A 99,390-nucleotide genomic window follows, 5' to 3' on the forward strand; every position below is an offset into this window, starting at 1 on the left:
CCATCGACAGCACGGCCATACGGATCGCGATGCCGTAAGTGACTTGATTGAGGATCACCGAGTGCGGGCCGTCGGCCACCGCCGACTCGATCTCCACGCCGCGGTTGATCGGCCCCGGGTGCATGACGATGCAGTCGGGCTTGGCGCCGGCCAGGCGCGCGGTGGTCAGGCCGAACAGGCGGTAGAACTCGCCTTCGCTCGGCAGCAGGCCGCCGGTCATGCGCTCACGCTGCAGGCGCAGCATGATCACCACGTCGACGTCTTTCAGGCCTTCGGTCATGTCGGTGTAGACCTTCACGCCGTATTGCTCGATGCCGATCGGCAGCAGGGTCTTCGGTGCGATCACGCGGATATCCGGGCAGCCGAGGGTCTTCAGGGCGAGCATGTTCGAGCGCGCCACCCGCGAGTGCAGGATGTCGCCGACGATAGCCACCGAGAGGTTTTCGAAGCCACCCTTGTGGCGGCGGATGGTCAGCATGTCGAGCATGCCCTGGGTCGGGTGCGCGTGCCGGCCGTCGCCGCCGTTGATGATCGCCACTTGCGGGCAGACATGTTCGGCGATGAAGTGCGCGGCGCCCGAGTCACCGTGGCGCACGACGAACATGTCGGCGGCCATGGCCTCGAGGTTGCGCAGGGTGTCGAGCAGGGTTTCGCCCTTGCTGGCCGACGAAGTCGACACGTTCAGGGTGATCACGTCCGCCGACAGGCGCTGGGCCGCCAGTTCGAAGGTGGTACGGGTGCGGGTCGAGTTTTCGAAGAACACGTTGCACACGGTCTTGCCGCGCAGCAACGGGACCTTCTTCACGGCCCGGGCGCCGACTTCGAGGAACGAGTCGGCGGTGTCGAGGATTTCCGTCAGCAACTCGCGGCGCAGGCCGTCGAGCGAGAGGAAGTGGCGCAGCTGGCCCTGATCATTGAGCTGCAGCGGGCGCTTGGTATCTAGAGGCGTCATCGCGAGGGGGACTCTCAATAGGGCGGATTAAAGGGCAAGGTCTTGCAGTTCGAGGGCCAGCTCCGGCCCGGACAGCTTGACCCGCTCGTGGGCGGCCAGCGACAGGGTCGCGCCAACCACGTTCGGGCGGATCGGCAGTTCGCCGGCGTCCAGGTCCAGCAGGCAGACCAGCGTCACGCTGGCCGGGCGGCCGTAGTCGAACAGTTCGTTCATGGCGGCGCGGATGGTCCGGCCGCTCATCAGTACGTCGTCGATCAGCACCAGATGCTGGCCTTCGATTTCGAAGGGCAGGGCGGACGGGCGCACTTGCGGATGCAGGCCGTTCTGGCTGAAGTCGTCGCGGTAGAAGGAAACATCCAGCGTGCCCAGTGGCGCATCGCTGCCCAGCTCTGCGAGCAGGGCCTGGGCGACCCAGACGCCGCCGGTGCGGATGCCGATGTAACGCGGTTCGCTGATATTACGCTGGGCAAGGTGCGCCTTGAGGCGGGTCGCCATCTGGCTGATCAGATCGGCGGGATTGGGCAGGCTCATGGTTGCTCCTTCTTGGGGGCGAGCCGGTTCTCGCGAACCGTGGCTCGGGTTGTAACCAAAAGAAAAGCGCCGTAGCGCTTGTCAGGATTCAAATAGTGCGGTGTTTTCGTCGAGCCAGCCTTGCAGCAGCAGGGCGGCGGCGATGGCGTCCACCGGGTTGTCGCGGTAACTGCCTTTCTGTCCGCCGCGCACCAGTCGTTCGCCCTTGGCTTCGAAGGTCGTCAGGCGTTCGTCGTGGGTATAGAAAGGCAGGTTGAAGCGGCCATTGAGGCGCCGGGCGAATTTCTCGGCGCGGGCGCACATCTCGCTGGGCGTACCGTCCATGTTCAGCGGCAGGCCGACCACCACGGCGTCGGGTTTCCATTCCTTAATCAGGGCTTCGACCTGATTCCAGTCCGGTACACCGTTCTGCGCCTTCAAGGTGCACAGTTCGCGGGCCTGGCCGGTAATCACCTGGCCGACCGCCACGCCGATCTGTTTGGTGCCGTAGTCGAAGCCGAGGATCAGGCGCAGGGCCATCAGGCGTGTCCTGCCTGGCTGGTCAGCAGGCTGAGGTTGATCCCCAGGTGCCGGGCCGCCGCTTCCAGGCGCAGTTCACTGCTGGTATTGAACAGGATGTCGGCGTCGTACGGGCAGGTCAGCCAGGCGTTGTCGGCCAGTTCGGCCTCCAGTTGCCCGGCTTCCCAGCCGGCGTAGCCGAGAGTGATCACGCTTTTCGCCGGGCCCACGCCGTCGGCGATGGCGAACAGCACGTCCTGCGAGGTGGACAGGGCCAGATCGCCCTCCAGCTCGACGGTGGCCTGGAATGTCTGGCCGGCCGGGTGCAGGACAAAACCGCGATCAGTCTGCACCGGGCCGCCGATGAAGATCGGCACATGCTGGCACAGCGCTGGCGGATCGATGTCCGGGCGCAATTGTTCGAGGATGTCGGCCAGATTCAGCTCTTGCGGTCGGTTGACCACCAGCCCCATGGCGCCATTGGCCGTGTGCTCGACGATGTAGGTCAAGGTGTGGGCAAAGTTCGGGTCGGCCATGTGTGGCATGGCGATCAGGAAGTGATGCTTGAGGTAGCTGGGGCTGACGTTTTTCATGTGCGCTAGTGTGGCGTTCGGGGGGCGAACTGACAAGCTGGAGCGGGCAAAAGATCGACTCAGTTACTGGACAGCCGGTCGCCCCGGGCGAATTTCCAGGTGCGGATGATTTCCAGTCGGTCGATGTCCGACAGGTCCCCGGTAAACGGTGCGAACGGTGCCGCCAGCCGCACGATGCGTTGCGCCGCTTGATCCAGCAGCGGCTGGCCGGAGGACTCCAGCACCAGCACTTCATACAGCGAGCCATCGCGGTTGATCGAGACCATCAGGCGCAGATTGCCGTAGATCTGCTTGCGCCGGGCTTCGTCGGGGTAATTGAGGTTGCCGATGCGCTCGACCTTCTTGCGCCATTCATCCTTGTACCAGGCGCCCTTGTCGCGCATGGTCGACGCGGCGCTGAGGCGGTGGATACGCGGGCGCTTGGCGTACAGCTGTTGTTCGTTGGCCAGTTCGGCTTCGAGGCTGGCAATGTCGCTGGAGAGCTGCGAGCTGTCGAAGGTCGGGGCGTCGACCGTCGGTTTGGTCTCGGTCCTGGCTTCTTCTTTCTTGGTCGGCGCCTTTTTCGGTTTCGGCGCGACGGTCGTCACTGCTGCTTTGGGTGCGGCTTCCTGCACTTCCGGCTTGGCGGCGGGCGGCGGGGTGACTTTCTTGACTTCGTTTGCCTGGAACGGCGCGACCTCGGTGGTCTTGGGAATCGCCTTCTTGTCGAGGGTGCCGCTGCCTTCCTGGTTTTCCTGGGCGAGGAAATCGGCCTTCGCCGGCTTCTTTTCGCTCTTGAAGGTGGCGAGGGTGATTTCCAGGGTTTTGCTGATCTGCTTGGGCTCGACCATGGTGAAACCCACGCCGAGCAGCAGCGCCAGATGGATCAGCGCCGCGAGAAACAGGGTAAATCCGAGGCGATCGACCGGGCGCACGCCTTTATGGGCGAGTTCAGCGGGCAGATCGGACGGAAGTGTCATTCGAGAAAAACCAACATCGCGTTTTTACGGGCTCGGCATGATAACGCAATGTTGGTTTTTAGCTGCAAGCTTGAAGTCTCAAGCGACAAGCTGCACACCACTGGCTTTAAGCTTGCGGCTTGCGGCTCGACGCTTGCAGCTTGCCTTCGATCGCATCCATCAGCAGGCCGCCGATGTCGGTGCCGAAGGCATTGTCGATTTCGCGGATGCAGGTCGGGCTGGTGACGTTGATTTCGGTCAGGTGCTCGCCGATCACGTCCAGGCCGACGAACAGCAGGCCCTTCGCGCGCAAGGTCGGGCCGACCTGAGCGGCGATCCAGCGATCCTTGTCGGTCAACGGACGGGCTTCGCCACGGCCGCCGGCCGCGAGGTTGCCACGGGTTTCGCCCTGGGCCGGAATCCGCGCCAGGCAGTAATCCACCGGTTCGCCGTCGATCATCAGGATGCGCTTGTCGCCGTCCTTGATCGCCGGCAGGTAGGCCTGGCCCATGATCTGCTGGGCGCCGAGGGCGGTCAGGGTTTCCAGGATCACCGACAGGTTCGGGTCGCCGGCGCGGTGACGGAAGATCGAGGTGCCGCCCATGCCGTCCAGCGGCTTGAGGATCACGTCGCCATGTTTGGCGGCGAACTCACGCAGCACGTCGGCGCGGCGGCTGACCACGGTCGGCGGCGTGCACTGCGGGAACAGCGTGGCGAACAGTTTTTCGTTGCAGTCGCGCAGGCTCTGCGGCTTGTTGACCACCAGCACCCCCGCGGCTTCGGCCTGTTCGAGCAGGTAGGTGGAGTAGACGAACTCCATGTCGAACGGCGGATCCTTGCGCATCAGGATCACGTTCAGGTCGCTCAGCGGCGAATCCTGCTCGGTGCCCAGTTCGAACCATTTTTCCGGGTTGGCGAAGACTTTCAGCGGCTTCATCCGCGCCCGTGCCTGGCCTTCACCCTGGTAAAGGTCTTTCTGTTCCATATAGAACAGTTCCCAGCCGCGCTTTTGCGCCGCCAGCAGCATGGCCAGCGAGCTATCCTTTTTATAGGAAATGCTGGCGATAGGGTCCATGACAATCCCGACGCGAACGCTCATTGGGTTTTCCTCGAAAATTGGCTACCGGATCGGTATGAAAAAAGTGCCGCCAGAGTGGCGCCGGGCGGGTTTTCGGTCAAGGAAAAACCCGTCGATAGATTGCATCTGGAGACTGTGCTAAAAAGGCTGCCATGTCGTGCTGGCCCTTGAACATCAAGGGTTTCCAGCCATTACGCATCGCAAAACGGACAAATTGATTCGCAAAGGCGACGGTAGAGCCCCCTTATGGAACAGCAGTCCAGCGCCTTGAAGGTCATGGTGATCGACGACTCGAAAACGATTCGTCGCACCGCCGAGACCCTGTTGAAAAATGCAGGGTGCGAAGTCATCACCGCGATCGACGGTTTTGACGCCCTGGCGAAGATCGCCGACCACCATCCCGGGATCATCTTCGTCGACATCATGATGCCGCGTCTGGATGGTTATCAGACCTGCGCTTTAATCAAAAACAACAACGCGTTCAAGGGCACGCCGGTGATCATGCTGTCGTCCCGGGACGGGCTGTTCGACAAGGCCAAGGGGCGGATTGTCGGTTCCGATCAATTTTTGACCAAGCCTTTCAGCAAGGAAGAACTGCTCGACGCGATTTCGGCCCATGTTCCGGGCTTCGCTGCCGCTTTGCCGCAGTAAGACACGCACAGAGACGCTCGGCCAGCGGGCCCGGTGTCGACAAGAAAAATGGGGAAGACCATGGCACGTATCCTGATCGTCGACGATTCGCCGACCGAAATGTACAAACTCACCGGCATGCTGGAAAAGCACGGGCACGAAGTGCTGAAAGCCGAAAACGGCGCCGACGGCGTGGCCCTGGCCCGTCAGGAAAAACCCGATGCGGTACTGATGGACATCGTCATGCCCGGCCTCAACGGCTTCCAGGCCACCCGTCAGTTGACCAAGGATGCGGAAACCAGCCACATCCCGGTGATCATCATCACCACCAAGGATCAGGAGACCGACAAGGTCTGGGGCACCCGTCAGGGCGCCAGGGACTACCTGACCAAACCGGTCGACGAAGACACGCTGATCAAGACCCTGAACAACGTGCTGGCCGGTTGATCGCGCCGCCATGAGCGAGTCGCTGACCGCGTTCGAACTGTTGTGGCAGATCGACCAGCGCTGTCGCCTGCTGGCGGCGGACCTGCCGTCGCAACCGGCGCGCCAGGATCGCTGGAGCGGCATCGGCTTTCGTCTGGGCGAGCACTGGTACGTCACGCCGATGGGCGAAGTCAGCGAAGTGCTGCCCGAACTGCGTGTCACCCAGTTGCCGGGCGTCAAGCCGTGGGTCAAGGGCGTGGCCAACCTGCGCGGGCGGCTGCTGCCGGTCATGGACCTGTGCGGTTTTTTCGGCCATGAGCTGTCACCGATGCGCAAGCAGCGGCGGGTATTGGTGGTAGAGCATCAGGACGTGTTTGCCGGTGTGCTGGTCGATGAGGTCTTCGGTCTGCAGCACTTTGATCAGGACAGCTTCGAACCCGTCTCGATCCGTAAACGGCAAGGCTCCAAGGGCGAGTTCGTCAAAGGGTATTTCCGGCGCGAGCAGAACTGGCGGGTGTTCAGCCTGTTTGCGCTGGCGCAGTCACCGAGTTTCATGCACGTCGCGGTTTAACAGGCGAGGACCGATGATCAAAGCAAAAACAGGCAAGCCCGCAGAAGGCTCGCGCAGCCGCTCGCAGATCATCGTGCTGTTCATCGCACTGATCGTGTTCATCATGCTGCTGTTCGCCAACTTCGCTTACCTCAACACCCAGGCCAACTACGACAAGCAGTACATCGGCCACGCCGGTGAGCTGCGGGTGCTGTCGCAGCGGATCGCCAAGAACGCCACCGAAGCCGCCGCCGGCAAGGCCGCCGCGTTCAAGCTGCTCAGCGATGCGCGCAATGATTTTGCCCAGCGCTGGGGTTATCTCAAGAAGGGCGACCCGAGCACCGGCCTGCCGCCGGCGCCGTCCGTCGTGCGCCCGGAAATGCGCGCCGTGCAGCTGGACTGGGAACGCCTGCTGAAAAACACCGACGCGATTCTCTCCAGCGAACAGACCGTGCTGTCGCTGCATCAGGTGGCCGCGACCCTGGCCGAAACCGTGCCGCAGTTGCAGATCGAATACGAAAAGGTCGTGGAAATCCTCCTGCAACGCGGCGCCCCGGCGGCGCAGGTGGCGATGGCCCAGCGTCAGTCGCTGCTGGCCGAACGGATTCTCGGTGCGGTCAACACCGTGCTCTCGGGCGATGAAAACTCCCAGCAGGCTGCCGACGCGTTTGGTCGCGACGCCGCGCGCTTCGGTCAGGTGCTCAATGGCATGTTGCAAGGCAACCCGGCGCTGAAGATCAGCCAGGTCGAAGACCGCGACGCCCGTGCGCGCTTGAGCGAAATTTCCGAGCTGTTCCAGTTCGTGTCCGGTTCGGTGGATGAAATCCTTGAAACCTCGCCGGAGCTGTTCAAGGTTCGTGAGTCGGCCACCAACATCTTCAGCCTGTCGCAGACCCTGCTCGACGAAGCCTCGCACCTGGCCAGCCGTTTCGAAAACCTGGCAGGCGGGCGCAGCACCGACACCATCGGCGGTTATGTGCTGGGCCTGCTGGCGCTGGCCTCGATCATTCTGATCGGCATGGTCATGGTCCGGGAAACCAACCGTCAACTGCGCGAGACCGCCGAGAAAAACGAGCGCAACCAGAACGCGATCATGCGCCTGCTCGACGAGATCGAAGACCTCGCCGACGGCGACCTGACCGTGACCGCCTCGGTGACCGAAGACTTCACCGGGACCATTGCCGACTCGATCAACTATTCGGTCGACCAGCTGCGCGATCTGGTCGCCACCATCAACCTCACCGCCGGCCAGGTCGCCGCTGCGGTGCAGGAAACCCAGGCCACCGCCATGCATCTGGCTCAGGCCTCGGAGCATCAGGCCCAGCAGATTTCCGAAGCCTCGACCGCGATCAGCGACATGGCCCAGTCCATCGATCAGGTGTCGGCCAACGCCGCTGAATCTTCGGCGGTGGCCGAGCGTTCGGTGGAGATCGCCAACAAGGGCAACGAGGTGGTGCACAACACCATCCACGGCATGGACAACATCCGCGAACAGATCCAGGACACCGCCAAGCGCATCAAGCGTCTGGGCGAGTCGTCCCAGGAAATCGGCGACATCGTCAGCCTGATCGATGACATTGCCGACCAGACCAACATCCTCGCCCTCAACGCGGCAATTCAGGCCTCGATGGCCGGTGACGCCGGGCGCGGTTTTGCCGTGGTGGCCGACGAAGTGCAGCGGCTGGCCGAACGCTCGTCCGCCGCGACCCGACAGATCGAAACGCTGGTGCGGGCGATCCAGACCGACACCAACGAAGCCGTGATTTCCATGGAGCAGACCACCACCGAAGTGGTGCGCGGCGCGCGGCTGGCGCAGGATGCCGGTGTGGCCCTGGAAGAAATAGAAGGCGTGTCCAAGACCCTCGCGGCGCTGATCCAGAGCATTTCCAACGCGGCGCAGCAGCAGACGTCTTCGGCCGGGCAGATTTCCCTGACGATGAACGTGATCCAACAGATCACCTCGCAGACCTCGTCCGGCTCCACGGCCACCGCCGAGAGCATCGGCAACCTGGCGAAAATGGCCAGCCAGTTGCGTCGCTCGGTGTCCGGGTTCACCTTGCCGGCGGCGTCTGCGCCCGTCGCGGACAAGGCGTGAGGCCTGCGGGCGAGTTCATGTCGAGCGGAGTGGTTATGGGCGACCGGCACGACTACGTGGCCCTCGAATGGGTCAAGGGTGAAATAGCCGAGACGCTGAGGCAGGCGCATCAGGCCATCGAAGCCGTGCTCGACGATCCGCAGTCGGTGCCGGGACTGGACGAGTGCCTGGCCTGCATCCATCAGGTGCACGGCAGCCTGCAGATGGTCGAGTTCTACGGCGCGGCGCTGCTGGCCGAAGAGATGGAACACCTGGTCGAAGCGTTGCAGAACGACCGCGTCAGCCATCGTGACGAAGCGCTGCACTTGTTGCTGCAGGCGCTGGGCCAATTGCCGATCTACCTCGACCGCGTGCAGGGCGCCCGCCGTGACCTGCCGCTGGTGGTGCTGCCGCTGATCAACGACTTGCGCAGTGCCCGGGGCGAAAGCCGGTTGTCGGAAACCAGCCTGTTCAGCCCGCAGTTGCCCGAGCTGTCACCCCTGAGTCCGCAAGCGCTGGCCCTGCTTGAACCGGCAGAACTGCCGAATGTGCTGCGCAAATTGCGCCAGATGCTGCAAATGGCGCTGGTCGGATTGCTCCGCGAGCAGGATGACCAGACGCACCTCGGTTATCTGGCCAAAGTCTTTACCCGGCTTGAAGCAATCAGCGGTAACTCGCCGCTGAGCCCGTTGTGGCAGGTCGCCTCGGCGCTGGTCGAAGGCATGCGCGAAGGGCGGATCGCCAACAGCCCGGCGCTGCGCAGTCTGTTCAAGGACGCCGACAAGGAACTCAAGCGCCTGCTCGAACAGGGCATGCCCGGCCTCAACCAGCCGCCACCGCCTGAACTGCTGAAAAGCCTGCTGTTTTATATCGCCAAAGCCGAACATCCCACCGGGCAGATGCTGACCATGAAAGATCGCTACTCCCTGGACGACGCGCTGCCCGACAGCGCGATGGTCGACGAAGAACGCGCCCGCCTGGCCGGCCCCGACCGCGATGCCATGCGCTCGGTGCTCGCAGCGCTGTGCGAAGAGCTGGTGCGGGTCAAGGAGCGCCTCGACCTGTTCGTGCGCAGCGACCGCCAGCACACCTCGGATCTGGACAGCCTGCTGGCGCCGCTGCGGCAGATCGCCGACACCCTGGCGGTGCTCGGTTTCGGCCAGCCGCGCAAGGTGATCATCGATCAACTGGCGGTGGTGCTCAGCCTCGCGCAAGGCCAGCGCGAACCGAACGACGCCACGCTGATGGACGTCGCCGGCGCCTTGCTCTACGTCGAAGCGACCCTGGCCGGGATGGTCGGCACCGTCGAGCCGGAGAGCCCGGAAGACTCGCGTCTGCCTACCACCGACCTGACGCAGATTCATCAGATCGTGATCAAGGAAGCGCGCATCTGCCTGCAACAGGCCAAGGACATGATCGTCGACTACATCGACGCCGATTGGGATCGCCAGCAACTGCAAAACCTGCCGGCGCTGCTGACCCAGGTGCGCGGCGCGCTGGCGATGATTCCGCTGGCGCGGGCGGCCAGCCTGCTCGAAGCCTGCAATGGATTTATCCGCGAGCATCTGTTGCTCGACCCTCACGAGCCGGGCTGGCAGCAACTCGACAGCCTCGCCGACGCCATCACCAGCCTCGAGTACTACCTCGAACGCTTGACCGACGATCCGCAGGCACCGAGCGAGCACTTGCTGGATATCGCGCAGAAAAGCCTCGCCAGTCTCGGCTTCTTCCCTGACGAACAGCCCGGCGAGCCGCACGTGCCGGTGCTCGATGATGTGCTCAGCCCCAGCGAAGCGCTGGTGATGCAGGATTTGCAGGAGCTGGATGACCCACAGATCGTGCAATCCCTGGCCGAAGTGCTCGCCAGTCCGGTCTCGGCGGTCAACCCGCCGGCGCAGACCACGCCGGGCAGCCTGCTGCCGCCACCGGCCGATGAAGAACCGGTGGACGACGAGCTGCGCGAAGTGTTCCTCGAAGAGACCGGTGAAGTGCTCGAGGTGCTGAGCGAATACCTGCCGCGCTGGTCTGCCGAGCCTGATGACCGCGCCGCCCTCAGTGAACTGCGCCGCGGTTTCCATACGCTGAAGGGCAGCGGCCGGATGGTGCGCGCGCTGGTCCTCGGCGAGCTGGCCTGGGCGGTGGAAAACCTGCTCAACCGAGTGCTGGAAAACAGTGTCGAACCCGGCCCGGCGGTGCGCCAGTTACTCGCCGACACGCTGCTGCTGTTGCCGGACCTGATCGCCGAATTCGCCACCAATGGCCAGCGTCAGCGCCACGATGTCGATCAACTGGCGGCCCGCGCCCATGCGCTGGCCAAGGGCGACACACCGTTGCCTGCCGAAGACGTGGAAGATGTCGCGGCCCTCGATCCGCTGTTGCTGGAGATTTTCCGCAACGAAGCCGAAACCCACCTCGCCAGCCTCAATCGTTTTCTCGATCAGGCTGCCGAGCATGTGCCGTTGCAGGCCAGCGACGAGTTGCAGCGAGCCCTGCACACCCTCAAGGGCAGCGCCTCGATGGCGGGGGTGTCACCGATTGCCGAACTGGCGGCGCCGCTGGATAAACTGGCCCGGGAATTCAAGGCCCATCAACTGGCGCTGGACCTCGATGAAGTGGAACTGCTGCTCGAAGCCGAGGGCTTGTTCCGCGTCGGTCTGCGTCAGCTCAAACACGATCCACTGGCGCCGATTGTCGGTGCGCAGTCACTGATCAAACGCACCGAAACCCTGCTCGACGAGCGTCTGGAATCGATCCTCAATGCCCCGAGCAGTGCGGTGCGGGTCAAGCGCGATCCGCAACTGATCAACAATTTCCTGGCCCAGGGCATGGACATCCTGCTCGACGCCGAAAACCTTTTGCAGCGCTGGCAGCAGCACCCCGGCGAACGTCAGGAACTCAGCGCGCTGCTGGATGAACTGACCACCCTGGGCGAGGGCGCGCACCTGGCGGATCTGCTGCCGGTGGATGTGCTGTGTGAAGCCTTGCTCGATCTGTACGGCGCGGTCGAAGAAAGCAGCCTGGCGGTCAGCGAGCGGTTTTTCCATGAGGCGCAGCAAGCCCATGAAGCGCTGATCAACATGCTCGACGAACTGGCCGCCGGCCAGGAAATCACCCCGCAACCGCAGCGCATCCGCGCCTTGCACGAACTGCTCGACGAGAGCCTCGATCCGTCGGCCATGGGCTTGATCCGTAGCGACGGCAGCCGCACCCCGAGCATCCGCGAACTGGGCAGCGCCACCGCAGAACTGCAACAAAACAGCCTCGACAGCGGGCCGGACGACGAGATCGTCGAGATTTTCCTCGAAGAGGCGGTGGACATTCTCGACAGCGCCGGCCAAGCCTTGCAGCGCTGGCTGAAGGATCCGGAAAACGGCGCACCGCTGTCGTCGCTGCAACGGGATTTGCACACGCTCAAGGGCGGCGCGCGGATGGCCGAGGTAGCGGCGGTCGGCGATCTGGCTCATGAGCTGGAAGGCCTTTACCGAGGGCTGGTGGATCGGCGTTACAGCCACAGCGAAGCTCTGGGTCGGTTGTTGCGCCAGAGCCACGAGCGTCTGGCGCAATTCCTCGAACAGTTGCACCGGCACCAGCCGCTGGACCCGGCGCAGGACCTGATCGAGGCGATCCGCCGCTTTCGTCAGGACCCGAGCGCCAGTCCCGAAACGTCGTCAGCCCGCGTCACACAGGACGGCCCCGGACACGATCCGGAGCTGCTGGAGATCTTCCTCGAGGAAGGTTTCGACATCATCGAAAACTCCGGCGCCGCGTTGCTGCGCTGGCAGGCCGAACCCGGCAATCGCCAGGAAGTGGAAACCCTGCTGCGTGACCTGCACACCCTCAAGGGCGGCGCGCGGATGGTGGAAATCGGCCCGATCGGCGACCTCGCTCATGAGCTGGAAAACCTGTACGAAAGTCTGTCCGCCGGCACCCTGCAGGGCAGCGCCGAACTGTTTGCGTTGTTGCAACGCGGCCAGGACCGGTTGGCGCAGATGCTCGACGCCGTGCGCGCCGGCCAGCCGTGTCCTCCGGCGGACCGACTGATCAGCGCGATCCAGAATTTCAGCCATCCGCTGGTGGTGCAAACCCCGGCGCCCGTGCCGCCGGGGGCGGTCAAGGCCGAGCCAGCGGCCCCGGCGCCCGAGGCCGGGGCGGACATGGTCAAGGTCTCCGCCGAATTGCTGGATGAACTGGTCAACCTTGCCGGCGAAACCTCGATTTTCCGTGGGCGCATCGAGCAGCAGGTCAGCGATGCGCAGACCGCCCTGCACGAGATGGAAACCACCATCGAACGCATGCGCGACCAGTTGCGCCGGCTCGACACCGAAACCCAGGGGCGGATCCTCAGCCGTCAGCAAGTGGATGCCGAGCGCCTCGGCTACGAAGATTTCGACCCGCTGGAAATGGACCGTCATTCCCAGTTGCAGCAACTGTCACGAGCGCTGTTCGAGTCCGCCTCCGACTTGCTGGACTTGAAGGAAACCCTCGACCGGAGCACCCACGACGCCGAGAACCTGTTGCAGCAGCAGGGGCGGATCAACACCGAGTTGCAGGAAGGCCTGATGCGCACGCGCATGGTGCCGTTCGAGCGCATGTTGCCGCGTCTGAAGCGCATCGTCCGCCAGGTCGCCGAAGAGCTGGGCAAGGACGTGGCGTTCAGCGTCGGCAACGCCGAAGGCGAGATGGACCGCAACGTCCTCGAACGCATGGCAGCACCGCTGGAGCACATGCTGCGCAATGCCGTCGACCATGGCCTGGAGTCGGCCGAAGTCCGGTTGGCGGCGGGCAAACCGGCGCAAGGGCAGATCAGCCTCGACCTGTCCCGCGAGGGCGGCGACATCGTGTTCGACATCCGCGACGATGGCGCCGGTGTGCCGCTGGATGCCGTTCGGCGCAAGGCGATCAAGCGCGGCTTGCTGGCGCCGGACGCCGAGATCGGCGACCGCGAGGTGTTGCAGTTCATCCTCCAGCCGGGATTTTCCACCGCCGAGAAAATCACCCAGATTTCCGGGCGCGGCGTGGGCATGGACGTGGTGCACGAAGAAGTCCGGCAACTGGGCGGCACCATGAGCATCGACTCGGTGCCGGGGCAGGGCGTGCATTTCCGCATTCGCCTGCCGTTCACCGTGTCGGTCAACCGTGCGTTGATGGTGCAGTGCGGTGAGGATCAGTATGCGATTCCGCTGAACACCATCGACGGCATCGTCCGCGTGCTGCCGAATGAACTGGAAGGGCATTTCCGTCTCGATCCGCCGAGTTATCAGTACGGCGGCCAGCGTTATGAACTGTGCTACCTGGGCGAGCTGCTGAAAACCGCGCCACGGCCAAAACTGTCCGGCCAGAGCCTGCCGATGCCGGTCTTGCTGGTGCAGTGCAATGACCGGCACATCGCGGTGCAGGTCGACACGATGGCCGGCACCCGCGAGATCGTGGTCAAGAGCCTCGGCCCGCAGTTCGCGTCGGTGCAGGGCGTGTCCGGGGCGACGATTCTCGGCGATGGCCGGGTGGTGCTGATTCTCGACCTGCTGGCGCCGATCCGCGCGATGCAGGCGCGGTTGCCGCAGCGTCCGGCCAGTCACGAAATCGAAAGCGAACCGCACAAGCCGTTGCTGGTGATGGTGGTCGACGATTCGGTGACGGTGCGCAAGGTCACCAGCCGCTTGCTCGAACGCCACGGCATGAACGTGCTGACCGCCAAGGACGGGGTCGATGCGATGTTGCTGCTGGAAGAACACATGCCGGACCTGATGCTGCTCGACATCGAAATGCCGCGCATGGACGGCTTCGAAGTGGCGACCCAGGTGCGCCACGACGAGCGCCTGCAACACCTGCCGATCATCATGATCACCTCGCGCACCGGCCAGAAGCACCGCGACCGCGCGATGGCCATCGGCGTCAACGACTACCTCGGCAAGCCGTACCAGGAATCGGTGCTGCTCGAAAGCATCGTCCTGTGGAGCAAAAAACATGCATGAACGCCGGCACAACCAGCGCACCAGCCAGCTCACCGGGCTGCTGCTGCCGCTGGCGGATCGCAACCTGATCCTGCCCAACGTCGCCGTCGCCGAGCTGATCGACTATCAGTCCAGCGCCTTCGATCTCGACACACCGCCGTGGTATCTCGGTCGGGTGACCTGGCGCGAGCGGCAGATTCCGCTGCTGAGTTTCGAGTCGGCGTGCGGCAACAAGATCGTCATCGGCGAGCGGGCACGGATCGTCATCCTCAATGCCCTCGGCGGGCGGCCGGAGTTGAAGTTCATCGCGCTGCTGGTGCAGGGGATTCCGCGCTCGTACAAGCTCGACAGCCAGTTGAGTTATGTCGACGTGCCGTTGTGTGCGCTGGAGCAGGCGGCGGTGCAGGTCGGGGAGCAGGTGGCGAAGGTGCCGGATTTGTTGGCATTGGAGAAGTTGTTGGTGGATGCCGGACTGGTTCACTGAACCAGAGTCTGCGGCGATCTCACTGGCCTCATCGCTGGCAAGCCAGCTGCCACAAAGTTCTAGGTCGTTCACAAAAACTTCGATCACCACAATCACTGTGGGAGCTGGCTTCCCAGCGATGAGGCCAGCATTCGTTACGCTGAGCGTAACGGTTCGCCACCGCGCTTGATTGATGCCCCTCCATCACACTCCTAAGGTAGCTCCACGACAGCGAACCCCGTGGAGTGAGCATGACAACAACAATATCCCCCGATTCGCGCTGGACGCGGCGGCGTGACGAGAAGCAGCGGCGCCTCGACAAGGTGCGCGGGCTGGCCGACGGTGCGGTGTTGCCCACCGACAGGATCGTCGCGGCGTTTGAGGCGCTGATCCTGCCCGGCGACCGTGTGGTGCTGGAGGGCAACAACCAGAAGCAGGCGGATTTCCTCTCGCGCTCTCTGGCCATGGCCGATCCGGAAAAGCTCCACGACCTGCACATGATCATGCCCAGCGTCGGTCGCTCCGAGCATCTGGACCTGTTCGAACGCGGCATTGCCCGCAAGCTCGATTTCTCCTTCGCCGGCACCCAGAGCCTGCGCATCAGCCAGTTGCTCGAAGACGGTCTGCTGGAAATCGGCGCGATCCACACCTACATCGAACTCTACGCCCGGCTGGTGGTGGATCTGATCCCCAACGTCGTGCTCTCGGCCGGGTTCATGGCCGACCGCGCCGGCAACATCTACACCGGCCCAAGCACCGAAGACACTCCGGCGCTGATCGAACCCGCAGCGTTCAGCGACGGCATCGTCATCGTCCAGGTCAATCAACTGGTGGACGATGTCAGCGAGCTGCCCCGTGTGGACATCCCCGCGTCGTGGGTCGATTTCGTGGTGGTGGCGGACAAACCGTTCTACATCGAGCCGCTGTTCACTCGTGACCCTCGCCACATCAAGCCAGTGCACGTGTTGATGGCGATGATGGCGATCCGCGGAATCTACGAAAAACACAACGTGCAGTCGCTTAACCACGGCATCGGTTTCAACACCGCCGCCATCGAGCTGATCCTGCCGACCTACGGCGAATCCCTCGGCCTCAAGGGCAAGATCTGCCGGAACTGGACGCTCAACCCGCACCCGACGCTGATCCCGGCTATCGAGAGTGGCTGGGTCGAAAGTGTGCATTGCTTCGGCACCGAACTGGGCATGGAAAACTACATCGCCGCCCGTCCCGACGTGTTCTTCACCGGCCGTGACGGCTCGCTGCGTTCCAACCGGATGTTCTGCCAACTGGCCGGGCAATACGCGGTGGACCTGTTCATCGGCGCGACCCTGCAAGTCGATGGCGATGGTCATTCCTCCACCGTCACCCGAGGTCGCCTCGCCGGTTTCGGCGGCGCACCGAACATGGGGCACGACCCACGCGGTCGGCGCCACGGCACTCCAGCCTGGCTCGACATGCGTCATGACGACTCGCAGCAACCGATGCTCGAACGCGGCAAGAAACTCGTGGTGCAGATGGTCGAGACCTTCCAGGAGGGCGGCAAACCGACCTTCGTTGAAACCCTCGACGCGGTGGAGGTGGCGAAGAAAAGCGGCATGCCGCTGGCGCCGATCATGATCTACGGCGACGACGTCACTCACCTGCTCACCGAAGAAGGCATCGCCTACCTGTACAAGGCGCGCTCGCTGGAAGAGCGTCAGGCGATGATCGCTGCGGTGGCCGGCGTCACCGCCATCGGCCTGCGCCACAACCCGAAAGACACCGAACGCATGCGCCGTGAAGGCCTGATCGCCTTGCCCGAAGACCTCGGCATCCGTCGCACCGACGCCACCCGCGAATTGCTCGCGGCGAAGAGCGTGGCCGATCTGGTCGAGTGGTCCGGCGGCCTCTACAACCCGCCCGCCAAGTTCAGGAGCTGGTAATGCACGCACTCAACCTGCAACCGAAAACCATCACCCTCGCGGAGCGGCTGGCGGATCTGGCCGTGGACGCTCTGATCGACGAGGCCGATCTGTCGCCGAAACCGGCGCTGGTCGACCGTCGCGGCAACGGTGCGCACACCGATCTGCACCTGGGATTGATGCACGCCTCGGCGCTGGCGTTGTGGCCGGCGTTCAAGGAAATGGCCGAAGCCGCGCTCGAGTTCGGCGAAATCTGCTTGCCGCTGCGCGAAGCCATCGGCCGCATCGGCCGGGAAGGCGAGCAAGCGATGCTCGCTACCACCCACGGCGTGAACACCCATCGCGGGGCGATCTGGGCGCTGGGCCTGCTGGTCACGGCGGCTGCGCTGGATACCAAGTCCACCAGCGCTGGCGCCGTTACTCTGCGCGCCGCACGTCTGGCATTGCTCGATGACCGTTATGCGCCGCGCCCGCTGAGTCATGGCGCGCAAGTCGCCCAACGCTACGGCGCTCGCGGTGCCCGGGAAGAAGCGCAACTCGGCTTCCCGTCCGTAGTGCAGCGCGGCCTGCCGCAGCTCAAACGCAGCCGCGCCGCCGGCCATGGCGAACAGAACGCCCGGCTCGATACGTTGCTCGCAATCATGACCGACCTCGCCGACACCTGCGTCCTCTATCGCGCCGGCGAACAAGGCCTGCACGCCATGCAGCACGGCGCCCAGGCAGTGCTCGACGCCGGCGGCAGCGCCAGCCTCACCGGTCGCCGTCGCCTGCACGAACTGGATCAACAACTCATCGCATTGAATGCCTCGCCCGGTGGCGCCGCCGACTTGCTCGCCGCCACTCTGCTGCTTGATCGAATCGAGCGCGCCGGCATCCTTCAGGGAGCGTTTTGATGGAAACCTTATCCTTTGAATTCCCCGCCGGGCAGCCGCCACGCGGTCGGGCGCTGGTCGGCTGTGTCGGTTCGGGCGATCTGGAAGTGCTGATCGAACCGGGCCTCGCCGGTAGGCTGACGATCAACGTGCAGACCTCGGTCAACGGCGCGCAGCAGCGCTGGCAGCATCTGTTTGCGCGGATGTTCGACGGCACCACACCACCGGCGATGGCCATCGATATCCACGACTTCGGCGCGACCCCGGGCGTGGTGCGCCTGCGGCTGGAACAAGGCTTCGAGGAGATCGGCCATGACTGACACCTCGGCACTTCTGCACAAACACAGCTTTGTCGAACTCGGCGCCCGGCAGCGGGCGAAAGCCCTGCTCGACAACGGCACTTTCCGCGAACTGCTCGACCCGTTTCAACGCGTCATGTCGCCGTGGCTCGAACGTCAGGGCGTGGTGCCCCAGGCCGATGACGGCGTGGTGATCGCCAAGGGCAGCCTCGACGGTTTACCGGTGGTGATCGCCGCCATCGAAGGCGCGTTTCAGGGCGGCAGCCTCGGTGAAGTCGGCGGCGCAAAAATCGCCGGCGCGCTGGAGCTGGCCGCCGAAGATAACCGCAAAGGCATCCCGACCCGCGCCATTCTGCTGCTGGAAACCGGCGGCGTGCGCTTGCAGGAAGCCAACCTTGGCCTGGCGGCGATTGCCGACATCCACGCGGCGATTGTCGACTTGCAGCAGTACCAACCGGTGGTTGGCGTGGTGGCCGGCAGCGTCGGTTGTTTTGGCGGGATGTCGATTGCCGCTGCGCTGTGCAGCTATTTGCTGGTGACCCAGGAAGCGCGCCTCGGTCTGAACGGCCCGCAGGTAATCGAACAGGAAGCCGGGATCGAGGAATACGACTCCCGCGACCGGCCCTTCATCTGGAGCCTGACCGGTGGCGAGCAACGGTTTGCCAGTGGTCTGGTGGATCGTTATGTCGCCGATGACGTGGCGCAGATTCGCCAGCAGGTCGGCGAGTTGCTGCAACAAGGCCTGCCAGCGCAACCGCGCAGTCAACGAGCCGAGTGGTTCCTGCAACGCCTGACGAGCCTGGACACTGACAAGCAAATCGAGCCTTCAGTGGTTCGCGATCTGTATCAAGGAGAGCGCTCATGAGCGGGTATTCCGTGCGCGGTTTGAACTGGTTCAACGCCTTGAGCGCTGGCGCGAATACCGTTGAGGATTTGCCGCCATCGTTGAAGGTCGCCGACGGCCCACTTGGGCGCTTTATCGCAGTGGTCGCGGATCCGCAAAACCGTTTCCCTCGCGCTCGCAATGGCGAAGTCGGTTTGCTCGAAGGCTGGGGTCTGGCCAAGGCGGTGGATGATGCGATCACCGCCGACCAGGACAAAACGCAAAAGCGCCCCTTGATCGCCATCGTCGATGTGCCGAGCCAGGCCTACGGTCGCCGCGAAGAAGCCCTCGGCATTCACCAGGCCCTGGCCGGTGCGGCGGACGCTTACGCCCGCGCGCGTCTGGCCGGGCATCCGGTGATTGCGCTGCTGGTGGGCAAGGCCATGTCCGGGGCGTTTCTGGCTCACGGCTACCAGGCCAACCGCTTGATCGCTCTGCGTGATCCGGGGGTGATGGTGCATGCGATGGGCAAGGCGTCGGCGGCGCGGGTGACGTTGCGCAGCGTCGAAGAACTGGAAGCCCTGGCTTCCAGCGTGCCGCCGATGGCCTATGACATCGACAGCTACGCCAGCCTTGGGTTGCTCTGGGAAACCCTGTCGGTGCAGCAGATCGAACAGCCGACAGCGGAGGATCTGGCGCGGGTCGGCGAATGCCTGAAGCAAGCCATCGGCGATATTGCGGCGACTGATTTGAGCAATCGTCTCGGCGCGAAAAACCGCGAAGCCTCCAGCCGCGTACGTGAGCTGCTGAGGGCGCAGTGGTGAACAGCGTTCTCGCCCACGACTTGCTGTGGGGCATGACGCCTGAGCAACTGCCGGCGGATGCGCCGCAGTGGGCGATTGATTCGCTGGCTGCCGGGCAACCGGTGGTGGTGCGGCGGGCGTTGAGTGAAGACGGATGCGTGGCGGTGGGCGTGCGCGGTCGGTTGCGCGAGCAGCGGCTGGCGGCGTTTATGTCTGTGGATTCGATTGCCTGTCGGGTCAGCCCGGAAGCGCTTGGTCAGGTCGAGAGCGCGCGTGATCTGCCGGTCATGCAGGCGCTGCGGCAACTGCGGCCAGTGCTCGACGATTGCGGTTGGATCTGGGGTGTCAGCGGCAGCGTCGGGTTTGAACTGGCCAGTGGATTTACAGCGATGCACGCGGCCAGTGATCTCGATCTGATCCTGCGTACACCGCAACTCATAACCCGTAATCAGGCGCGCAAGTTGGTCGCGGTTTTCGATCAGGCAATCTGCCGGGTCGATCTGCAATTGCAGACGCCGTTCGGTGCCGTCGCCCTGCGCGAATGGGCCGGGAACGCTTCGCGGGTGCTGCTGAAAAACGCCCGTGAAGCCTGTCTGGTGTCTGATCCGTGGAACCCGCAGGAGCAGGCAGCGTGAGCAGTCTGCTGGTGTTTCCCGGCCAGGGCGCGCAGCAGCCCGGCATGCTCCAGTGTTTGCCTCGGCAAACGCTGATCGAGGCCAGCGACAGCCTCGGTGAAGATGTCTTGCAGTTGGATTCCAGCGAAGCGTTGCGCAGCACGCGGGCGGTTCAGCTCTGTCTGTTGATCGCAGGGGTCGCAGCCTCGCGGCGATTGTTGCAGGACGGCCTCACCGCAGATTACGTCGCCGGTCTGTCCATCGGTGCCTACCCGGCAGCGGTGGTCGCCGGAGCGTTGAGCTTCAGTGATGCGTTGCATCTGGTCAGCCTGCGCGGCGAGTTGATGCAGCAGGCTTATCCACAGGGCTTCGGCATGACCGCGATCATCGGCCTGCAATTGTTCACAGTCGAAACGCTGCTGGCGCAGGTGCACAGCGCAGAAACACCGGTGTACCTGGCCAACATCAACGCCGATAACCAGGTGGTGATTGCCGGCAGCGACAAGGCGATGCAAGCGGTCGCCGAGCTGGCGCGCAGTCGTGGTGCCGGGTTGGCGAAACGTCTGGCGGTCAGCGTGCCGTCGCACTGCCCGTTGCTGGATGAGCCTGCGCAAACCCTCGCCGAAGCGTTCACCAGGGTTGAACTGAAATCACCGAAAATCGCTTACCTGAGTGGCAGTCGCGCAAGGCCTGTGATCCAGGTAGAAGCGCTGCGCGACGACCTCGCCTTCAACATGTGCCGCGTGGTGGATTGGCGCGGCACCGTGCAAAGCGCCTATGAGCGCGGCGTACGTCTACAGATCGAACTGCCGCCCGGTGCGGTGCTGACCGGGCTGGCGCGCCGGGTGTTCGAACAGGGGACTGTCACTGCCTTCGACAGTGCCCGGCTCGACACCTTGCAGGCGCTGTTGCGTGAAGAGGAGGGCCGACGACCCTAAATCACCGACTCAGGCTTCGAACAACAAAAACAATTCGACGATGCACTTTGAGGACTACAACAATGATTATTTACGGTGTGGCGCTGCTGGCGATCTGTACGCTGGCAGGGGTGATCATGGGTGACATGCTCGGTGTTCTTCTGGGCGTCAAATCCAACGTCGGCGGGGTCGGCATCGCCATGATCCTGTTGATCTGCGCGCGGTTGTGGATGCAGAAACGCGGCGGCATGACCAAGGATTGCGAGATGGGCGTCGGCTTCTGGGGCGCCATGTACATTCCCGTGGTGGTGGCGATGGCCGCACAACAGAACGTCGTCACCGCCCTGCACGGCGGCCCGGTGGCGGTGCTGGCGGCGATCGGTTCGGTGCTGGTCTGTGGCTGCACGATTGCCCTGATCAGCCGTACCCACAAGGGCGAACCGTTGCCCGACGAACCGGCGGAAATTTCCCCGGTCGGCACACCGGTAGGAGGTCGCTGACATGTGGGATCTCATTGAAAAAGGTCTGGAACACAACGGTCTGATCACCGCGTTCGCCTTCGTCGGCGTGATCATGTGGGTTTCGGTGATTCTCTCCAAACGCCTGACCTTCGGGCGGATTCACGGCTCGGCGATTGCCATCGTCATCGGTCTGGTGCTGGCCTGGGTCGGGGGGACGATGACGGGCGGGCAGAAGGGCCTGGCGGATCTGACGCTGTTCTCCGGCATCGGTCTGATGGGTGGCGCGATGCTGCGGGATTTCGCCATCGTTGCCACAGCATTTGAAGTGCAGGCGACCGAGGCGAAGAAGGCCGGGATGATCGGCGTAATTGCGCTGCTGCTGGGCACGATCCTGCCGTTCATTGTCGGTGCTTGCATGGCCTATGCGTTCGGTTATCGCGATGCGGTGAGCATGACCACCATTGGCGCCGGTGCGGTGACTTACATCGTCGGGCCAGTGACTGGTGCAGCGATTGGCGCGACGTCGGATGTGATGGCGCTGTCGATTGCCACCGGGTTGATCAAGGCGATTCTGGTGATGGTCGGCACGCCGGTGGCGGCGCGCTGGATGGGCCTGGATAACCCGCGCTCGGCGATGGTGTTTGGCGGGCTGGCCGGGACCGTGAGTGGCGTGACGGCGGGGCTGGCGGCGACGGATCGGCGGTTGGTGCCTTATGGGGCGTTGACGGCGACCTTCCACACTGGGCTTGGCTGCCTGCTTGGGCCTTCGCTGCTGTTCTTCATTGTTCGCGGAATCGTTGGCTAGGTTCTGAAGATCGTTCCCACGCTCTGCGTGGGAATGCAGCCCGGGACGCTCCGCGTCCCAAAAGCGGACGCAGAGCGTCCATTGAGGCATTCCCACGCGGAGCGTGGGAACGATCATCAGCCGCGATCATTGTGAGCCTTGGCGATTCGCATACATCCGACACTCCGCCAGCAACGCCAGCAAATTCGGATCCCGCTCCTTGGCCTTCAAAAACACCACCCCGATGTGCTGCTGCAACCGGTACTTCTCCTGCAACGGAATCAGCTTCACCCGGTTCTCGTACACCGCCGCGATCCTCCCCGGCAGCAATGCATAACCGACCCCGGAGCTGACCATGCTCAGCAGGGTGAAGATGTCGTTGACCTGCATCGCCACCTTCGGCTCGAACCCCGCCTGCCTGAACACCCGAATACCGTCCTGATGGGTGGCGAAGCCTTGGGTGAGGGTGATGAAGGTTTCGTCGCGCACCTCCGCCAGGTCCACTTCGCTGCGTTGGGCGAAGCGCGAATCGGCCGGGGTGGCGAGGAAGATGTCGTCGGAAAACAGCGGAATCTGCTCGCAGTCCGGGTCGTTGACGGTGTCGTCCAGCGACACCAGGATCGCGTCGACTTCCATGTTTTTCAGCTTGTAGAGCAGGTCGATGTTCGAGCCGAGGATCAGGTCGATATTGAGTTCGCTGCGGCGGATCTTCAGGCCCATGATCAGCTGCGGCACGGTTTTCACCGTCAGCGAATACAACGAGCCGAGCTTGAAGCGTTCAGCCGAGAACCCGGCGGCTTCGCGGGTCAGGCGTACGCTTTCGACCACGTCCTGAATCAGCTTCTGCGCCCGCTCCTCGAGCACGTAGGCGCTTTCCAGCGGCGTCAGGTTGCGCCCTTCGTGCTTGAACAGCGGACAGCGCAGGGCGCTTTCCAGCGAATGGATCGCGCGGTGCACGCTGACGTTGCTGGTCTGCAGCTCGGCGGCGGCGCGGGCGAGGTTGCCGGTACGCATGAAGGCGAGGAACACCTCGAGTTTCTTCAGGGTCAATTCTTCGTCGATCAGCATGGCGCGGACTCTTCTTGGTATCGCTCGATTGTGCCCAAATATCAGGACAGGTGCCTGCCCGTGTTGAACGGAAACATTGCGCTTTTACGCTCAAGGCCCGAGCCTTGCGCGCTGCGGTAAATGAAATCGAGGTGTGCGACACATGTATCACGGAGAAAAACTGAACGCCTGGACGCATCTGGTCGGGGCGGTAGCGGCGTTTGTCGGGGGCGTCTGGATGCTGGTGATTGCCAGCCTCGACGGCAGCCCGTGGAAGATCGTCAGCGTGGCGATTTACGCCTTCACCTTGCTGGTGCTCTACAGCGCGTCCACCGTGTACCACAGCGTGCGCGGGCGCAAGAAAGCGATCATGAAGAAGGTCGATCACTTTTCGATCTACTTGCTGATCGCCGGCAGTTACACGCCGTTCTGCCTGGTGACGCTGCGCGGGCCGTGGGGCTGGACGTTGTTCGGGATTGTCTGGGGGCTGGCGCTGATCGGCATCCTGCAGGAGATCAAGCCGCGCTCGGAGGCGCGGATCCTGTCGATCGTGATCTACGCGGTGATGGGCTGGATCGTGCTGGTGGCGGTCAAACCGTTGATCGCGGCGCTGGGGACGGCGGGGTTTGCCTGGCTGGCGTCGGGCGGCGTGCTGTACACCGTGGGGATCATCTTCTTCGCCCTCGACCATCGGTTGCGGCATGCCCACGGGATCTGGCATCTGTTCGTGATCGCCGGGAGCCTGCTGCATTTTGTGGCGATTTTGTTTTACGTCCTTTAGAACAGCCCCAAATCCTGTGGGAACGGGCTTGCCCGCGATGACGGAGTGTCAGTCACTCAGGTTGATGGGGCCACCGCAATCGCTGGCAAGCCAGCTCCCACAGGGACCAGGGTTTGCAGTTGTATCTGTGCGCGACTGCTGAATATCTGCAATAGATCGCCGAGGGTATGCGGCGGTGGTTCGGTGGCGCGGGTCACCGCGTACAGCGTGATCGGCAGCGGCGGGGCGAGAGGGCGGATTACGGTGCTGGTCGGCGAAGCTCCGAGTGCCGTGAACGGATCGATCACCGCCACCCCGGCGCCGGACTCCACCATCGCACGCGCCAGAGAGTACGTCTGTACCGCGATCCGCACACGCGGCGGCGGTTCGACCGCTTCGAGATAACTGTCGAGGCGCGCGGCCAGTGGATCGGCGCTGGACAGCCCGATCAGCGGTGCTCCCGCCAACGCCATCAGCGGCAAGGGCTGACCGGCGTCTTCCTCCGGCCAGTAACCTCTCGGCGCCAATGCCACCAGAACCCCCGAAGCCAATGCCTGGGCCTTCAGCCCCGGATGATCCGGCAACTGCAACGTCAGCGCCACGTCCACTTCGCGCATCAGCAGGTTCTGCATCAGCTCGCGGCTGTGGGCGCTCGACAGTTCGCAGGCGATGTCCGGGAACTGCGCCGTCCATTGCCGGATCGCCGGCGGCAGCAACGACAGCGCCAGAGCCGGGGTCGCGCCGATCCGCAGGCTGTGGCCGGGTTCGCGGCGCAGGCTCTGGGCCAGACGCCGCACGCCTTGCAGGCTTTCGGTGACCTTGTCGACTTCGCGCTCCAGCTCCAGCGCTTCCGGGGTCGCCTGCAACTTTCCGCGCACCCGCAGAAACAACGGAAAGCCCAACTGCTGTTCGGCGTGCTGCAGCACCTTGGTCACCGCCGGTTGCGAGACGTGCAGCAACTGCGCAGCGGCGCTCACCGAGCCGGTCTGGCGAATGGCCTGGAAAATCTCGATATGACGAAGGCGCATGACGATCCCATAACCTTTGTTTATAGGTTTGGCATCTTTATTCATTGTTCGGCGCCTGTCACCTCACCCTAACCTCGGCCTCGTCTTCAAGAACGATTAAGGACGGACATGGCTCAGCGTGTGTGCATCATCGGCGGCGGCGTGATCGGGCTGGCAACGGCCTGGGCGCTGGTGCGCGACGGCTTCGAGGTGACGGTGGTCGAGGCGCGGCAGTCGCTGGGCAGCGAAACCAGTTTCGCCAACGGCGGCCAGTTGTCCTACCGCTACGTTGCACCGCTGGCTGATGCCGGCGTGCCGTTGCAGGCGATCGGCTGGATGCTGCGCGGCGATTCACCGCTCAAGTTGCGCCCGCGCCTGGATCCGGCGCAGTGGCGCTGGATGGCCTCGTTTCTCGCCGCGTGCCGCACCTCGGTCAACCGTGAAAACGCCGCGCATCTGTTGCGTCTGGCGCTGTTCAGCCAGCGCACCCTGAAACGCTGGCGCGAGGACGACGGACTCGCCGGCTTCAACTGGCGGCGCAACGGCAAACTGGTGAGCTTCCGCCATGCCGCCAGCTTCGACCATGCACGCAAGGGCCTGGCCGATCCACAGCACCAGCAAGTGTTGTCCGCCGCCGAATGTGCGCAGCTGGAACCGGCATTGACCGATGCGCCGTTTGTGGGCGCGATCTACACGCCGGATGAAGAAGTCGGCGACTGTCATGGCTTCTGCCAGCAGTTGGCGGCGCGCTTGAAGGCGTCGGGTCGCTGCGAGTTTCGCCTTGGTCAGGCAGTCACCGGCATTCGCCACAGCCACGGCGCGGTAACGGCCATTGAACTTGGCGACGAAACCCTGCCGGTCGAACAACTGGTGATCGCCGCCGGCCATCGCAGCCCGTTACTCGCGCTGCCCGGCCTGCGCCTGCCGCTGTATCCGCTGAAGGGCTACAGCCTGACCGTGCCGATCGGCAACGAGCACCGGGCGCCGGACGTGAGCATCACCGACTACGACCGCAAGATCGTCTACGCGCGTATCGGCGAACAACTGCGCGTGGCGGCAATGGTCGACATCGTCGGTTTCGACCCGGCGGTGGACCCCGAGCGACTGGCGCTGATCAAGCGTCAGGCCCGTGACACCTTTCCCGACGCAGGCAACTACGATGCGGCCGTCGAATGGGCCGGCATGCGCCCGGCCACCCCCACCGGCGTTCCGCTGCTGGGCGCCACCGCGTATCGCAATCTGTGGCTCAACCTCGGCCACGGCGCGCTGGGTTTCACCCTGGCCTGCGGCAGCGGGCAGTTGCTCAGCGAACTGATTGGCGAGCAGCGCACATCCATTGATCTGCACGGGTTCAATCCCCGTGCGGCGTGACGGTTTCTGCTAAAACACCTCACCCACAACGGAGAATAACAATGCAAAAAATCACGTTGCTCGGCTGCACTCTGGCGCTGGTTTTCGGCGCTCAGGCGCAGGCCAATGAAGTGCCGCTGACCGGTACGCTCGGCAAGATTGCCAGCACCAACAGCATCACCCTGGGTTATCGCGATGCGTCGGTGCCGTTCTCGTATGTGGGCGATCACACCGGGCAGCCGATGGGGTATTCGGTGGAGCTTGCGGGCAAGATCGTCGAGCGCATCAGGCAGCAACTGGCGCTGCCGGAGCTGAAGGTGAAGTACAACCTGGTGACCTCGCAGACGCGGATTCCGCTGGTACAGAACGGCACGGTCGACCTTGAATGCGGCTCCACCGGGGTAACCGCCGAACGGCAGAAGCAGGTCGCGTTCTCCTACGGTTTCATTTACGTCAAAGGGCAGCTGCTGACCGCCAGGGACAGCGGCATCCACAGCTTCGATGACCTTCGCGGCAAGAACGTGGTGACCACCGCCGGCACCACCAACGAGCGCTATCTGAAGAGCTACAACCTCGACCACAAACTGAACATGTTCGTGATCAGTGCCAAGGATCACGGCGAGGCGTTCCAGATGCTGCAATCGGGACGTGCGGCGGCGTTCTACATGGACGATGCGCTACTTTACGGCGAGCGGGCCAAGGCGCGCGATCCGCACAATTGGGTCGTGGTGGGGGAGGAGCAGTCGCGGGAAATCTACAGCTGCATGGTGCGCAAGGATGATCCGCAATTCCTCGCGCTGGTCAACGGTGTGCTGGCCGACCTGTACAGCTCTGGGGAGATCAACGGGATCTACCGCAAGTGGTTCGAACAGCCGATCCCGCCGAAGGGCCTGAACCTTGAGTTCCCGATGACCAGCGAACTCAAGGCAATCATCGCCAGACCAACCAGTGATCCGGTGCAGTGACGGGTTAGAAGTCACCCCACAGTTGCTGCGCCACCGCCAGTGCCACAACCGGCGCGGTCTCGGTGCGCAGCACGCGCGGGCCGAGGCGGGCGGCGTGGAAACCGTTGGCCTTGGCTTGCTCGACTTCGGTGTCGGACAGGCCGCCTTCGGGGCCGATCAGGAACGCCAGGGTCGATGGTTTGGCATGGCTGACCAGCGGCTCGGCCACCGGGTGCAGCACCAGTTTCAGCTCGGCTTCGGTCTGCTTCAGCCAGTCAGCCAGCAACAGTGGTGGATGAATCACCGGTACTCGCGAACGACCGCATTGCTCGCAAGCGCTGATCGCCACCTGACGCCAGTGCAGCAGGCGTTTGTCGGCGCGTTCGTCCTTGAGGCGGACTTCGCAGCGTTCACTGAAGATCGGGGTGATTTCAGTCACGCCCAGTTCGGTGGCTTTCTGGATTGCCCAGTCCATCCGCTCGCCCCGGGACAGGCCCTGGCCGAGGTGGATGTGCAGCGGCGATTCGACCTGACCGGCGAACTGCTCGTCGATCTGCACCACCACGCGTTTCTTGCCGACCTCCACCAGCGATCCGCGAAACTCGTGGCCGGAACCGTCGAACAACTGCACCGCATCGCCCTCGGCCATGCGCAGCACGCGGCTGATGTAATGCGCCTGGGCTTCCGGCAGTTCGTGTTCGCCGGTGCTCAGCGGGGCGTCGATAAAGAAGCGGGACAGTCTCATTTCGGGTCTCTCTGATTAGATCGTTCCCACGCTCCGCGTGGGAATGCAGCCCGGGACGCTCTGCGTCCCAAGAGCGGACGCAGAGCGTCCTGTGAGGCGTTCCCACGCAGAGCATGGGAACGAGCCGTCAACTTAAGTGTTTGGATCAGCCCGGATCACGAAACCCGGGATGGAAATCCTTCGGCACTGCCACGCTGACGCTGTCGCGGGTGGCGATGTCGATGCCTTCGCTGGCGACTTCGGCAAGAAAGTCGATCTGCTCCGGGGTGATCACGTACGGCGGCAGGAAATACACCACGCTGCCCAGCGGGCGCAGCAACGCGCCACGCTCCAGCGCATGCTGGAACACCTTCAGACCGCGACGTTCCTGCCACGGATAAGCCTCTTTCGTGGCTTTGTCCTTGACCATCTCGATCGCCAGCACCATGCCGGTCTGACGGACTTCCGAAACATTCGGATGATCCACCAGGTGCGCCGTCGCCGAAGCCATGCGCTGCGCCAGCGCCCGGTTGTTCTCGATCACGTTGTCCTGTTCGAAAATATCCAGGGTCGCCAACGCCGCCGCACACGCCAGCGGGTTGCCGGTGTAGCTGTGGGAATGCAGGAAGGCGCGCAGGGTCGGGTAGTCGTCGTAGAACGCGCTGTACACCTCGTCGGTGGTCAGGCACGCGGCCAACGGCAGATAGCCACCGGTCAGGGCTTTCGACAGACACAGGAAGTCCGGGCGGATGCCGGCCTGTTCGCAGGCGAACATGGTCCCGGTGCGGCCGAAGCCGACGGCGATTTCGTCGTGGATCAGGTGCACGCCGTAACGGTCGCAAGCTTCGCGCAACAGCTTGAGGTACGCCGGGTGGTACATGCGCATGCCGCCCGCGCCCTGGATCAGCGGCTCGACGATCACCGCAGCGACGCTGTCGTGATTCTCGGCCAGCGTCTGCTCCATCGCCGCGAACATATTGCGCGAGTGTTCTTCCCAGCTCATGCCCTGCGGGCGCAGGTAGCAATCCGGGCTCGGCACCTTGATGGTGTCCATCAGCAGGGCTTTGTAGGTTTCGGTGAACAACGGCACGTCACCGACCGCCATCGCCGCCATGGTTTCGCCGTGGTAGCTGTTGGTCAGGGTGACGAAGCGTTTCTTGTTCGGCTGGCCGCGGTTGAGCCAGTAGTGAAAGCTCATTTTCAGCGCGACTTCGATGCAGGACGAGCCGTTATCGGCGTAGAACACTCGGTTCAGACCTTCCGGCGTCATCTTCACCAGTCGCTCGGACAACTCGATTACCGGCTGATGGCTGAAACCGGCCAGAATCACGTGTTCCAGCTGATCGACCTGATCCTTGATGCGCTGGTTGATGCGCGGGTTGGCGTGGCCGAACACGTTGACCCACCAGGAGCTGACCGCGTCCAGATAACGCTTGCCTTCGAAGTCTTCCAGCCAGACGCCTTCACCGCGCTTGATCGGGATCAGCGGCAGCTGTTCGTGGTCTTTCATCTGGGTGCAGGGATGCCACAGCACCGCGAGATCGCGTTGCATCCACTGGTTGTTCAGGCCCATGTTCAGTCTCCTCGAGGCGGCTCGCGTCAGGCGCGGGCAAACAATCGCGCAAGCCTATGCAATGCGTCGCGCCGGAACAACCCATTGTGTCGATTGAGCTACTTTGTATGGGCCGATAGACGTCGCTGGCGGCGTTTTGATGGCTGACGTATTCTTCGCGGTTCTTTGGGTCGTCTGACCCGCAAAACTGCTTTTTCCTACGTGTATTTCCGGAGTTCGCTGAATGTCTGTCGGTTGGCTGCGCGCCTGTGCGCTGGTGGTGTTGGGGCTGTTCAGCGTTACGGCGCTGGCCAAGGATAAAACCGCAATCGTGATCGGCGGCGGCCTGTCGGGCCTGACGGCGGCTTACGAACTGCAGAACAAGGGCTGGCAGGTCACGCTGCTCGAAGCCAAACCGAGCCTGGGCGGTCGTTCGGGCATGGCCACCAGCGAGTGGATCGGCAACGACAAGACTCAACCGGTGCTGAACAAGTACGTTTCGACGTTCAAGCTGAGCACCACGCCGGCGCCTGAATTCGTTCGGACCCCGGGTTACCTGATCGATGGCGAGTATTTCTCCGCCGCCGACCTGACCACCAAACAACCTGCCACGGCCGAAGCGTTGAAGCGCTACGAGAAAACCCGTGACGATCTGGCGCGTTCGATCGACGATCCGCAAAACCCGGCGGCGACCAACACTCTGCACGCCCTCGACCAGATCAACGTCTCGAGCTGGCTCGACAAGCAGAACCTGCCGGCCACCGCGCGTCAGTTGATCAACCAGGATATCCGCACCCACTACGACGAGCCTTCGCGCCTGTCGCTGCTGTACTTTGCGCAGCAGAGCCGGGTGTACCGCGGCGTGTCCGACCGTGACCTGCGCGCTTCGCGTCTGGTCGGTGGCAGCCCGGTGCTGGCCCAGGCCTTCGTCAAGCAGCTGAAAACCATCAAGACCAACTCGCCAGTATCTGCCATCACTCAGGACAAGGACGGCGTAACCGTCAAGGTCGGCAGCGTCGGCTACCAGGCCGATTATGTAGTGCTGGCGGTGCCGTTGCGCGCCCTCAACAAGATCCAGCTGACCCCGGCGCTGGACGCCCAGCACTTGGCTGCGATCAAGGGCACCAACTACGGCTGGCGTGACCAGATCATGCTGAAGTTCAAGACGCCGGTGTGGGAAAGCAAGGCGCGGATGTCCGGCGAGATCTACAGCAACACCGGCCTTGGCATGTTGTGGATCGAGCCGGCCCTGAAGGGCGGCGCCAACGTGGTGATCAACCTGTCCGGCGACAACGCTCGCGTCATGCAGGCCTTCGGCGACAAGCAGATGGTCGATCAGGTGCTGATCCGTCTGCACGCGTTTTATCCACAGGCCCGTGGCGCATTCACCGGTTATGAAATCCGTCGCTACAGCACCGACCCGTCGACCGGCGGTTCCTACCTCGCCTTCGGCCCTGGCCAGATCAGCAAATTCTGGCGCCTGTGGGAGCGTCCGCTGCAGCGCGTAGCGTTTGCCGGTGAACACACCGACACCTTGTACCCGGGCACCCTGGAAGGCGCACTGCGCACCGGCCAGCGCGCGGCCAGTCAGGTTGAAGACCTGGCGGCGGGCAAATCCTTCGAACCGGTCAAGGTCGGCCCGGCAGCGGCCACCGCCGCAGCAGCGGGTGCGGGCGCGGCAGTAGCGGCAAAGAAAGGCAACTTCTTCACCAACCTGTTCGGCGGTTCGGACGACGACAAGAAGCCAGAGCCAGTGAAAGCACCAGAGCCGGCACCCGCTCCAGCCGCTCCAGCGCCTGCACCGACCCCGACCCCGACCCCGACCCCGGCTCCTGCGCCAGCTCCGGTGGAAGCACCGAAGCCAGCGACCCCGGTGAAAGCCGAGCCGGCGAAAAAAGCGGCAGCCAAGCCAGCAGCGAAGAAACCTGCGGCGAAGGCCGAGGCGAAAAAAGCCCCCGCCAAACCTGCAGTGAAAAAGGCTGAGCCGGCGAAGAAGCCAGCGGCCAAACCGGCGGCAAGCACCGAGACCAAAGCGCAGTAAGGCTTTGCGGTGAATGAAAAAGCGCGGCTTTCAGGCCGCGCTTTTTTATGGATCAACCATTTTGGTTAATCTGCCCTAGGTTGGGCTTCAAGCTCCATCGGATAAGAGCCGAGGAGACAGTTCAGCGCTTTTCTTTGTGCTGAGCAGATGGAGCTGATGAAGAAGAATGCTGCTGAGGAGATGCTTTGAGTGCCTCTTGCTTCCAAGAAGGCCATTGCTCAACAGTACGGCGAGATTCCGCTAAATGGTTGAGAAACTCTTCTTTAGTGGGCGTCATTTTGGCTTTCCTCTAGGTACCTTGATAGGAGGGTTGCAGCTATGGTTTCGCGTTCAATGTACGAGCAAGGCAGCATTTGGGTGCGTAATTTAGCATCGGACTCATTCCAGTCAAGAGCCTGACCATCCTCGGATTTTCTGGTTACTGGATAGCCACTACCGAGATTAGTGGAGAATAGGTTGAAAAAGCTTCGTGGGCCAACTCCGATAAACGGTGCAAATACAACGTTGTTGCTTCTCTGATTTAGTGATATGGAATCTGAGTGGAAATCCAGTGCCTTGCTTTTCGGGTATGGCTCAACATATACGACTCTCTTGATTCCAGCCGCAACGATATGCTTTGCGCAATTGTGGCAGGGAAACGTTGTGCAGTATAAGTCGCTGCCTGATGTGCTAATGCCCAATCTTGAGCTTGAAAGAAGTGCCTCCATTTCTGCATGAACAACTCTTCCATATTCGGTGATGTCTTTTATTTTGCTGCCCTTGATCAAGGGCTTTAGTTTTTCTTTGTATTCCTCTGGGATTACTTCAAGAATGCTGTCAATGATCAATTTTTTCTGTGTGGCGTTAGAGTCTTCTCCTCTCATGTAGTCACGCCCATCCTTTGCGTCGACGATTTCCTGGGTAACGTCGTCTACTTCAGGCCAGTACAGCCCTCCGTGTGCTTTTGGTACATCGTTAGCTCCAGTCGAGACGATGCACCTGTCTTTTGTTAGAACCGCACCCACCTGCCTAGAAAGATCAGCAGATCTTAGTGAGGCTGAGAAGGCCATGAACATTGCGTATTCATCGAATGTAGGCGTAACGTAGGGTTTGCCAAAAAGCAGATCAAAAACTCGCCATATCTGTTTTTTCAATGAGTCGGAGTTGCCGTTGTAGTCGATGAAGAAGTCGGATAGGTGATAGGTGTCTTTCGTGTGCTGCCCATAGTCATCACGTTCATCTGCATCTCTGTCGATTAATTTAGAGGCTTGCTCTTCTGGAATCGATTTTTCTTTTGTCAGATAGTCATGTCGTCTTGTGTGGTCAGCGTGGACACCAATCAAGAAAAAACCGTTCGAGTATATTTTTCGTAGTCTTTGTACTTCGGCTGGATTTTTCAGTGAGTTGATAATAAAAGCTTTTCTGCGCAAGGCCTCTTGCTTTCCTCGTAGGAAGTTGATCCTGGCAGCAGCCCCGAGAGCAAGTATTGAGTTGTCTTTACTGTTTTTTCTAAGATTGTTTCCTTCCTCCATAAAGGAACTGATCCTGCCAAATTCATCTGTGCTTGAAAGTGGGGAACCCAATGTAGAGATTATATCTGTAGATATTTTTATACTTTCTGTCGTGTAGTTGAATTTAGACAGGCGTTCGTTTATGAGCCTTGCAATTTCGTTTAAGTTGGTGCCAATCGTCCCAACCAGACCGATAACCAACTCAGAGTCAGAGTAGGAGTCATCGAGAAAATATGCGCCTGTCTCTGTCGAGCTTGTAGATAACTCAGCGAAAGCAGCTTCTACCTCTATCGAGGTTCGTTCGATGTGTAGGTGTTCCGAATCAGTGCCGCTGATCAGCAATCCTTCAACAAGTAGTCTTAATTGTTCGGCGGATCTCGGGTTTCCTTGAAATGTGATACTCCCCGTTGAGGGGAACCAATTCATGATCCCCTTACTATTAGCTCTGAATTGATATTGGTTTGGATTGACGACTCTCCATTCTCCAGCATGCCGGAGAGAGCTTAATTTTTGTTTTAATTCTTCGAGTTCGCCGTCAAAACGCATCTTTTTTCCCTGTGTTGAATTGCGGTCCGTTAGGCATTGTTCCGGCTTCTGGACGATGGACTTACGTTTGCCTCACCTGAGAGTAGTAGCCACCCTGTCGTAGGTCCAGATGCGAAAGCCCCTTCGAATTTTTGGTTCCGATGGTTAAAAAAATCGCATAGATACAGTCCTGCTATCCCACTCAACTCGCTTTGAGTGCCTAAATGAATTGAGGATATTTCTGACGAGCGACTACCTCAGAGGGTGGCGGGTTTGTATGATTTTTCTCGCTAAGACGTGTGATTCTGCTATGGGTTAATCTTTCCTTAACGCGACGGTCAGAAGCTCTTGATCGTATTTCTCGATATTTCAAAGCGAAATTTTCCGCTTTAATTCGATAGATAACTCGCTAGTCTTGGTTCGCAGTTCTCACAGGATTTGGGCAATGCAGCTACGTAACTCTTCTTCGCGCTACGGTTGGGTCAGCATCTTCATGCACTGGGGTGTGGCGCTGGCGGTCTTCGGGCTGTTCGCGCTGGGTCTGTGGATGGTGGGGCTGGATTACTACAGCACCTGGCGCAAAGACGCGCCGGATCTGCACAAGAGCATCGGTCTGGTGCTGTTGGCTGTGATGGTGTTGCGGGTGTTGTGGCGCTTTGTCAGCCCACCGCCGCCAACGCTCCAGAGCTACAGCCGCATGACCCGCATCGGCGCCAAGTTCGGCCATGGGTTTCTCTACCTTGCGCTGTTCGCCGTGATGATTGCCGGTTACCTGATTTCCACCGCAGACGGTGTCGGGATTCCGGTGTTTGGCCTGTTTGAAGTTCCTGCACTGGTTTCCGGACTACCGGATCAGGCAGATACCGCCGGTGTGATTCATCTGTACCTGGCATGGGCGCTGGTAATTTTTTCCGGCCTTCATGCGTTGGCAGCATTGAAGCACCACTTTATCGATCGTGATGCGACCCTGACACGAATGCTGGGACGCAAAGCCTGATGTTCCACCTCGACTCCAAAGGAAAACAAAGCATGTTGAAAAAGACTCTGGCCGCTCTGGCAATCGGCTCTGCCGTCCTGTCCGCCAATGTGATGGCCGCTGACTACGTAGTCGACGAAGAAGGCCAGCACGCCTTCGTCGACTTCAAGATCAGCCACCTGGGCTACAGCTACATCACCGGTACCTTCAAGGACATCAGCGGCAAGTTCAGCTTCGACGCCGCCAAGCCTGAAGACAGCAAGATCGAGTTCGACGTGAAGACCGCCAGCGTGTTCACCAACCACGCCGAGCGTGACAAGCACATCTCCAGCAAAGACTTCCTGGACGTGGGCAAATACGCTGATGCCAAGTTCGTCTCCACCAGCGTCAAGTCCACCGGCAAGAACGCCGATGGCAAAGACACTGCCGACGTGACCGGTGACCTGACCCTGCACGGCGTGACCAAGCCGATCGTGGTCAAGGCCACTTTCCTGGGTGAAGGCAAGGATCCATGGGGCGGCTACCGTGCGGGCTTCGAAGGCACTACCAGCATCAAGCGTTCTGATTTCGGCAAGATGATGGACCTGGGTCCACAGTCTGACAAAGTCGACCTGTACATCTCGTTCGAAGGTGTCAAAGCGAAGTAATTTTCGCCGGCCATACAAAAACGCCCCCGGTCTTGCGATCGGGGGCGTTTTTTATTGCCTGCCGCCACTTTCGTTTCAGCGGCGCACAAAAAATGCCCCGGTTTTCAGGCCGGGGCATTTTTCATTGCAGTCGAAAACTCAGCGATTGCGGGTCAGCAAGGCCGGTTTTTCACCGCGTGGACGGCTTGGCAGTTGATCCAGTTGCTCAGGCGTCGGGAAGCGGTCGGCTTTCGATTCCTTGTGCATGATCTTCGGCCCGCTGCTGCGCGGGTTCTGCACGGCCGGTTCAGCGCGTTGCTGATCATCACGGGCCGGGCGGCGGTTGCGCGAGTTTTCGTCGCGGCGACCTTGGCCGTCACGCGGTGCACCGTTGCGTGGGCCACTGCGTTTGCCTGGCGGCGTGCCGGTGCTCGAGCCGTTGCTGTTACGCGGGCCGTTCTGGCGACCTTGCGACTGACCGCCGCGGGGTGCGCCTGAACCTGCGCCTTGCGCCGGAGCGCCTGGACGACGGTTGCGACCACCGGTCGGAGCCTGCTTCGGCACGTAGTCGACGCGGTTACCGAAGTTATCGATATCGTCGTCGAGGAACTCGTCCGGAGCGCGATCAGCAGCGGCGCGTGGCGGCTGGCTTGGCTGGCGTTGTTCGCGGGCCGGGGTGCCTTCGCGCGGCTTCTGTTGACGGGCTGGACGCTCGCCACGTTCGCCGGCCGGTTTTTCCTTGCCCTTGTCTTTGCCTTTGTCTTTACGACCGCCGCCACCGCCGCCGCCATTCGGGCCGTCACCGCTTGGGCCGCGGGCATTGCGCGGGTTGCGCATGTCCGGACGCTCGCGAACTTCAGGCTTCTCGGCCTCGATGGTACTGGCATCGAAGCCCATCAGGTCGCCGTCGGCGATTTTCTGCTTGGTCATGCGCTCGATGCTTTTCAGCAGTTTTTCTTCGTCCGGTGCGACCAGCGAGATCGCCTCGCCCGAACGACCGGCCCGGCCGGTACGGCCGATACGGTGGACGTAGTCTTCATCGACGTTCGGCAGTTCGAAGTTGACCACGTGTGGCAACTGGTCGATGTCCAGACCGCGTGCCGCGATGTCGGTGGCAACCAGAATGCGCACTTCACCGGCCTTGAAGTCGGCCAGGGCTTTGGTGCGGGCGTTCTGGCTCTTGTTGCCGTGGATCGCCACAGCCGGCAGGCCGTGTTTGTCCAGGTACTCGGCCAGACGGTTGGCGCCGTGCTTGGTGCGGGTGAACACCAGCACCTGTTCCCACGCGCCAGCGGTGATCAGGTGGGCCAGCAGCGCACGCTTGTGGCTGGCCGGCAGACGGAAGACGCGTTGTTCGATGCGCTCGACCGTGGTGTTCGGCGGCGTCACTTCGATGCGTTCCGGGTTGTGCAGCAGTTTGCCGGCAAGATCCGTGATGTCTTTGGAGAAGGTCGCCGAGAACAGCAGGTTCTGGCGCTTGGCCGGCAGACGGGCGAGGACTTTCTTCACGTCGTGGACGAAGCCCATGTCGAGCATGCGGTCGGCTTCGTCGAGCACGAGGATTTCGACATGGGACAGATCGACACTGCCCTGGCCGCACAGGTCGAGCAGACGACCGGGGCACGCCACCAGAACGTCAACGCCACGGGACATGGCCTGAACCTGCGGATTCATGCCGACGCCGCCGAAGATGCACGCGCTGACGAATTTCAGGTCACGGGCGTAGATCTTGAAACTGTCGTGAACCTGCGCCGCGAGTTCGCGGGTAGGGGTCAGCACCAGCACGCGCGGTTGGCGCGGGCCGTGACGCTGGGATTTGTCCGGGTGACCGTTGGGGAACAGCCGCTCCAGGATCGGAAGGGCGAAACCGCCGGTTTTACCAGTACCTGTCTGAGCCGCAACCATCAGGTCGCGACCTTGCAACACGGCGGGAATGGCCCGCTGTTGCACCGGAGTAGGCTCGGTATAGCCCGCGTCTTCGATAGCGCGGACCAAAGCCTCGGAGAGACCGAGGGAAGCAAAGGACATGAGTAATCCTGTTTTAGTTAGGGCTTGGCCCAATGGGAGTCTTGCCTGGCGCGAATGGCGTTTAAGAGGACGCAATCCCGTCCGGTCCTGCTGCGGTTCCGAAGGCACGTCCGGAGCGCTCGCGCGGGCTGAAAAGCTGCGCTGTAGCGGGTCGGGAGGCCTGTTACGGTTCCGGGCGTCCGGGCGTGAGCCTGGCGGGAACGCCGGAGTATAACAGAGCAATCACTGCGCGCCGCTTTCCTGCTGCTCAACGGTTTTGCCGCTGGCGGTGGCGGTGCCCAGTGGCGCCGTCAGGGCGGGGGCCGCGCCGTAGCGGGCACTGAGCTCGGTATAGGCCGGTTCGCGCTTGAAACGCTTGAGCTCGGCACCGAAGCGCTGCACCAGCAAATCCATCCCGGCGTTGCGCCGCACGGCCAGAAACTGGCTCTGGCGGCTGATGACGGTCGGGTTCTCAGTGATCTTGTCGCGAATGCCCAGTTCATCGAGCAAATGCTGACCCACGCGGCGATCGGTGATCAGCAGGTCGATGCGCCCGCGCACCAGTTTGCCGAAGTTGGCTTCGTGGGTCGGGGCCGGTTCCCGAGTGAACAGGGTCGATTCGCGAAAGTCGGGGCTGTACAGATAGCCCGGTGAGGTGCCGATGGTCAGACCCTTGAGGTCTTCGAGGCTGCGAAAAGGGTGCGGGCGGTCGTTGGCATAGAACATCACGAATTCGACGTCCGACAACGGTTCGCTCGGGTAGAGCAGGGTGGCGTCGCGCTCGTCGCTGTGAAAGATATCCAGCGCGCCGTCGGCCTGGCCGGTTTCGAGCATCGACAGGCAGCGTTTCCACGGCAAAAACTGCCATTCGACTTCGATGCCCAAACGCTTGAACACGATGGCGGTGGTTTCGTAGTCCAGGCCGAGGTTCTTGCCGTCTTGTTCATAGACGTACGGCGCCCACGGTTCGGTGACGATACGCAGCTTCTCGCCCCGAGCGGCAAAGCTCAGGCAAGCAAAAACCAGCACGGCGAATAACTGCGTGATCAAAGGCATGGCTTGAGATTACGACGAGAAACCGGAAAGAGCCAGAAAGTGGCCGCAGAAGCTCTGTTTCGGGCGTTAAAAGCAAAAGATCGCAGCGGCGAAAGCGCTGTAGGCACTGTCGTGGCTGCGATCTTCTGGTTCTGCGTTTACGTCTTTTTAGCGCGGCAGCTTCAGGTTGTTCCAGATTGCCAGGCTCGGTTCGGCCTGGTTCATGGAATAGAAGTGCAGGCCGGGCGCGCCGCCTTGCAGCAGGCGTTCGCACATATCGGTGACAACTTGCTCACCGAAGCGCTGAATGCTCTGGCTGTCATCGCCGTAGGCTTCCAGCTGCTTGCGGATCCAGCGCGGGATTTCCGCACCGCAGGCATCGGAGAAACGCGCGAGTTTGCTGTAGTTGGTGATCGGCATGATCCCCGGCACCACCGGAATGTCCACGCCCAGCGCCTGCAAACGGTCGACGAAGTAGAAGTAGCTGTCGGCGTTGAAGAAGTACTGGGTGATCGCGCTGTCGGCGCCGGCACGGGCCTTGCGCACGAAGTTGGCGAGATCGTCTTCGTAGTTGCGCGCCTGTGGATGCATCTCCGGGTAGGCGGCGACTTCGATGTGGAAATGATTGCCGGTTTCTTCACGAATGAATTCAACCAGTTCATTGGCGTGACGCAGCTCGCCGCTGGTCATGCCCATGCCGGACGGCAGGTCACCGCGCAGGGCGACGATGCGCTTGATGCCGGCAGCCTTGTACTCGTTCAGCAGGCCGCGCAGGTCGTCCTTGCTGTCGCCGACGCACGACAGGTGCGGTGCGGCGGGGATTTTGACTTCGCTCTCCAGCTGCAGAACGGTGTTCAGCGTGCGGTCACGGGTCGAACCGCCCGCGCCGTAGGTGCAGGAAAAGAAGTCAGGGTTGTAGGTGGCCAGCTGACGGGCAGTGGCGAGCAGTTTTTCATGCCCAGCATCGGTCTTGGTCGGGAAGAACTCGAAGCTGTAGCGACGGTCTTGGGACATGGAGGAAGCCTCCAGTTACGAGCGGCAAGCTACAAGCTGCGAGAGAAGCGGTGGTGCGCTGATCTATCGAGCGTGAAACCGGCTGCCTGAAACTGTTTTGAAATAGGGGCAGAGCTTTCAAGCTTCGTACGGCAAGTCCGGCTTTTGACCTTGCTTGCCGCTTGAAGCTTGAAGCTCGCAGCTGCTCTTAGTAGCGGTAAGCGTGCGGCTTGAACGGGCCTTCGACGGTCACGCCGATGTAGTCAGCCTGTTGCTTGGTCAGTTGAGTGACCACGCCGCCGAAGCCGCGAACCATTTCCAGGGCCACTTCTTCGTCGAGTTTCTTCGGCAGAACTTCAACGGTCAGGCGCTCGGCTTTCTGGGCTGGCGACAGGTCGGCGTACTTTTGGCCGAACAGGAAGATCTGCGCCAGAACCTGGTTGGCGAACGAACCGTCCATGATGCGGCTTGGGTGACCGGTAGCGTTGCCCAGGTTCACCAGACGGCCTTCGGCCAGCAGGATCAGGTAGTCGTCGTTCTGTGGATCGAACGAGCCAGCGCCGGTACGGTGGATCTTGTGTACCTGTGGCTTCACTTCTTCCCATGCCCAGTTCTTGCGCATGAAAGCGGTGTCGATTTCATTGTCGAAGTGACCGATGTTGCAGACAACGGCGCGCTTCTTCAGGGCTTTGAGCATGTTTGCGTCGCAAACGTTGACGTTACCGGTGGTGGTCACGATCAGGTCGATCTTGCCCAGCAGCGCTTTGTCGATGCTCGCTTCGGTGCCGTCGTTGATACCGTCGATGAACGGCGAAACCAGTTCGAAACCGTCCATGCAGGCTTGCATGGCGCAGATCGGGTCGACTTCGGAGACTTTGACGATCATGCCTTCCTGACGCAGGGACTGGGCCGAGCCCTTGCCCACGTCACCGTAACCGATGACCAGCGCTTGCTTGCCGGATAGCAGGTGGTCGGTACCACGCTTGATCGCATCGTTCAGGCTGTGACGGCAGCCGTACTTGTTGTCGTTCTTGGACTTGGTCACCGAGTCGTTGACGTTGATGGCCGGGATCTTCAGCTCGCCCTTGGCCAGCATGTCCAGCAGACGGTGCACGCCGGTGGTGGTTTCTTCGGTCACGCCGTGAACACGGTCCAGAACCTGTGGGTATTTCTTGTGCAGCAGCTCGGTCAGGTCGCCGCCGTCGTCGAGGATCATGTTGGCGTCCCATGGCTGGCCATCTTTCAGGATGGTCTGCTCCAGGCACCACTCGTACTCTTCTTCAGTCTCGCCTTTCCAGGCGAAAACCGGGATGCCGGCAGCGGCGATGGAAGCGGCGGCCTGATCCTGAGTCGAGAAGATGTTGCAGGACGACCAGCGCACTTCGGCACCCAGGGCAACCAGGGTTTCGATCAGCACGGCGGTCTGAATGGTCATGTGGATGCAGCCGAGGATTTTTGCGCCTTTCAAAGGCTGCTCGGAAGCGTACTTGCGACGCAGACCCATCAGGGCCGGCATTTCCGACTCGGCGATGATGGTTTCGCGACGACCCCAGGCAGCCAGGGACATGTCGGCAACTTTGTAATCGTTAAAATCTGCAGGCGTGATAACAGCGCTCATGAAGAGCCTCCATTCGTAATGTATGCGAATGGGCGCCGTTGTGCGTTTAGTGTCCGGCCTCAGCCGGTCAACGCCCCATCCGAGCCTGACAGGTTGAACCTGCTGCAGCGCCCCTCGGACAGGTGGCGGGAAAACGGTACCAAGTGAAGGTTACCGTTTTGAAACGGGGGCGATTATAGCCGTCTAGACTGATCTTCCAAAGGGTTTCTGTCGGCCAGATGAAGATCGCCAATCGCGACCATAGTAGATGCCTCATGGAGCATGACCGCTCAGTCTGCCAAGATGGCGCCATCATTCGGCAAGACGCTCAGGAGTGAAGATGAATTTCCACACCCGCAAGTGGGTAAAACCCGAAGACCTCAACCCCAACGGCACCCTGTTCGGCGGCAGCCTGCTGCGCTGGATCGACGAAGAAGCGGCGATCTACGCCATCGTGCAACTGGGCAACCAGCGCGTGGTGACCAAGTACATTTCCGAAATCAACTTCGTCAGCGCCTCGCGCCAGGGCGACATCATCGAACTGGGCATCACCGCCACCGAGTTCGGCCGCACCTCGATCACCCTGACCTGTGAAGTGCGCAACAAGATCACCCGCAAGAGCATCCTGACCGTCGAGAAAATGGTCTTCGTCAACCTCGGCGAAGACGGCTTGCCGGCGCCGCACGGGCGAACCGAGATCAGGTATGTCAAAGACCAGTTCAAGGATGACGTGCCCGTTACCGAGTAATCGCGTCACACCGGCGAACGGAAGCCGAGCGGCGCGTGTCGTAGCCTTATGACCCCGCCACCGGTTTCCCGCCATGACCACACCAACAGACGGCAAGACCCCCGATCTCTCGGCCAAGGAACAGCACGAAGTCGAGAAAAACCAGCCGCCCCGCGCGGCGGTTCTGCATGAAATCATCCGCAAACAGGGCGACCAGGAACTGGAGCGCAGCATCGCCGCGTTGTGGTGGTCGGCGCTCGCGGCCGGGCTGACCATGGGCCTGTCGCTGATGGGCATGGGCCTGCTCAACTCGCGTCTGCCCGAGGGCGACGAATTCAAGGTGATTGCCAGCTTCGGCTACTGCGCAGGCTTTCTCGCGGTGATCCTCGCCCGCCAGCAACTGTTCACCGAAAACACCCTGACTGCTGTGCTGCCGGTGATGACCAAACCGACCCTGGCCAATTTCGGCCGGTTGATCCGGCTCTGGACGGTGGTGCTGTTCGGCAACCTGTGCGGGACGATTCTGGTGGCCTACGTGATGCTCGAACTGCCGATCTTCGACAGCAAGACTGACGTAGCCTTCCTCGAAATCGGCCGCAAGGTCATGGAAAACCATGCGAGTCAGATGTTCGCCAAGGGCATTGTCTCGGGCTGGATGATCGCCACCATGGTCTGGATGATTCCGTCCATGGAGAGCGCGAAGATGTGGATCATCATCCTCATCACCTATCTGATGGCACTGGGCGATTTCACTCACATCGTGGTGGGGTCGGCGGAGGTGTCGTATCTGGTGTTTGCCGGCGAGTTGCCGTGGAGTGACTTCTGGGCGGTGTTTGCCGGGCCGACCCTGGCGGGGAACATCATCGGCGGCAGTTTCATCTTCGCCCTGATCAGTCATGCGCAGATTCGCAGTGAAAGCGGAGCTCCGAAAGAAACGGACGGGCCGAAAGAGTCTGCGGATCAGGCCGAAAAGCCCGATCCGCAGCAGATCAAGAAATGATCAGTGGTGCACGGGCTCGGCAGCGCTCGCCGGCTCGTCGCGCGTTGCGTGCTTGACCAGTTTGCCGATGGTCAGGCCCTGCAACAGGATCGATGACAGCACCACGATGTAGGTGATGCTCAGCAGCAGATCGCGCTCCGGGCCCAACGGCAGGGCCAGGGCCAGTGCCACCGACACACCGCCGCGCAAACCACCCCAGGTCAGAATCCGGATAGTGCCGCGCGGCACGGTGCGCCAGCGCCGCAGCAAGACGATGGCCGGGGCCACGGTGAGCAGGCGCGACAGCAGAATCGCCAGCGCCAGCAGGCTTGCCGCCGCCACGTGCAGCCAGTTGAACGGCAGCAGCAACAGCTCCATCCCGATCAGCGCGAACAGCAGGGCGTTGAGCATGTCGTCGAGCAATTCCCAGAAACCGTCCAGGTATTTGCGGGTCATGTCGTTCATCGCCAGGTTGCGACCGAGGTTACCGATGATCAGACCGGCGACCACCATCGCAATCGGCGCCGAGACGTGCAGTTCGGTAGCCATCGCCGAACCGCCGATCACCAGCGCCAGGGTCAGCATGACTTCGATCTGGTGCTGCTCGATGCTCTTGATCATCAGGTACACCAGATAACCGATCAGCCCGCCGAACAGCACGCCGCCGATGGCTTCATGGGCAAACAGCATGGCCGTGGCGCCGACGGTCGGGGTTTCGCCCAGTTGCGCGATGCCCAGCAACACAGTGAACACCACCACGGCGGTGCCGTCGTTGAACAGCGATTCGCCGACGATGGTGGTCTTCAGCGGCTTCGAGGCGTTGGCCGTACGCAGCACGCCGAGTACCGCAATCGGGTCGGTCGGGGAAATCAGCGCGCCGAACAACAGGCAGTAAAGGAAGCTCACGTGCCAGCCGAACAGGGCAAAAATGTAGTAGGCGAGGCTGCCGATCACGGCGGTGGCGATCAGTACGCCGAAGGTCGCCAGCAGGCCGATGGGCCAGCGGTAGCTGCGCAGGTCGTTGAGGTTCACGTGCAACGCACCGGCGAACAGCAGGAACGAGAGCATCCAGTTCATCAGCAGATCGCCGAAGTCGATCTGGCCGATCAGTTGCTGTACGCGCTCTTCGAGACCGGGGTAACCGAGCAGGCTCAGGCCTTGCAGCAACAGGGAAAACATCAGTGCGGTAACCATCACGCCGATGGTTGGGGGCAGGCCGATGAAGCGGAAGTTCACAAAGGTGAGGAGGGTGGTGAGGCAGATGAAAGCGGCGACGAGTTCAAGCATCCGGGGTCCTTTGGATGGGGGTGGAAAGACATCGCGCCCGTTCATGGACGCAAGGGTTGGATGGGCTGACGCCGGGTGGGGACACAATTGTGTCCCCCGGGAAAATCAGCCGGACACATTGACCGCAGCGACACCCCGACGTTGCAGGTAGATGAAAAACAGCGCCGTCAGCACCGTTAGCACGCCCACCAGCGCGCCGGTCCACGGCAAGTCCGCCAGATCCGCGCCGCTGGCTACTACCAGTCCACCGATCCACGCGCCGGCGGCATTGCCGAGGTTGAACGCGCTCTGGTTCAGGGTCGAGCCTAGGTTCGGTGCTTCATGCGCCTGATCGATGATCAGCAGTTGCAGGATCGGGCACAGGGCGAAGGCAAAAATTCCCCACAGCACCAGCGTGATCGCCGCGGGAACCACCGAGCGACTGGTCTGGCTGAACGCCGCCAGAATCACCACCACCGTCAGCGCGACACCCACCAGCGACGGCAGCAGACGACTGTCGGCCAGGCGCCCGCCGAGCATGCTGCCGCCGGTCAGGCCGACGCCGAACAACAGCAGCATCACGGTCAATCCGTGAGGGCTGACGCCGGTGATGTCCTGCAGAATCGGCGCGATGTAGGTGAACACGCTGAACAGACTGGTGGAGGCCAGAACGCTCATGCCCAGCGCCAGCAACACGTTGACCTTGCCCAGCACCTTGAACTCGCTGGCGAGGTTGGCCTTGTCCATCGGGATGTGTTTCGGCAACCACAGCCATTGGGCGAGGGCCGCGATCACACCGATCACCGAGACCGCCCAGAAGGTCGAGCGCCAGCCGGCGTACTGACCGAGTGCCGTGCCCAGCGGTACGCCAAGGACGTTGGCCAGGGTCAGGCCGGTGAACATCATGGCAATCGCCTGCGCCCGTTTGTTCGGCGCGACCAGCCCGGCGGCCACTACCGAACCGATGCCGAAGAACGCGCCGTGGCACAGTGCGGTTACGACCCGCGCCGCCATCAACGTTGCGTAGTTCGGCGCCAGCGCGCACAGCACGTTGCCGAGGATGAACATCAGCGTCATGCCCAGCAGCGTGGCCTTGCGCGGCATGTTGGCGGTGCCGATCGCCAGGATCGGCGCACCGAACACTACGCCCAGGGCGTAGCCGGTGATCAACAGGCCGGCGTGGGGAATGCTCACCGCGAGGTCGCGGGCGACATCGGGCAGCAGGCCCATGATGACGAATTCAGTGGTGCCGATGCCAAAAGCGGCAACAGCGAGTGCAAGCAAGGCGAGTGGCATGCGCAAGGTCTCTGTCGGTAGTCTTGACGCTTTGATCAGGCATACGCAGGCCGGCGACCGGTCTCGGACGAGAACGGGGCAGGCAGGAATTATTGGAATTTGTCTGTGCGCAACTGAGTGCGGCGTGGTCGCTTGCAGTATAAACAGCTGCTGACACATCGCGAATCAATAATCTGACTAATTGGCTCAGGTTCAACAACAAGAACAAAGGAGTGGCACGTGCTGGCGACAGCTCTGGTGTTGGTGGCGGCGCTGTTGCACGCAGCGTGGAACACGTTGATCAAGTTCAGCGCCGAACGGCTGCTGGTGGTGGCCTGCATGGACAGCGTGGCGCTGTTGTTCGTGGTGCTGGCGATGCCTTTCATCAGCCTGCCGCCGGCGGAAATCTGGCCGTGGATTCTGGCGTCGGCGGCGTTCGAGCTGCTTTATCGCTATCTGTTGATCCAGGCCTATCGGGTTGGCGACCTGGGGCTGGTCTATCCGTTGATGCGCGGACTGTCGCCGCTGGTGGTACTGGCGCTGACCCTGATCTTCGCCGGCGAGGTGCTGACCACCCAGCAAATCTTCGGGATCCTGCTGATCCCGCTGGGCATGGCTTGCCTGCTCTGGCAGGGCGGCGGCGGGAAACATTTGCCGTGGGCGATGCTGCCGGTAGTGGCGCTGATCGGCTTGTGCATCGGTTGCTACACCTACATCGATGGTCAGGCATTGCGGCGCTGGTCGCATCCGCTGGATTACCTGGTCTGGGTCACGCTGCTCAGTGCCTGGCCATTCCCGTTGCTGGCGGGGGTAGCGAAAAGGCCGGCGTTCAAACTGTTCTGGCGCGAGCAATGGAAGCTGGGGCTGGCGGTCGGATTCTGCGTGTTGTTCAGCTACGCTCTGGTGCTGTGGGCGATGCAGTTGGGCTCGATTGCCGAAGCGGCGGCGTTGCGTGAAATCAGCGTGATCCTGGTGGTGCTGTTCGGCATGCGTTACCTGAAAGAACCTTTCGGCCGGCCGCGGCTCTTAGCCTGTGGGCTGGTGCTGATCGGCATGTTGGTGATGAAGCTCTGACCGCCCGGCAACTCTAAAACTTGAAAGAAGGACAGCGTTATGACGGTGGCTTTGTGGTGTGTGTTGATCGCGATCTTTCTGCCCTATCTGTGCACCGTCGTGGCCAAGGCCTCGGGTGGTTTCAGACTGCGGGACAATCATGATCCCCGGGACTTTCTGGACAGCGTGGATGGTGTGGCGCGCCGTGCCCATGCGGCGCAGCTGAACAGTTTTGAAGTGACGCCGGCGTTTGCGGCGGCGGTGATCGTCGCGCACCTGGTGGGCACGGCAGAGCTGGTGACGGTCAATGTGCTGGCGGTGCTGTTCATCACCAGTCGCCTGCTCTACATCATTTGCTATCTGGCGGACTGGGCGGCTTTGCGCTCGTTGGTCTGGTTCGTCGGGATGGTGCTGATTGCTTCGTTCTTCTTTGTGTCTGTCTGATTCTTGAGCGCTGCTACTGGCCTCTTCGTCGGATCGCCGCCCGGAGCAAGCCCGCTCCCACAGGGTTCTCTGGTGCACACAGGATTTGTGCTCGCTATTGATACCTGTGGGAGCGGCGGTGCGACGATTCGACTTGCCCGCGAAGGCGATAGCTCAAGCGCCGAGGCGCTCAAGGTTTGTCCTTCACCGTGTCGGCGACTTGGGGCACTTGCGGCAACGCCGCACCTTTCGGCCAGAGCATCCAGATCTGCCCTTGCTGCTTCATGTCGCCGGCCAATTGTCCGGCGGCATCACCGGTGCCCCAGAACAGATCCGCACGAACTTCGCCGGCAATCGCGCCGCCGGTGTCCTGTGCCGCAACCGGGCGTACCAACGGCGTGCCGTCCGGGCGGGTGGTCGACAGCCACAGCAGGCTGCCCAGCGGAATGACCTTGCGGTCCACCGCCGCGCTGTAACCAGCGGTCAGCGGCACATTCAGCGAACCGCGCGGGCCTTCGTTGCTGTCCGGGTTGCGGGTGAAGAACACGTAGCTCGGATTGCTCGCCAGCAGTTCCGGAATGCGCGACGGGTTGGCCTTGGCCCAGTTGCTGATCGCGCCCATGGTCACCTCTTCTTTTTTCAGCTCACCCTGTTCCACCAGCCAGCGGCCGATCGGTCGGTACGGGTGACCGTTCTGGTCGGCATAGGCGATGCGCAGCTGGCGACCGTCCTCGGTCTGGATCCGCCCCGAACCCTGAATCTGCAGGAATTGCAGGTTCATCGGATCGGTCAGCCACGCCACGACCGGCGCCTTGACGCCCTGGCTCTCGATGGTCGCCGCGTCGTCGTAAGGCTTGAGCACACGACCTTCGAGGCGTCCGCGCAGACGCTTGCCTTTCAGCTCCGGGTAAATGCTGTCCAGCGACACAGTGATCATGTCTTCGGGCACGCCATACACCGGCACGTTGGCGGTGGCGGTTTGCGTCAGGCTGCCGGGGTACACCGGTTCGTAGTAGCCGGTGATCAGGCCGTTGGGATTGTCGTTCTCGGCGCGCAGGCCGAACACGTCAAGGTTCTGCTTGAGGAAGGTGCGAATGTCGCCAGCGCTCTGCGGCACGTTGGCAGCTGCCGCGCAGGTCGGGCCCCAGACCGGGTCAGCCTTGAGCCGGGTGCAGGCGCTGCGCCAGGAACCGAAACCGGCGACCAGATCGCTATCGGACACCGCCGGCAGGGCTTCCCAGGTGGCGCTGGAGTAGGTGGCCAGGGCGTGGGTTTTCGGCTTGGCGCTGTCGCCACCGGTGCAGCCGGCGAGGATCGCCAGCAGCGGGAGGGTAGCGATGAGCGGATGACGCCAGGCCTTGAAACGGCTGTTCATGGAGAATTTCCTGTGCCGGTTGCAGAAGTGCTCCATGCGCTCAAGCAACCCTTATTGTTAATAGGGCTATTGGTGTTTGGCGGTGACCCGAGGATACTGGCCGCCGATTTCCGTGACCTGAAGCCACCATGACTCTCAAAAGAATTTCTGTTGTATTGCTGGCCTGTCTGAGCTTGTCCGCCTGTGGCGGTGTCGACCCGAATTCCCCGCTGGGTCAGCGCAAGGCGATCTTCAAGCAGATGCTCAAGACCGGTGAAGACCTGGGTGGCATGTTGCGTGGGCGCATCCCGTTCGACGGAGCGAAATTCGCCGAAGGCGCGGTCAAGCTCGATGCGTTGTCCCATGAGCCGTGGAAACATTTTCCGCAGGTGCGCGAAGAGGATCACACCAGCGCCAAGGACGATGTCTGGCAGAAACAGGCCCGTTTCCAGGAGATGGCCCGCACCCTTGAAGCGGCCACCAGTGAACTGGTGATCGCCAGCAAGGTTCAACCCTACAAAGCCAGTAACCTGGGGCCTGCCGTGCAGAAAGTCGAAGATGCCTGCAGTGCCTGCCATAAAGAGTTTCGCGACCACTGATGTTCAAGGGATCACGGTTTTTGGCTGTGATCCCCGGCTCTCTTACTTGTCGAGTTCGTCCAGCGCGTCCTGCAATTCCTTGCGCGATTCGGCGAGCTTGTTCTTGCGCTTGTCGATCTTCTCCGGATCGCCTTTCTTCATGGCCTTGTCCAGATCAGCCTGACGCTTGCTCACTTCGTGCTTGGCGTCGAGCACCTTGTTTTCGCGTTCTTTCTTCAGGCCGGCGTCGGTGCAGTGTTCCGTGACTTCGCGCAGGGCGGTTTCGAGACCGGCCTGCTGGTCGGCGTTGCCGCGGGACTTGGCCTGTTCGATCTGATTGATGATGCCCTGCTTCTTGGCGGCACAACCGGTCAGGCCCGGCGCGTCTTCGTCTGCCATCACGGGGGCGGCGAGGACTGCGCAGAAAGACAGCAGGGCGAGCGGTGCGAGAAATTTCATAAAAGCTCCATGTGCAAAGGCAATCGTATCGGTGAAGCACTGCGCTGTTGGAGCGCTCCGGCGGACTTGGGTTCCCGGTGGGCCGGGGATTGCGTGTTCAGAAGCCGTCGACACCGGCGGCTTGCAAGGTTTTACTCAGGGCCAGTACCTGCGGGTCGCGAAAAAAGGCGCTCAATTGCGCCGCACGGCCCGGGCCGATCCCGGCTTCTGCCTGCCATTGTTCGGTATTACGTTGTGCCAGCGCCTGCCATGAATCGGCAAGTGTTGCCTGACCTGTCGGCGGCAAACCCAGGGCTTTGAGCCACTGCAGGAACGGCCGTTGGCGGGCGCTGTGAAAACTGTGCAGCAGGCGGGCACTGCTGCGCTCGCCGAGACCGGCAATGTTAGCAAGCTCCGGCCCGTCGAGGGTCAACCAATCCAGCAGGCTGTTCAGGCGGCCTGTTTCCAGAAGTTTCTCCCAGGTGCCGCGACCGACATGCGGTAGGGCGAGACCTTGCTTGCCGCTCAGCCAGGTGAGGCGTGCGAGGAACTGGCTTTCGCAGCCCGGCGTCGGTTGCCAGCAGCTCAGGGCGTGAAAGTCGCTGGCGAGCGGAACGTTCAGATCCGCGCGTTCGGTACTGCGCAGTACCACGCTGTCGAGGCGCGGAATCGTCAGCCCGGCCAGGCTGATTGCGACCTGATCGCCGGGGCGGATGTCCAGTTCCTGCCAGCGCCTGAGCGAACTGACGCTGACTCGTTTGATCTGCCGGTCATCGAGCATCACCGGCGACAGCTCGAGCACCGGCGTGATGCGCCCGGTACGGCCGACCTTGAAGTTCACCTTGCGCACATCGGCCAGTGCCTGGGCGAACGGGTATTTCCAGGCGACAGCCCAGTAGGGCGGACGAGCCTGCCAGCGCTCGGCGGGCGGTCGCAGGCTCTGGCGCAGAACCACGCCGTCCGTGGCGAATGGCAATGGCGAGCGATACCAGTGATCGCGCCAGTGTTGCGCGTCGTTCAGGCTGGCGACGGCCTGGGTGTAGGGCTCCGTGGTAGGAAAACCGAATTGTGTCAGGGCCGCGATTCGCTCCGGCAAGTCCTTCGGCCCTTGCGGCCAGTCCCAGACAAACAGCCCGATGCCGGCGGCGTGTTCCGCGTCGAGATCCTTGCGTCCCAGCAGGCCGGCCACGGTGGCGCGGGCGTTGGCGCTGCCGGCACGTGCCTGCATGTGTCCGTTCAAGCGCCAGTAGAGTTCGCCTTGCACCAGCAGATCCTGCGGTTGCGTCAGCTGTTGCGGAATGGCTCCGATCTTTTTGGCCGACGCCGTCCAGTCCTGCCCGCGAACACCATCCCCGCGACTGATCGCCTGATGCAGTCGGCCGTCGCGATAGATCAGGGTCACCGCCACGCCATCGACCTTGGGTTGTACCCAGACGTTTTGGCGGTCGCGCAGCCAGGTGGCGATGTTCGCCGCATCATGAAGTTTGTCCAGGCCGGTGTGCGCGACCGGGTGCGCAACCGGGCCTGATGCACGCACCGGCTCGGGCGGTGAAGGAAGTTTGAAGCACTGGCGCCATTGGTTCAGGCGCAGGCGGGACTGATCGTAGAGCTCATCGGCGATCACCGAGCGGCCTTCGCGATGATAGGCGTCGTCCCAGCGATCGATCTGTTGTTGCAGGGCGGCGACTTCGCTCGATGCCCGGGCGGCGGCCCAGTCGGGGCAGTCGCCAGCGAAGGCGTTGAGGTGGAAAACCGGCAGGAAAAACAAAAACAGGCGCAGTGTGGCAAGCATCGTGAGCGTCCTTGCTCAGGGAGATGCTTGAAGGCTAGGCGAGGATTTGTTGTTGGGAGAGGTGGGTGTTTTGCGAGCTGTTTCCGATCCGGATGTGATGTTGTTGACTCGGGCCTCTTCGCGAGCAAGCTCGCTCCCACAGGGTACGAATGAAAAAGCCCCGCACGGCGAACCGTGCGGGGCTTCTTGTACCACCAGGAAAATTACAGGCCGGCAGCGGAACGCAGAGCGTCGGCGCGGTCGGTTTTTTCCCAGGTGAACGTGGAGAAGGTGTCTTCGCCAACGGTCTTGGTCTGCGGAGCACGACCGAAGTGGCCGTAGGCTGCGGTTTCCTGGTACATCGGGTGCAGCAGATCCAGCATGGTGGTGATCGCGTATGGACGCAGGTCGAACACTTCGCGGACCAGTTTGATGATCTTGTCATCGCTGATCTTGCCGGTGCCGAAGGTGTTCAGCGAGATCGAGGTAGGCTGGGCCACGCCGATCGCGTAGGAAACCTGAATCTCGCAACGCTCGGCCAGGCCGGCCGCCACGATGTTCTTGGCAACGTAACGGCCAGCGTAGGCCGCCGAACGGTCAACCTTGGATGGATCCTTGCCGGAGAACGCGCCGCCGCCGTGACGGGCCATGCCGCCGTAGCTGTCGACGATGATCTTGCGACCGGTCAGACCGCAGTCACCTACCGGGCCGCCAATGATGAACTGGCCGGTCGGGTTGATGTGGAACTGGGTGTCCTTGCTCAGCAGTTCGGCAGGCAGCACGTGCTTGACGATCAGCTCCATCACGCCTTCGCGCAGGTCGTTGTACGACACTTCAGGGTTGTGCTGGGTCGACAGAACCACCGCGTCGATACCGACAACCTTGCCGCCTTCGTAACGGCAGGTCACTTGCGACTTGGCGTCCGGACGCAGCCAAGGCAGCAGACCCGATTTACGGGCTTCGGCCTGACGCTGTACCAGCTGGTGCGAGAAGGTGATCGGGGCCGGCATCAGCACGTCGGTTTCGTTGCTGGCGTAGCCGAACATCAGGCCCTGGTCGCCGGCGCCCTGATCTTCAGGCTTGGCACGGTCAACACCCTGGTTGATGTCAGGGGACTGCTTGCCGATGATGTTCATCACGCCGCAGGTAGCGCCGTCGAAGCCGACGTCGGAGCTGGTGTAGCCGATGTCGCAGATCACGTCACGAACGATCTGCTCCAGGTCAACCCAGGCGCTGGTGGTCACTTCACCGGCAACGATGGCCACGCCTGTCTTGACCAGGGTTTCCACCGCAACGCGTGCGTGCTTGTCCTGGGCGATGATGGCGTCCAGCACTGCATCGGAAATCTGGTCGGCGATTTTGTCCGGATGTCCTTCAGACACGGACTCGGAGGTGAAGAGGGAGTATTCGCTCATCTCGATGTTTTCCTGAATTTACCGATGGTGAGTGTCGCCAGCCGGTCGCTGAAAATGGCGAACCTGGATCTGGAAACCATTACGTAAGCCTACATAGAGGCTTTCCCCGGGAACGAGTCCCGCAGCGGTGGCCCAACGGGCCAGATCGTCCTGTTCAAACCCCAACCACAGATCACCGCAGGCCTCCCTGGCCCAACTCTGGTTGTGGCTACATAACTCTGTCACGAGCAGGCTACCGCCCGGTTGCAGCAGGCTGGCCATGTGCTTGAGCGCTTCGGCCGGCGCGGCGAAATGGTGCAACACCATGTTCAACACCACGCAATCGGCCTGAAGGCTCACGCCATTCAATGCATCGGCCAATTGCAGGCTGACGTTAGCCAGCTGTTCACGTTCACATACCTGGCGGGCCAGTTCGAGCATCGCCGCGCTGTTGTCCAGTGCGGTTACGGTGCCGAAGCGGCGCGCCAGTTCCGGCAGGAAAGCTCCATCGCCGGGGCCGACTTCAATGGCCGTGGCTGCGCCATCGAAATTCAGTTTGTCGAGCAGGGCCAGCACGCTTTCACGGTACTGCGGCAGGCCGGCAATCAAATCCTGCTGGGCGCGGAATTTCTCCGCGATCCGGGCGAAAAAGTCCTGGCTGTTGGCCGCGCGTTGCCCGTGGACCTGTGCGATCCGGGTTTCCACGTCGGCTGGCAGCGCCAGATTGTCGACTTCTTCTAACAATGCCGCATGCAACTTGCCACCCAGCAACTCGGTGTGGGGCAGGGCGCGGCGATAGAACACCGCGTTGCCTTCACGGCGAGTGGCCACCAGATCCGCCTGTGCCAGCACTTTAAGGTGATGGCTCATGCCGGACTGGCCGATACCGAAAATCTGCGCCAGTTCCAGTACGCCGAACGAGTCGTTGGCCAGGGCGCGCAATACATTCAGCCGCAGCGGATCGCCGCCGGCCTTGCACAGGGCCGCCAGCTCGTCGCAATCGTCATGGCGAATGGAAGGCACGCGTAAGTTCATAGGGCTGGCAGTCTAGTGACGGCCGGAAGGCATCGCAAGGTCTATATCAAAAAGTTTTGATATTGCTCGATGGATGGCGCATTCGATTGCACTTCTCACTGCCCGGTTAACTCTACAAACGAACAGCGGAAAGGTTTCACCAACCGAAACCGATGTTATCCATTGGAAAAACGCCTCCGGATGACTATCTGTCATTGCCCCGAGGCGCTCGGGTGAGGGAAAATGCCCTCCTTTTTTCCGTTTCAATCTATTCACACCCAGGAGATCAGCGATGCCTAGCCGTCGTGAGCGTGCCAACGCCATTCGTGCCCTCAGCATGGATGCCGTGCAAAAAGCCAACAGCGGCCATCCCGGTGCCCCCATGGGTATGGCAGATATCGCCGAAGTGCTTTGGCGCGACTACCTCAAGCACAACCCGAGCAATCCATCGTTCGCCGACCGTGACCGCTTCGTGCTGTCCAACGGCCACGGCTCGATGTTGATCTACTCGCTGCTGCACCTGACCGGCTACGACCTGTCGATCGACGACTTGAAGCAGTTCCGTCAACTGCATAGCCGTACCCCGGGTCACCCGGAATTCGGTTACACCCCGGGCGTTGAAACCACCACCGGCCCGCTGGGTCAGGGTCTGGCCAACGCCGTGGGCTTCGCCCTGGCTGAAAAGGTACTGGGCGCGCAGTTCAACCGTCCTGGCCACAACATCGTCGACCACCACACCTACGTGTTCCTGGGTGATGGCTGCATGATGGAAGGCATTTCCCACGAAGTCGCTTCCCTGGCCGGCACTCTGGGCCTGGGCAAGCTGATTGCCTTCTACGATGACAACGGCATCTCCATCGACGGCGAAGTCGAAGGCTGGTTCACCGATGACACGCCGAAGCGTTTCGAATCGTACAACTGGCAAGTGATCCGCAACGTTGACGGTCACGACCCGGAAGAGATCAAGACCGCCATCGAGACCGCTCGCAAGAGCCCGCTGCCGACCCTGATCTGCTGCAAGACCACCATCGGTTTCGGTTCGCCGAACAAGCAAGGCAAGGAAGATTGCCACGGCGCCCCGCTGGGTGACGCGGAAATCGCCCTGACCCGTCAGGCGCTGAACTGGAACCACGGCCCGTTCGAAATCCCGGCCGACATTTATGCCGAGTGGGATGCCAAGGAAAAAGGCCGCGCTGTGGAAGCCGAGTGGGACCAGCGTTTCGCTGCTTACTCCGCCGCGTTCCCGACCGAAGCCAACGAACTGATCCGCCGCCTGAGCGGCGAGCTGCCGGCCGACTTCTCCGAGAAGGCTGACGCTTACATCGCCGACGTTGCTGCCAAAGGCGAAACCATCGCCAGCCGTAAAGCCAGCCAGAACGCCCTGAACGCGTTCGGCCCGCTGCTGCCGGAAGTGCTGGGCGGTTCGGCTGACCTGGCCGGTTCCAACCTGACCCTGTGGAAAGGCTGCAAAGGCGTCAGCGCCGAAGATGCCAGCGGCAACTACATGTACTACGGCGTGCGCGAATTCGGCATGACCGCGATCATGAACGGCGTTGCCCTGCACGGCGGTCTGGTGCCTTACGGCGCGACCTTCCTGATGTTCATGGAATACGCCCGCAACGCCGTGCGCATGTCCGCCCTGATGAAACAGCGCGTGATCCACGTCTACACCCACGACTCCATCGGTCTGGGCGAAGACGGCCCGACGCACCAGCCGATCGAGCAACTGACCAGTCTGCGCAGCACGCCGAACCTCGACACCTGGCGCCCAGCCGATGCCGTTGAATCGGCGGTGGCCTGGAAAAACGCGCTGGAGCGCAAGGACGGCCCGTCGGCGCTGATCTTCTCGCGTCAGAACCTGCAGCACCAGACCCGTGATGCCGGCCAGATCGCCGACATCAGCCGTGGTGGCTACGTGCTGAAGGACTGCGCAGGCGAGCCTGAGCTGATTCTGATCGCCACCGGTTCGGAAGTTGGTCTGGCCGTTCAGGCCTACGACAAACTCACCGAGCAGGGCCGCAAGGTTCGCGTGGTTTCCATGCCATGCACCAGCGCGTTCGACGCTCAGGACGCCAGCTACAAGCAATCGGTCCTGCCGTTGCAGGTCAGCGCACGTATTGCGATCGAAGCGGCTCACGCCGACTTCTGGTTCAAGTACGTGGGTCTGGAAGGTCGCGTGATCGGCATGACCACCTACGGCGAATCGGCTCCGGCTTCGGCACTGTTCGAAGAGTTCGGTTTCACCCTGGAAAACATCCTGGGTCAGGCTGAAGAACTGCTGGAAGACTAAGGCACATCGCGGTGATCTCATGATCACCGCAATCCTTGTGGGAGCTGGCTTGCCAGCGATAGGGCCATCCGCTTCAACATACATGTTGCCTGACCGGACGCTATCGCTGGCAAGCCAGCTCCCACGTGTGATGTGTCGCAAATAAGCATTGCGTCTGCCTGCGTATTATCGAGAACCCCATGCCTCAACCGCGTCCCTACAAAGTTGCACTCAACGGCTACGGCCGGATTGGTCGTTGCGTCTTGCGTGCGTTGTTCGAGCGAGGCTCGGCGGCAGGGTTCGAGATTGTCGCGATCAACGATCTGGCCGACATGGCCAGCATCGAATACCTGACACGCTTCGACTCCACCCACGGCCGGTTCCCGGGCGAGGTGAAGGTCGACGGCGATTGTCTGCATATTAATGGCGACTGCGTGAAGGTCCTGCGCAGTGCCACCCCCGAAGGCATCGATTGGGCGTCGCTGGGCGTCGATCTGGTGCTCGAATGCTCCGGCGCTTACCACACTCGCGCAGACGGCCAGCGCTTTATCGACGCCGGCGCGCCACGAGTGCTGTTCTCGCAGCCGATGGCCAGCGAGGCGGATGTCGACGCCACCATCGTCTACGGCGTCAATCAGGATTGCCTGACCGGCGACGAACTGCTGGTGTCCAACGCCTCCTGCACCACCAACTGCGGTGTGCCGCTGTTGCGGCTGCTGGATCAGGCGGTCGGTCTGGATTACGTGTCGATCACCACGATTCACTCGGCGATGAACGATCAGCCGGTGATCGACGCCTATCACCACGAAGACCTGCGCCGCACCCGCTCGGCGTTCCAGTCGGTGATTCCGGTGTCCACCGGTCTGGCGCGTGGTATCGAGCGCCTGCTGCCGGAACTTGCCGGGCGAATTCAGGCCAAAGCCGTACGCGTGCCGACGGTCAACGTGTCCTGCCTCGACATCACGATGCAGACCGCGAGCGACACCGACGCCGGCGAGGTCAACCGGATCCTGCGCGACGCCGCCACCAGCGGCCCGCTCAAAGGTCTGTTGGCCTACACCGAATTGCCTCACGCCAGTTGTGATTTCAACCATGACCCACATTCGGCCATCGTCGATGCCAGTCAGACCCGCGTTTCCGGCCCTCGGCTGGTGAACATCCTGGCCTGGTTCGACAACGAATGGGGTTTTGCCAACCGAATGCTGGATGTTGCAGAACACTATCTGCAAACAGCGACTTCAAAAAAACCGTAGGAAGTGCGACCCATGACCGTGTTGAAGATGTCCGACCTCGATCTGCAAGGTAAGCGCGTATTGATCCGCGAAGACCTCAACGTCCCAGTCAAGGACGGTGTTGTCACCAGCGATGCGCGTATCCTGGCTTCGCTGCCGACCATCAAGCTGGCCCTGGAAAAAGGCGCGGCCGTGATGGTCTGCTCGCACCTGGGGCGTCCGACCGAAGGTGAGTTCTCCGCCGAGAACAGCCTCAAGCCTGTCGCCGACTACCTGAGCAAGGCCCTGGGCCGCGAAGTGCCGCTGGTGGCCGACTACCTGGGCGGCGTTGACGTCAAGGCCGGCGACATCGTGCTGTTCGAAAACGTGCGCTTCAACAAGGGCGAGAAAAAGAACGCCGACGAACTGGCCCAGCAATACGCTGCCCTGTGCGACGTGTTCGTGATGGACGCTTTCGGCACCGCCCACCGCGCCGAAGGCTCGACCCACGGCGTTGCCAAGTTCGCCAAAGTCGCCGCTGCCGGCCCGCTGCTGGCTGCTGAACTCGACGCACTGGGCAAAGCCTTGGGCGCACCGGCCAAGCCGATGGCGGCCATCGTTGCCGGCTCCAAGGTCTCGACCAAACTCGACGTGCTGAACAGCCTGAGCCAGATCTGCGATCAACTGATCGTCGGCGGCGGCATCGCCAACACCTTCCTCGCTGCGGCCGGGCACCCGGTCGGCAAGTCGCTGTACGAGCCGGACCTGCTGGACACCGCGCGCGCCATCGCCGCCAAGGTCAGCGTGCCGCTGCCGGTCGACGTGGTGGTTGCCAAGGAATTCGCTGAAAGCGCCGAAGCGACCGTCAAGCTGATCGCTGACGTCGCTGCCGATGACATGATCCTCGACATCGGCCCGCAAACAGCGGCCAACTTCGCCGAACTGCTGAAGTCGTCGAAAACCATCCTGTGGAACGGCCCGGTCGGCGTGTTCGAATTCGACCAGTTCGGCAACGGCACCAAAGTGCTGGCCGAAGCCATTGCCGAAAGCGCGGCGTTCTCGATTGCCGGCGGTGGCGACACCCTGGCGGCCATCGATAAATATGGCGTGGCGGAAAAGATCTCCTACATTTCCACCGGCGGTGGCGCGTTCCTCGAATTCGTCGAAGGCAAGGTGCTGCCGGCCGTTGAAGTCCTGGAAAGCCGGGCCAAGGCCTGAGGCCGCCCGATTGGCCAGGCAAAGGAGTGTTCAGATGGTCAAGTCGTTAGCGCTGTTGTTGCTGACCGGTACGCTGGCGGCCTGCGGGAGTAACCCGAAGGCCGAGCCGACACCGGCACCCGGCGAGGCCCAGAAAGGCTGCTACCAGGCCGACTGGCAGGCCGAAACCAACCCGGTGCTGAACAAGCGCTCGGGCCCGGACGGTCTGGACAAATACGAGACGCAAACCCCGGCCAAGGAACATGGTTGTCCTTGACCGGTCTGACTCTTTACTCAAGTCCGGCGGCGTGCGCTGCCGGCCGAGGAACACGGATGAAAGGCTTGATCGCCGTTGCGGCACTGGGATTGTTGGGTGGTTGCGCGCAGTGGAACCCGTTCCAGTCGTCCGCCCCTGTGGATAACTGGACCACCTGGACCTGCGACAGCCAGGCCAAGGTGCTTTGGCGCTTCACCGATGCCGCCCGCAAGGAAGTCGATGTGCGCCTGGGCGGTGGCGATCAGGTCTATCGACTGAAAGAAGAGCCGGGCGCCTCGGGCGCGCTGTACAGCGATGACATGCTGGCGTTTCACATCAAAGGTGAGGAAGGCCTGGTTTACTGGGTCGCCACCAATGATCTGATCGGCCGGGGCTGCAAAGCCGAATAAAACAGAATTTGCTGTATCGAATCACCAGGCCGGGCCTCAACCCCCGATCTGCAATCACTTGAATAGCCGCCGCCGCTCCGGCAGGCTGGCACGATTAACGACCCAAACCGGGAGAGAGACACACAATGGCACTTATCAGCATGCGCCAGATGCTGGACCACGCAGCCGAGTTCGGCTACGGCGTTCCAGCCTTCAACGTCAACAACCTTGAGCAGATGCGCGCCATCATGGAAGCCGCTGACAAGACTGACTCCCCGGTGATCGTTCAGGCTTCGGCCGGTGCCCGCAAATACGCCGGCGCCCCGTTCCTGCGTCACCTGATCCTGGCCGCGATCGAAGAATTCCCGCACATCCCGGTGTGCATGCACCAGGACCACGGCACCAGCCCTGACGTCTGCCAACGCTCGATCCAGCTGGGCTTCAGCTCGGTCATGATGGACGGTTCCCTCGGCGAAGACGGCAAGACCCCGACCGACTACGAATACAACGTCCGCGTTACTCAACAAACCGTCGCCATGGCTCACGCCTGCGGCGTTTCGGTAGAAGGCGAGCTGGGCTGCCTGGGTTCGCTGGAAACCGGCATGGCCGGTGAAGAGGATGGCATCGGCGCCGAAGGCGTTCTGGATCACAGCCAGATGCTGACCGACCCGGAAGAAGCCGCTGACTTCGTCAAGAAGACTCAGGTTGATGCCCTGGCCATCGCCATCGGCACCAGCCACGGCGCCTACAAGTTCACCAAGCCACCTACCGGCGACGTGCTGGCGATCGACCGCATCAAGGAAATCCACAAACGCATCCCGAACACCCACCTGGTGATGCACGGTTCCTCGTCGGTTCCACAAGAGTGGCTGGCGATCATCAACCAGTACGGCGGCGACATCAAAGAAACCTACGGCGTACCGGTTGAAGAAATCGTCGAAGGCATCAAGCACGGCGTGCGCAAGGTCAACATCGACACCGACCTGCGTCTGGCATCCACCGGCGCCATGCGTCGCCTGATGGCCACCAACCCGAGCGAATTCGACCCGCGTAAATTCTTCGGTGAAACCGTGAAGGCGATGCGCGATGTATGTATCGCTCGCTACGAAGCTTTCGGTACCGCTGGCAACGCTTCGAAGATCAAGCCGATCTCGCTGGAAAGCATGTATCAGCGTTATCTGAAGGGTGAGTTGAACGCCAAGGTCAATTGAGACTGGGTGTTGAGCTGATGCGAAAGAAACCCGCCGTGAGGCGGGTTTCTTTTTGCCTGGGTTTTTTATGTCTAGCTCATATATACGTTGCGTGAGATGTCACCTATAACGGACAAAAAGCCGGAACGGCTTACTGAAGTCCGATATAGGTGACATTGATGATCTTGTACAACCCGCCGCTGTTTGGTGAACGAATCCGTCAGTACAGGCGTGCGAAGGGTTATACCCAGGCGCTGTTGGCGCAGAGAGCGGCGTGCAGCCGTAAGACCATTATTGACCTTGAAGCGGGAGGGAATGTGGCCCTATACACCGTGTTCAGGGTTTTGACAGCGCTGGGAATGACGCTTGATATCGTGGATAACCGGATAGATATCAAATCCTTGGCGGAACTGGTTGAACACGATGAGTAATTTGCAACGGAGTCCGTGTACGGATTTTTACGGGAGGTGATTTTTGCGTGGGGTAAGAATTATCCAAAAGTCAGAGATCATTGAATAACTCCGCAAGCTCTTCAAGAGTCGGCATTACAGCTGGAATGACCACAAGCTCACTATCCAGAGCTGCTAGGGTGCGTGCATAGGCGATCATGCTGACAGATGGAGCGCCTTTCTCCACTGCGATGATTTTGTATCGTGTCAGCCCCGCGATCTTGGCAAGTTGTACTTGGGTCAGGCCGCGAGCTATACGTTTTTCGCGTAGTTGAGTACCTAGACGGCTGATCAATAGGACGTAGTCCATATTCCGCTACCGCAACATTTGAATATTCATGTGGTGTAAACACAACATTTCATTCCGAGAAACCCGCTGTGAAGCGGGTTTTTTTAGATAGAGCGGGTTATTTCGGCTCCACGTGATCCAGCGCCTGATTCACCGCCAATTCCCCAAGCATCACCAGTTGCGCAATGCCTATCGCGGTTTTGCGGTCGGTGGGAGGGAGAGTCGCGGCGAAGTTGTTGAGCATTTCGCTGGCGGAGCCGAGGGTTTCGCTGGCGTTGGCCAGCAGGGATTCGGTGTTGTAGGCGGGGTTGGCGAAGTACATGCGGTCGGGTTCGTTGACCGTGGCCATAATGCGGGCGCCGGGGCAGAGGTAGTGGTCGAGGGCGCGTTCGGCGGCTTCGTTGAGTTTTTTGGAATCAAGGGATTCGTAGGGGGAGGCCGGGTCTGTGACCGGCGGATGAGGTGTCGATTGAATCATGTTTCGTCTCCGGGAAATGGAGCCGACACCGGATCGCTACTAAACGATGGGGTGGCAGCTGAACGCAGGTTAGTAGACCGGGGAGACGCGAACCGGCGCGCCCGAAAGCGCCCTGCGTACAGCTACCATCAAGCGCAGATATTGAGATATCTCACTTTCTGGAGTGCAAATACGCCTCGCGAACCCTCGGGCTACTAAACCCGATCACTGCGAATCAGTGACCCGAATCAAGTTACCGATGGCCCTCCAGGCGCACAAGCCGGCGGATTCTGGCGTACCGGTAGGCCGTGACGCAAGCCGTTGTAGGCTTCGGGACGTTACGCGCACTGCCTTTAAACAGCGGCCTTAAACGTGTGCGCCACCGCTATTTATCGTGATCGATATCCAGCTTGCTGAACGTCACCTGCCCACCCTCGCTGGTGTACCCGGTGTTGTCCTGCACATACACGCCCGCCTTGAAATACAGCGGTTTGTTGCGCCACGTCGCGCTGATCTGCGAATCCCACTGATACCCGGCCGCACGATTTGAGTTTGATCCCGGTGGCGAGGGTGATGACGCGGCTTTCGTCCTGATCCGGATGGGTGCGCAACTTGATCACCAGGTTGCCGGTTTCTTAAAAAGCTGACGGATTTATTTTTGATTCCTGCAGCAAATAAATCTGTCCCGTTTTTTGTTATGCGCGATGTATTTATCGCTCGTTATGAGGCTTTCGGTACTGCGGGTAATGCTTCGAAGATCAAGCCGATCTCGCTGGAAAGCATGCATCAGCGTTATCTGAAGGGTGAGTCGAACGCCAAGGTCAATTGAAACTAGGTGTTTCGCTGAAGAGGCGGGTTTTCTTTTGCCTGGGTTTTATGTCGAGCTAATATTCCGCTGCGTGAAATGTCACCTATAACGGACAAAATCCAGACTGCCTTGGCCGAAGTCCGATATAGGTGACATATGAAACCGTTATTAGACGGCTTTGTGTTTGATAAGCGCGTTAGCACTTTGTGAAGGTAATGTTATAGGTTTTACCTACATTCGGCCCGCCGCGATCGACTCGGACTGTACCATTTAAATTGGAGCAACTCTCTTCATGTGAACTCATGCTAATGGCGAGCATATTAAATTCAGGACCTCCGGCCTCTGCTTGCAGATTAAAATTTACGGCGGATCCATATGATGGGTTTTGATGAAAAAAACTTCCAGCAACGTTAAAGTAAAGCCCAAAGTAAGCCATGCTGGCTTGACTTATGTTGCCTGTCTGTGGATCTGATGAATTGATTGTCAACGTGGCGTTGTGACTCTCGCCGGCATCATATACACGTCTGTTATAAGTTCCATTCGGATTGATCTGGCCCATTTGTTTTTCCTTCATCTGTTGTGTAAAAAGGTGACGGATTTATTTTTTGTGGTAAATAAATCCGTCCTCTTAAGATCTAAGTGTTAGCTGGGATCTATTATTTGATAAGGCAGGCGAATATCTGGGTAAGGTATCCATATACAATTCCCGTCGGGTCGTACACTCGTCCGCCCACTGCGAAAACTGGATCATGCCAAATTCCATCGGTTTTTGTAACGTTGTTTTTGTATGGGATATAGAACCATACTGCCGCTGTGTTCGAAGGGATGCGCACTGGAGGGAAATATATTATGGGCTGATTCGCGACGGTTTGGCCGTTAGGATTCATCACGTATTGTATGTCCGGTATCAATGTGCTGTTAGGGACTAAGGCAGGGTCCGGTTGGAGGATGAAAAGTATTCCTTGGTTTAAATTGTAAGGGCCTGGATGTCTGTGAACATTACCGGGTAATGGAACAGTGCCTGGAGAGCCAGGCGGCAATAGTTCTGGTGACTGTAAGGTTTGGAGTTGCACGTTAGGGGTAGGGGTTGTCATAGTGTGTCTCAATTTTTAATTATTGGTTTGGCATTTTATAAAGAGCCAAAAATAAGAGCTTGCCTTGAAGGTGGGAATTTTATTTTCAGCTCTTTTGTGTTTTTCTTAGTTTCCACATTCAAGTTTAGTGATTTTGTTAGCGCTATCGTAGTGTACCCATAGAGCGTCGGGTTTATAAGTTCTGTCCATCACGCCGCTTGGCGGAACTGCGCGTACTTGAGATGCATTTGACTGGACCTTATAACTATCTAAGGCTGCTGGGAATGCCGGGGAGTTTATGGTTGGGAGGCTGTTGTTGAGGGCGTACTGAACTCGTGTGGCATCACATGCAGCAAATGCTTGAGTTGTCAGGCTCAGAAGCGAAACAGTGGCTCCTGCGATGAGTATGTTTCTGGCGGTGTTGGTTCTGTGCATTTTGGAACTCCTTGTCCGTTGCATACAGGTAAGTGGGCTTGATGCGTTTTGTGTACTGCTCCAGATTAATTGGGTTTGTGAGCTGTATCACCTGACAGAAATGACAGTTTTTATGTTTTTTTATTATTATGATTATGTTTTTTTGCTATAAGAGATCTGTAAAAAATCTTAATTTTTAAGGCTTTATTTCAAATAAATCAGTCTCTTTGTCGTGGCTGATTTGAAAATAAACCCGCCGTAAGGCGGGCTTCTTGTGGGTGGGGATTTTTGCGTGGAGTAAGAAGTATCTAAAAGTCAGAGATCATTTGAATAACTCCGTAAGATCTTCAAGCGTTGGCATAACAGCTGGAATGACAACAAGTTCACTATCCAGAGCTGCCAGGGTGCGTGCGTAGGCGATCATGCCGACCGATGGAATTCCTTCTCTACGGCGATGATTTTGTATCGTGTCAGCCCCGCGAGCTCGGCAAGTTGTATTTGCGTCAGGCCGCGAGCTATACGTTTTTCTCGTAATTGAGTACCGAGACGGCTGATCAATAGGACGTAGTCCATGTTCGGCTACCGCAACATTTGAAGAATCATGTTGTGTATCACAACATTTCATTCCGAGAAACTCGCCGTGAAGCGGGTTTTTTAGATCGAGCGGGTTATTTCGGCTCCACGTGATCCAGTGCCTGATTCACCGCCAGTTCTCCCAGCATCACCAACTGCGCAATGCCTATCGCGGTTTTGCGGTCGGCGGGGGTGAGGGTGGCGGCGAAGTTGTTGAGCATTTCGCTGGCGGAGCCGAGGGTTTCGCTGGCGTTGGCCAGCAGGGATTCGGTGTTGTAGGCGGGATTGGCGAAGTACATGCGGTCGGGTTCGTTGACCGTGGCCATGATGCGGGCGCCGGGGCAGAGGTAATGGTCGAGGGCGCGTTCGGCGGCTTCGTTGAGTTTTTTGGGGTCGAGGGAATCGTAGGGGGAGGCCGGGTCTGTGACCGGTGGATGAGGCGTAGATTTAATCATTTGCTCGAAACCTGATTGGAGTGCCTCCGCTCTGGCTACTAATCAAAGTGGAGGCAACTGTACGCAGGTTAGTAGACCGGGGTTTCGAGCAAGCCGGCGCACCCGAAGGTGCCCTGCGCACAGTCGCCATCGAGTGCAGGAATCAAAAATTCCTGACTGACAGATGCTTGTGCACCAAGCTTGAAACCACGGGCTACTAAACCCGATCACTGCGAATCAGTGACCCGAATCAAGTTACCGATGGCCCTCCAGGCGCACAAGCCGGCGGATTCTGGCGTACCGGTAGGCAGCGACGCAAGCCGTTGTAGGCTTCGAGACGTTACGCGCACTGCCTTTAAACGGCAGCCTTAAACGAACGCATCGCGGCTATTTATCGTGATCAATATCCAGCTTGCTGAACGTCACCTGCCCACCTTCGCTGGTGTACCCGGTGTTGTCCTGCACATACACGCCCGCCTTGAAATACAGCGGTTTGTTGCGCCACGTCGCGCTGATCTGCGAATCCCACTGATACCCGGCCGCACTCACGCCCAGTGCACCGCCGGGGCTCAGGTGAATGAGGTAGTTGAACTCGCGATTGAGTTTGATCCCGGTGGCGAGGGTGATGACCCGGCTTTCGTCCTGATCCGGATGGGTGCGCAGCTTGATCACCAGGTTGCCGGTCTCGGTTTTTTCTTTGTATTGGTATTCAAGCTTGAGCATCGGCTTCTGGCTTTCATAGGCGTGGATCTGGCCGATGACGATCTTGCCGGAGCTGGGCACCTTGTTGACCGAAAGGGTCGCGCGCAGCAGGTTGTCGGCGTCGGGGTAATACCAGTTGCGCAGCGTTCCATTGCTGTAGGTCTCGCGCAGTTCGGTGCGCGGGTAGATGGCGTTTTCGGTTTTCGAACCGGTCACCGGGGACCAGAAGAACAGGGTGCCGGTGTCGGAATGGAAGTACTGATCCTTGAAGCCGTTCACCAGTTTGGAGGTTTCGACGGTGTAGGGCGGGCTGCCAACGGGAACGCTGAGGTTCCAGGTTGCGAGGTCGATCATGTCGGTTCTTCCACTCTGTTTCTCTTGCACGCGCGTGCCAGAAGCTCTAGCCCGCGCCTCTTGGGGGCGGCCTTTATAAGCGTAGAGGGATTTTTTGTTAACGGCCGTCTGGCGGATGATTGGCGTCAACATCCTGTCGAAATGCCACCTTTCCCGGAATTCGGGCCTTGCAGCCGTGACCGTTAGTCGGCTGATGACCGGTTTGGTTAAATGATGGCTGGATGACAGCTATTGCTTTTACAGATCCCGGACTAGAGTGAAGGCTCAGTGACTGTACGGTTTTCACGAGGAACCGCCCGGAACGCTGATCCGAGATGCCCCGACACGAGATGTCCCGACAAGAGAAGCAGCATGGAATGCGCGCAACCCCAGCCAGGTGAAGGCAGCTCAGTCCTTTTGATCGTTGATGACTACCCTGAAAATCTGATCAGCATGCGCGCATTGCTGCAGCGCCAGGACTGGCAGGTGATTACCGCGGCTTCCGGTTTCGAAGCCCTCAGTCTGCTGCTCGAACACGACGTTGATCTGGTGTTGCTGGATGTGCAGATGCCGGGCATGGACGGCTTCGAAGTCGCGCGCCTGATGCGCGGCAGTCAGCGCACGCGCCTGACCCCGATCATTTTCCTCACCGCCAACGAGCAGTCCCAGGACGCCGTGATCAAGGGCTACGCCAGTGGTGCGGTGGATTATCTTTTCAAACCGTTCGATCCGCAGATTCTCAAACCCAAAGTCCAGGCGCTGCTCGAACACCAGCGCAATCGCCGGGCCTTGCAGCGTTTGAGTCAGGATCTGGAATCGGCGCGGGCCTTCAATGCTTCGGTGCTGGACAACGCTGCCGAAGGCATTCTGGTGTTGGGCGAGGATGGCTTGATTCGCTTCGCCAACCCGGCGATTTCCCGGCTGCTCAATGCGCCGGTGAAGGAACTGGAAGGGCAGGAGTTTCTTGATTTCCTGCAGAAACCGCACATTCCGCTGTGGGCCGATTCCGAGTTTTATGCCAGTTACAAACGTGGCGAGACGTTGCGCTTACACGACGCGTTGCTGCGTACCGCGCCGGGCCAGCAAGTGCCGGTGGCCTTGTCCTGCGCGCCGCTGCCGAGTGAACAGCACGCGATGGTGGTGACGGTGCTGGACATGTCGGTGGTGCGCCATCTGCATCAACAGCTGGAATTTCAGGCGGTCACCGACCCGCTGACCGGGCTGCTCAATCGCCGGGGTTTCTACCAGACTGTGGAAAACCTGCTGCTGCGCGGTGAGCGCACGGACAGCAGTTGGGTGTTGATGTACCTCGATCTCGACGGCTTCAAAAGGGTCAACGATTCCCTCGGCCATGATGCCGGGGACCGAGTGTTGCGCTGGGTCTCCGAACAATTGAAAGCCTGCCTGCGACCGTTCGACATTCTGGCGCGGATGGGCGGCGATGAATTCACCGCGCTGCTGGATCTGGAATTCCCCGAGCAAGCGGCGAAGATTGCCGAGAAACTTATCGAGCGGGTGTCGATCTGTCAGCAGATCGAAGGCCTCGACATTGCTCTGGGCGCGAGCATCGGCATCGCCACCTACCCCGATTGCGGCAACAACCTCGACGGTTTGCTGCGTGCCTCGGACATTGCCATGTACGAGGCCAAGCGTGCCGGGCGTCAGCAATATCGCTTCTACGATCATGAAATGAATGGCCGTGCGCGGTCGCGGCTGATGCTGGAAGAGAGTGTGCGCAACGCCATCGAGAATCGCGATTTCAATCTGGTGTATCAGCCGCAGGTGGCGATTGGTGATGGTCGCGTTCGTGGTTTCGAGGCGTTGCTGCGCTGGCAGCACCCGAGCGTCGGCGACGTACCGCCGGGGTTGTTCCTGCCGTTGCTGGAAGAGGCGACGCTGATCAGCCGACTCGGCAGCTGGATTTATCATCGCAGCGCCGGGCAGCGTAAGGCGTGGGAGGCCGAATTTTCCAAGGATCTGGTGATCGGTGTGAGCCTGAGCAACACCCAGTTCGGGTTGCCGAATCTGGTCACCGAATTGCGCCAGGTGCTGGAGCGCCATGGTTTGCAGCCGCACCAGATGGAAGTGGAAGTCACCGAAGAGGCGCTGACGATCAACCCGGACGAGACCCGCAAGCAGTTGAAGCTGCTGCGCAATCTCGGGGTGCGGGTGGCACTGGACGATTTCGGTTCCGGGGCCTGCTCGCTGGCGCATTTGCGCGATCTGGAACTGGACACTCTCAAGCTCGATCGCCACCTGATCGCCCGATTGCCGGACTCGTCCCGCGATGCTTCGCTGGTGCGCACGGTCATCAATCTGTGCAAGGAATACGGCTTGCTGGTGATCGCCGAAGGCGTGGAAACCGTTGAGCAATACCGGTGGCTGCAAGCTCATGGTTGTGAGTACGTACAAGGCTTTCTGGTGGCGCGGCCGTTGGTCGCCGAGGACACCGCACGCTTTACCGAGCCGTTCGACTGGAGCGCGTTGGCCGGTTGAATTCGCTACACTGGCGGCCTTTTCATGACCCGTGCCGCCCCATGACTGCGTTGAAATACCTCCAGGCCTATCCCGCGAATCTGCAGGATCAGGTGCGCCAATTGATCGCTGACAACCGCCTCGGTGATTACCTGAGCCAACGCTATCCGGGCCGCCACGATGTGCAGAGCGACAAGGCGTTGTACGGCTACGCGCTGGACTTGAAGCAGGAATACCTGCGCAACGCCCCGGCCATCGACAAGGTGCTGTTCGACAACCGCCTCGACCTGACCCATCGCGCCCTCGGCCTGCACACCACGGTGTCGCGGGTGCAGGGCGGCAAGCTCAAGGCCAAGAAAGAGATTCGTATCGCCTCGCTGTTCAAGGAGGCCGCGCCTGAGTTTCTGAAGATGATCGTCGTGCATGAACTGGCGCACTTCAAGGAGTCGGATCACAACAAGGCGTTCTATAAATTATGTGAGCACATGCTGCCGGGCTACCATCAGGTCGAGTTCGACCTGCGGGTGTATCTGACCTGGCGAGACATGCAATAAAAGATCAAACAGCGGAGCGCATGCATGGACGTAAGCAAGACCAAGAGCAGTTTCTACCGGCGCTTGTACGTGGCGTACCTGATCGATAGCAGTCTGGCCAGCAGCGTGCCGGCGCTGACCGAGGTCACCGGCATGCCCCGGCGCACGGCGCAGGACACCATTGCGGCGCTGGCGGATCTGGATATTGTCTGCGAGTTCGAACAGGAAGAGGGCGCGCGCAATCATGCGGGGCGCTATCGGATTCGTGATTGGGGGGCGATTGATCGGGGGTGGATCGAGCGGAATTTGCGGCAGATAAAAGCTGTTCTCGAGTATCCCTGAGTCCTGTGTTGACAGGGCTGGCGCCATCGCTGGCAAGCCAGCTCCCACAGGGATCTTCAGTGAACACAGTCATTGTGAGCGACAGATAAACCTGTGGAAGCTGGCTTGTCGGGCCGCCGCATCGCAGCGATGAGGGTTTCAGGAACGCCGCATCCCGATGTGCGGAATGTCATCCTCCAGATATTCCTCACCCGCCACGACAAACCCGTACCGCCCGTAATACCCCTGCAAATGCGCCTGGGCCGACAGATAGATTGGCACTTCAGGCCAACGCCTCTGCGCCTGTTTCAGCGCCTGTTCCATCATTTCATGCCCCAACCCTTTGCCACGCCCGGCCGGCGCCGTCAGCACGCGGCCGATCACTACGTCGCCGCCCTGGGATTCCGGGTCCAGCAGGCGCAGGTACGCCACCAACTGATCACCGTCCCAGCCCATCAAATGGCAGGTGTCACCGTCCAGATCCTGACCGTCCGGATCCAGATACGCGCAGCGCTGTTCGACCACGAACACTTCCGAGCGCAATTTCAAAATGGCGTACAGCTGCTCCAGTCCCAGATCGCTGTGATGTTTGCAGACCCACTCGATTGTCATCTTCCGATTCCTTGAACTACGTCGCCCGATACTAAGCGCAGCGTCGAAATATGTCTGTATGGCTGAGAAATCTGTGACAAAGGCCAAAATGCCATCATTCCAATATCGCGGCCCGCCGTACTTTGTGTAATCTGCTGGGAAGCGCTGTGCGATGGCTTCAATGAGCTAAGGTTAGGGCCTGGGATTCGCCGGTAAGGGGCCTTGGGGTTTTGACTGAAAACACGCCGGGCGGCCCGCCCGCTAAGGATTTTCAAGCATGCCGCGATTGTATCGAGCCTTTGCTTTGATCGGATTGCTGTTGCTGGGTCAAAGCGCTGCAGCGGAGAAATTGCGTCTGGTGTTCGACGTCTGGCCGCCCTTTACCGATGACACGCTGGTCAACGGTGGGCTGGCGACCGACATCGTCAGCACGGCCCTGGCCCGTGCCGGTTATGCCAGCGGTTATGAGCAGGTGCCGTGGGCGCGGGCGTTGATGGGGGTTGGCGAAGGACGTTACGACGTGCTGGTCAACGCCTGGTACAACGACGAGCGCACGAAGCTGGGCCAGTTTTCCGCCGAGTACCTGCTCAATCGCGTGCGCTTCCTCAAGCGCAAGGACGCACCCATCGAATACAACAACCTGCAGGAACTGCACACCTATCCGATTGCGGTGGTGCGCGGCTATGCCTATTCGGCGCCGTTCGATGCTGACTCCGCGTTGCAGAAAGTCCCTGTGCATAACTTTGCCATGGCTGTGCGCATGCTTGCGGCGGATCGGGTCAAGCTGACCCTGGAAGACGAATACGTCGCCCGCTATTACCTGGCCCGGGAATCACCGAAAGTGCGCAACGCGGTGGAGTTTCTGCCCAAGCCGCTGAGCGAGAACAGCCTGCACATCCTGGTCAGCCTGAAGAACCCGCAGCACGAACAGATCGTGGCCGGGTTCGACAAGGCGATTGCGTCGATGAAGGCCGATGGCAGCTATGACAAGCTGCTCAGGCAGCATGGGATGTAAGGGGCTGATCCAGAATTTGCGGTGTGATTGATTGCCTCATCGCTGGCAAGCCAGCTCCCACAGGTACAGCGGTAGTCCACATATTTTGTGTACCACACCGACACTGTGGGAGCTGGCTTGCCAGCGATGAGGCCTGTCCGGCCAACTCAGTCTTCGGCTGTGTCTTTGATCAGGTGCGCCGCCAGTGTGCGCAATGGGCCGAGCTGGCGGCAGATCAGCGCCAGTTGCGTCTGCACCAGTCGCTGGCCTTCGTCGATTTCGTCCGGCATCTGCTCAAGCTCGTTGGCCAGCGCTTCTTCCTCATCGCTTTGAATGGCAATCGGCTGTTTGCTCGCCAGACCCTGGGCGATCTCATCGATGCTCGCCGCCAGACTCACCCCGGCGCCGTCGATCAGGTGTTCGCGCACCTCGGCCGGCAGCTGGGTTTCGCGGTGTGCGCCAAGCCCTGACAGATAGCTGAGCAAGGTGTGCGACAGCACCAGGAAGCGGAAACCGACGTCGGCTTCCTTCCGGAAATGCCCCGGCTCCATCAGCATGTTCGCCAGCGTGGTCGACAGTGCCGCGTCGGCGTTGTGCGCGTTGCGCCGGGCCAGGCGATAAGCGAGGTCGTCGCTCTTGCCGGCGGCGTATTGCTGCATGATCTGGCGCAGGTAAATGCTGTTGCAGGTGAGGGTGTTGGCCAGCACCTTATTCAGGCGCCGACCCTGCCAGTCCGGCAGGAACAGGAACACCGCGAGCCCGGCGATCAGGCTGCCGAGCAAGGTATCGAACAACCGCGGCACAAACAGACCATAACCATCGCCGACCTGGTTGAAGCAGAACAGCACCATGATCGTGATCGCGGCAGTGGCCACGGTGTAGCGGGTGGTGCGGTTGGTAAAGAACACCACGCCGGCGGCGATGGCGAAGCACGACTGCACCAGCGGGCTTGGGAACAGATCGAACAGCGCCCAGGCAATCGTCAGACCGATCGCCGTGCCGAAAATCCGCTGACCGAGTTTGCGCCGGGTGGCGCCGTAGTTCGGCTGGCAGACGAACAGCGTGGTGAGGATGATCCAGTAACCCTGCGACGGGTGAATCAAATGCACCATGCCGTAGCCGATGCTCAGCGCCAGCGGCAAGCGCAGGGCATGGCGGAACAGCAGCGAGGTTGGCGTCAGCTGCGTGCGCAGGCGAATCCACACGTCCTTGAAGTTGCGCGGCGAGCGGTCGAGCAGGCTGCTGTCAGTGGCATCGGCCAAGGCGTCGGGGTTACTGGCGTCGCTGAGCAAGCGGTCGAGGGTGCCGAGGTTGGCCGCCAGTGCGCGCAATGAACGCAGCAGCCCGCGCCAGGCCGGGTTGCTCTGGATGCGCAGGTGTTCGAGGGAGGCGTGCAGGTCGCTCAGGGCTTCGGCGAAACTCGCGTCGTAGATGAATGGCTGGCGCATCTGGATCGATTCGGCCAATGCACGGCAGACCTTGCCTTGCTGGCGCAACAGCCGCTGGCAGCGGAACAAGACATCGCTGTGGAAAAACGCATCGGCCAGGGCGTTGTAGGGGTAGTGGGAAGAGCTGGCGCGTTCGTGGATGTCTTGCGCCAGGAAGTACAGCTTCAGGTAACGGCTGACTTTCGAGCCGGGGCGACCGTTGCCGACCCGGTGCAGGATGATTTCCTTGGCGCTGTTCAGGGCTGCGACGACCCGGCCATTCTGCTGGGCCAGTTCCAGTCGCCGCGCCTCCACGTCCAGCTGACGGATCGGCTCGAACAGCGAAGATTTCAGCTTCAGGTAATAGCCCAGTTCGCGGAACAACCGCGCCAGACTCTGCTGCACCGGCTGATTGGAAAACATCGCCTGCCACAGCACCGACAGCAGGCCGTACCACGCGGCGCCGGCCACCAGCAGCATCGGCTCGTGCCAGAAATCCGTGACCGCGCCGCCGCGCTGATCCACGCCGATCATGGTGTAGACGGAAAGAATCAGGGTCGCCGAAGCAATCGCACCATAACGCTCGCCGAGCGCCCCAAGCATGGTCAGGCCGAAACTGGCCAATGCCAAAGCGATGACGAACACGATGGGGTAGGGGAACAGCAATTCCACGGACAGCGCCGCAACGCTGAAACACACCAGTGTCACCGCCAGTGCGTTGAGGCGGCCCTGCCAACTGTCGTCGGTCTCGGCCAGGGCGCTGGCGATAATCCCGAGGAATAACGGGATCAGCAGCCCCATTTCATCCTGATACCAGCACAGCGCCATGCTGCCGGTCAGGGCGATGAACACCCGCACGCTGTAGCTGAATTTATCCAGCGCCCACAGGCGCCGCAAAGACTGACGAAACGAGGTCGAGGACATGAAGTGCGAAGGCCTTCCGAGGCGATGCCGCTAAATTGAGCCAGTAATGACGCCGACGCAATGGCGCCGATCACATCTGACAGCAAAAAGTGTTCCTTTGGGTCGTTGTGTCGAACTCAATTTCCAGGTTGGAAAAGAAACTGTGGGAGCTGGCTTGCCAGCGATGAGGCCGGCAGCTCCAACATCACTGTTGAATGTCAGCCCGCCATCGCTGGCAAGTCGAATCGTCGCACCGCAGCTCCCACAGGTTTGTACATTTAGTGTCGGGTCAGACGTACTGCGCGGCAGCGTAGCCAGAGGCCCATGCCCACTGGAAGTTGAATCCGCCCAGATGCCCGGTGACGTCCAGCACTTCGCCGACGAAGTACAGGCCCGGGCTTTTCAGCGACTCCATGGTCTTGGACGACACTTCGCGGGTGTCGACGCCACCCAGCGTTACCTCGGCGGTGCGATAGCCTTCGGTGCCGGCCGGGACGACTTTCCAGCTGCCCAGCTTCTCGGCGATGTCCGCCAGTTCGGCATGGGTGTACTGCTTCATCGGTTTGGAGACGAACCAGTTGTCCGCCAGCAGGTTGGCCATTTTCTTGGTGAAGATTTCGCCGAGCAGCGTTTTCAGTTCGCTGTTCGGACGCTCGGCGGTTTGCTGTTGCAGCCAGCTCGCGGCGTCGTGATCGGGCAGCAAGTTGATCTCGACCGTGTCGCCCGGCTCCCAGAACGAGGAAATCTGCAGAATCGCCGGACCACTGAGGCCACGGTGAGTGAACAGGATGTTCTCGCGAAAGCTCTGGTCGTTGCAGCTGACCAGGCAATCCACCGAGGTGCCGGACAGCTCGGTGCACAGCTCCTTGAGCTGATCGGTGATGGTGAAGGGCACCAGGCCGGCGCGGGTCGGCAGCAGTTCATGGCCGAACTGTCTGGCGACCTGATAACCGAAACCGGTGGCGCCCAACGTCGGGATCGACAGGCCACCGGTGGCGATCACCAGCGACTGGCACTGGATCTGGCCGAGGGTGGTGTCGAGCAGGTAACCGCCCTCGACTTTCTCGATGGTCTGGATCGAGGTGTCGAGGTGCAGATTGACGCCGACCTGATCGCACTCGTCCAGCAGCATGCCGAGGATGTCACTGGATTTGTTATCGCAGAACAGTTGGCCGAGTTTTTTCTCGTGATACGGCACGCCGTGCTTGGCGACCATGCCGATGAAATCCCACTGGGTGTAGCGGGCCAGTGCGGATTTGCAGAAGTGCGCGTTCTGCGAGAGGAAATTGCTCGGTTCGGTGTACATGTTGGTGAAGTTGCAGCGCCCACCGCCGGACATCAGGATTTTCTTGCCGGCCTTGTTCGCGTGGTCGAGCAGCATCACCTGACGCCCGCGCCCGGCGGCGGTCAGTGCACACATCAACCCTGCGGCGCCAGCGCCAATGATCACGACTTCGGTAGAGCGCAAAACGGTGTCCTCACACAATGACCATGCAGATCGTTCCCACGTCGAGGCGTCGAACCGTCTGCGTGGGAATGCATCCTGTGACGCTCCGCGTCACGATTTAAAAGCGNGCGGACGCAGAGCGTCCATGGCGGCATTCCCACGCGGACGGTTCGACGCCTCGACGTGGGAACGATCATTTAAGCGTTCTTACAAAACCCGGACGCGCAGCGAACGACCCTTGATCTTGCCGTTGTTCAAACGCTGCAGCGCCTGCATGACCACGGTGCGCTCGACGGCCACATAGGACTGGAAGTCAAAGATCGCGATCTTGCCGACCTGGGCGCCCGGGATGCCGGCTTCGCCGGTCAGTGCGCCGAGAATGTCGCCCGGACGGACTTTGTCCTTACGCCCGCCAGCGATGCACAGCGTGCTCATCGGCGGTTGCAGCGGGGCACCGCCCTGGGACTTGAGGTTGTCCACCTGATCCCAGTTCAGCGGGGTCTTCTGCAGTTGTTCGATGGCTTGCGCGCGGTGCGCTTCGGACGGCGCCACCAGGCTGACCGCGATGCCTTTCTCGCCGGCACGACCGGTACGGCCGACGCGGTGAATGTGGATTTCCGAGTCGCGGGCCAGTTCGACGTTGATCACCATGTCCAGTGCATCGATGTCCAGACCACGGGCGGCAACGTCGGTGGCAACCAGTACCGAAGTACTGCGGTTGGCGAACATCGCCAACACCTGATCGCGGTCACGCTGTTCCAGATCGCCGTGCAGGCCGACGGCGGAAATGCCTTTGGAGGTCAGGTGATCGACGGTTTCCTGAACCTGCTGCTTGGTGAAGCAAAAGGCCACGGTGGAGGCTGGGCGGAAGTGATGCAGGACCTTGGTCACCGCACTCATGCGCTCTTCCGGGGAAATCTCGTAGAAGCGCTGCTCGATCTGGGTGTCGTCGTGGAACGCTTCGGCCTTGACCGTTTGCGGATCGCGCATGAACTTCGACGCCAGTTGCTTGATGCCCACCGGGTAGGTGGCCGAGAACAGCAGGGTCTGACGACGGGCCGGGGTCTGTTCGATGATGTCTTCGATGGCGTCGTAGAAACCCATGTCGAGCATGCGGTCGGCTTCGTCAAGGATCAGCGTGTTAAGGCCGTCGAGGACCAGCGAACCCTTGCGCAGGTGCTGCTGGATGCGCCCCGGCGTGCCGACGATGATGTGCGCGCCGTGCTCCAGCGAGCCGATCTGCGGGCCGAAGGATACGCCGCCGCACAGGGTCAGGACCTTGATGTTGTCTTCGGCGCGGGCCAGACGACGGATTTCCTTGGCGACCTGGTCGGCCAGTTCGCGGGTCGGGCAAATCACCAGTGCCTGGCAACCGAAGTAGCGCGGATTGATCGGGTTCAGCAGGCCGATGCCGAACGCGGCGGTCTTGCCGCTGCCGGTCTTGGCCTGGGCGATCAGGTCCATCCCCTTGAGGATCACCGGCAAGCTCTGCGCCTGGATCGGCGTCATCTGGGCATAACCGAGGGAGTCGAGGTTAGCCAGCATGGCGGCGGACAGCGGCAAAGTATTAAAAGCGGTGGCGATGGTGGTCACGGGACTGGCCTGCAAAACAAAATGTCGCGCAGTGTAGCAGCCTCTGGCCACTTTCCTCGAAAGTTCTGGACGAACGCAAAGCCTGTGACGAGGGCCGGTTCCCTCGCCACGCAGACCCCGGTCAATGCTCGATATGTTCTTCCCGGCGTTTGGCGCGCCTTCCGTCCTCTTTCGACAGCTGCGAGAAAATCGTCGCCGCCAGCATTGCCATGATCCCCACGGTCACGAACGTGAGCTGAAATGCGCCCAACACGGTCTCAACGCCGTCGTTGCCGACTTCCGCCGTAAAGCCGCCAAGCAGTGCACCGGCGCACGCCACGCCGAGGCTCAGCGACAACTGCGCCACCACCGACAGCAGGCTGTTGCCGCTGCTGGCGCTGGCGTCGTCGAGATCGATCAGGGTCACGGTGTTCATCGCGGTGAATTGCAGCGAGTTGATCGCGCCGAGAACCGCCAGCAGGCACAGCAGCAGCCAGTACGGCGTCTGCTCGCTGACCAGCCCCATGCTCGCCAGCATGATTCCCAGAAGCAGGGTGTTGCCGGTCAGCACGATGCGATAGCCCAAGCGCTCGATCAGTGGCCGCGCGCCCCACTTGGCAACCATCGCGGCCGCCGCCAGCGGCAGCATGCTCATCCCGGCCTGGGACGGCGAATAACCCAGCGCCACTTGCAGCAGCAACGGCACCAGAAACGGCAGGGCGCCGCTGCCCAGTCGGGCAAACAGGTTGCCGAGAATGCCGACCGCGAAGGTGCGGGTCTTGAACAGCGACGGCGCGAACAGCGGGTTTTCAATGTGCCCGGCGCGCAGCCAGTACGCCGCCAGACATGCCATGCCGCCGAACAACAACAGCATCACTCGCAGGTGCGGCAGGTGCAGTTCGCCGAGGCCTTCCATGGCGATGGTGATCAGCACCATCGCCGCGCCGAACAGCAGGAACCCCAGGCTATCGAAACGCGTACGCTCGGTGCCGCGCAGGTCGGGGATGAATTTCCACACCGCGTAGCAACCGATGACGCCGACCGGCAGGTTGATCAGGAAGATCCAGTGCCACGTCAGGTATTCGACCATCCAGCCGCCCATGGTCGGACCGATCAGCGGGCCGAGCAGGCCGGGAATGGTGATGAAGCCCATGATCCGCACCAGTTCCGAACGCGGGTAGGCGCGCAGCACCACCAGGCGTCCGACCGGCAGCATCAGCGCACCGCCGAGGCCCTGGATCACCCGCGCGCCGATCAGCATGCTCAGGCTGCTCGACAAGGCGCAGAGCAGCGAGCCGAGGCTGAACAGCAGGATCGCGCCGAAGAAGATTTTCTTGGTGCCGAAGCGGTCGGCGATCCAGCCCGAGGCCGGAATCAGCAGGGCCACGGTGAGCATGTAGGCGATGATCACGCCCTGCATGCGCAGCGGGTCCTCGGCCAGATCCCTGGCCATGGCCGGCAGGGCGGTGTTGAGGATGGTCCCGTCGAGGGACTGCATGAAGAAAGCGATGGCGACGACCCATGGCAACCAGCGGGCGGTGATGGCGTCGAGAGGCGGGCGGTTGGGCATGGAACCTCTTGTGGGTTGTTGGATGATTGATCGTTCCCACGTCGAGGCGTCGAACCGTCCGCGTGGGAATGCCTCAACGGACGCTCTGCGTCCGCTGTAAAGTGACGCGGAGCGTCACGGGATGCATTCCCACGCAGAGCGTGGGAACGATCAGTTCAGAGAGTGAGTGTCAATCGGCTCACCAGCGCCCCCGGCAACAGCGCCGATGAGGTATTGCGCTGGCTGTAGGTGCTCGCCGACAGCAGCAGCTCGCGCTCGGCGGTCAACGCTTCCAGCTGCGAACCCAGCAGGCTGTAGGCGCTGTCGTCGAAACGCATGGTGCTGACCGGCGCCTGAATCTCGCCGTTCTCGACCCAGAAGGTGGCAAACCGGGTCATCCCGGTCAGGCGCGCCGCCGGTTGATCGGAGAAGTTCAGGTACCACAGGTTGCTGATATACAGCCCGGTGCCCAACTGCTTGAGGATCTCGGCCTGGGGTAGGTCACCTGCGCCCATGTTCAGCGCGCTCGGCGATTCGCCACCGCCGGCACCGTTGGCCGTCAGACCGTACTCGGCGGCACTGCGCGAACCCACCAACTGGTCACCTGCCTTGCCTTCGATGATCAGCCGCAGATCGCTGCGCGGATAACCTTCGCCGGAGAACGCCGGGCTCAGCGATTCGCTGACTTTCTCGTCGAGGGACACCAGCGGGCTGAACGCCTGATCGCCGGCATACAGCTTCTGCAACGGGCTGCTCTTGCTGGCAATCGACTGCGCCGAGAAACCACCCCAGCACAACATGCCCATGATTTCTTCCAGGGCTGCGGGCGCCAGATAGGCGCGGTATTGGCCGGGCGGCAGGGTGCGCAGCGGTCGACCGAGAAACTCGAGTTGTTCGCGGGCCTGCTGGATGCGTCTGGCGAAGTCTTCGCTGTTCCAGTCATGCCCGGCGTAGCTGGCTTTCACCGCTTCACCGTTCTCATGGAACAGACTGAAATCGAAGTTGAAGCTGTTGGCCTGATGCCAGCCGAAAGCGCCGGAAGAGCTGGCAAAACCACGGCTGATCGGCCCGGCGGCATAGAAGCCGACCAGATCCAGACCTTCGGCCGCCTGGGCGATTTCCGCCACCACCTGCTCGGTGTCCGGCAGCGGATGCTCCTGCACATTCTGGCTCTGCCAGCCGTTGTGGTTGAGCAACAGGTACGGATCCTGCGGCAGCAGCGGCAGGGTTTCGCGCAGTTGTTGCAAACCTTCGGCGAGGCGTTGCAGGTCGGTGGCCTGCTCACCGGACAGGGTAATGTGCAGGTCGGCATGGCGACCGTCGTCGATCAGTTTCAGACCGATACCGGCTTGCTGCACTTGCCCGGCCTGACGCACCCTGGCGTGGTTGAAGCGGACGAAGGCCGACGATTCGGCGTCGTAACTCAGGGTGAACTGTTCCGGCTCGCGCACGGCATCGTGCAGCCAGTTGACCAGCACCTTGAACGCCTCGGACGGGTTCTTGGAAATACTCATCAGGCGTCTCCCCCAAACACATCTACATTACTGAACACGCAGGCCGGCGAAGCGTGGCCGACGCGGATCACCTGGTTAGGTTCGCCCTTGCCGCAGTTCGGCGTGCCCAGCACCTTTGTGGTGCCGGCGTTGCCGACGGCGCGCAGGCTCTTCCAGAAGTGCGCGGAAATGCCCCGGTAGTTTGGATTTTTCACTACACCCTTGAGTTCGCCGTTTTCGATCAACTGTCCCCATTCGCAGCCGAACTGGAATTTGTTGCGTGCATCGTCGATCGACCAGGAACGGTTGGTGCTCATCAGAATGCCGTTTTCGATGCCGCCGATCAGTTGCTCCAGCGGCTGGTCGCCCGGCTCGATGTTGAGGTTGGCCATGCGGTCGATCGGTGGGCGGTTCCAGCCGCAGGCGCGGCTGTTGGCGACGCCGTCCAGGCCCGCGCGAAATTGCGACAAGGCACCGCCCAATGGACGGACCAACAGGCCTTCGCGAATCAGGAATTGCTTGCTGGCGGCGGTGCCTTCGTCGTCATGGCCGTAGCTGGCGAGTTCTTCCGGGATGCCCGGATCGAACGTCACGTTGAGCAGTTTCGAGCCGTATTGCAGGCTGCCGAAATCCGAGGCTTTGACGAAACTGGTGCCGGCGTAATTGCGCTCGTCGCCGAGGATGCGGTCGAGCTCCAGCGGGTGGCCGATGGATTCGTGGATCTGCAGCATCATCTGGTCGGGCATCAGCAGCAAATCGCGCGGGCCTTGCGGGGTGTTCGGCGCGAGCAGCAGTTGCAGCGCCTGATCGGCGACTTGCGGGCCGGCACCGATCAGGCCGCAACGGCTGATCACATCGGCGCCGCCCTGCTGGCCGAAGTTCTCGCGACCGAGGCTGCGGGTCTGGCTGTCGTTACCGTCGTAGGCGGTGACGCTCAGGCCCGGATAGACGAAACGCTGGGCTTGGCGCAATTCGGCGCCGGCGCTGCTCAGGTAGATCTGTTCGACGTGGGTGATGCCGATGCTCACTTCCCAGTTCACCAGGCGCTCATCCTTTGGCACCGAGGCGGATTCCGCGCCGAGCAGCTCGAAGCATTCGCTCAGGGACGGGAAGGGTTGTTCCAGATTGGGTGAAAAGTAATCGGCGCGGTCGCTGGACACCGGCTGCTTGCTCAAGTCGAGCAGGGCGTGCGGTTTGATCCGCCGGGCCTGTTGTTCGGCACGCTCGAGGGCGGCTTGCAGGCCTTGTTGCGACAGGTCATTGGTCGCGGCGTAGGCTTCGACGCCGTTGACCCGGACGGTGAGCATCGCGCCTTCGTCGCGGCTCAGGCTCGGCGGTTCGGCAACGTTCTTGCGCACCGACAGGTACTGGCCGGATTCGCGTACATACCGCAGGGAAAAAAACTCGGCGCCCGTGCGCAAGGCAGCAAAGCGCTGCTTGAGCTGGGGGTGGAAATCGAACATCAGGGAACCTCCTTGTCATGGGAGCAGCGGCAAAGCGAATTCGGCGGGGAGGGGGAACGATTGGGCGAGGACTAGAGTAGGCCTGCGTGGGGTGTAGGATCAAGTGAAGAGGGGGTGTCGGAGGATTTACTGTGAAGCAGGAGAATTTGCAGTGAATTGCATGGCCTCATCGCGGGCAAGCCCGCTCCCACAGGTTTTTTGGTGGTCACAGAATCTGTGAACGACGCAAAACCTGTGGGAGCTGGCTTGCCAGCGATTAGCCGTGACGCGGTATTACGGTTTACTGAGCAACAGCACTCACATCACGCATCGCCTTGCCTTTCACCGGCGCATCGCCAGCGACATAGTACGGTGCGTTGCTGCGCGGCAACGGCTGGCGGCCACGGATCTTGTCGGCGATTTTCTCGGCGATCATGATCGTCGGCGCGTTCAGGTTGCCGGTGGTGATGATCGGCATGATCGAAGCATCGACCACACGCAGACCCTGCATGCCATGCACGCGGCCTTCGCCATCCACTACTGCCATTTCGTCGGTGCCCATCTTGCACGAGCAGGACGGGTGGAACGCGGTTTCGGCGTGCTCGCGAATGAACTTGTCCAGCTGCTCATCGGTTTGCACTTCGATGCCCGGGCTGATTTCGCGGCCACGGAAGGCGTCCAGTGCAGGCTGTTGCATGATTTCACGGGTCAGGCGGATGCCGTCGCGGAACTCCTGCCAGTCCTGCTCGGTGGCCATGTAGTTGAACAGGATGCTCGGGTGCTGGCGCGGGTCCTTGGATTTGACCTGGACGCGACCGCGGCTCGGCGAACGCATGGAACCCATGTGCGCCTGGAAACCGTGCTCTTTCACACCGTTGCTGCCGTTGTAGTTAATCGCCACCGGCAGGAAGTGATACTGGATGTTCGGCCACTCGAATTCCGGACGGGTACGGATGAAACCGCCGGCTTCGAACTGGTTGCTGGCGCCAATGCCGGTGCCGTTGAACAGCCACTCGGCACCGATGGCTGGCTGGTTGTACCAGAGCAGCGACGGGTACAGCGAGACCGGTTGGGTGCAGGCGTATTGCAGGTACAGCTCGAGGTGATCCTGCAGGTTTTCGCCGACGCCCGGCAGATCGTGAACCACCGGAATGTCGAGGCTTTCCAGCAGTTTCGCCGGGCCGACGCCGGAGCGTTGCAGCAGTTGCGGCGAAGCGATCGCGCCGGAGCACACGATGACTTCCTTGCGGGCGCGGGCTTCAACACGTTCTTCAGCGGCGCCGACCAGGTAACGCACGCCAACGGCACGCTTGCCTTCGAACAGAACCTTGTCAGTCAGGGCGTGAGTGACGATGGTCAGGGTCGAACGCTTCTTGGCCACGTCCAGGTAACCACGGGCGGTGGAAGCACGGCGGCCGTTCGGCGTCACGGTGCGGTCCATCGGGCCGAAGCCTTCCTGCTGGTAGCCGTTCAAGTCTTCGGTACGCGGGTAACCGGCCTGCACGCCAGCTTCAACCATGGCGTGGAACAGCGGGTTGTTGCCCGCTTTCGGGGTGGTCACGCTGACCGGGCCGTCGCCACCGTGGTAGTCGTTCGGGCCGATGTCGCGGGTTTCCGCTTTGCGGAAATACGGCAGGCAATCGAGGTAGGACCAGTCTTCCAGGCCTGGCAGTTTCGCCCAGCCGTCGTAGTCCATCGCGTTGCCACGGATGTAGCACATGCCGTTGATCAGCGAGGAGCCGCCAAGGCCCTTGCCGCGACCGCATTCCATCCGGCGACCGTCCATGTGTGGCTCTGGATCGGTTTCGTACGCCCAGTTGTAGCGACGGCCTTGCAGCGGGAATGCCAGGGCTGCCGGCATCTGCGTGCGGAAATCGAGACGGTAGTCCGGGCCGCCGGCTTCGAGCAGCAGGACGGTGACGCCTTCGTCTTCAGTCAGACGGGTCGCCAGGGTGTTACCGGCAGAGCCGGCACCGACGATGATGTAATCGAATTCTTGGGACATTGAATGCACCCTCTTTAGATGTGGTCAGATCGGGCCTCGGCGAGTGCTATGCACTCGAATCGCTGGCAAGCCAGCTCCCACAGGGATTGGGAGTTGCCACGGATTTGATGGACGACCCCAAACCTGTGGGAGCGGGCTTGCCAGCGAAGAGGCCCTCGCAGGCAATACGAGACTCGGGTCTTAGAACACCGAGACGTAATCGCCCAGCTCGACCTGTACCGATTTGATGCGAGTGAAGTTGTTCAGCGAGCTGATGCCGTTCTCACGGCCCACGCCCGACTGCTTGTAACCGCCAACCGGCATTTTTGCGTCGGACTCGCCCCAGGCGTTGATCCAGCAGATACCGGCTTCCAGCTGATGAATCACGCGGTGGGCGCGGTTCAGGTCGCGGGTGACGATACCGGCGGCCAGGCCGAAGTCGGTGTCGTTGGCGCGGCGGATCACTTCTTCTTCGGTTTCGTAGCTCAGGATCGCCATCACCGGGCCGAAGATTTCTTCACGGACGATAGTCATGTCGTCGGTGCAGTCGGTGAACACGGTCGGAGCCACGAACGCGCCTTTGGCGAATTCGCCGTCGGTCAGACGCTCGCCACCGCACAGAACGCGGGCGCCTTCTTCTTTACCCTTGGCGATGTAGCCCAGCACGCTTTCCATGTGCGGGAAGCTGACCAGCGGGCCGAAGTTGGTGTTTTCGTCTTCCGGGTTGCCAACGCGGATGCGGGCAACGCGCTCGACGATCTTGGCTTCGAAAGCGGCTTTCAGGTGGCTCGGCACGAACACGCGAGTGCCGTTGGTGCAGACCTGACCGGAGCTGTAGAAGTTGGCCATCATGGCGGTGTCGGCGGCGCGATCCAGGTCGGCGTCGTCGCAGATGATCAGCGGGGACTTGCCGCCCAGTTCCATGGTCACGTCTTTGAGCGACGAAGCCGAAGCGCTGGCCATGACCTTCTTGCCGGTGTCGGTGCCGCCGGTGAAAGAGATCTTCTCGATGCGCGGGTGCTCGGTCAGCCAGGTGCCGACTTCACGGCCGCTGCCGGTCAGCACGTTGAACACACCGTTCGGAACGCCGGCTTCGGTGTAGATTTCGGCCAGTTTCAGGGTGGTCAGCGAGGTGACTTCGCTTGGCTTGAAGATCATCGCGTTACCGGCCGCCAGGGCTGGAGCGGATTTCCACAGGGCGATCTGAATCGGGTAGTTCCACGCGCCGATACCGGCGACGACGCCCAGCGGCTCGCGACGGGTGTAGACGAAGGAAGTGTCACGCAGCGGGATCTGCTCGCCTTCGATGGCGGGTACCAGGCCTGCGTAGTATTCCAGTACGTCGGCGCCGGTGACGATGTCGACGTATTTGGTTTCGGAGAAGGCTTTACCGGTGTCCAGGGTTTCCAGGGCAGCCAGTTCATCGTTGCGCTCGCGCAGGATGTCGACGGCGCGACGCAGGATGCGCGAACGCTCCATGGCGGTCATCGCGGCCCAGATTTTCTGGCCCTTTTCGGCGCTGACCACAGCGCGCTCGACGTCTTCCTTGGTCGCGCGTTGTACCAGTGCGAGGACTTCACCGTTAGCCGGGTTGATGGCTTCGAAGGTGGCATCGCTGCCGGCGTCGGAGTACGCGCCATCGATGTAGAGTTTTTGCAGTTCGAAACGGGCCATAGTGTCCTCGCAAGTGCATTAGTGGTTGGCGTTGGTCACCGGGTGAGCCATGTAGCTGTGGCATCGCTGGTCGGTGACAGTTCAGGGGCCGAGCGTTTTTTCTGTGCTCTAGCTCACCTGCTTGGCCAATTGGAAATCCATGTATTCGTAAGCGATCTGTTGCGCCTGCGCAGTGTCGAAAGCGTCTCCCGACAGCGCGCCGCGCAACCACAAGCCGTCGATCAGAGCTGCCAGTCCACGGGCGGCGGTGCGCGCATCTTCGAGCGGCAACACACGGCGGAACTCGCAGCACAGGTTGGAATACAGACGGTGATCGTTGATCCGCTGCAACCTGTGCAAAGACGGCTGGTGCATGCTGGTGGCCCAGAAGGCCAGCCAGGTTTTCATTGCCGGGCCATTGACCTGGCTGGCGTCGAAGTTGCCTTCGATGATCACCTGCAGATGCGCCCGGGGGCTGCTGTCTGCCAGCGCCTGACGGCGCGCGGTGACGTTCTCGCTGAGGACGCTCATCAGATACCGCATCGTGGCGGCAATCAGGCCGTTCTTGTCCTGAAAATAGTGACTGATGATGCCATTCGAGACACCGGCCAAACGGGCGATCAGCGCAATGCTGGCGTCCCCCATTCCGACCTGATCAACCGCCTGCAAAGTGGCTTCGATCAGTTGTTGGCGGCGGATGGGTTGCATACCGACCTTGGGCATCTTGCACATCTCCTTAGGCCTTCCGACGGACGACAAACGCCGATCGGATTGAGGGCCAGTCTATTTTGTTTTGATTGAACGTTCAATCAACAAAGAATAAGATCTGCGACAAATCGTCGCTGCCTACAGATTTTTCCTACGTGTAAGTGGCGATAAAACCGACATCCGAAAATGCTCGAAACCTGCGCGGGGCAAGGCGCGGTTCGACGTTCGATGGACGTGTTGAATGGGCAAGACGCTCAAGGCCAGGTTTCGGATGAACGTCCAAGCCTCGGCCACGACGGCGATTCGCGGTGCCAACTCTGCAGGTTCGGGCTTTTTTCGGGGTGTCTTTATATCACCCGCCGGTCGGCTGCCAACTAACCGATTGGTCGGGTTCCGTGTTGCCTTGTGTTCTTCTCTCGCACTGCCTGGAGCATTTGTGCCATGAGTTCTGCCTCGCTAATAAAGACCCCGCCCGAGAAGGTGACGGTCAACGGTTGGGTGTTCTACACCTCTACCGCGCTGATTCTGTTGTTGACCGCCATTCTGATCATCGCCCCGCAAGAGGCCGGCAGAATGCTGGGAGTGGCTCAGGCCTGGTTGTCCCGCAGCTTCGGCTGGTACTACATGGTGGTGATCGCCGCTTACCTGGTGTTTGTGGTGGGCCTGGCGTTTTCCTCCTACGGCAAACTCAAACTGGGTAGCAAGGACGACACCCCGGACTTCAGCTACGGCGCCTGGGCCGGGATGCTGTTCTCGTCGGGTATCGGTATTTCGCTGCTGTACTTTGGCGCCTCCGAGCCGCTGGATCACTACTTCAATCCGCCGGAAGGCGCGTCGGCCACCAACATGGCGGCACGTCAGGCGGTTCAGCTGACCTTCCTGCACTGGGGCCTGCACGGCTGGGCGATCTACGCGCTGGTCGGTCTGGCCGTGGCCTATTTCGCTTACCGTCATAACCAGCCGCTGGCCCTGCGTTCGGCGCTTTACCCGCTGGTGGGCGAGCGTTGGGTCAAGGGCGCAGCCGGTCATGCGGTGGACGGCTTCGGCATGTTCGTGACCCTGCTGGGTCTGGTGACCAACCTGGGGATCGGCTCGCTGCAAGTGTCCTCGGGCCTGGAAAACCTGTTCGGCATGGAACACAGCAACACCAATCTGCTGATCGTGATCATCGTGATGAGCACCGTGGCGACCATCGCTGCCGTGTCCGGTGTGGAAAACGGCATCCGTCGTCTGTCCAACCTCAACATCATCCTGTTCAGCGGCCTGCTGATTTTCGTTCTGCTGTTCGGCCCGACCCTGCACTTGCTCAATGGCTTCGTGCAGAACATCGGCGACTACCTCAACGGCGTGGTGCTGAAGACTTTCGACCTGTACGTCTATGAAGGCGACAGCGAGAAATCCGACCGCTGGCTGGGTCTGTGGACGCTGTTCTACTGGGCCTGGTGGATCTCCTGGGCCCCATTCGTCGGCATGTTCATCGCGCGGATTTCCCGTGGTCGTACCGTGCGTGAACTGGTGGCTGGCGTGTTGCTGATTCCGCTGGGTTTCACCTTGGCGTGGCTGTCGATCTTCGGTAACTCGGCGCTGGATCTGGTGATGAACCAGGGCGCGGTGGAACTGGGCAAGACGGCGCTGGAACAGCCGTCGATGGCGATCTATCAGTTGCTGGAACACTACCCGGCGTCGAAAGTCGTGATCGGTGTTTCGATCTTTGTTGGTTTCGTGCTGTTCCTGACCCCGGCCGACTCCGGCGCGGTGATGATGGCGAACCTGTCCTGCAAGGGCGGCAACGTCGACGAAGATGCCCCGCACTGGCTGCGGATCTTCTGGTCGGTCGTGATCACGCTGGTGACCATCGGCCTGCTGTTCGCCGGTAACTTCGAAGCCATGCAGACCATGGTGGTGCTGGCCGGTCTGCCGTTCTCGGTGGTGCTGGTGTGCTTCATGTTCGGCCTGCACAAGGCGATGCGCCAGGACATGCAGATCGAACAGGAGCAGGCGCAACTGGCTGAACGCGGTCGTCGTGGTTTCAGCGAGCGCCTGACCCAGCTGGATCTGCAACCGAGCCAATCGGTGGTTCAGCGCTTCATGGACAAGCACGTCAGCCCGGCACTGGAAGATGCCGCTGCGCAAATGCGTGCACAGGGTCTGGAAGTGCAGACGCTGCTGGGCAAGTCCAAGCGCTGCATGGGCGTGCGGGTCGAGATGGAAGAGGGCAACCCTTTTGTCTACGAAGTGAGCCTGGACGGCTACCTGGCGACCCCGAGCGAGTCGGTCCAGTCCGATGAAGCGCGCCAGCGTTTCTACCGCGCCGAGGTGTACCTGCACAACGGCAGCCAGGACTACGACCTGATGGGCTTTACACAGGATCAGATCACGCGCGATGTGCTCGATCAGTTTGAAAGCCATCGGCAGCTCCTTGGCCGGGTCTATAGCTGAGTTGTAATTCAGGATCGTTCCCACGTCGAGGCGTCGAACCGTCTGCGTGGGAATGCCTCAAGGGACGCTCCGCGTTCCAGCCACGCTGCCGATTTCACGCTTGGCACCAATGGGACGCGGAGCGTCCCGGGCTGCATTCCCACGCAGAGCGTGGGAACGATCAAAACAAAAACGCCGCGATCTCTCGCGGCGTTTTTGCATCTGTACTCTTTACCCCAGGTTCTTCCCGAGCAGTGCGTGATACAGCTCGCTGTCCCCGAGAATCCCCACCACATGGTTGTTGTCGTGAAGCACGAGTTTGTTGCCGGTCTGGTAACGGATCTGCAACGCGTCGCGCATGCCGATGTTCGAGTCCACCAGCGTCGGTTTGCGCTCCAGCCCTTCCACGGCTTGCCCCGGCGCCCAGTTCTGCAGGTTCAGCACCGAACCGTTCTGCCGCGCACCCTTGATGGTGTTGCCCTCGGCCAGGTCCAGCCACGAATCGCCGCCCGGATCCAGACACACCGAACCGTTGATGCGTTTGCAGTTGTCCAGGGTGCGCATCAGGCTGCGACCGCACAGCACGTTCAGCGGGTTGGTGTGGGCGACGAAGGTGCGCACGTAATCGTCCGCCGGGTTGAGCACGATCTCTTCCGGCACGCTGTACTGGATGATCCGGCCGTCTTTCATGATCGCGATGCGACTACCCAATTTGAGCGCTTCGTCGAGGTCGTGACTCACGAACACGATGGTCTTGCTCAGCTTGCGTTGCAGTTCCAGCAGCTCATCCTGCAAGCCCTGACGGATCAGCGGGTCGAGGGCGGAAAACGGTTCGTCCATCAGCAGAATGTCGGCGTCCATCGCCAGTGCGCGGGCCAGGCCGACACGCTGCTGCATGCCGCCGGACAGCTCGTTGGGCTTCTTGTTGCGCCACTGGGTCAGGCCCACGAGCTCAAGCTTGTCGTCGACCAGTTTGCGGCGTTCTTTCTCGGGGCGGCCCTGCATTTCCAGACCGAAGCTGATGTTTTCGCGCACGGTCAGCCAGGGCATCAGGGCGAATTTCTGGAACACCATCGCAATGCGCTTGGTGCGCATCATTTTCAGTTCGGCAGGGCTGCAGGACGCGATGTCGATCTGCTTGCCTTCGTGCTCGACGAACAGCTTGCCGCGGCTCACGGTGTTGAGGCCGTTGATGCAGCGCAGCAGGCTGGATTTTCCGGAGCCGGACAGGCCCATCAGTACACAGATCTCGCCCTTCTCGATATCCAGGCTGGCCTTTTCAACGCCGACAATCTGCCCGGTCTTTTTCAGGATCTCGTTACGGGTCATGCCCTGATCCAGCAGCTTGAGCGCCTCGCGTGGATCCCTGGCGAAGATAACGTCAACGTTATCGAAGCGAATAATGCTCATGCGTCACCCCCTACTTTGGCGTCGGGTTGTTTGCAGATACGGTCGAGCATGATCGCCAGCAGTACGATCGCCAGGCCCGCTTCGAAGCCCAGGGCGATATCAGCAGTGTTCAGTGCGTTGACCACCGGTTTGCCGAGTCCGTCGGCGCCCACCAGTGCCGCGATCACCACCATCGACAGCGACAGCATGATGCACTGGGTGATGCCGGCAGCGATGCTCGGCATGGCGTGAGGCAGTTCGATCCGTGAAAGCAGTTGGCGACGCGAGCAGCCGAAGGCCTTGCCGGCGTCCATCAGTTCTTCCGGGACATCGCGGATGCCCAGGTAGGTCAGGCGGATCGGCGCGGCGATGGCGAACACCACCGTCGAGATCAGGCCCGGCACCACGCCCAGCCCGAAGAGGGTCAGGGTAGGAATGAGGTAAACGAAGGTCGGTACGGTCTGCATCAGATCGAGTACCGGCCTCATCAAAGTGTAGAACATCGGTTTGTGCGCGGCGACGATGCCCAGCGGCACGCCGATGACCACGCAGACCAGGGTCGCGAACATGACCTGGGCGAGGGTTTCCATGGTTTCCTGCCAGTACCCCAGGTTGAGGATCAGCAGGAAGGAGGCGACCACGAACGCGGTCAGGCCCCATTTGCGTTGAATGAAGTGGGCCAGCAGGGCGATGAGGCCGATCAGCACCAGCGGGTTGAACCAGGTCAGCGCAAACGTCACGCCGTGGATCATCGTTTCCAGTGTCACGGCGATTGCGTCGAAGGTGTTGGCGCCGTGTTGCGTCAACCATTCAACGAAGCCCGCGATGTACTGGCCTAAAGGGATTTTCTGATCAATCAGCATGGTAGTGAACGTCCGCATGCAAGGAAATAAACAGCCCGGACGGCTTAGGCCGTCCGGCATAAGCGATGCTCTCTAATTCAAGGCTGGTTGAGTTTGGCTTTAACGGCCTCCAGGCCAGGTTTACCGTCAATGGTGGTCACGCCAGCGAGCCAGGTATCGAGCACCTGTGGATTCTTTTTCAGCCAGGCCTTGGCGGCCGCGTCAGGCTTCATCTTGTCGTCCAGGATGTTGCCCATCAGTTCGCTTTCCATGTCGACGGTGAACTCCAGGTTTTTCAGCAGCTGGCCAACGTTGCTGCATTCCTCGGCGTAGCCCTTGCGGGTGTTGGTCGCCACGGTGGCGGCGCCGAAATCCGGGCCGAAGAAATCGTCACCACCGGTCAGGTACTGAATCTTGAAGCGCTTGTTCATCGGGTGCGGCGCCCAGCCGAGGAACACCACGGCGGTGTCGCGTTTCTGCGCGCGATCGACCTGCGACAGCATGCCCGCCTCGCTGGACTCGACGACCTTGAAGCCGGCGTCTTTCAGGCCGAAGGCGTTCTTGTCGATCATGCTCTGGATCAGACGGTTGCCGTCGTTGCCCGGCTCGATCCCGTAGATCTTGCCGTCGAGTTCTTTCTTGAATTTGGCGATGTCGGCGAAGTCGTGCAGGCCCTTGTCATACAAGGCTTGCGGAACGGCGAGGGTGTACTTGGCGCCCTTGAGGTTGGTGCGCACGGTTTCCACGGTGCCGGCGTCGCGGTAGGCCTTGATGTCGTTTTCCATGGTCGGCATCCAGTTGCCGAGGAACACGTCCATGTTCTTGCCGTCGGCCAGCGACTTGTAGGTCACGGGTACGGAAATCATGGTGGTCTTGGTCTTGTAGCCGAGGGCCTGAAGCACGACGGAGGTGGTGGCGGTGGTTGCGGTGATGTCGGTCCAGCCGACATCGGAGAAGTTCACGGTACTGCACTGCGCCGGTTCTGCGGCTTGAGCCAGTAACGGCAGACTCAGCATGGCGGCCAACAACAACGACGGGGAACCTTTCATGAATGGACTCCTTGGTGTTTTTTTTGGCAGTGTTCCGATTGGACCACCGCACTTATGGGTTGCGGTTGGATGGCGTTCTGGAGACAGCTCTACCGCAGCGCCTTGCAATCGAGTCGATACGATCATGTACCAGTGAAAATCTGACGCCTACAGGGTGCGTCGTATCCAGTACAGGGATGGTCGCATCCAGTGTCAGTGACGTCGTTTACAGCTTTTTTCTGCCCTTTCTGGCCATCTGAACCGCATAAAAACGGCGAAAACACGGGCTGAAACCGGCACGGCGTTGGTGGGCATGAGTACGTCGGTGTCAGACGCCGAACGACCCGGGAAAAGCCTGATGATGCGGGCATTCCGGCGGATCGCAGCTTGAGCGTAGCAGCTCCGCCAGCGGGCGTTTCACGCCCCGGACCGGCACTCTCAGGAGCTCTGCAGCAATGGCTATCAGCGTTTTCGACCTGTTCAAAATCGGCATTGGCCCTTCCAGTTCCCACACCGTCGGGCCCATGCGCGCCGCCGCCCTGTTCGTCGAGTCGTTGCGCGACAAATATCTACTGGAGCAGGTGCGCCGCATCGAGGTGCAGCTGTTCGGCTCGCTGTCGGCCACCGGTGTCGGTCACGGCAGCGACAACGCGGTGATCATGGGCCTGATGGGCGAGTGGCCGGACGCGATCGACCCGTCGCAGATCGGCCCGCGGATTCAGGCCCTGCGCGAAACCCACACGCTGTTGCTCGACGGTCGTTTGTCGGTGCCCTTTATATGGGGCCGGGACATGCGCCTGATCGACGAGAACCTGCCGTTCCATCCCAACGCCATGACCCTGGTTGCCGAAGGCGATCACGGCGAGCTGCATCGCGACACCTACTATTCGGTAGGCGGCGGTTTTGTGGTGGACGAGGCGCAAGCCTCCAGCGGTGTGGTGGATCTGGATCGCACCGAGTTGCCTTACGATTTTTCCAGCGCGGTGGAGTTACTGGAACTGTGCAAGACCCACAACCTGCGCGTGGCCGAATTGATGATGGCCAACGAGAGGGTCTGGCGCAGCGAAGAAGAAATCCGCGCCGGGCTGATGAAACTCTGGCGGGCGATGCAGGATTGCGTCGAGCAGGGCCTCAAGCACGAAGGCATCCTGCCCGGCGGCCTCAACGTGCGCCGCCGCGCGGCGAAGTTGCACCGCAGCCTTCAGGAATTGAACAAGCCCAACGTGATCGGCTCGACCCTCAGCGCGATGGAGTGGGTCAACCTGTTCGCCTTGGCGGTGAACGAGGAAAACGCCGCCGGCGGGCGCATGGTCACGGCACCCACCAACGGCGCCGCGGGGATCATTCCGGCAGTGCTGCACTACTTCATGAAATTCAGCGAGGCGGTGACCGACGCCAACGTGGTCGATTACTTCCTCGGCGCCGCAGCGGTGGGGATTCTGTGCAAGAAGAACGCCTCGATCTCCGGCGCTGAAGTCGGCTGTCAGGGTGAAGTCGGTTCGGCCTGTGCGATGGCGGCGGCAGGGCTGGCGGAAATCCTCGGCGCGAGTCCTGAGCAGTTGTGCAACGCGGCGGAAATCGGCCTCGAACACAACCTCGGCCTGACCTGCGATCCCGTGGGTGGCCTGGTGCAAGTGCCGTGCATCGAGCGCAATGCGATTGCGGCGGTGAAGGCGATCAACGCGGCACAGATGGCGTTGCGCGGGGACGGTCAGCACTTTATTTCGCTGGACCGGGTGATCCGCACCATGCGCGATACCGGCGCCGACATGCATGACAAATATAAAGAGACATCGCGGGGCGGGTTGGCGGTCAGCGCGGTGGAATGCTGATACCTGGTCGCCCCAATCGCTGGCAAGCCAGCTCCCACAGGGTTTTGAGGTGTTACCAAAATAGCAGCAACACCAAACAAACTGTGGGAGCTGGCTTGCCAGCGATGAGGCCGCGGTTGGATGTTGAGTCAGTAAATCTGAGGTGTGGCCTTCGCGAGCAAGCCCGCTCCCACATTCGATCGCATTCCGGCAGAGGAACCCGCTCAATTGTGGGAGCTGGCTTGCCAGCGATGAGGCCGGACCAGTCAAAACTGCGCGTTAAGTGCACACCGGAATCAAAACGCGCCACCTTTTGGCGCGTCGTTATCAGATAAGAGCCTTTCCCACCTCCAGCGCCTGATTCGAAGGCGCTACCGTCCGTCACCTGTGCCTGCGGTGACACTGTAGGACAATCGTGCGCAGGCCAGTTCCCACAAGTGCTACCGATTTGCTCACACGCTCCGGGGCAGGGCATTCGCGGCCGCTGATGGCACTTCGAATCACCTCTCATCGGAGCGCTTGTATAGACGCGTCGCGACGTCGTTTTCAGGAGTTATTGAACAGCCATTCAATTTTAGGCATGGCAATTGCTCTGTCATAACAAAGCCCGTCTCACGCAAGAGAACGATGGCGATAACAAGAGCCTCCGCCTGAGGCCATCACCCGCTTTGTGTGAGGAGATACCGCGATGACGTCGTTCAACTCCGGGGCTCAACCCCAGAACCGTGCGCCTCAATCCATCGGCTTTCTGCTGCTGGACAATTTCACGCTGATTTCCCTGGCATCCGCAGTCGAACCCCTGCGCATGGCCAACCAGTTGTCCGGTCGCGAGCTGTATCGCTGGACCACCCTCACTGTCGATGGTGGCCAGGTCTGGGCCAGTGACGGTCTGCAGATCACCCCCGACGCCTCCATGCACAAAGCCCCGGCCCTCGACACCGTCATCGTGTGCGGCGGGATCGGCATTCAGCGCACGGTTACCCGTGAACACGTGTCCTGGCTGCAAAGCCAGGCGCGTCAGTCGCGCCGCCTCGGTGCGGTGTGCACCGGCAGTTGGGCCCTGGCCTGCGCCGGCCTGCTCGATGGTTTCGATTGCAGCGTGCATTGGGAATGTCTGGCGGCGATGCAGGAAGCGTTTCCTCGCGTTGCGATGAGCACCCGTCTGTTCACCCTCGACCGCAACCGTTTCACCAGCTCCGGCGGTACCGCACCGCTGGACATGATGCTGCACCTGATCAGCCGCGATCACGGCCGTGAACTCTCCGCCGCGATCTCCGAGATGTTCGTCTACGAACGCATCCGCAACGAACAGGATCACCAGCGCGTGCCGCTCAAGCACATGCTCGGCACCAACCAGCCGAAACTGCAGGAAATCGTCGCGCTGATGGAAGCCAACCTGGAGGAGCCGATCGACCTCGACGAACTGGCGGTGTACGTCGCCGTGTCCCGTCGCCAGCTCGAGCGCCTGTTCCAGAAATACCTGCACTGCTCGCCGTCGCGCTACTACCTCAAGCTGCGCCTGATCCGTGCGCGGCAACTGCTCAAGCAGACGCCGATGTCGATCATCGAAGTGGCGTCGGTCTGCGGGTTTGTGTCGACGCCGCACTTCTCCAAGTGCTACCGCGAATACTTCGGCATTCCGCCGCGTGACGAGCGCGTCGGCTCCAACACCACCCAGCAGGTGGCGATGATGCCGCTGCCGCAGGCCATCGTGATGTCGCCGCTGTCCGGGCCGATGTCGGCGCTGAGTCAGGCACGCAACGAATCCACATTCGCCAGTGTAAGGCTCTGATAAGTATCGTTCCCACGCTCTGCGTGGGAACGCAGCCCGGGACGCTCTGCGTCCCAAAAGGCCGAACGCGGAGCGTCCGTTGAGGCATTCCCACGCAGAGTGTGGGAACGATCAGGTGAGCAACGTCAGGCGCTATGGGTTTGTTGGTATTGCGCCAATGCCGGCAACAATTGTTTGTCGATGGCCTGACGCACTGCAGGCTGGATGCTGGCGCCGCTGGTGTACATGTCCTTGACCATCTTGCGCAGTTCAAAGGCGCGAACGTTATCCAGACCGCGCACCGCATACTCACAGGCCTGCTCGGCAGTTGAACCTCCCGGCACTTGAAAACCCAACGACTTGAGCTGGCCCAACAGGTCTTCCTGATCGATCAAATCGGCATACATCATGACGCGAATCCTTCTTCGGCAACGGAGGTCGTGGCTCGATTCTGGTAGGCATGCCCAGGCACGGCAAGGGCGATTTGTCGCAGTGGCCGCGACGGCTATGAACAGGTCGTTTTCGGCTAACTTGCCGGCAAGGGGAGTGGGCACACTGGCCTCAGCTTGCTTCACGAAGGTTTGGTCACCCTCGCCACGGCAGCTCCTCAACAGTACCCTCGCCCCGATCCTGTCACGGCTTGTATCGGGGTTTTTTTTGCCTGTCAGAAATGCAGGAGGTCGCTCATTCGTCACTGTTACATCCAAAGGATGGCTACGTAACGTTGTTTGGCATTAGCATTGCTTCCAATCAAATACAGGAATGCCTGTATTTCAGCGCTTATTTGATCATCCACGAATGAGTGTTGAGGACAAGAAACTGTAATGGATCCGCATGCGATCGAATCTCGGTTTCTCAGGCAAAACGGAAGGTAGTGCAATGCTAAAACTCTTGTCCCTTAAAGGCGTCGGCCCTGCTGAAAAGTTCGGCCCTGTTGAGTTCGCTCCTCGCTTGAACTTCATCACCGGGGACAATGGTCTTGGAAAGAGTTTTTTACTTGATGCAGCCTGGTGGGTGTTGACTCGAACATGGGCAAGAGGCGTTGAGGCGGTTCCACGGGAAGACTCGACCTCACCCAGTATCCGCTTCGCTTTCAGCAAAGTGACGGAGGGCGACAAAGAAGGTGAGATTCCATTCAAGGATGGGAGTTGGCGACAGCAGAAGGCTCGTCCTTCGATTCCAGGGGTGGTGATCTATGCTGGCGTCGATGGCAGTTTTTCGGCGTGGGATCCCGCCCGTAATTACTGGAGCGATCAAGCAGCTGAATCCGAAGAGAAGATTCGCGCCTTCAACTTTTCTCCCGATCAGGTGTGGAAGGGTGCGATATCCGAGAAAGGGACCAATATATGCAACGGGTTGATCCACGACTGGGTTCGTTGGCAACGCACTGCCAATGACTCATCGTTCGATGAACTGACTCGGGCTCTGGATGCACTCTCGCCTTCGGGCATTGAACAGTTGGTACCAGGTGAGCCCTGTTACATCGGGGCGCTTGACGAGACCGAGTATCCAACCCTCAGGATGCCGTATGGGCAGGATGTTCCGCTGGTACATGCCTCTGCAGGTATGCGTCGAATTGCGGCTCTGGCCTACATGCTGGTTTGGACATGGAATGGTCACAAGCGTGCTTGCAAGCAGAGGAAAATCAATCCTGCCAAAGAAATCATTTTTCTGATCGATGAAGTGGAGTGTCATCTGCACCCCCAATGGCAGCGACGCATCGTGCCTGCATTACTGCGGGTAGTTCAGGCAATGACGGGTGAAAAGGTTGCTGTGCAACTGATAGTGGCGACTCACTCGCCTTTGGTACTCGCCTCTGTCGAACCCGATTTCGATGAGGCCGACGATGCCGTATTCAACATCAACCTTCATAAAAATGATGCAAAGATCTCCAAGGAACTCTGGGCTAAACAAGGTGATGTGGTGAATTGGCTGGTCTCCGATGCTTTCGGTTTGCGCCAGGCACGTTCCGTTGCCGCTGAAGTAGCCATTGAGGCGGCAGAGGCCTGGATGCGGAACGAGAAAAGCGCCTTACCAGATAACTTAAAAACTCAGAAAGCCATTCATGACGAGTTGGTCAGAGTACTCCCGGCGCTTGACGAGTTTTGGCCTCGTTGGATTGTTTCCAATAATAAAGACCGGATCAGGGGCTCAAGGAAATGATTCCAGTAGAAAATCCGATCGTTGAACCACCCGGGTTTGATGAAAAGTGTCGCGTCAAAGGCAATGCCTGGCTTGTAGAGAATCCAGATGCGCAACGCCCTCGGGACTTTTGGTCTCCCTTCAGGTTGAAGCTGGCCGAAGGTTTTCATGACCGTTGTGGATATGCCGCCATATTTTTAACCAGCGGAACTGTCGACCATTCCGCGAGCTGGAATGAGCGCCCCGAACTGGCATATGAGTGGTCCAACTATCGGTATGTCGATGCATGGATCAATAGTTCCAAAAGCAAGAAACGCTCGGCTGACTTGTTAGATCCTTTTGAAGTCGGCGAAGGCTGGTTCGAAATTATCCTTCCATCATTACAATTAGTTGTCACAGACAGCGTTCCGGACGCCTTTCGAGCACGCGCAGAAAACACTCTGCAACAACTTCCTATTCGTGATGATGAACGGGTGCTCCGAGTAAGGCGTAAATGGCTGGAGCTCTACGAGCAAGGGCGTCTGGATTTGGAAGGGTTGCGGGAAATGGCCCCGCTTATCGCTGCAGCCATCGAAAAGCGTGATGCACTCGCCAGCCCCCCCGAACGTCCTGCGCCTTCTCGGCGAAAAGCACGGGAAGCTTACGACCATGCATGTGTCGGCGCTCAGCAAAAGGTTCGAGAGTTGATCAGGAACAACGGGAATTCAAACGTGAATTCCCGTAGGTGGAAGCTTTCAGTGTGGGCCGAAGTCGATGACTCCCAAGTGGTTTCAACGCTAATAGCGATGAATCTTGCTACGTCGACAGGTGCGCAGTTTTGTGAAATCTCTGTAGGCACAGTTGATACGTCTATCGAGTTTGCTCTAAGTGCTGCCAATTATGCAGCTGAAATCCTTACTGAAACCCTGGGACCCGTTTTCGTCGCTAACGAGCCTCGAGAATAAGGCGCTCATGCCGGGGCGAGGCATTGGTCTAGCGCTGCAACACCAGAATCCGCGACAGCAGCTCATCCCGGTCGATGTAGCAGCCCTGAAAATGTCGGGCCCCGGTGGCCGGGTCGAACGCATTGCGTGCGTGCAGGGTGCGGCGGTTGTCGAAGCACCACAGCTCGCCCGGATTGAGCCGCTGCATGAACCGGAAACGTGGCTCGCGGGTCATGGCGATGAAGCGTCGGTAAGCGCGATACAGCAGGGGCATTTGCTCCACGGACGTGTCGAATGCGCCGCGCAGGAAGTTGGCCATGCGGATTTCCGCGACCCGGCCCAGCGCGTCCAGGGCGATGATCGGCGCCAGGCAGCGATAGTCGCTGTGGCGATCCTTGTTGCGAAACTCCACCGGGATCTCGCACAGGGCCTTGAATGATGCGGGATCTTCCTGACGCAACGCTTCGGCAATCGCAAAACCGTCGACGAAAATACTCTCGCCACCCTCGGCGTCGTTCACCAGACAATGCAGAAATTGTAGCCCCGGTTGCAGCTCGCGAGTCGGCAGGTCGGTGTGCAATGGCAGGTTGAAAGCGGTGTAGGCATTGCTGTCGGCGTCGGCCCTGGATTGCACGTTGAACAGCACACCGAAGTTGCTCTCGCGGATGAACGAAATGCGCTGGGCGATCAGCTTCAGTGAACCGGGTTCGGTGGGCACGCCACGCACCTGAGTCAGACCGATATCGCGTACTGCCAGCAACCATTGCAGCAACGCGGCGTTGTCGTTCATCAGGGCTGAATAGTCGAACACCGGCAACTGCAAATCACTGCGCCACAGGAAGGGTTTCGGCTTGGCGGCGAGGCGTTCGGCGCGGGATTCATCATCGTAGGCGTGGGCGCGCAACCAGCCGGCATCGAAGCGGCTGAGGTGGCCGTCCTGCCAGTCGATACGCAGGCAGCCATCGGTGTCGATGTGCACCGCGGATGGCGTCAGGTCGGGAGCCGCATCGATGATTTCGAACACCTGCTCACGGGTGACGCTGTAGACGCAGTGCGGACACGGACAGTTGTCACGCAGCCACACGTGGTGGAACGGGCTGACACGCCCGTCGGCCCATTCGATCAGGACGCGATCCGCCAGGTTCTGCACGCCGTTCAGCGCGCTGATCAACGGATAAGTACGGAAATCGGCAACTGCAGCGGCGGTTTGCATGGCGGCTCCTTGTGAGGGACGGATTTACCGGGCTGGGGGCAGGGCGATGACCCGGCCGATGTAAGCGGGAGCGGGCAGATCGGCCTGCTCGGCGACGATGGCTTGCAGACGGCCCAGGGTGTCCGGGGTAAACGGCGCGGAACGTGGCCCGGCCAGATCGACGTGCAGCAGCATCTGTTCGTTGCCGGCCAGCTCCTTGTCACCGCCGGCCAGGTGCAGGCTGTGATAGAGGTGCAGGCGTTTCTGGTCGTGGCCGATGATCTGCGTGCGCACTTCGACTTCGGCGTCGAGCTTCACTTCGTGCAGGTAGTTGAGGTGCAGTTCGAGGGTGAACAGCGAGTGTCCGCTGGCTTCGCGGTTGTTGCTGTCCATGCCGAGGCGATCCATCAGGGCGTCGGTGGCGTAGCTGAAAATCAGCAGATAGAAGGCGTCGCGCAGGTGGCCGTTGTAGTCGACCCAGTCGGGGATGATGCGGGTTTGGTAGGTGGTGAGGGTGGGCATGTTTATCTCCAGACACGAGCGTTCCCACGCTTTGCGTGGGACGCTCAATATGCGATTACTCGCTGAAACTCATTCCATGCTTTTCTTTGGTGGTCTTCACCGCCTCAAGCACCGCCAGCAGGCAATCATCACGATAGCGTTCCAGCGCCGAAATACTGTGCCGGCCCAATTGATCGCTGGTGCCATCCACCACATCGTCGATCAACTTGTCGGTCAGCTCCGGCGCCGGCAGGTATGTCCACGGCAACTGCAACGCCGGGCCGAACTGCGACATGAAGTGGCGCATACCGGCATCGCCACCGGCCAGGGTGTAAGTCAGGAACGTGCCCATGAACGACCAGCGCAGGCCAGCGCCAAAGCGGATCGCATCATCGATTTCACCGGTGGTCGCCACCCCGTCGTTGACCAGGTGCAGCGCCTCGCGCCACAGCGCTTCGAGCAGGCGGTCGGCGATGAAGCCCGGCACTTCCTTGCGCACATGCAGCGGTCGCATGCCGAGGGATTCGTAGACTTTCATCGCGGCCTGCACGGCTTCGGGCGCGGTGTTCTTGCCGCCGACCACTTCCACCAATGGCAGCAGGTAAACCGGGTTGAACGGGTGACCGACCACGCAGCGTTCCGGGTGAGTTGAACTCTCGTAGAACTCGCTTGGCAACAGACCCGAGGTGCTGGACCCGATCAGGGCATTCGGCTTGGCTGCCGCACTGATTTTGCTGTGCAGATCCAGTTTCAGTTCGAGGCGTTCCGGGGCGCTTTCCTGGATGAAGTCCGCATCGCGCACGCATTCTTCAATGGTTGCGACAAAGCGCAGGCGATCCTGCGAGGCGCCGGGCGCCAGATCGTTTTTCTCCAGCGCGCCCCAGGCATTGGCCACGCGTTTGCGCAGCGCCGCTTCGGCACCCGGCGCCGGGTCCCAGGCCACCACGTCGAGGCCGTGGGCGAGGGCGCGGGCGACCCAGCCGCTGCCGATGACGCCGCTGCCCAGTGCTGCGAAGGTTTTGATTTCGGTGATAAAGCTCATGGTCATGTCCTAAAGAGTTCGCAGAACCCTGTGGGAGCGGGCTTGCCCGCGATAGCGTCGGTACTACCGAAAAATCTGTCGGTAGAAAAAA

General features: G+C 60.9%; 87 protein-coding genes, 3 pseudogenes and 1 riboswitch (1 of these 91 cut by a window edge). Of the genes and pseudogenes, 43 read left to right on the top strand and 47 right to left on the bottom strand.

The genetic code is table 11. From position 1 onward, the window contains the following. From ACTJK7_RS11045 to gshB, 6 genes are all read right to left on the bottom strand, one after another. A protein-coding gene (locus ACTJK7_RS11045) for an aspartate carbamoyltransferase catalytic subunit (RefSeq protein ID WP_007913665.1) crosses the window boundary here: on the bottom strand, nt 1-952 show its 5' portion. Its footprint begins 53 nt before the window's first position; 952 of the gene's 1,005 nt are visible here — the first part of the coding sequence; the start codon lies at nt 950-952; its stop codon lies off the left edge, out of view. A 27-nt stretch (nt 953-979) separates the two neighbouring features. Next, entirely contained in the window at nt 980-1,483 is a 504-nt protein-coding gene (pyrR, locus tag ACTJK7_RS11050; RefSeq protein WP_011336369.1) for a bifunctional pyr operon transcriptional regulator/uracil phosphoribosyltransferase PyrR, read from the bottom strand. An 81-nt stretch (nt 1,484-1,564) separates the two neighbouring features. Then, nucleotides 1,565-2,002, bottom strand: coding sequence for a Holliday junction resolvase RuvX (gene ruvX, locus ACTJK7_RS11055; protein WP_007953334.1), 438 nt, complete (start codon nt 2,000-2,002; stop codon nt 1,565-1,567). Next, the gene (locus ACTJK7_RS11060; protein ID WP_064380103.1) at nt 2,002-2,574 is read right to left on the bottom strand and encodes a YqgE/AlgH family protein; all 573 of its coding nucleotides are present in this window, start codon (nt 2,572-2,574) and stop codon (nt 2,002-2,004) included. Before ACTJK7_RS11060 ends, ruvX begins: the two co-directional genes overlap by 1 nt. A gap of 59 nt (nt 2,575-2,633) precedes the next feature. Further along, nucleotides 2,634-3,533, bottom strand: coding sequence for an energy transducer TonB (locus ACTJK7_RS11065; RefSeq protein ID WP_039767939.1), 900 nt, complete (start codon nt 3,531-3,533; stop codon nt 2,634-2,636). A 106-nt stretch (nt 3,534-3,639) separates the two neighbouring features. Next, nucleotides 3,640-4,611 (bottom strand): glutathione synthase, encoded by a 972-nt coding sequence (gene gshB / locus ACTJK7_RS11070; protein ID WP_085653985.1) that lies wholly within the window; start codon nt 4,609-4,611, stop codon nt 3,640-3,642. A gap of 225 nt (nt 4,612-4,836) precedes the next feature. On the opposite strand from gshB, the gene pilG reads away from it, so the two are divergent. The 15 genes from pilG (at nt 4,837) to madM (ending at nt 22,179) form a co-directional block, all read left to right on the top strand. Beyond that, a complete protein-coding gene (gene pilG, locus ACTJK7_RS11075) occupies nt 4,837-5,241 on the top strand; it encodes a twitching motility response regulator PilG (RefSeq protein WP_007953330.1) in 405 nt (134 codons plus the stop codon). Between the two features lie 60 nt (nt 5,242-5,301). Continuing rightward, nucleotides 5,302-5,667 carry a twitching motility response regulator PilH gene (gene pilH, locus ACTJK7_RS11080; RefSeq protein ID WP_011336365.1) on the top strand — a complete coding sequence of 122 codons (366 nt, stop codon included), beginning with the start codon at nt 5,302-5,304 and terminating at the stop codon, nt 5,665-5,667. Between the two features lie 10 nt (nt 5,668-5,677). Further along, complete coding sequence (locus ACTJK7_RS11085; RefSeq protein ID WP_064380107.1) at nt 5,678-6,217, top strand: chemotaxis protein CheW; 540 nt, start codon at nt 5,678-5,680, stop codon at nt 6,215-6,217. Nucleotides 6,218-6,230: 13 nt separating this feature from the next. Continuing rightward, nucleotides 6,231-8,291, top strand: a complete 2,061-nt coding sequence (locus ACTJK7_RS11090; protein WP_108563466.1) for a methyl-accepting chemotaxis protein — start codon at nt 6,231-6,233, stop codon at nt 8,289-8,291. A 35-nt stretch (nt 8,292-8,326) separates the two neighbouring features. Further along, a complete protein-coding gene (locus tag ACTJK7_RS11095) occupies nt 8,327-14,242 on the top strand; it encodes an Hpt domain-containing protein (protein WP_440779524.1) in 5,916 nt (1,971 codons plus the stop codon). Next, a complete protein-coding gene (locus tag ACTJK7_RS11100) occupies nt 14,235-14,705 on the top strand; it encodes a chemotaxis protein CheW (RefSeq protein ID WP_064380112.1) in 471 nt (156 codons plus the stop codon). The genes ACTJK7_RS11095 and ACTJK7_RS11100 overlap by 8 nt, the downstream gene beginning before the upstream one ends. Before the next feature lie 230 nt (nt 14,706-14,935). Then, entirely contained in the window at nt 14,936-16,606 is a 1,671-nt protein-coding gene (mdcA, locus tag ACTJK7_RS11105; RefSeq protein ID WP_064380114.1) for a malonate decarboxylase subunit alpha, read from the top strand. Next, nucleotides 16,606-17,478, top strand: coding sequence for a triphosphoribosyl-dephospho-CoA synthase (locus ACTJK7_RS11110; RefSeq protein WP_085653989.1), 873 nt, complete (start codon nt 16,606-16,608; stop codon nt 17,476-17,478). The genes mdcA and ACTJK7_RS11110 overlap by 1 nt, the downstream gene beginning before the upstream one ends. Next, complete coding sequence (locus tag ACTJK7_RS11115; protein ID WP_248742281.1) at nt 17,478-17,777, top strand: malonate decarboxylase subunit delta; 300 nt, start codon at nt 17,478-17,480, stop codon at nt 17,775-17,777. Before ACTJK7_RS11110 ends, ACTJK7_RS11115 begins: the two co-directional genes overlap by 1 nt. Beyond that, on the top strand, nt 17,770-18,621 hold the full coding sequence (locus ACTJK7_RS11120; RefSeq protein ID WP_440779527.1) for a biotin-independent malonate decarboxylase subunit beta: 852 nt from the start codon (nt 17,770-17,772) through the stop codon (nt 18,619-18,621). Before ACTJK7_RS11115 ends, ACTJK7_RS11120 begins: the two co-directional genes overlap by 8 nt. Beyond that, nucleotides 18,618-19,403, top strand: a complete 786-nt coding sequence (gene mdcE / locus ACTJK7_RS11125) for a biotin-independent malonate decarboxylase subunit gamma (protein WP_440779529.1) — start codon at nt 18,618-18,620, stop codon at nt 19,401-19,403. Before ACTJK7_RS11120 ends, mdcE begins: the two co-directional genes overlap by 4 nt. Beyond that, nucleotides 19,397-20,017: a malonate decarboxylase holo-ACP synthase gene (locus tag ACTJK7_RS11130; protein ID WP_440779530.1), complete on the top strand. Its 621-nt coding sequence runs from the start codon at nt 19,397-19,399 to the stop codon at nt 20,015-20,017. Before mdcE ends, ACTJK7_RS11130 begins: the two co-directional genes overlap by 7 nt. Next, the gene (gene mdcH, locus ACTJK7_RS11135) at nt 20,014-20,934 is read left to right on the top strand and encodes a malonate decarboxylase subunit epsilon (protein ID WP_440779532.1); all 921 of its coding nucleotides are present in this window, start codon (nt 20,014-20,016) and stop codon (nt 20,932-20,934) included. The genes ACTJK7_RS11130 and mdcH overlap by 4 nt, the downstream gene beginning before the upstream one ends. 62 nt (nt 20,935-20,996) lie before the next feature. After that, nucleotides 20,997-21,413 (top strand): malonate transporter subunit MadL, encoded by a 417-nt coding sequence (gene madL / locus ACTJK7_RS11140; protein WP_064380127.1) that lies wholly within the window; start codon nt 20,997-20,999, stop codon nt 21,411-21,413. Between the two features lies 1 nt (nt 21,414). Next, complete coding sequence (madM, locus tag ACTJK7_RS11145) at nt 21,415-22,179, top strand: malonate transporter subunit MadM (protein ID WP_007953314.1); 765 nt, start codon at nt 21,415-21,417, stop codon at nt 22,177-22,179. 126 nt (nt 22,180-22,305) lie between these two features. Here the strand turns inward: madM and ACTJK7_RS11150 are convergent, their stop codons facing one another. Continuing rightward, on the bottom strand, nt 22,306-23,226 hold the full coding sequence (locus ACTJK7_RS11150; RefSeq protein ID WP_064380129.1) for a LysR family transcriptional regulator: 921 nt from the start codon (nt 23,224-23,226) through the stop codon (nt 22,306-22,308). A gap of 142 nt (nt 23,227-23,368) precedes the next feature. Here ACTJK7_RS11150 and trhA point away from each other — a divergent pair, with 142 nt between their 5' ends. Continuing rightward, entirely contained in the window at nt 23,369-23,986 is a 618-nt protein-coding gene (trhA, locus tag ACTJK7_RS11155; protein WP_011336351.1) for a PAQR family membrane homeostasis protein TrhA, read from the top strand. A 56-nt stretch (nt 23,987-24,042) separates the two neighbouring features. Here the strand turns inward: trhA and ACTJK7_RS11160 are convergent, their stop codons facing one another. After that, nucleotides 24,043-24,993, bottom strand: coding sequence for a LysR family transcriptional regulator (locus ACTJK7_RS11160; protein WP_108563460.1), 951 nt, complete (start codon nt 24,991-24,993; stop codon nt 24,043-24,045). A 108-nt stretch (nt 24,994-25,101) separates the two neighbouring features. Between ACTJK7_RS11160 and ACTJK7_RS11165 the strand changes: the two genes are divergently transcribed. Together ACTJK7_RS11165 and ACTJK7_RS11170 are read left to right on the top strand one after the other, a co-directional pair. Further along, nucleotides 25,102-26,343, top strand: a complete 1,242-nt coding sequence (locus ACTJK7_RS11165) for a D-amino acid dehydrogenase (RefSeq protein WP_108563459.1) — start codon at nt 25,102-25,104, stop codon at nt 26,341-26,343. 41 nt (nt 26,344-26,384) lie between these two features. Continuing rightward, nucleotides 26,385-27,287 carry a transporter substrate-binding domain-containing protein gene (locus ACTJK7_RS11170; RefSeq protein WP_064380133.1) on the top strand — a complete coding sequence of 301 codons (903 nt, stop codon included), beginning with the start codon at nt 26,385-26,387 and terminating at the stop codon, nt 27,285-27,287. 4 nt (nt 27,288-27,291) lie between these two features. Here the strand turns inward: ACTJK7_RS11170 and ACTJK7_RS11175 are convergent, their stop codons facing one another. Further along, nucleotides 27,292-28,011 (bottom strand): 16S rRNA (uracil(1498)-N(3))-methyltransferase, encoded by a 720-nt coding sequence (locus ACTJK7_RS11175; protein ID WP_108563458.1) that lies wholly within the window; start codon nt 28,009-28,011, stop codon nt 27,292-27,294. A 145-nt stretch (nt 28,012-28,156) separates the two neighbouring features. Further along, complete coding sequence (locus tag ACTJK7_RS11180) at nt 28,157-29,563, bottom strand: adenosylmethionine--8-amino-7-oxononanoate transaminase (RefSeq protein WP_064380137.1); 1,407 nt, start codon at nt 29,561-29,563, stop codon at nt 28,157-28,159. A gap of 223 nt (nt 29,564-29,786) precedes the next feature. Between ACTJK7_RS11180 and ACTJK7_RS11185 the strand changes: the two genes are divergently transcribed. After that, complete coding sequence (locus ACTJK7_RS11185) at nt 29,787-31,583, top strand: flavin monoamine oxidase family protein (RefSeq protein WP_440779534.1); 1,797 nt, start codon at nt 29,787-29,789, stop codon at nt 31,581-31,583. A 121-nt stretch (nt 31,584-31,704) separates the two neighbouring features. On the opposite strand, the gene ACTJK7_RS11190 is transcribed toward ACTJK7_RS11185, so the two are convergent. Further along, complete coding sequence (locus ACTJK7_RS11190; RefSeq protein ID WP_159085231.1) at nt 31,705-31,860, bottom strand: hypothetical protein; 156 nt, start codon at nt 31,858-31,860, stop codon at nt 31,705-31,707. Further along, the gene (locus ACTJK7_RS11195) at nt 31,847-33,619 is read right to left on the bottom strand and encodes an anti-phage dCTP deaminase (protein ID WP_199912993.1); all 1,773 of its coding nucleotides are present in this window, start codon (nt 33,617-33,619) and stop codon (nt 31,847-31,849) included. Before ACTJK7_RS11195 ends, ACTJK7_RS11190 begins: the two co-directional genes overlap by 14 nt. A gap of 424 nt (nt 33,620-34,043) precedes the next feature. On the opposite strand from ACTJK7_RS11195, the gene ACTJK7_RS11200 reads away from it, so the two are divergent. Both ACTJK7_RS11200 and ACTJK7_RS11205 read left to right on the top strand, forming a co-directional pair. Next, complete coding sequence (locus tag ACTJK7_RS11200; protein ID WP_011336344.1) at nt 34,044-34,595, top strand: cytochrome b; 552 nt, start codon at nt 34,044-34,046, stop codon at nt 34,593-34,595. 32 nt (nt 34,596-34,627) lie between these two features. Further along, nucleotides 34,628-35,221, top strand: a complete 594-nt coding sequence (locus tag ACTJK7_RS11205) for a YceI family protein (protein ID WP_440779536.1) — start codon at nt 34,628-34,630, stop codon at nt 35,219-35,221. 138 nt (nt 35,222-35,359) lie between these two features. On the opposite strand, the gene ACTJK7_RS11210 is transcribed toward ACTJK7_RS11205, so the two are convergent. The 4 genes from ACTJK7_RS11210 to ahcY all read right to left on the bottom strand — a co-directional run bounded on the left by ACTJK7_RS11210 (nt 35,360) and on the right by ahcY (nt 40,853). After that, the gene (locus ACTJK7_RS11210; protein WP_440779538.1) at nt 35,360-37,228 is read right to left on the bottom strand and encodes a DEAD/DEAH box helicase; all 1,869 of its coding nucleotides are present in this window, start codon (nt 37,226-37,228) and stop codon (nt 35,360-35,362) included. A 222-nt stretch (nt 37,229-37,450) separates the two neighbouring features. Continuing rightward, nucleotides 37,451-38,263, bottom strand: coding sequence for a substrate-binding periplasmic protein (locus ACTJK7_RS11215; protein WP_108563454.1), 813 nt, complete (start codon nt 38,261-38,263; stop codon nt 37,451-37,453). 147 nt (nt 38,264-38,410) lie between these two features. After that, a complete protein-coding gene (metF, locus tag ACTJK7_RS11220; RefSeq protein WP_064380144.1) occupies nt 38,411-39,256 on the bottom strand; it encodes a methylenetetrahydrofolate reductase [NAD(P)H] in 846 nt (281 codons plus the stop codon). A 187-nt stretch (nt 39,257-39,443) separates the two neighbouring features. Continuing rightward, nucleotides 39,444-40,853: an adenosylhomocysteinase gene (ahcY, locus tag ACTJK7_RS11225; protein WP_039767963.1), complete on the bottom strand. Its 1,410-nt coding sequence runs from the start codon at nt 40,851-40,853 to the stop codon at nt 39,444-39,446. A 23-nt stretch (nt 40,854-40,876) separates the two neighbouring features. Then, a riboswitch (S-adenosyl-L-homocysteine riboswitch) is annotated at nt 40,877-40,975 on the bottom strand. Nucleotides 40,976-41,172: 197 nt separating this feature from the next. Between ahcY and ACTJK7_RS11230 the strand changes: the two genes are divergently transcribed. Both ACTJK7_RS11230 and ACTJK7_RS11235 read left to right on the top strand, forming a co-directional pair. Further along, nucleotides 41,173-41,580, top strand: a complete 408-nt coding sequence (locus ACTJK7_RS11230) for an acyl-CoA thioesterase (RefSeq protein WP_011336338.1) — start codon at nt 41,173-41,175, stop codon at nt 41,578-41,580. Between the two features lie 73 nt (nt 41,581-41,653). Then, entirely contained in the window at nt 41,654-42,559 is a 906-nt protein-coding gene (locus ACTJK7_RS11235; protein WP_323151014.1) for a formate/nitrite transporter family protein, read from the top strand. On the opposite strand, the gene ACTJK7_RS11240 is transcribed toward ACTJK7_RS11235, so the two are convergent. Beyond that, nucleotides 42,560-43,825, bottom strand: coding sequence for a cation:proton antiporter (locus ACTJK7_RS11240; RefSeq protein WP_085746667.1), 1,266 nt, complete (start codon nt 43,823-43,825; stop codon nt 42,560-42,562). It lies immediately after the preceding gene. A gap of 105 nt (nt 43,826-43,930) precedes the next feature. Continuing rightward, nucleotides 43,931-45,100 carry an MFS transporter gene (locus tag ACTJK7_RS11245; protein WP_440779539.1) on the bottom strand — a complete coding sequence of 390 codons (1,170 nt, stop codon included), beginning with the start codon at nt 45,098-45,100 and terminating at the stop codon, nt 43,931-43,933. A gap of 219 nt (nt 45,101-45,319) precedes the next feature. Between ACTJK7_RS11245 and ACTJK7_RS11250 the strand changes: the two genes are divergently transcribed. Further along, nucleotides 45,320-46,153: an EamA family transporter gene (locus ACTJK7_RS11250; protein WP_323151015.1), complete on the top strand. Its 834-nt coding sequence runs from the start codon at nt 45,320-45,322 to the stop codon at nt 46,151-46,153. Nucleotides 46,154-46,192: 39 nt separating this feature from the next. Then, complete coding sequence (locus ACTJK7_RS11255; RefSeq protein ID WP_085746665.1) at nt 46,193-46,576, top strand: MAPEG family protein; 384 nt, start codon at nt 46,193-46,195, stop codon at nt 46,574-46,576. Nucleotides 46,577-46,745: 169 nt separating this feature from the next. Here ACTJK7_RS11255 and mltA read toward each other — a convergent pair whose 3' ends face one another. Then, the gene (mltA, locus tag ACTJK7_RS11260) at nt 46,746-47,930 is read right to left on the bottom strand and encodes a murein transglycosylase A (RefSeq protein WP_440779540.1); all 1,185 of its coding nucleotides are present in this window, start codon (nt 47,928-47,930) and stop codon (nt 46,746-46,748) included. A gap of 128 nt (nt 47,931-48,058) precedes the next feature. Here mltA and ACTJK7_RS11265 point away from each other — a divergent pair, with 128 nt between their 5' ends. Then, nucleotides 48,059-48,508: a c-type cytochrome gene (locus tag ACTJK7_RS11265; RefSeq protein WP_440779542.1), complete on the top strand. Its 450-nt coding sequence runs from the start codon at nt 48,059-48,061 to the stop codon at nt 48,506-48,508. Between the two features lie 42 nt (nt 48,509-48,550). Here ACTJK7_RS11265 and ACTJK7_RS11270 read toward each other — a convergent pair whose 3' ends face one another. From ACTJK7_RS11270 to ACTJK7_RS11285, 4 genes are all read right to left on the bottom strand, one after another. Continuing rightward, nucleotides 48,551-48,946 (bottom strand): DUF1090 domain-containing protein, encoded by a 396-nt coding sequence (locus ACTJK7_RS11270; RefSeq protein WP_007959697.1) that lies wholly within the window; start codon nt 48,944-48,946, stop codon nt 48,551-48,553. A 97-nt stretch (nt 48,947-49,043) separates the two neighbouring features. Continuing rightward, entirely contained in the window at nt 49,044-50,717 is a 1,674-nt protein-coding gene (ligB, locus tag ACTJK7_RS11275) for an NAD-dependent DNA ligase LigB (RefSeq protein WP_440779543.1), read from the bottom strand. A 203-nt stretch (nt 50,718-50,920) separates the two neighbouring features. Beyond that, nucleotides 50,921-52,111 (bottom strand): methionine adenosyltransferase, encoded by a 1,191-nt coding sequence (gene metK / locus ACTJK7_RS11280; RefSeq protein ID WP_011336330.1) that lies wholly within the window; start codon nt 52,109-52,111, stop codon nt 50,921-50,923. A gap of 18 nt (nt 52,112-52,129) precedes the next feature. After that, nucleotides 52,130-53,125, bottom strand: coding sequence for an ArsR/SmtB family transcription factor (locus ACTJK7_RS11285; protein WP_108563449.1), 996 nt, complete (start codon nt 53,123-53,125; stop codon nt 52,130-52,132). Nucleotides 53,126-53,396: 271 nt separating this feature from the next. Here ACTJK7_RS11285 and tkt point away from each other — a divergent pair, with 271 nt between their 5' ends. The 7 genes from tkt (at nt 53,397) to ACTJK7_RS11320 (ending at nt 60,047) form a co-directional block, all read left to right on the top strand. Continuing rightward, nucleotides 53,397-55,394, top strand: coding sequence for a transketolase (gene tkt, locus ACTJK7_RS11290; protein ID WP_108563448.1), 1,998 nt, complete (start codon nt 53,397-53,399; stop codon nt 55,392-55,394). A 179-nt stretch (nt 55,395-55,573) separates the two neighbouring features. Continuing rightward, complete coding sequence (gene epd / locus ACTJK7_RS11295) at nt 55,574-56,626, top strand: erythrose-4-phosphate dehydrogenase (RefSeq protein ID WP_085667401.1); 1,053 nt, start codon at nt 55,574-55,576, stop codon at nt 56,624-56,626. A gap of 12 nt (nt 56,627-56,638) precedes the next feature. Beyond that, nucleotides 56,639-57,802, top strand: a complete 1,164-nt coding sequence (locus ACTJK7_RS11300; protein ID WP_011336326.1) for a phosphoglycerate kinase — start codon at nt 56,639-56,641, stop codon at nt 57,800-57,802. Between the two features lie 34 nt (nt 57,803-57,836). Further along, nucleotides 57,837-58,058, top strand: coding sequence for a hypothetical protein (locus ACTJK7_RS11305; protein ID WP_007959706.1), 222 nt, complete (start codon nt 57,837-57,839; stop codon nt 58,056-58,058). Nucleotides 58,059-58,114: 56 nt separating this feature from the next. Next, nucleotides 58,115-58,447: an MliC family protein gene (locus ACTJK7_RS11310; protein WP_011336325.1), complete on the top strand. Its 333-nt coding sequence runs from the start codon at nt 58,115-58,117 to the stop codon at nt 58,445-58,447. Nucleotides 58,448-58,572: 125 nt separating this feature from the next. Next, nucleotides 58,573-59,637 carry a class II fructose-bisphosphate aldolase gene (gene fba / locus ACTJK7_RS11315; RefSeq protein ID WP_007959708.1) on the top strand — a complete coding sequence of 355 codons (1,065 nt, stop codon included), beginning with the start codon at nt 58,573-58,575 and terminating at the stop codon, nt 59,635-59,637. Between the two features lie 158 nt (nt 59,638-59,795). Continuing rightward, the gene (locus ACTJK7_RS11320; RefSeq protein ID WP_085608893.1) at nt 59,796-60,047 is read left to right on the top strand and encodes a helix-turn-helix transcriptional regulator; all 252 of its coding nucleotides are present in this window, start codon (nt 59,796-59,798) and stop codon (nt 60,045-60,047) included. Between the two features lie 70 nt (nt 60,048-60,117). Here ACTJK7_RS11320 and ACTJK7_RS11325 read toward each other — a convergent pair whose 3' ends face one another. The 3 genes and pseudogenes from ACTJK7_RS11325 to ACTJK7_RS11335 form a co-directional block, all read right to left on the bottom strand. Continuing rightward, entirely contained in the window at nt 60,118-60,375 is a 258-nt protein-coding gene (locus ACTJK7_RS11325; protein WP_108563447.1) for a helix-turn-helix domain-containing protein, read from the bottom strand. A gap of 97 nt (nt 60,376-60,472) precedes the next feature. Continuing rightward, the gene (locus ACTJK7_RS11330) at nt 60,473-60,832 is read right to left on the bottom strand and encodes a DUF6124 family protein (RefSeq protein WP_108563446.1); all 360 of its coding nucleotides are present in this window, start codon (nt 60,830-60,832) and stop codon (nt 60,473-60,475) included. A 364-nt stretch (nt 60,833-61,196) separates the two neighbouring features. Then, nucleotides 61,197-61,446, bottom strand: a pseudogene (locus ACTJK7_RS11335) (polysaccharide lyase family 7 protein); the annotation flags it as partial. A gap of 62 nt (nt 61,447-61,508) precedes the next feature. Here ACTJK7_RS11335 and ACTJK7_RS11340 point away from each other — a divergent pair. Further along, nucleotides 61,509-61,640: pseudogene (locus tag ACTJK7_RS11340) on the top strand (fructose-1,6-bisphosphate aldolase); the annotation flags it as partial. A gap of 175 nt (nt 61,641-61,815) precedes the next feature. Here the strand turns inward: ACTJK7_RS11340 and ACTJK7_RS11345 are convergent. From ACTJK7_RS11345 to ACTJK7_RS11360, 4 genes and pseudogenes are all read right to left on the bottom strand, one after another. Beyond that, on the bottom strand, nt 61,816-62,178 hold the full coding sequence (locus ACTJK7_RS11345; protein WP_440779544.1) for a hypothetical protein: 363 nt from the start codon (nt 62,176-62,178) through the stop codon (nt 61,816-61,818). 1,250 nt (nt 62,179-63,428) lie between these two features. After that, nucleotides 63,429-63,679 (bottom strand): annotated as a pseudogene (locus ACTJK7_RS11350) (helix-turn-helix domain-containing protein). A 95-nt stretch (nt 63,680-63,774) separates the two neighbouring features. Beyond that, nucleotides 63,775-64,134, bottom strand: a complete 360-nt coding sequence (locus ACTJK7_RS11355; protein WP_108563444.1) for a DUF6124 family protein — start codon at nt 64,132-64,134, stop codon at nt 63,775-63,777. A gap of 366 nt (nt 64,135-64,500) precedes the next feature. Beyond that, nucleotides 64,501-65,169 carry a polysaccharide lyase family 7 protein gene (locus ACTJK7_RS11360; RefSeq protein WP_011336318.1) on the bottom strand — a complete coding sequence of 223 codons (669 nt, stop codon included), beginning with the start codon at nt 65,167-65,169 and terminating at the stop codon, nt 64,501-64,503. A gap of 351 nt (nt 65,170-65,520) precedes the next feature. Here ACTJK7_RS11360 and ACTJK7_RS11365 point away from each other — a divergent pair, with 351 nt between their 5' ends. The 3 genes from ACTJK7_RS11365 to ACTJK7_RS11375 are packed head-to-tail and all read left to right on the top strand — an operon-like array spanning nt 65,521 to nt 68,498. Next, nucleotides 65,521-67,644, top strand: coding sequence for a putative bifunctional diguanylate cyclase/phosphodiesterase (locus ACTJK7_RS11365; protein ID WP_108563443.1), 2,124 nt, complete (start codon nt 65,521-65,523; stop codon nt 67,642-67,644). A 41-nt stretch (nt 67,645-67,685) separates the two neighbouring features. After that, a complete protein-coding gene (locus ACTJK7_RS11370) occupies nt 67,686-68,177 on the top strand; it encodes a M48 metallopeptidase family protein (protein WP_064380182.1) in 492 nt (163 codons plus the stop codon). Nucleotides 68,178-68,201: 24 nt separating this feature from the next. After that, the gene (locus tag ACTJK7_RS11375; protein ID WP_108563442.1) at nt 68,202-68,498 is read left to right on the top strand and encodes a winged helix-turn-helix domain-containing protein; all 297 of its coding nucleotides are present in this window, start codon (nt 68,202-68,204) and stop codon (nt 68,496-68,498) included. 138 nt (nt 68,499-68,636) lie between these two features. Here ACTJK7_RS11375 and ACTJK7_RS11380 read toward each other — a convergent pair whose 3' ends face one another. Then, complete coding sequence (locus ACTJK7_RS11380; protein ID WP_064380186.1) at nt 68,637-69,089, bottom strand: GNAT family N-acetyltransferase; 453 nt, start codon at nt 69,087-69,089, stop codon at nt 68,637-68,639. A 256-nt stretch (nt 69,090-69,345) separates the two neighbouring features. Between ACTJK7_RS11380 and ACTJK7_RS11385 the strand changes: the two genes are divergently transcribed. Beyond that, nucleotides 69,346-70,083 (top strand): substrate-binding periplasmic protein, encoded by a 738-nt coding sequence (locus tag ACTJK7_RS11385; RefSeq protein WP_440779546.1) that lies wholly within the window; start codon nt 69,346-69,348, stop codon nt 70,081-70,083. Nucleotides 70,084-70,229: 146 nt separating this feature from the next. On the opposite strand, the gene yccS is transcribed toward ACTJK7_RS11385, so the two are convergent. The 9 genes from yccS to betI all read right to left on the bottom strand — a co-directional run bounded on the left by yccS (nt 70,230) and on the right by betI (nt 84,255). Continuing rightward, entirely contained in the window at nt 70,230-72,413 is a 2,184-nt protein-coding gene (gene yccS, locus ACTJK7_RS11390) for a YccS family putative transporter (protein ID WP_440779547.1), read from the bottom strand. Between the two features lie 268 nt (nt 72,414-72,681). Continuing rightward, entirely contained in the window at nt 72,682-73,860 is a 1,179-nt protein-coding gene (locus ACTJK7_RS11395) for an NAD(P)/FAD-dependent oxidoreductase (RefSeq protein ID WP_440779548.1), read from the bottom strand. Between the two features lie 186 nt (nt 73,861-74,046). Then, a complete protein-coding gene (dbpA, locus tag ACTJK7_RS11400; protein WP_007959732.1) occupies nt 74,047-75,432 on the bottom strand; it encodes an ATP-dependent RNA helicase DbpA in 1,386 nt (461 codons plus the stop codon). 121 nt (nt 75,433-75,553) lie between these two features. Then, complete coding sequence (gene mdtD / locus ACTJK7_RS11405) at nt 75,554-76,981, bottom strand: multidrug transporter subunit MdtD (protein WP_011336310.1); 1,428 nt, start codon at nt 76,979-76,981, stop codon at nt 75,554-75,556. Between the two features lie 155 nt (nt 76,982-77,136). Beyond that, nucleotides 77,137-78,474, bottom strand: coding sequence for a TldD/PmbA family protein (locus ACTJK7_RS11410; RefSeq protein WP_108563438.1), 1,338 nt, complete (start codon nt 78,472-78,474; stop codon nt 77,137-77,139). Beyond that, on the bottom strand, nt 78,474-79,916 hold the full coding sequence (locus ACTJK7_RS11415) for a TldD/PmbA family protein (RefSeq protein ID WP_108563437.1): 1,443 nt from the start codon (nt 79,914-79,916) through the stop codon (nt 78,474-78,476). Before ACTJK7_RS11415 ends, ACTJK7_RS11410 begins: the two co-directional genes overlap by 1 nt. Before the next feature lie 280 nt (nt 79,917-80,196). Further along, nucleotides 80,197-81,900 (bottom strand): choline dehydrogenase, encoded by a 1,704-nt coding sequence (betA, locus tag ACTJK7_RS11420; protein WP_108563436.1) that lies wholly within the window; start codon nt 81,898-81,900, stop codon nt 80,197-80,199. Between the two features lie 180 nt (nt 81,901-82,080). Continuing rightward, the gene (gene betB / locus ACTJK7_RS11425) at nt 82,081-83,553 is read right to left on the bottom strand and encodes a betaine-aldehyde dehydrogenase (RefSeq protein ID WP_064380209.1); all 1,473 of its coding nucleotides are present in this window, start codon (nt 83,551-83,553) and stop codon (nt 82,081-82,083) included. Nucleotides 83,554-83,661: 108 nt separating this feature from the next. Continuing rightward, complete coding sequence (gene betI / locus ACTJK7_RS11430; protein WP_011336305.1) at nt 83,662-84,255, bottom strand: transcriptional regulator BetI; 594 nt, start codon at nt 84,253-84,255, stop codon at nt 83,662-83,664. Between the two features lie 483 nt (nt 84,256-84,738). Between betI and ACTJK7_RS11435 the strand changes: the two genes are divergently transcribed. Beyond that, the gene (locus ACTJK7_RS11435) at nt 84,739-86,679 is read left to right on the top strand and encodes a BCCT family transporter (protein ID WP_223290698.1); all 1,941 of its coding nucleotides are present in this window, start codon (nt 84,739-84,741) and stop codon (nt 86,677-86,679) included. A 210-nt stretch (nt 86,680-86,889) separates the two neighbouring features. Here ACTJK7_RS11435 and choV read toward each other — a convergent pair whose 3' ends face one another. The 3 genes from choV to ACTJK7_RS11450 all read right to left on the bottom strand — a co-directional run bounded on the left by choV (nt 86,890) and on the right by ACTJK7_RS11450 (nt 89,938). Further along, a complete protein-coding gene (choV, locus tag ACTJK7_RS11440) occupies nt 86,890-88,068 on the bottom strand; it encodes a choline ABC transporter ATP-binding protein (protein WP_064380211.1) in 1,179 nt (392 codons plus the stop codon). Next, nucleotides 88,065-88,910, bottom strand: a complete 846-nt coding sequence (choW, locus tag ACTJK7_RS11445; protein ID WP_064380213.1) for a choline ABC transporter permease subunit — start codon at nt 88,908-88,910, stop codon at nt 88,065-88,067. Before choW ends, choV begins: the two co-directional genes overlap by 4 nt. 77 nt (nt 88,911-88,987) lie before the next feature. After that, nucleotides 88,988-89,938 carry a choline ABC transporter substrate-binding protein gene (locus tag ACTJK7_RS11450; RefSeq protein WP_064380214.1) on the bottom strand — a complete coding sequence of 317 codons (951 nt, stop codon included), beginning with the start codon at nt 89,936-89,938 and terminating at the stop codon, nt 88,988-88,990. A gap of 434 nt (nt 89,939-90,372) precedes the next feature. Between ACTJK7_RS11450 and ACTJK7_RS11455 the strand changes: the two genes are divergently transcribed. Both ACTJK7_RS11455 and ACTJK7_RS11460 read left to right on the top strand, forming a co-directional pair. Beyond that, the gene (locus ACTJK7_RS11455; RefSeq protein WP_108563435.1) at nt 90,373-91,749 is read left to right on the top strand and encodes an L-serine ammonia-lyase; all 1,377 of its coding nucleotides are present in this window, start codon (nt 90,373-90,375) and stop codon (nt 91,747-91,749) included. Between the two features lie 667 nt (nt 91,750-92,416). Continuing rightward, entirely contained in the window at nt 92,417-93,520 is a 1,104-nt protein-coding gene (locus ACTJK7_RS11460) for a GlxA family transcriptional regulator (RefSeq protein WP_011336300.1), read from the top strand. Nucleotides 93,521-93,645: 125 nt separating this feature from the next. Here ACTJK7_RS11460 and ACTJK7_RS11465 read toward each other — a convergent pair whose 3' ends face one another. Then, on the bottom strand, nt 93,646-93,909 hold the full coding sequence (locus ACTJK7_RS11465; RefSeq protein ID WP_064380218.1) for a hypothetical protein: 264 nt from the start codon (nt 93,907-93,909) through the stop codon (nt 93,646-93,648). Between the two features lie 424 nt (nt 93,910-94,333). Here ACTJK7_RS11465 and ACTJK7_RS11470 point away from each other — a divergent pair, with 424 nt between their 5' ends. Together ACTJK7_RS11470 and ACTJK7_RS11475 are read left to right on the top strand one after the other, a co-directional pair. Beyond that, a complete protein-coding gene (locus ACTJK7_RS11470) occupies nt 94,334-95,662 on the top strand; it encodes an AAA family ATPase (protein WP_440779549.1) in 1,329 nt (442 codons plus the stop codon). After that, complete coding sequence (locus ACTJK7_RS11475; protein ID WP_199912992.1) at nt 95,659-96,585, top strand: hypothetical protein; 927 nt, start codon at nt 95,659-95,661, stop codon at nt 96,583-96,585. The genes ACTJK7_RS11470 and ACTJK7_RS11475 overlap by 4 nt, the downstream gene beginning before the upstream one ends. Before the next feature lie 28 nt (nt 96,586-96,613). Here the strand turns inward: ACTJK7_RS11475 and ACTJK7_RS11480 are convergent, their stop codons facing one another. Genes ACTJK7_RS11480 through ACTJK7_RS11490 form a run of 3 tightly spaced genes read right to left on the bottom strand, consistent with a single transcriptional unit; the run spans nt 96,614 to nt 99,299 of the window. Beyond that, nucleotides 96,614-97,777, bottom strand: coding sequence for a gamma-butyrobetaine dioxygenase (locus ACTJK7_RS11480; protein WP_108563433.1), 1,164 nt, complete (start codon nt 97,775-97,777; stop codon nt 96,614-96,616). A 24-nt stretch (nt 97,778-97,801) separates the two neighbouring features. Then, nucleotides 97,802-98,278, bottom strand: a complete 477-nt coding sequence (locus ACTJK7_RS11485; RefSeq protein WP_064380221.1) for a thioesterase family protein — start codon at nt 98,276-98,278, stop codon at nt 97,802-97,804. 55 nt (nt 98,279-98,333) lie between these two features. Then, nucleotides 98,334-99,299: an L-carnitine dehydrogenase gene (locus tag ACTJK7_RS11490; RefSeq protein ID WP_440779550.1), complete on the bottom strand. Its 966-nt coding sequence runs from the start codon at nt 99,297-99,299 to the stop codon at nt 98,334-98,336. Nucleotides 99,300-99,390 lie beyond the last annotated feature (91 nt).

The organism is Pseudomonas sp. 22085 (genome assembly GCF_052045815.1).
GTDB classification, from domain to species: Bacteria; Pseudomonadota; Gammaproteobacteria; order Pseudomonadales; family Pseudomonadaceae; genus Aquipseudomonas; species Aquipseudomonas glycinae.

Excerpts from the sequence above, each read along its gene's own strand:
- ACTJK7_RS11150 (WP_064380129.1), bottom strand. The coding sequence starts at position 23,226 with ATGCTGATCGACGAAGAATTGACCCTGAAGAAACTCGAGGTGTTCCTC.
- ACTJK7_RS11240 (WP_085746667.1), bottom strand. The coding sequence starts at position 43,825 with ATGCTTGAACTCGTCGCCGCTTTCATCTGCCTCACCACCCTCCTCACC.
- ahcY (WP_039767963.1), bottom strand. The coding sequence starts at position 40,853 with ATGAGCGCTGTTATCACGCCTGCAGATTTTAACGATTACAAAGTTGCC.
- ACTJK7_RS11110 (WP_085653989.1), top strand. The coding sequence starts at position 16,606 with ATGCACGCACTCAACCTGCAACCGAAAACCATCACCCTCGCGGAGCGG.
- ACTJK7_RS11120 (WP_440779527.1), top strand. The coding sequence starts at position 17,770 with ATGACTGACACCTCGGCACTTCTGCACAAACACAGCTTTGTCGAACTC.
- ACTJK7_RS11415 (WP_108563437.1), bottom strand. The coding sequence starts at position 79,916 with ATGTTCGATTTCCACCCCCAGCTCAAGCAGCGCTTTGCTGCCTTGCGC.
- ACTJK7_RS11310 (WP_011336325.1), top strand. The coding sequence starts at position 58,115 with ATGAAAGGCTTGATCGCCGTTGCGGCACTGGGATTGTTGGGTGGTTGC.
- ACTJK7_RS11185 (WP_440779534.1), top strand. The coding sequence starts at position 29,787 with ATGTCTGTCGGTTGGCTGCGCGCCTGTGCGCTGGTGGTGTTGGGGCTG.
- gshB (WP_085653985.1), bottom strand. The coding sequence starts at position 4,611 with ATGAGCGTTCGCGTCGGGATTGTCATGGACCCTATCGCCAGCATTTCC.
- ACTJK7_RS11300 (WP_011336326.1), top strand. The coding sequence starts at position 56,639 with ATGACCGTGTTGAAGATGTCCGACCTCGATCTGCAAGGTAAGCGCGTA.
- ACTJK7_RS11305 (WP_007959706.1), top strand. The coding sequence starts at position 57,837 with ATGGTCAAGTCGTTAGCGCTGTTGTTGCTGACCGGTACGCTGGCGGCC.
- epd (WP_085667401.1), top strand. The coding sequence starts at position 55,574 with ATGCCTCAACCGCGTCCCTACAAAGTTGCACTCAACGGCTACGGCCGG.
- ACTJK7_RS11465 (WP_064380218.1), bottom strand. The coding sequence starts at position 93,909 with ATGATGTATGCCGATTTGATCGATCAGGAAGACCTGTTGGGCCAGCTC.
- pilH (WP_011336365.1), top strand. The coding sequence starts at position 5,302 with ATGGCACGTATCCTGATCGTCGACGATTCGCCGACCGAAATGTACAAA.
- ACTJK7_RS11355 (WP_108563444.1), bottom strand. The coding sequence starts at position 64,134 with ATGATTAAATCTACGCCTCATCCACCGGTCACAGACCCGGCCTCCCCC.
- mdcA (WP_064380114.1), top strand. The coding sequence starts at position 14,936 with ATGACAACAACAATATCCCCCGATTCGCGCTGGACGCGGCGGCGTGAC.
- ACTJK7_RS11205 (WP_440779536.1), top strand. The coding sequence starts at position 34,628 with ATGTTGAAAAAGACTCTGGCCGCTCTGGCAATCGGCTCTGCCGTCCTG.
- ACTJK7_RS11370 (WP_064380182.1), top strand. The coding sequence starts at position 67,686 with ATGACTGCGTTGAAATACCTCCAGGCCTATCCCGCGAATCTGCAGGAT.
- mltA (WP_440779540.1), bottom strand. The coding sequence starts at position 47,930 with ATGAACAGCCGTTTCAAGGCCTGGCGTCATCCGCTCATCGCTACCCTC.
- ACTJK7_RS11100 (WP_064380112.1), top strand. The coding sequence starts at position 14,235 with ATGCATGAACGCCGGCACAACCAGCGCACCAGCCAGCTCACCGGGCTG.
- ACTJK7_RS11245 (WP_440779539.1), bottom strand. The coding sequence starts at position 45,100 with ATGCCACTCGCCTTGCTTGCACTCGCTGTTGCCGCTTTTGGCATCGGC.
- ACTJK7_RS11180 (WP_064380137.1), bottom strand. The coding sequence starts at position 29,563 with ATGGGCCTGAACAACCAGTGGATGCAACGCGATCTCGCGGTGCTGTGG.
- ACTJK7_RS11330 (WP_108563446.1), bottom strand. The coding sequence starts at position 60,832 with ATGATTCAATCGACACCTCATCCGCCGGTCACAGACCCGGCCTCCCCC.
- ACTJK7_RS11160 (WP_108563460.1), bottom strand. The coding sequence starts at position 24,993 with ATGCGCCTTCGTCATATCGAGATTTTCCAGGCCATTCGCCAGACCGGC.
- metF (WP_064380144.1), bottom strand. The coding sequence starts at position 39,256 with ATGTCCCAAGACCGTCGCTACAGCTTCGAGTTCTTCCCGACCAAGACC.
- mdcE (WP_440779529.1), top strand. The coding sequence starts at position 18,618 with ATGAGCGGGTATTCCGTGCGCGGTTTGAACTGGTTCAACGCCTTGAGC.
- choV (WP_064380211.1), bottom strand. The coding sequence starts at position 88,068 with ATGAGCATTATTCGCTTCGATAACGTTGACGTTATCTTCGCCAGGGAT.
- pilG (WP_007953330.1), top strand. The coding sequence starts at position 4,837 with ATGGAACAGCAGTCCAGCGCCTTGAAGGTCATGGTGATCGACGACTCG.
- ACTJK7_RS11360 (WP_011336318.1), bottom strand. The coding sequence starts at position 65,169 with ATGATCGACCTCGCAACCTGGAACCTCAGCGTTCCCGTTGGCAGCCCG.
- mdtD (WP_011336310.1), bottom strand. The coding sequence starts at position 76,981 with ATGCCCAACCGCCCGCCTCTCGACGCCATCACCGCCCGCTGGTTGCCA.
- ACTJK7_RS11325 (WP_108563447.1), bottom strand. The coding sequence starts at position 60,375 with ATGGACTACGTCCTATTGATCAGCCGTCTAGGTACTCAACTACGCGAA.
- ACTJK7_RS11375 (WP_108563442.1), top strand. The coding sequence starts at position 68,202 with ATGGACGTAAGCAAGACCAAGAGCAGTTTCTACCGGCGCTTGTACGTG.
- fba (WP_007959708.1), top strand. The coding sequence starts at position 58,573 with ATGGCACTTATCAGCATGCGCCAGATGCTGGACCACGCAGCCGAGTTC.
- ACTJK7_RS11385 (WP_440779546.1), top strand. The coding sequence starts at position 69,346 with ATGCCGCGATTGTATCGAGCCTTTGCTTTGATCGGATTGCTGTTGCTG.
- ACTJK7_RS11460 (WP_011336300.1), top strand. The coding sequence starts at position 92,417 with ATGACGTCGTTCAACTCCGGGGCTCAACCCCAGAACCGTGCGCCTCAA.
- ACTJK7_RS11470 (WP_440779549.1), top strand. The coding sequence starts at position 94,334 with ATGCGATCGAATCTCGGTTTCTCAGGCAAAACGGAAGGTAGTGCAATG.
- ACTJK7_RS11085 (WP_064380107.1), top strand. The coding sequence starts at position 5,678 with ATGAGCGAGTCGCTGACCGCGTTCGAACTGTTGTGGCAGATCGACCAG.
- ACTJK7_RS11410 (WP_108563438.1), bottom strand. The coding sequence starts at position 78,474 with ATGAGTATTTCCAAGAACCCGTCCGAGGCGTTCAAGGTGCTGGTCAAC.
- ACTJK7_RS11190 (WP_159085231.1), bottom strand. The coding sequence starts at position 31,860 with ATGACGCCCACTAAAGAAGAGTTTCTCAACCATTTAGCGGAATCTCGC.
- trhA (WP_011336351.1), top strand. The coding sequence starts at position 23,369 with ATGTATCACGGAGAAAAACTGAACGCCTGGACGCATCTGGTCGGGGCG.
- ACTJK7_RS11480 (WP_108563433.1), bottom strand. The coding sequence starts at position 97,777 with ATGCAAACCGCCGCTGCAGTTGCCGATTTCCGTACTTATCCGTTGATC.
- pyrR (WP_011336369.1), bottom strand. The coding sequence starts at position 1,483 with ATGAGCCTGCCCAATCCCGCCGATCTGATCAGCCAGATGGCGACCCGC.
- ACTJK7_RS11215 (WP_108563454.1), bottom strand. The coding sequence starts at position 38,263 with ATGCCTTTGATCACGCAGTTATTCGCCGTGCTGGTTTTTGCTTGCCTG.
- betA (WP_108563436.1), bottom strand. The coding sequence starts at position 81,900 with ATGTCCCAAGAATTCGATTACATCATCGTCGGTGCCGGCTCTGCCGGT.
- ACTJK7_RS11265 (WP_440779542.1), top strand. The coding sequence starts at position 48,059 with ATGACTCTCAAAAGAATTTCTGTTGTATTGCTGGCCTGTCTGAGCTTG.
- ACTJK7_RS11235 (WP_323151014.1), top strand. The coding sequence starts at position 41,654 with ATGACCACACCAACAGACGGCAAGACCCCCGATCTCTCGGCCAAGGAA.
- ACTJK7_RS11450 (WP_064380214.1), bottom strand. The coding sequence starts at position 89,938 with ATGAAAGGTTCCCCGTCGTTGTTGTTGGCCGCCATGCTGAGTCTGCCG.
- ruvX (WP_007953334.1), bottom strand. The coding sequence starts at position 2,002 with ATGGCCCTGCGCCTGATCCTCGGCTTCGACTACGGCACCAAACAGATC.
- ACTJK7_RS11285 (WP_108563449.1), bottom strand. The coding sequence starts at position 53,125 with ATGAACTTACGCGTGCCTTCCATTCGCCATGACGATTGCGACGAGCTG.
- betI (WP_011336305.1), bottom strand. The coding sequence starts at position 84,255 with ATGCCCAAGGTCGGTATGCAACCCATCCGCCGCCAACAACTGATCGAA.
- ACTJK7_RS11175 (WP_108563458.1), bottom strand. The coding sequence starts at position 28,011 with ATGAGACTGTCCCGCTTCTTTATCGACGCCCCGCTGAGCACCGGCGAA.
- tkt (WP_108563448.1), top strand. The coding sequence starts at position 53,397 with ATGCCTAGCCGTCGTGAGCGTGCCAACGCCATTCGTGCCCTCAGCATG.
- ACTJK7_RS11060 (WP_064380103.1), bottom strand. The coding sequence starts at position 2,574 with ATGAAAAACGTCAGCCCCAGCTACCTCAAGCATCACTTCCTGATCGCC.
- choW (WP_064380213.1), bottom strand. The coding sequence starts at position 88,910 with ATGCTGATTGATCAGAAAATCCCTTTAGGCCAGTACATCGCGGGCTTC.
- madL (WP_064380127.1), top strand. The coding sequence starts at position 20,997 with ATGATTATTTACGGTGTGGCGCTGCTGGCGATCTGTACGCTGGCAGGG.
- ACTJK7_RS11200 (WP_011336344.1), top strand. The coding sequence starts at position 34,044 with ATGCAGCTACGTAACTCTTCTTCGCGCTACGGTTGGGTCAGCATCTTC.
- ACTJK7_RS11165 (WP_108563459.1), top strand. The coding sequence starts at position 25,102 with ATGGCTCAGCGTGTGTGCATCATCGGCGGCGGCGTGATCGGGCTGGCA.
- ACTJK7_RS11490 (WP_440779550.1), bottom strand. The coding sequence starts at position 99,299 with ATGAGCTTTATCACCGAAATCAAAACCTTCGCAGCACTGGGCAGCGGC.
- madM (WP_007953314.1), top strand. The coding sequence starts at position 21,415 with ATGTGGGATCTCATTGAAAAAGGTCTGGAACACAACGGTCTGATCACC.
- ligB (WP_440779543.1), bottom strand. The coding sequence starts at position 50,717 with ATGCTTGCCACACTGCGCCTGTTTTTGTTTTTCCTGCCGGTTTTCCAC.
- ACTJK7_RS11095 (WP_440779524.1), top strand. The coding sequence starts at position 8,327 with ATGGGCGACCGGCACGACTACGTGGCCCTCGAATGGGTCAAGGGTGAA.
- ACTJK7_RS11065 (WP_039767939.1), bottom strand. The coding sequence starts at position 3,533 with ATGACACTTCCGTCCGATCTGCCCGCTGAACTCGCCCATAAAGGCGTG.
- ACTJK7_RS11380 (WP_064380186.1), bottom strand. The coding sequence starts at position 69,089 with ATGACAATCGAGTGGGTCTGCAAACATCACAGCGATCTGGGACTGGAG.
- ACTJK7_RS11115 (WP_248742281.1), top strand. The coding sequence starts at position 17,478 with ATGGAAACCTTATCCTTTGAATTCCCCGCCGGGCAGCCGCCACGCGGT.
- ACTJK7_RS11170 (WP_064380133.1), top strand. The coding sequence starts at position 26,385 with ATGCAAAAAATCACGTTGCTCGGCTGCACTCTGGCGCTGGTTTTCGGC.
- ACTJK7_RS11270 (WP_007959697.1), bottom strand. The coding sequence starts at position 48,946 with ATGAAATTTCTCGCACCGCTCGCCCTGCTGTCTTTCTGCGCAGTCCTC.
- ACTJK7_RS11255 (WP_085746665.1), top strand. The coding sequence starts at position 46,193 with ATGACGGTGGCTTTGTGGTGTGTGTTGATCGCGATCTTTCTGCCCTAT.
- betB (WP_064380209.1), bottom strand. The coding sequence starts at position 83,553 with ATGGCCCGTTTCGAACTGCAAAAACTCTACATCGATGGCGCGTACTCC.
- ACTJK7_RS11345 (WP_440779544.1), bottom strand. The coding sequence starts at position 62,178 with ATGGGCCAGATCAATCCGAATGGAACTTATAACAGACGTGTATATGAT.
- ACTJK7_RS11475 (WP_199912992.1), top strand. The coding sequence starts at position 95,659 with ATGATTCCAGTAGAAAATCCGATCGTTGAACCACCCGGGTTTGATGAA.
- metK (WP_011336330.1), bottom strand. The coding sequence starts at position 52,111 with ATGAGCGAATACTCCCTCTTCACCTCCGAGTCCGTGTCTGAAGGACAT.
- ACTJK7_RS11485 (WP_064380221.1), bottom strand. The coding sequence starts at position 98,278 with ATGCCCACCCTCACCACCTACCAAACCCGCATCATCCCCGACTGGGTC.
- ACTJK7_RS11090 (WP_108563466.1), top strand. The coding sequence starts at position 6,231 with ATGATCAAAGCAAAAACAGGCAAGCCCGCAGAAGGCTCGCGCAGCCGC.
- ACTJK7_RS11210 (WP_440779538.1), bottom strand. The coding sequence starts at position 37,228 with ATGTCCTTTGCTTCCCTCGGTCTCTCCGAGGCTTTGGTCCGCGCTATC.
- ACTJK7_RS11455 (WP_108563435.1), top strand. The coding sequence starts at position 90,373 with ATGGCTATCAGCGTTTTCGACCTGTTCAAAATCGGCATTGGCCCTTCC.
- ACTJK7_RS11365 (WP_108563443.1), top strand. The coding sequence starts at position 65,521 with ATGGAATGCGCGCAACCCCAGCCAGGTGAAGGCAGCTCAGTCCTTTTG.
- ACTJK7_RS11230 (WP_011336338.1), top strand. The coding sequence starts at position 41,173 with ATGAATTTCCACACCCGCAAGTGGGTAAAACCCGAAGACCTCAACCCC.
- ACTJK7_RS11320 (WP_085608893.1), top strand. The coding sequence starts at position 59,796 with ATGATCTTGTACAACCCGCCGCTGTTTGGTGAACGAATCCGTCAGTAC.
- yccS (WP_440779547.1), bottom strand. The coding sequence starts at position 72,413 with ATGTCCTCGACCTCGTTTCGTCAGTCTTTGCGGCGCCTGTGGGCGCTG.
- ACTJK7_RS11195 (WP_199912993.1), bottom strand. The coding sequence starts at position 33,619 with ATGCGTTTTGACGGCGAACTCGAAGAATTAAAACAAAAATTAAGCTCT.